The sequence below is a fragment of the Mesorhizobium sp. 43Arga genome, from assembly GCF_053714255.1.
Genome location: NZ_JBSKBO010000001.1, coordinates 1,163,663 through 1,273,932 on the forward strand (window position 1 = coordinate 1,163,663; position 110,270 = coordinate 1,273,932).

The 110,270-nt window shown below is 63.5% G+C and carries 115 protein-coding genes (2 of these 115 running past the window's edge); 53 read left to right on the forward strand and 62 right to left on the reverse strand.

The features are described from left to right. A protein-coding gene (locus tag ACWGS8_RS05755) for a tRNA (cytidine(34)-2'-O)-methyltransferase (protein ID WP_454579995.1) crosses the window boundary here: on the reverse strand, positions 1-366 show its 5' portion. Its footprint begins 93 nt before the window's first position; only the first 366 of its 459 coding nucleotides appear in the window; its start codon is at positions 364-366; the stop codon falls past the left edge of the window. Positions 367-650: 284 nt separating this feature from the next. On the opposite strand from ACWGS8_RS05755, the gene ACWGS8_RS05760 reads away from it, so the two are divergent. The 5 genes from ACWGS8_RS05760 to ACWGS8_RS05780 are packed head-to-tail and all read left to right on the forward strand — an operon-like array spanning position 651 to position 5,828. After that, a complete protein-coding gene (locus ACWGS8_RS05760; protein ID WP_454579996.1) occupies positions 651-1,232 on the forward strand; it encodes a hypothetical protein in 582 nt (193 codons plus the stop codon). A gap of 30 nt (positions 1,233-1,262) precedes the next feature. Continuing rightward, entirely contained in the window at positions 1,263-3,149 is a 1,887-nt protein-coding gene (locus ACWGS8_RS05765; protein WP_454579997.1) for an ABC transporter ATP-binding protein, read from the forward strand. A 10-nt stretch (positions 3,150-3,159) separates the two neighbouring features. Continuing rightward, positions 3,160-5,043, forward strand: coding sequence for an ABC transporter ATP-binding protein (locus ACWGS8_RS05770; protein WP_454579998.1), 1,884 nt, complete (start codon positions 3,160-3,162; stop codon positions 5,041-5,043). Between the two features lie 4 nt (positions 5,044-5,047). Further along, on the forward strand, positions 5,048-5,515 hold the full coding sequence (locus ACWGS8_RS05775; RefSeq protein ID WP_454579999.1) for a GNAT family N-acetyltransferase: 468 nt from the start codon (positions 5,048-5,050) through the stop codon (positions 5,513-5,515). Between the two features lies 1 nt (position 5,516). Continuing rightward, positions 5,517-5,828 (forward strand): DUF6665 family protein, encoded by a 312-nt coding sequence (locus ACWGS8_RS05780; RefSeq protein ID WP_454580000.1) that lies wholly within the window; start codon positions 5,517-5,519, stop codon positions 5,826-5,828. Here the strand turns inward: ACWGS8_RS05780 and ACWGS8_RS05785 are convergent. Both ACWGS8_RS05785 and ACWGS8_RS05790 read right to left on the reverse strand, forming a co-directional pair. After that, the gene (locus ACWGS8_RS05785) at positions 5,809-6,693 is read right to left on the reverse strand and encodes an alpha/beta fold hydrolase (RefSeq protein WP_454580001.1); all 885 of its coding nucleotides are present in this window, start codon (positions 6,691-6,693) and stop codon (positions 5,809-5,811) included. The genes ACWGS8_RS05780 and ACWGS8_RS05785 overlap by 20 nt on opposite strands. Positions 6,694-6,764: 71 nt before the next feature. Then, entirely contained in the window at positions 6,765-7,109 is a 345-nt protein-coding gene (locus ACWGS8_RS05790) for a cupin domain-containing protein (protein WP_454580002.1), read from the reverse strand. Between the two features lie 314 nt (positions 7,110-7,423). Between ACWGS8_RS05790 and petA the strand changes: the two genes are divergently transcribed. From petA to ACWGS8_RS05810, 4 genes are all read left to right on the forward strand, one after another. Further along, entirely contained in the window at positions 7,424-7,984 is a 561-nt protein-coding gene (gene petA, locus ACWGS8_RS05795) for a ubiquinol-cytochrome c reductase iron-sulfur subunit (RefSeq protein ID WP_010911121.1), read from the forward strand. A gap of 16 nt (positions 7,985-8,000) precedes the next feature. Beyond that, on the forward strand, positions 8,001-9,302 hold the full coding sequence (locus ACWGS8_RS05800; protein WP_454580003.1) for a cytochrome b: 1,302 nt from the start codon (positions 8,001-8,003) through the stop codon (positions 9,300-9,302). Between the two features lie 27 nt (positions 9,303-9,329). After that, positions 9,330-10,187: a cytochrome c1 gene (locus ACWGS8_RS05805; RefSeq protein ID WP_454580004.1), complete on the forward strand. Its 858-nt coding sequence runs from the start codon at positions 9,330-9,332 to the stop codon at positions 10,185-10,187. Between the two features lie 297 nt (positions 10,188-10,484). After that, on the forward strand, positions 10,485-11,180 hold the full coding sequence (locus ACWGS8_RS05810) for an acid phosphatase (RefSeq protein ID WP_454580005.1): 696 nt from the start codon (positions 10,485-10,487) through the stop codon (positions 11,178-11,180). A 343-nt stretch (positions 11,181-11,523) separates the two neighbouring features. On the opposite strand, the gene ACWGS8_RS05815 is transcribed toward ACWGS8_RS05810, so the two are convergent. After that, positions 11,524-11,997 carry a hypothetical protein gene (locus tag ACWGS8_RS05815; protein WP_454580006.1) on the reverse strand — a complete coding sequence of 158 codons (474 nt, stop codon included), beginning with the start codon at positions 11,995-11,997 and terminating at the stop codon, positions 11,524-11,526. Between the two features lie 234 nt (positions 11,998-12,231). On the opposite strand from ACWGS8_RS05815, the gene ACWGS8_RS05820 reads away from it, so the two are divergent. Next, entirely contained in the window at positions 12,232-12,684 is a 453-nt protein-coding gene (locus ACWGS8_RS05820; protein WP_454580007.1) for a nuclear transport factor 2 family protein, read from the forward strand. A gap of 85 nt (positions 12,685-12,769) precedes the next feature. Continuing rightward, positions 12,770-13,315: an adenine phosphoribosyltransferase gene (locus ACWGS8_RS05825; protein WP_258581899.1), complete on the forward strand. Its 546-nt coding sequence runs from the start codon at positions 12,770-12,772 to the stop codon at positions 13,313-13,315. A gap of 168 nt (positions 13,316-13,483) precedes the next feature. On the opposite strand, the gene ACWGS8_RS05830 is transcribed toward ACWGS8_RS05825, so the two are convergent. From ACWGS8_RS05830 to ACWGS8_RS05865, 8 genes are all read right to left on the reverse strand, one after another. Beyond that, complete coding sequence (locus ACWGS8_RS05830) at positions 13,484-13,954, reverse strand: MaoC family dehydratase (RefSeq protein ID WP_454580008.1); 471 nt, start codon at positions 13,952-13,954, stop codon at positions 13,484-13,486. Continuing rightward, complete coding sequence (locus ACWGS8_RS05835) at positions 13,951-14,421, reverse strand: MaoC family dehydratase (protein ID WP_454580009.1); 471 nt, start codon at positions 14,419-14,421, stop codon at positions 13,951-13,953. Before ACWGS8_RS05835 ends, ACWGS8_RS05830 begins: the two co-directional genes overlap by 4 nt. A 114-nt stretch (positions 14,422-14,535) precedes the next feature. Then, positions 14,536-15,510 carry a magnesium/cobalt transporter CorA gene (gene corA, locus ACWGS8_RS05840; protein WP_454580010.1) on the reverse strand — a complete coding sequence of 325 codons (975 nt, stop codon included), beginning with the start codon at positions 15,508-15,510 and terminating at the stop codon, positions 14,536-14,538. Positions 15,511-15,656: 146 nt separating this feature from the next. Next, positions 15,657-16,760, reverse strand: coding sequence for a redox-regulated ATPase YchF (gene ychF, locus ACWGS8_RS05845; protein WP_096449332.1), 1,104 nt, complete (start codon positions 16,758-16,760; stop codon positions 15,657-15,659). 96 nt (positions 16,761-16,856) lie between these two features. After that, a complete protein-coding gene (gene pth, locus ACWGS8_RS05850) occupies positions 16,857-17,579 on the reverse strand; it encodes an aminoacyl-tRNA hydrolase (RefSeq protein WP_454580011.1) in 723 nt (240 codons plus the stop codon). Positions 17,580-17,601: 22 nt separating this feature from the next. After that, positions 17,602-18,243: a 50S ribosomal protein L25/general stress protein Ctc gene (locus ACWGS8_RS05855; RefSeq protein WP_095201895.1), complete on the reverse strand. Its 642-nt coding sequence runs from the start codon at positions 18,241-18,243 to the stop codon at positions 17,602-17,604. Positions 18,244-18,606: 363 nt separating this feature from the next. Then, positions 18,607-19,518 (reverse strand): hypothetical protein, encoded by a 912-nt coding sequence (locus ACWGS8_RS05860; protein WP_454580012.1) that lies wholly within the window; start codon positions 19,516-19,518, stop codon positions 18,607-18,609. Between the two features lie 470 nt (positions 19,519-19,988). Continuing rightward, the gene (locus ACWGS8_RS05865) at positions 19,989-20,417 is read right to left on the reverse strand and encodes a MarR family winged helix-turn-helix transcriptional regulator (protein ID WP_454580013.1); all 429 of its coding nucleotides are present in this window, start codon (positions 20,415-20,417) and stop codon (positions 19,989-19,991) included. A gap of 150 nt (positions 20,418-20,567) precedes the next feature. Between ACWGS8_RS05865 and ACWGS8_RS05870 the strand changes: the two genes are divergently transcribed. Further along, a complete protein-coding gene (locus tag ACWGS8_RS05870; protein WP_454580014.1) occupies positions 20,568-21,425 on the forward strand; it encodes an alpha/beta fold hydrolase in 858 nt (285 codons plus the stop codon). 71 nt (positions 21,426-21,496) lie between these two features. Here the strand turns inward: ACWGS8_RS05870 and ACWGS8_RS05875 are convergent, their stop codons facing one another. Next, a complete protein-coding gene (locus tag ACWGS8_RS05875) occupies positions 21,497-22,738 on the reverse strand; it encodes an MFS transporter (protein ID WP_454580015.1) in 1,242 nt (413 codons plus the stop codon). 150 nt (positions 22,739-22,888) lie between these two features. Between ACWGS8_RS05875 and ACWGS8_RS05880 the strand changes: the two genes are divergently transcribed. After that, positions 22,889-23,770 (forward strand): AraC family transcriptional regulator, encoded by an 882-nt coding sequence (locus tag ACWGS8_RS05880; protein ID WP_454580016.1) that lies wholly within the window; start codon positions 22,889-22,891, stop codon positions 23,768-23,770. A 138-nt stretch (positions 23,771-23,908) separates the two neighbouring features. On the opposite strand, the gene ACWGS8_RS05885 is transcribed toward ACWGS8_RS05880, so the two are convergent. From ACWGS8_RS05885 to ACWGS8_RS05915, 7 genes are all read right to left on the reverse strand, one after another. Further along, positions 23,909-24,844, reverse strand: a complete 936-nt coding sequence (locus ACWGS8_RS05885; RefSeq protein ID WP_019860650.1) for a ribose-phosphate pyrophosphokinase — start codon at positions 24,842-24,844, stop codon at positions 23,909-23,911. Between the two features lie 167 nt (positions 24,845-25,011). Next, complete coding sequence (locus ACWGS8_RS05890; protein ID WP_454580017.1) at positions 25,012-25,644, reverse strand: hypothetical protein; 633 nt, start codon at positions 25,642-25,644, stop codon at positions 25,012-25,014. Positions 25,645-25,687: 43 nt separating this feature from the next. After that, the gene (locus tag ACWGS8_RS05895) at positions 25,688-26,839 is read right to left on the reverse strand and encodes a M24 family metallopeptidase (RefSeq protein ID WP_454580018.1); all 1,152 of its coding nucleotides are present in this window, start codon (positions 26,837-26,839) and stop codon (positions 25,688-25,690) included. Next, complete coding sequence (gene pgeF / locus ACWGS8_RS05900; protein ID WP_454580019.1) at positions 26,839-27,633, reverse strand: peptidoglycan editing factor PgeF; 795 nt, start codon at positions 27,631-27,633, stop codon at positions 26,839-26,841. The genes ACWGS8_RS05895 and pgeF overlap by 1 nt, the downstream gene beginning before the upstream one ends. A 116-nt stretch (positions 27,634-27,749) precedes the next feature. Further along, on the reverse strand, positions 27,750-28,838 hold the full coding sequence (locus ACWGS8_RS05905) for a class I SAM-dependent methyltransferase (RefSeq protein ID WP_454580020.1): 1,089 nt from the start codon (positions 28,836-28,838) through the stop codon (positions 27,750-27,752). Next, positions 28,835-29,695, reverse strand: a complete 861-nt coding sequence (lgt, locus tag ACWGS8_RS05910) for a prolipoprotein diacylglyceryl transferase (RefSeq protein ID WP_454580021.1) — start codon at positions 29,693-29,695, stop codon at positions 28,835-28,837. The genes ACWGS8_RS05905 and lgt overlap by 4 nt, the downstream gene beginning before the upstream one ends. A gap of 133 nt (positions 29,696-29,828) precedes the next feature. Then, positions 29,829-30,062, reverse strand: a complete 234-nt coding sequence (locus ACWGS8_RS05915) for a BrnA antitoxin family protein (RefSeq protein WP_454580022.1) — start codon at positions 30,060-30,062, stop codon at positions 29,829-29,831. Between the two features lie 214 nt (positions 30,063-30,276). Between ACWGS8_RS05915 and ACWGS8_RS05920 the strand changes: the two genes are divergently transcribed. From ACWGS8_RS05920 to ACWGS8_RS05930, 3 genes are all read left to right on the forward strand, one after another. Beyond that, a complete protein-coding gene (locus ACWGS8_RS05920) occupies positions 30,277-30,579 on the forward strand; it encodes an accessory factor UbiK family protein (RefSeq protein ID WP_454580023.1) in 303 nt (100 codons plus the stop codon). A 344-nt stretch (positions 30,580-30,923) separates the two neighbouring features. Continuing rightward, on the forward strand, positions 30,924-31,424 hold the full coding sequence (locus ACWGS8_RS05925; protein WP_013893499.1) for a type III secretion system chaperone family protein: 501 nt from the start codon (positions 30,924-30,926) through the stop codon (positions 31,422-31,424). Positions 31,425-31,441: 17 nt separating this feature from the next. Further along, a complete protein-coding gene (locus tag ACWGS8_RS05930) occupies positions 31,442-31,801 on the forward strand; it encodes a tRNA-binding protein (protein WP_454580024.1) in 360 nt (119 codons plus the stop codon). Positions 31,802-31,893: 92 nt separating this feature from the next. On the opposite strand, the gene ACWGS8_RS05935 is transcribed toward ACWGS8_RS05930, so the two are convergent. The 5 genes from ACWGS8_RS05935 to ACWGS8_RS05955 form a co-directional block, all read right to left on the reverse strand. After that, a complete protein-coding gene (locus ACWGS8_RS05935; RefSeq protein WP_454580025.1) occupies positions 31,894-32,787 on the reverse strand; it encodes a hypothetical protein in 894 nt (297 codons plus the stop codon). Between the two features lie 285 nt (positions 32,788-33,072). After that, positions 33,073-34,095: a glycosyltransferase family 4 protein gene (locus ACWGS8_RS05940; RefSeq protein WP_454580026.1), complete on the reverse strand. Its 1,023-nt coding sequence runs from the start codon at positions 34,093-34,095 to the stop codon at positions 33,073-33,075. 221 nt (positions 34,096-34,316) lie between these two features. Next, positions 34,317-35,732: an ATP-binding protein gene (locus tag ACWGS8_RS05945; RefSeq protein WP_454580027.1), complete on the reverse strand. Its 1,416-nt coding sequence runs from the start codon at positions 35,730-35,732 to the stop codon at positions 34,317-34,319. Positions 35,733-35,880: 148 nt separating this feature from the next. Beyond that, positions 35,881-36,600, reverse strand: coding sequence for a response regulator (locus ACWGS8_RS05950; protein WP_019860633.1), 720 nt, complete (start codon positions 36,598-36,600; stop codon positions 35,881-35,883). Beyond that, a complete protein-coding gene (locus ACWGS8_RS05955) occupies positions 36,587-37,120 on the reverse strand; it encodes a MarR family winged helix-turn-helix transcriptional regulator (protein ID WP_454580028.1) in 534 nt (177 codons plus the stop codon). The genes ACWGS8_RS05950 and ACWGS8_RS05955 overlap by 14 nt, the downstream gene beginning before the upstream one ends. 261 nt (positions 37,121-37,381) lie before the next feature. Here ACWGS8_RS05955 and ACWGS8_RS05960 point away from each other — a divergent pair, with 261 nt between their 5' ends. The 3 genes from ACWGS8_RS05960 to ACWGS8_RS05970 all read left to right on the forward strand — a co-directional run bounded on the left by ACWGS8_RS05960 (position 37,382) and on the right by ACWGS8_RS05970 (position 39,519). Further along, the gene (locus tag ACWGS8_RS05960; protein WP_010911087.1) at positions 37,382-38,275 is read left to right on the forward strand and encodes a branched-chain amino acid aminotransferase; all 894 of its coding nucleotides are present in this window, start codon (positions 37,382-37,384) and stop codon (positions 38,273-38,275) included. A gap of 145 nt (positions 38,276-38,420) precedes the next feature. Continuing rightward, the gene (locus tag ACWGS8_RS05965) at positions 38,421-38,738 is read left to right on the forward strand and encodes a hypothetical protein (protein ID WP_143973360.1); all 318 of its coding nucleotides are present in this window, start codon (positions 38,421-38,423) and stop codon (positions 38,736-38,738) included. A 142-nt stretch (positions 38,739-38,880) separates the two neighbouring features. Then, on the forward strand, positions 38,881-39,519 hold the full coding sequence (locus ACWGS8_RS05970; protein ID WP_454580029.1) for an MBL fold metallo-hydrolase: 639 nt from the start codon (positions 38,881-38,883) through the stop codon (positions 39,517-39,519). A gap of 194 nt (positions 39,520-39,713) precedes the next feature. On the opposite strand, the gene ACWGS8_RS05975 is transcribed toward ACWGS8_RS05970, so the two are convergent. The 3 genes from ACWGS8_RS05975 to ACWGS8_RS05985 all read right to left on the reverse strand — a co-directional run bounded on the left by ACWGS8_RS05975 (position 39,714) and on the right by ACWGS8_RS05985 (position 41,071). Further along, complete coding sequence (locus tag ACWGS8_RS05975) at positions 39,714-40,142, reverse strand: BA14K family protein (RefSeq protein ID WP_454580030.1); 429 nt, start codon at positions 40,140-40,142, stop codon at positions 39,714-39,716. Between the two features lie 188 nt (positions 40,143-40,330). Continuing rightward, positions 40,331-40,543, reverse strand: coding sequence for a cold-shock protein (locus ACWGS8_RS05980; RefSeq protein WP_008877668.1), 213 nt, complete (start codon positions 40,541-40,543; stop codon positions 40,331-40,333). A 315-nt stretch (positions 40,544-40,858) separates the two neighbouring features. Further along, positions 40,859-41,071, reverse strand: a complete 213-nt coding sequence (locus ACWGS8_RS05985; protein WP_006202520.1) for a cold-shock protein — start codon at positions 41,069-41,071, stop codon at positions 40,859-40,861. Between the two features lie 506 nt (positions 41,072-41,577). Here ACWGS8_RS05985 and ACWGS8_RS05990 point away from each other — a divergent pair. The 3 genes from ACWGS8_RS05990 to ACWGS8_RS06000 all read left to right on the forward strand — a co-directional run bounded on the left by ACWGS8_RS05990 (position 41,578) and on the right by ACWGS8_RS06000 (position 44,128). Beyond that, positions 41,578-41,988: a Kazal-type serine protease inhibitor family protein gene (locus tag ACWGS8_RS05990; RefSeq protein WP_454580031.1), complete on the forward strand. Its 411-nt coding sequence runs from the start codon at positions 41,578-41,580 to the stop codon at positions 41,986-41,988. A gap of 201 nt (positions 41,989-42,189) precedes the next feature. Beyond that, positions 42,190-42,312 (forward strand): hypothetical protein, encoded by a 123-nt coding sequence (locus tag ACWGS8_RS05995; protein ID WP_454580032.1) that lies wholly within the window; start codon positions 42,190-42,192, stop codon positions 42,310-42,312. Positions 42,313-42,493: 181 nt separating this feature from the next. Continuing rightward, positions 42,494-44,128 (forward strand): tetratricopeptide repeat-containing sulfotransferase family protein, encoded by a 1,635-nt coding sequence (locus tag ACWGS8_RS06000; protein WP_454580033.1) that lies wholly within the window; start codon positions 42,494-42,496, stop codon positions 44,126-44,128. A gap of 54 nt (positions 44,129-44,182) precedes the next feature. On the opposite strand, the gene ACWGS8_RS06005 is transcribed toward ACWGS8_RS06000, so the two are convergent. The 10 genes from ACWGS8_RS06005 to ACWGS8_RS06050 form a co-directional block, all read right to left on the reverse strand. Further along, a complete protein-coding gene (locus tag ACWGS8_RS06005) occupies positions 44,183-44,536 on the reverse strand; it encodes a DUF1428 domain-containing protein (protein ID WP_454580034.1) in 354 nt (117 codons plus the stop codon). A 93-nt stretch (positions 44,537-44,629) separates the two neighbouring features. Further along, the gene (locus tag ACWGS8_RS06010; protein WP_454580035.1) at positions 44,630-45,061 is read right to left on the reverse strand and encodes a VOC family protein; all 432 of its coding nucleotides are present in this window, start codon (positions 45,059-45,061) and stop codon (positions 44,630-44,632) included. 160 nt (positions 45,062-45,221) lie between these two features. Then, positions 45,222-45,404 (reverse strand): hypothetical protein, encoded by a 183-nt coding sequence (locus ACWGS8_RS06015; RefSeq protein WP_454580036.1) that lies wholly within the window; start codon positions 45,402-45,404, stop codon positions 45,222-45,224. A 124-nt stretch (positions 45,405-45,528) separates the two neighbouring features. Next, on the reverse strand, positions 45,529-45,837 hold the full coding sequence (locus tag ACWGS8_RS06020; protein WP_199644020.1) for a HigA family addiction module antitoxin: 309 nt from the start codon (positions 45,835-45,837) through the stop codon (positions 45,529-45,531). 27 nt (positions 45,838-45,864) lie between these two features. Next, entirely contained in the window at positions 45,865-46,143 is a 279-nt protein-coding gene (locus tag ACWGS8_RS06025) for a type II toxin-antitoxin system RelE/ParE family toxin (RefSeq protein ID WP_454580037.1), read from the reverse strand. 81 nt (positions 46,144-46,224) lie between these two features. Further along, positions 46,225-47,751, reverse strand: a complete 1,527-nt coding sequence (locus ACWGS8_RS06030; RefSeq protein ID WP_454580038.1) for an ABC-F family ATP-binding cassette domain-containing protein — start codon at positions 47,749-47,751, stop codon at positions 46,225-46,227. Positions 47,752-48,000: 249 nt separating this feature from the next. Continuing rightward, entirely contained in the window at positions 48,001-48,906 is a 906-nt protein-coding gene (locus ACWGS8_RS06035) for a DMT family transporter (protein ID WP_454580039.1), read from the reverse strand. Between the two features lie 169 nt (positions 48,907-49,075). Then, the gene (gene uvrB / locus ACWGS8_RS06040) at positions 49,076-52,246 is read right to left on the reverse strand and encodes an excinuclease ABC subunit UvrB (RefSeq protein WP_454580040.1); all 3,171 of its coding nucleotides are present in this window, start codon (positions 52,244-52,246) and stop codon (positions 49,076-49,078) included. A 125-nt stretch (positions 52,247-52,371) separates the two neighbouring features. Further along, complete coding sequence (locus ACWGS8_RS06045; protein WP_454580041.1) at positions 52,372-54,003, reverse strand: tlde1 domain-containing protein; 1,632 nt, start codon at positions 54,001-54,003, stop codon at positions 52,372-52,374. A gap of 213 nt (positions 54,004-54,216) precedes the next feature. Then, entirely contained in the window at positions 54,217-54,420 is a 204-nt protein-coding gene (locus ACWGS8_RS06050) for a hypothetical protein (RefSeq protein ID WP_454580042.1), read from the reverse strand. Between the two features lie 100 nt (positions 54,421-54,520). On the opposite strand from ACWGS8_RS06050, the gene ACWGS8_RS06055 reads away from it, so the two are divergent. Genes ACWGS8_RS06055 through ACWGS8_RS06070 form a run of 4 tightly spaced genes read left to right on the forward strand, consistent with a single transcriptional unit; the run spans position 54,521 to position 59,400 of the window. Then, positions 54,521-55,390 carry a protein-L-isoaspartate O-methyltransferase family protein gene (locus ACWGS8_RS06055; protein ID WP_454580043.1) on the forward strand — a complete coding sequence of 290 codons (870 nt, stop codon included), beginning with the start codon at positions 54,521-54,523 and terminating at the stop codon, positions 55,388-55,390. Between the two features lie 54 nt (positions 55,391-55,444). Further along, entirely contained in the window at positions 55,445-58,147 is a 2,703-nt protein-coding gene (locus tag ACWGS8_RS06060) for a hypothetical protein (protein ID WP_454580044.1), read from the forward strand. Beyond that, positions 58,147-59,082 carry a hypothetical protein gene (locus ACWGS8_RS06065; protein WP_454580045.1) on the forward strand — a complete coding sequence of 312 codons (936 nt, stop codon included), beginning with the start codon at positions 58,147-58,149 and terminating at the stop codon, positions 59,080-59,082. The genes ACWGS8_RS06060 and ACWGS8_RS06065 overlap by 1 nt, the downstream gene beginning before the upstream one ends. A 27-nt stretch (positions 59,083-59,109) precedes the next feature. After that, positions 59,110-59,400, forward strand: a complete 291-nt coding sequence (locus ACWGS8_RS06070; protein WP_454580046.1) for a hypothetical protein — start codon at positions 59,110-59,112, stop codon at positions 59,398-59,400. A gap of 114 nt (positions 59,401-59,514) precedes the next feature. Here ACWGS8_RS06070 and ACWGS8_RS06075 read toward each other — a convergent pair whose 3' ends face one another. Next, positions 59,515-60,771 (reverse strand): hypothetical protein, encoded by a 1,257-nt coding sequence (locus tag ACWGS8_RS06075; protein ID WP_454580047.1) that lies wholly within the window; start codon positions 60,769-60,771, stop codon positions 59,515-59,517. Between the two features lie 169 nt (positions 60,772-60,940). On the opposite strand from ACWGS8_RS06075, the gene ACWGS8_RS06080 reads away from it, so the two are divergent. Beyond that, complete coding sequence (locus tag ACWGS8_RS06080; RefSeq protein WP_454580048.1) at positions 60,941-61,966, forward strand: CapA family protein; 1,026 nt, start codon at positions 60,941-60,943, stop codon at positions 61,964-61,966. Positions 61,967-62,290: 324 nt separating this feature from the next. Then, the gene (locus ACWGS8_RS06085) at positions 62,291-63,241 is read left to right on the forward strand and encodes a hypothetical protein (protein WP_454580049.1); all 951 of its coding nucleotides are present in this window, start codon (positions 62,291-62,293) and stop codon (positions 63,239-63,241) included. Between the two features lie 13 nt (positions 63,242-63,254). Here the strand turns inward: ACWGS8_RS06085 and ACWGS8_RS06090 are convergent, their stop codons facing one another. Beyond that, a complete protein-coding gene (locus ACWGS8_RS06090) occupies positions 63,255-63,749 on the reverse strand; it encodes a YegJ family protein (protein WP_454580050.1) in 495 nt (164 codons plus the stop codon). A 439-nt stretch (positions 63,750-64,188) separates the two neighbouring features. On the opposite strand from ACWGS8_RS06090, the gene ACWGS8_RS06095 reads away from it, so the two are divergent. The 3 genes from ACWGS8_RS06095 to ACWGS8_RS06105 all read left to right on the forward strand — a co-directional run bounded on the left by ACWGS8_RS06095 (position 64,189) and on the right by ACWGS8_RS06105 (position 66,953). After that, the gene (locus tag ACWGS8_RS06095) at positions 64,189-64,431 is read left to right on the forward strand and encodes a DUF1344 domain-containing protein (protein WP_454580051.1); all 243 of its coding nucleotides are present in this window, start codon (positions 64,189-64,191) and stop codon (positions 64,429-64,431) included. Positions 64,432-64,633: 202 nt separating this feature from the next. Further along, positions 64,634-66,256, forward strand: a complete 1,623-nt coding sequence (locus ACWGS8_RS06100; protein ID WP_454580052.1) for an FAD-binding protein — start codon at positions 64,634-64,636, stop codon at positions 66,254-66,256. A gap of 73 nt (positions 66,257-66,329) precedes the next feature. After that, complete coding sequence (locus ACWGS8_RS06105) at positions 66,330-66,953, forward strand: hypothetical protein (protein WP_454580053.1); 624 nt, start codon at positions 66,330-66,332, stop codon at positions 66,951-66,953. A gap of 62 nt (positions 66,954-67,015) precedes the next feature. Here ACWGS8_RS06105 and ACWGS8_RS06110 read toward each other — a convergent pair whose 3' ends face one another. The 3 genes from ACWGS8_RS06110 to ACWGS8_RS06120 all read right to left on the reverse strand — a co-directional run bounded on the left by ACWGS8_RS06110 (position 67,016) and on the right by ACWGS8_RS06120 (position 69,271). Then, entirely contained in the window at positions 67,016-67,537 is a 522-nt protein-coding gene (locus ACWGS8_RS06110) for a hypothetical protein (RefSeq protein WP_454580054.1), read from the reverse strand. Between the two features lie 162 nt (positions 67,538-67,699). Then, entirely contained in the window at positions 67,700-68,830 is a 1,131-nt protein-coding gene (locus tag ACWGS8_RS06115) for a hypothetical protein (RefSeq protein ID WP_454580055.1), read from the reverse strand. A gap of 6 nt (positions 68,831-68,836) precedes the next feature. Beyond that, the gene (locus ACWGS8_RS06120; protein WP_095792823.1) at positions 68,837-69,271 is read right to left on the reverse strand and encodes a DUF4383 domain-containing protein; all 435 of its coding nucleotides are present in this window, start codon (positions 69,269-69,271) and stop codon (positions 68,837-68,839) included. Positions 69,272-69,984: 713 nt separating this feature from the next. Here ACWGS8_RS06120 and ACWGS8_RS06125 point away from each other — a divergent pair. Next, entirely contained in the window at positions 69,985-70,923 is a 939-nt protein-coding gene (locus tag ACWGS8_RS06125) for a diacylglycerol/lipid kinase family protein (RefSeq protein ID WP_454580056.1), read from the forward strand. 93 nt (positions 70,924-71,016) lie between these two features. Here ACWGS8_RS06125 and ACWGS8_RS06130 read toward each other — a convergent pair whose 3' ends face one another. From ACWGS8_RS06130 to ACWGS8_RS06140, 3 genes are read right to left on the reverse strand one after another with little or no spacing between them, the layout of a single operon-like run. Continuing rightward, on the reverse strand, positions 71,017-71,934 hold the full coding sequence (locus tag ACWGS8_RS06130) for an NAD(P)-dependent oxidoreductase (RefSeq protein WP_454580057.1): 918 nt from the start codon (positions 71,932-71,934) through the stop codon (positions 71,017-71,019). Further along, positions 71,931-73,145, reverse strand: coding sequence for a mandelate racemase/muconate lactonizing enzyme family protein (locus ACWGS8_RS06135; protein ID WP_454580058.1), 1,215 nt, complete (start codon positions 73,143-73,145; stop codon positions 71,931-71,933). Before ACWGS8_RS06135 ends, ACWGS8_RS06130 begins: the two co-directional genes overlap by 4 nt. Then, the gene (locus ACWGS8_RS06140; RefSeq protein WP_454580059.1) at positions 73,142-74,758 is read right to left on the reverse strand and encodes a GMC family oxidoreductase; all 1,617 of its coding nucleotides are present in this window, start codon (positions 74,756-74,758) and stop codon (positions 73,142-73,144) included. Before ACWGS8_RS06140 ends, ACWGS8_RS06135 begins: the two co-directional genes overlap by 4 nt. A gap of 206 nt (positions 74,759-74,964) precedes the next feature. On the opposite strand from ACWGS8_RS06140, the gene ACWGS8_RS06145 reads away from it, so the two are divergent. The 3 genes from ACWGS8_RS06145 (at position 74,965) to ACWGS8_RS06155 (ending at position 76,691) form a co-directional block, all read left to right on the forward strand. Continuing rightward, positions 74,965-75,906 carry a phosphoribosylaminoimidazolesuccinocarboxamide synthase gene (locus tag ACWGS8_RS06145; RefSeq protein WP_454580060.1) on the forward strand — a complete coding sequence of 314 codons (942 nt, stop codon included), beginning with the start codon at positions 74,965-74,967 and terminating at the stop codon, positions 75,904-75,906. Positions 75,907-75,997: 91 nt separating this feature from the next. Continuing rightward, positions 75,998-76,393: an acyl-CoA thioesterase gene (locus tag ACWGS8_RS06150; RefSeq protein ID WP_454580061.1), complete on the forward strand. Its 396-nt coding sequence runs from the start codon at positions 75,998-76,000 to the stop codon at positions 76,391-76,393. A 133-nt stretch (positions 76,394-76,526) separates the two neighbouring features. Continuing rightward, complete coding sequence (locus tag ACWGS8_RS06155) at positions 76,527-76,691, forward strand: hypothetical protein (protein ID WP_454580062.1); 165 nt, start codon at positions 76,527-76,529, stop codon at positions 76,689-76,691. A 208-nt stretch (positions 76,692-76,899) separates the two neighbouring features. Here the strand turns inward: ACWGS8_RS06155 and ACWGS8_RS06160 are convergent, their stop codons facing one another. Then, entirely contained in the window at positions 76,900-77,268 is a 369-nt protein-coding gene (locus ACWGS8_RS06160; protein ID WP_027047286.1) for a winged helix-turn-helix transcriptional regulator, read from the reverse strand. Positions 77,269-77,359: 91 nt separating this feature from the next. Here ACWGS8_RS06160 and ACWGS8_RS06165 point away from each other — a divergent pair, with 91 nt between their 5' ends. After that, the gene (locus ACWGS8_RS06165) at positions 77,360-77,965 is read left to right on the forward strand and encodes an NADPH-dependent FMN reductase (RefSeq protein WP_454580063.1); all 606 of its coding nucleotides are present in this window, start codon (positions 77,360-77,362) and stop codon (positions 77,963-77,965) included. Positions 77,966-78,033: 68 nt separating this feature from the next. On the opposite strand, the gene ACWGS8_RS06170 is transcribed toward ACWGS8_RS06165, so the two are convergent. After that, on the reverse strand, positions 78,034-78,843 hold the full coding sequence (locus tag ACWGS8_RS06170) for an MBL fold metallo-hydrolase (protein WP_454580064.1): 810 nt from the start codon (positions 78,841-78,843) through the stop codon (positions 78,034-78,036). 69 nt (positions 78,844-78,912) lie between these two features. Next, a complete protein-coding gene (locus tag ACWGS8_RS06175) occupies positions 78,913-79,320 on the reverse strand; it encodes a winged helix-turn-helix transcriptional regulator (protein ID WP_454580065.1) in 408 nt (135 codons plus the stop codon). Positions 79,321-79,417: 97 nt separating this feature from the next. On the opposite strand from ACWGS8_RS06175, the gene ACWGS8_RS06180 reads away from it, so the two are divergent. The 4 genes from ACWGS8_RS06180 to ACWGS8_RS06195 all read left to right on the forward strand — a co-directional run bounded on the left by ACWGS8_RS06180 (position 79,418) and on the right by ACWGS8_RS06195 (position 83,831). Beyond that, the gene (locus ACWGS8_RS06180; RefSeq protein WP_454580066.1) at positions 79,418-80,398 is read left to right on the forward strand and encodes a quinone oxidoreductase family protein; all 981 of its coding nucleotides are present in this window, start codon (positions 79,418-79,420) and stop codon (positions 80,396-80,398) included. A 220-nt stretch (positions 80,399-80,618) separates the two neighbouring features. Continuing rightward, on the forward strand, positions 80,619-81,167 hold the full coding sequence (locus tag ACWGS8_RS06185) for a winged helix-turn-helix transcriptional regulator (protein WP_454580067.1): 549 nt from the start codon (positions 80,619-80,621) through the stop codon (positions 81,165-81,167). Then, on the forward strand, positions 81,164-82,267 hold the full coding sequence (locus ACWGS8_RS06190; RefSeq protein WP_454580068.1) for an HlyD family secretion protein: 1,104 nt from the start codon (positions 81,164-81,166) through the stop codon (positions 82,265-82,267). The genes ACWGS8_RS06185 and ACWGS8_RS06190 overlap by 4 nt, the downstream gene beginning before the upstream one ends. A gap of 7 nt (positions 82,268-82,274) precedes the next feature. After that, positions 82,275-83,831: a DHA2 family efflux MFS transporter permease subunit gene (locus ACWGS8_RS06195; RefSeq protein WP_454580069.1), complete on the forward strand. Its 1,557-nt coding sequence runs from the start codon at positions 82,275-82,277 to the stop codon at positions 83,829-83,831. Positions 83,832-83,875: 44 nt separating this feature from the next. Here the strand turns inward: ACWGS8_RS06195 and ACWGS8_RS06200 are convergent, their stop codons facing one another. Both ACWGS8_RS06200 and ACWGS8_RS06205 read right to left on the reverse strand, forming a co-directional pair. Then, positions 83,876-85,117, reverse strand: a complete 1,242-nt coding sequence (locus ACWGS8_RS06200; RefSeq protein ID WP_454580070.1) for an RNA polymerase sigma factor — start codon at positions 85,115-85,117, stop codon at positions 83,876-83,878. Beyond that, positions 85,114-85,518, reverse strand: coding sequence for a YciI family protein (locus ACWGS8_RS06205; RefSeq protein ID WP_454580071.1), 405 nt, complete (start codon positions 85,516-85,518; stop codon positions 85,114-85,116). The genes ACWGS8_RS06200 and ACWGS8_RS06205 overlap by 4 nt, the downstream gene beginning before the upstream one ends. A 233-nt stretch (positions 85,519-85,751) precedes the next feature. Between ACWGS8_RS06205 and ACWGS8_RS06210 the strand changes: the two genes are divergently transcribed. From ACWGS8_RS06210 to ACWGS8_RS06225, 4 genes are all read left to right on the forward strand, one after another. Further along, complete coding sequence (locus ACWGS8_RS06210) at positions 85,752-86,630, forward strand: DMT family transporter (protein ID WP_454580126.1); 879 nt, start codon at positions 85,752-85,754, stop codon at positions 86,628-86,630. A gap of 242 nt (positions 86,631-86,872) precedes the next feature. Next, on the forward strand, positions 86,873-88,363 hold the full coding sequence (gene eglC, locus ACWGS8_RS06215; RefSeq protein ID WP_454580072.1) for an endo-1,3-1,4-beta-glycanase EglC: 1,491 nt from the start codon (positions 86,873-86,875) through the stop codon (positions 88,361-88,363). Between the two features lie 35 nt (positions 88,364-88,398). Beyond that, positions 88,399-90,144 carry a type I secretion system permease/ATPase gene (locus tag ACWGS8_RS06220; RefSeq protein ID WP_454580073.1) on the forward strand — a complete coding sequence of 582 codons (1,746 nt, stop codon included), beginning with the start codon at positions 88,399-88,401 and terminating at the stop codon, positions 90,142-90,144. 3 nt (positions 90,145-90,147) lie between these two features. Beyond that, positions 90,148-91,470: an HlyD family type I secretion periplasmic adaptor subunit gene (locus ACWGS8_RS06225; RefSeq protein ID WP_454580074.1), complete on the forward strand. Its 1,323-nt coding sequence runs from the start codon at positions 90,148-90,150 to the stop codon at positions 91,468-91,470. A gap of 71 nt (positions 91,471-91,541) precedes the next feature. Here ACWGS8_RS06225 and ACWGS8_RS06230 read toward each other — a convergent pair whose 3' ends face one another. Together ACWGS8_RS06230 and ACWGS8_RS06235 are read right to left on the reverse strand one after the other, a co-directional pair. Next, positions 91,542-92,852 (reverse strand): hemolysin family protein, encoded by a 1,311-nt coding sequence (locus ACWGS8_RS06230; protein ID WP_454580075.1) that lies wholly within the window; start codon positions 92,850-92,852, stop codon positions 91,542-91,544. 174 nt (positions 92,853-93,026) lie between these two features. Continuing rightward, the gene (locus ACWGS8_RS06235) at positions 93,027-93,941 is read right to left on the reverse strand and encodes a LysR family transcriptional regulator (RefSeq protein ID WP_454580076.1); all 915 of its coding nucleotides are present in this window, start codon (positions 93,939-93,941) and stop codon (positions 93,027-93,029) included. A 124-nt stretch (positions 93,942-94,065) separates the two neighbouring features. Between ACWGS8_RS06235 and ACWGS8_RS06240 the strand changes: the two genes are divergently transcribed. Next, positions 94,066-95,088 (forward strand): zinc-dependent alcohol dehydrogenase family protein, encoded by a 1,023-nt coding sequence (locus ACWGS8_RS06240; RefSeq protein WP_454580077.1) that lies wholly within the window; start codon positions 94,066-94,068, stop codon positions 95,086-95,088. 13 nt (positions 95,089-95,101) lie between these two features. On the opposite strand, the gene ACWGS8_RS06245 is transcribed toward ACWGS8_RS06240, so the two are convergent. From ACWGS8_RS06245 to ACWGS8_RS06260, 4 genes are all read right to left on the reverse strand, one after another. Further along, the gene (locus tag ACWGS8_RS06245; RefSeq protein ID WP_454580078.1) at positions 95,102-95,809 is read right to left on the reverse strand and encodes an LssY C-terminal domain-containing protein; all 708 of its coding nucleotides are present in this window, start codon (positions 95,807-95,809) and stop codon (positions 95,102-95,104) included. A gap of 76 nt (positions 95,810-95,885) precedes the next feature. Beyond that, positions 95,886-96,692: an extensin-like domain-containing protein gene (locus tag ACWGS8_RS06250; RefSeq protein WP_454580079.1), complete on the reverse strand. Its 807-nt coding sequence runs from the start codon at positions 96,690-96,692 to the stop codon at positions 95,886-95,888. Between the two features lie 197 nt (positions 96,693-96,889). Beyond that, a complete protein-coding gene (locus ACWGS8_RS06255; protein WP_454580127.1) occupies positions 96,890-97,939 on the reverse strand; it encodes an extensin family protein in 1,050 nt (349 codons plus the stop codon). A 199-nt stretch (positions 97,940-98,138) separates the two neighbouring features. Further along, positions 98,139-98,564, reverse strand: a complete 426-nt coding sequence (locus ACWGS8_RS06260) for a DUF3775 domain-containing protein (RefSeq protein ID WP_454580080.1) — start codon at positions 98,562-98,564, stop codon at positions 98,139-98,141. A 142-nt stretch (positions 98,565-98,706) separates the two neighbouring features. Here ACWGS8_RS06260 and ACWGS8_RS06265 point away from each other — a divergent pair, with 142 nt between their 5' ends. Both ACWGS8_RS06265 and greA read left to right on the forward strand, forming a co-directional pair. Beyond that, positions 98,707-99,246: a tetratricopeptide repeat protein gene (locus tag ACWGS8_RS06265; RefSeq protein WP_454580081.1), complete on the forward strand. Its 540-nt coding sequence runs from the start codon at positions 98,707-98,709 to the stop codon at positions 99,244-99,246. 274 nt (positions 99,247-99,520) lie between these two features. Then, positions 99,521-99,994, forward strand: coding sequence for a transcription elongation factor GreA (gene greA, locus ACWGS8_RS06270; protein ID WP_008877613.1), 474 nt, complete (start codon positions 99,521-99,523; stop codon positions 99,992-99,994). A 139-nt stretch (positions 99,995-100,133) separates the two neighbouring features. Here the strand turns inward: greA and waaC are convergent, their stop codons facing one another. The 3 genes from waaC to rfaD are packed head-to-tail and all read right to left on the reverse strand — an operon-like array spanning position 100,134 to position 103,035. After that, the gene (gene waaC, locus ACWGS8_RS06275) at positions 100,134-101,108 is read right to left on the reverse strand and encodes a lipopolysaccharide heptosyltransferase I (protein ID WP_454580082.1); all 975 of its coding nucleotides are present in this window, start codon (positions 101,106-101,108) and stop codon (positions 100,134-100,136) included. After that, the gene (waaF, locus tag ACWGS8_RS06280; RefSeq protein WP_454580083.1) at positions 101,105-102,112 is read right to left on the reverse strand and encodes a lipopolysaccharide heptosyltransferase II; all 1,008 of its coding nucleotides are present in this window, start codon (positions 102,110-102,112) and stop codon (positions 101,105-101,107) included. Before waaF ends, waaC begins: the two co-directional genes overlap by 4 nt. Further along, positions 102,085-103,035 carry an ADP-glyceromanno-heptose 6-epimerase gene (gene rfaD / locus ACWGS8_RS06285; protein WP_454580084.1) on the reverse strand — a complete coding sequence of 317 codons (951 nt, stop codon included), beginning with the start codon at positions 103,033-103,035 and terminating at the stop codon, positions 102,085-102,087. The genes waaF and rfaD overlap by 28 nt, the downstream gene beginning before the upstream one ends. A gap of 132 nt (positions 103,036-103,167) precedes the next feature. Here rfaD and ACWGS8_RS06290 point away from each other — a divergent pair, with 132 nt between their 5' ends. From ACWGS8_RS06290 to gmhB, 4 genes are all read left to right on the forward strand, one after another. After that, entirely contained in the window at positions 103,168-103,800 is a 633-nt protein-coding gene (locus tag ACWGS8_RS06290; protein WP_454580085.1) for a LysE family translocator, read from the forward strand. A 114-nt stretch (positions 103,801-103,914) separates the two neighbouring features. After that, on the forward strand, positions 103,915-105,405 hold the full coding sequence (rfaE1, locus tag ACWGS8_RS06295) for a D-glycero-beta-D-manno-heptose-7-phosphate kinase (protein WP_454580086.1): 1,491 nt from the start codon (positions 103,915-103,917) through the stop codon (positions 105,403-105,405). Between the two features lie 7 nt (positions 105,406-105,412). Further along, a complete protein-coding gene (locus tag ACWGS8_RS06300) occupies positions 105,413-105,985 on the forward strand; it encodes a D-sedoheptulose-7-phosphate isomerase (protein WP_454580087.1) in 573 nt (190 codons plus the stop codon). Continuing rightward, positions 105,978-106,631, forward strand: a complete 654-nt coding sequence (gmhB, locus tag ACWGS8_RS06305) for a D-glycero-beta-D-manno-heptose 1,7-bisphosphate 7-phosphatase (protein WP_454580088.1) — start codon at positions 105,978-105,980, stop codon at positions 106,629-106,631. The genes ACWGS8_RS06300 and gmhB overlap by 8 nt, the downstream gene beginning before the upstream one ends. A gap of 16 nt (positions 106,632-106,647) precedes the next feature. Here the strand turns inward: gmhB and ACWGS8_RS06310 are convergent, their stop codons facing one another. Both ACWGS8_RS06310 and ACWGS8_RS06315 read right to left on the reverse strand, forming a co-directional pair. Continuing rightward, the gene (locus ACWGS8_RS06310; RefSeq protein ID WP_454580089.1) at positions 106,648-107,442 is read right to left on the reverse strand and encodes a glycosyltransferase family 2 protein; all 795 of its coding nucleotides are present in this window, start codon (positions 107,440-107,442) and stop codon (positions 106,648-106,650) included. 235 nt (positions 107,443-107,677) lie between these two features. Next, a complete protein-coding gene (locus tag ACWGS8_RS06315; protein WP_454580090.1) occupies positions 107,678-108,157 on the reverse strand; it encodes an Lrp/AsnC family transcriptional regulator in 480 nt (159 codons plus the stop codon). 246 nt (positions 108,158-108,403) lie between these two features. Between ACWGS8_RS06315 and trxB the strand changes: the two genes are divergently transcribed. Beyond that, positions 108,404-109,378: a thioredoxin-disulfide reductase gene (trxB, locus tag ACWGS8_RS06320; RefSeq protein ID WP_454580091.1), complete on the forward strand. Its 975-nt coding sequence runs from the start codon at positions 108,404-108,406 to the stop codon at positions 109,376-109,378. An 89-nt stretch (positions 109,379-109,467) separates the two neighbouring features. Then, positions 109,468-110,270 carry the 5' portion of a LysR family transcriptional regulator gene (locus tag ACWGS8_RS06325; RefSeq protein WP_454580092.1) on the forward strand. 94 nt of this gene lie beyond the right edge of the window, so 803 of the gene's 897 nt are visible here — the first part of the coding sequence; its start codon is at positions 109,468-109,470; its stop codon lies off the right edge, out of view.

Consider the following 110,270-nt stretch of genomic DNA (forward strand, 5'->3'; position numbering starts at 1 on the left):
CCGCGCATCCGCCGCCTGATGGACAGGATCCGGCACGCCCGCGGATTCGCGGCCGAACAGGAGGACGTCGCCGTCCGCAAAGCTGAAGTTGGTGTAGCGGGTCGCGGCTTTGGTCGACAGAAGCACCAGCCGGCGCCCGTCCTTCTTGCGCCAGTCCTCGAAGGCCTTCCAATCGATGTGCCGGGTCAGGGCAGCCATTTCCAGGTAGTCCATGCCGGCGCGCTTGAGCGCCTTGTCGGAAAGCGGAAAGCCGGCCGGCTCGATGATGTCGACGCCAAGGCCGAGACAAGCGGCGAAGCGCAGGATTGTCCCGGTATTGCCGGCAATGTCCGGCTGGTAGAGCGCGATGCGGAGACGACGGTTCATTTCCGCGTCCTTCTAATAAGTGGCAGATCGGCCACAGCAACCCGGCGGTTTTGGAAATTCCTGGACCTGCGGGTGGCCATTTTCTGCGAAGTCGGGTATGTCAGTCGCATTGTCAACCCGAACCGATGGAGGGGACACTCATGATGACCATGCACATCCAGCGCCCCTCTCGTGGGCTTACCTGCCCGCTGGCGGTTTCGGTACGACGATTCTCCTGACTCTCTAAGACTTGATCGCACCGATTCCCGCCGAAACGATTTTTCGGCTCTCGAAGGAATCCTGCGATGTTTTTCAAAAAGTCAAAAGGGCTGAACGCCCAACCTGAACATGTCAGGACCGACTCCTTCGGTCGTGTCCAGACCGATGCCGAGCGTCGGTTGCGGACCGAGGCAATCCGCGCCTCCGGCCGAATGCCGGCGGACAATGTTGCCTGGCCTTTTCATCTCTATTTTCACACGGAGGACGGACCGATGTTCGATCCCTACAGAATACCGGGCTCGAGGAGCCTGCATATCCACCGACTGCCGACCTGGGCGCTGCTGATCGGCGAGACCTATTCGTCGGCGGTCCATGCCGAAGTCCGGCGCCGGCCGCATCGCGGCATGCTGCCGGACGTCGATTTCTCGCACGCTGTTCCGGACCCCAGCCGGCCTTCGCTGGTGCGCCGGATCATCCGGCTGATCCGGCCGGTTGCGAAAATCAGGCTTGTCGACACCGCGCCGTCAGGATCGGCAAACGAGCCTGTCGGCGAAAAGCCCGCGAACCCCTATATAGCGCGAAGCAGGGCCGATGGTCCGGATGATTCCGGACCGTCGGCCCTCGGCGCCACACGGTCCGAGGACTTCGTACGTTCACGTGCCGCGTAAGCGGAAAACAGATTTTCACAGGCATGACCTATGTTGTTGTTTAGCTGGTTTGAAAGAAGGCTCGATCCGTTCCCCGCGGCGGAACCGGTCGAGCCGCCCAAGACGCTGGTAGCCTTCTGCCTGCATTATACGCGCGGCGCCTGGCCCTATATCCTTGTCGACGCGGTGCTGGTGGCGGCCATCGCCATCGCGGAAGTGTGGATGTTCGGCTTCCTTGGCCGCATCGTCGACTGGCTGTCAGGGCAGAACCGCGAAACCTTCCTGCAGACGGAAGGCTGGAAGCTCGCCGGAATGGCCTTCATCGTGCTGTTCGCACTGCCGGGCACGGTATGGGTGCATTCGCTTCTCAACCAGCAGACGCTGATGGGCAACTATCCGATGCGCATCCGTTGGCAGGTGCATCGGTACCTGCTCAACCAGTCGATGAGCTTCTACCAGGACGAGTTCGCCGGCCGCATCGCCACCAAGCTGATGCAGACCGCGCTCGCCGTGCGCGAATGCGTCATCAAGGTGATCGACGTGCTCAACTACGTCATCGTCTATTTCCTGGGCATGCTGTTGATCGTCGGCTCCGCCGATTGGCGGCTGGCCGCGCCTCTGGGCGTCTGGCTCGTCGGCTACATCCTGTTGCTGCGCTTTTTCATTCCCCGGCTGGGCAGGGTCGGCGAGGAGCAGGCCAATGCGCGCTCGATCATGACCGGTCGCGTCGTCGACAGCTACTCCAACATCCAGACGGTCAAGCTGTTCAGTCATGCCAGGCGCGAGGCGACTTTCGCCAGGGAAGGCATGATGGGCTTCCTCGACACGGTCTACCGCTCGATGCGGCTGGTGACGGTGCTTTTCGGCACGCTCTACATACTGAACGCCCTGCTGCTGTTCTCCGTCACCGCCATTTCGCTGTGGCTGTGGATGGGACAAGTGGTGACGATCGGCGCGGTCGCCGTGGTCATCGGCCTGGTGCTCCGGATGTGGGGCATGTCGCAGTGGATCATGTGGGAAATGTCGGGCCTGTTCGAGAATATCGGCACGGTGCAGGACGGCATCGCCTCGATCTCGCTGCCGCGCCTTGTCGAGGACAGGCCGGACGCGAAGGAGATCGCCGTTTCCAGGGGCGAGATCCGCTTCGAGGATATCCGCTTCCACTATGGCAAGCGGAAAGGCGTGATCGAAAACCTGTCGCTGGCGGTGAAGCCGGGCGAGAAGGTCGGCATTGTCGGCCGCTCGGGCGCCGGCAAGTCGACACTGGTCAATCTGCTGTTGCGCTTCTACGATTTGGAAGCTGGCCGGATCCTGATCGACGGCCAGGAGATCGCCGGCGTGAAGCAGGATTCGCTGCGGGCCCAGATCGGCATGGTCACGCAGGACACCTCGCTGCTGCATCGCTCGGTGCGCGAGAACATCCTCTACGGCCGCCCCGACGCATCGGATGAGATGCTTGTCGAGGCGGCTCGTCGGGCCGAGGCGCTGGACTTCATTGGCGGGCTGTCGGATCACAATGGCCGCAAGGGGTTCGACGCCTATGTCGGCGACCGTGGCGTCAAATTGTCCGGCGGCCAGCGGCAGCGCATCGCCATTGCTCGCGTTATGTTGAAGGACGCACCGATACTTATCCTTGACGAGGCGACGTCGGCGCTGGATTCCGAGGCGGAAGCGGCCATCCAGGAGAACCTCTACAAGCTTATGCAGGGCAAGACCGTCATCGCCATCGCCCACCGGCTGTCGACAATCGCGGCGATGGACAGGCTCGTGGTGATGGATCAGGGCCGTGTCATCGAGGAAGGTTCGCATGACGAACTGGTCGCCAAGGGCGGGCTCTACGCGCAGCTCTGGCAGCGCCAGTCGGGCGGGTTCCTGCTCGAGGACATCCCGGCCGATGTCGCCAATGACGTGATCGCGAAGGGGCAAGCCGCAGAATGATGGCCGCCGCATGATGACAGCCATCTATCGCTGGTTCGAGAACTGGGTCTATCCGTTCAGGGAGCCGGCGAGTCTTCGGCCGCCATCGAGCGTCGGCGGTTTCCTCTGGCACTATGTCGGCCAGGCGAAGTTCGCCTTCTTCGCCATGCTGGTCATCGGCGGCATCGCGCCGCTGGTCGAGGCCGGGCTGTTCTACTTCGTCGGGCGGCTGGTCGACATCCTCGACCAGCTTCCCGGCGAGCGCAGCTGGCACGCGCTGTGGGCCGCCGCCGGCCCAGAACTGGTGTTCATGATCGCCGTCGTGCTGGTCATCCGCACCATCGTCGTCGGCCTGTCGGCGCTGGTCGACGAGCAGACGATAACGCCCGGCTTCTACAATCTGGTGCGCTGGCAGGCGCACCGGCATGTCTCGCGCCAGTCCTATGCCTTCTTCCAGAATGATTTCGCCGGCCGCATCGCGACGAAAGTCTGGCAGGCGGGGCAAGCCACCGGCGACCTGATGGAGAGCTTCATCGAGGTCATCTGGTTCATGGCCGTCTACACGGTGACGACGCTGGCGCTGGTCGCCGGACTGGATCTGCGGCTGGCGGTGCTGGTGGTGATCTGGATTTCCGCCTTCGGCTGGCTGGCAAAGCTCTATCTACCGGCGATCCGCAAGCATGCCGAGGCGACCGCCGAGGCCGGCTCGATGATCAATGGCCGCATCGTCGATTCCTATTCCAACGTGCAGACGCTGAAGCTGTTTGCAGCCGACGGCGACGACCGCTACATCAGAAACGGCTTCGACATCTATCTCGACGCGCTGCGCCCCTTCACCCGCCGGCTGACCGGCGTGCGCATGGCGCTGACGACACTGTCGGGCATCATGATCACGACGATCGGTTGCTTTGCCGTCTATCTCTGGGTCGAAGGCTCGATCACCGTCGGCGCGGTTGCCTTTACGCTGTCGCTGGTGCTGCGGCTCAACATGCTGCTCGGCCGCGTGATGATGCAGCTCAACGGCATATTGCGGAATCTCGGTGTGCTGGAGAATTCCAAGGCGCTGATCTCGCAGTCGCTCGGGCTTGTCGATGCGCCCGACGCCAGGGAGCTTGTCGTGGCCGGCGGTCGCATCGACGTGAAGGGGGTCGAGTTCCACTACGGCAAGGGGTTCGGCGTGCTGAACGGCATCGACCTTGTCGTCAAGCCCGGCGAAAAGGTCGGGCTGGTCGGGCCATCGGGTGCCGGCAAGACCACGCTCGCCAATCTGATCCTGCGGCTCTACGACCTGGAAGGCGGCTCCATCACCATCGATGGCCAGAACGTTGCCAAGGTCACGCAGAATTCGCTGCGCGCCAATATCGGCGTCGTCAGCCAGGATACGGCATTGTTCCACCGTTCGCTGCGCGACAACATCAAGCTCGGCATGCCCGCCGCGACCGACGCCGAGGTGATCGCCGCGGCGAAGAAGGCAGAGGCGCATGACTTCATCCTCGGCCTGCGCGACAATCGGGACCGGGCCGGCTACGAAGCCTTCGTCGGCGAGCGCGGCGTGAAACTGTCAGGCGGCCAGCGCCAGCGCGTGGCGATCGCCCGTGTCTTCCTCAAGGACGCGCCGATCCTGATCCTCGACGAGGCGACGTCGGCGCTCGATTCCGACATCGAGGCGGCGATCCAGGAGAATCTAGCCCGGCTGATGGAGAACAAGACGGTCATCGCCATCGCCCACCGGCTGTCGACGATCGCCGCGCTCGACCGCCTGGTGGTGCTGGACGGCGGGCGCATCGTAGAGCAAGGCACGCATGACGAGCTGGTGGCGCTCGACGGGCTTTATGCGCGGCTGTGGAAGCGACAGTCCGGCGGCTTCCTCTATCACGAGGACAGCGTGCTCGAAGAGACGCGGCCGGCGGAGTAGGCGCATGGGTGGGACACCAGAGGTTGGTTACGTGCTCAAGCGGCTCCGGCCGACCACGCCGGCCTTCGACAGGCTGAAGGATGAGAGCCGGCTCGAAGGCTACTGGATGCTGGTGCGCCTGGCGGATGGCTGGGCAAGCGGCCGCAACAAGTTCCTGAAACGGGGCGAGGCGTTGTTCGGGGCATGGCATGGCGCCGAACTCGCCGGCGTGTGCGGGCTGAACATCGATCCTTATGCCGGGGGCAGGGACCAGGGCCGGGTCCGGCACCTGTTCGTCAGCGCGCCTCACCGCCGCGCCGGCCTCGGCCGCATGCTGGTCGAGACCGTCATCGATCGGGCACGCCGCTATTTCACCGTGTTGAACACCCGCGCGCCGCAGGACGCCTTCGGCTTTTACGAACGGCTTGGCTTTCAGCGCGTGGAAGGCGAAGAATTCGTCACCCACCGCATGCTGTTCGGGAAGGGGAGCTGAAATGTCCTTGCGTCCGCCAACTCATCTTGCCGGTTCTTCGGCTGCTGAAGCGGCCTTCGACGCGCTTAGCCACGAGATCCTGGCCGAGAAGGCGGCGGCACTCGGCCGTGCCGGCCAAAAGGTCGAGGAAACGCTGGCCAGGTTGCGCGACAATGCCGATGAGGAGTTGCGTCCCAAGCTTCTCAAGGAGGCCGCCGAGGCGGTGCACGGCTATTTCATCCAGCGCGAGCTGTGCGGTCTGCGCAAGCATGATGGCGTCATCCGCGAATACGACATCCCCAGGGCTGTGCTGGTCAGGCTCGGCGCCCGGTAGGCTCGGCGCTTGCGGCACTGATTTCCCTATGGAATCGCGCCAGGCGGTTGGCGAGCGCTTCGGGATTCTCGTCGGCGATGAAGTGCCCGCTGTCCGCGATGATGTCGCCCACGACATTTGAAAGCCCGGCCGCCCGCAGGCCATCGACATAGTCGCCGATCTCGCCGGGCTCGGCCGCGCCCCTCAGATACAGCACCGGAACCGCGATCGGCTTCGCGGGCCGCGCGGTATTGGCCTTGGCATCCTCGGGGAAGGCGCGATACCAGCCGAAACCGGCCTGGAGGCTTTCGGGCCGGGAATAGGCCCTTGCGTAGATTTCCCTGGCATCGTCAGGGATCGAGCCTCCGTCCTTCGAAAGCACATTGAAGAAGAAGTCGAAATAGGCGCTCTGATGGCCGCTCACCAGCGTTTCCGGCAAGGCCGGAACGGCATGGAATGCAAAGTGCCAGATCCGCGGATTGCGAATGACCTTCTCCCACGGCGCTACGCCTGGAATGACGACATCCATGATCACCGCGCCGGCGAGAATGTCCGGATGGTCGCGCAACAGGGCAAATACGATCTGGCCGCCGACATCATGGCCGGCGACCACGAGGTGGCGCAGTCCGCAAGCCTCGGCGACGCCTCTCATCAGCCTTGCCAGGGTCCGCTTGTCGCCGGCCCGGGGCATGCCTTGCGAGCCGCCGATGCAGGGCAGGTCGGGGGCGACGACCCGGTAGTCGGCTGCCAGCCGGCCGATCACCCTTTCGAACGCGTAGGAGCTTTGCGGCCATCCATGCAACAGGAGGAATGCCGGCGCTTCGGCCGGACCCGCCTCGCGGATGGCAATGCTCAGCCCTTCGATTTTGATGGTCGAGACTTGCATGTCCTGATCCTGCCGACAGCCTATGCCATAGATCTAGGCGGCAATCGGCAAATCGACAGGGCCTTGAACCATCACTCGAGCCACTTTGTGATGAACGTGCCGTTCTCGTGGATGTCGGTCGTTTCCAGCGGGCCGGGACCGAGATTGGTGAATTTGTGCGGCGTATGCGGTGGCACGATGACAATCTGGCCGGCGGAAGCCTCGATTTCCTTGTCGCCCAAGGTAAACAGGCCGGTGCCCTGGCGGATGATGAAGATCTCCGCATAGGGGTGGGAGTGCAGCCGCGGGCCGCCGCCGACATCGGGCAGGTAGTTGAAGATCAGGCAGGAGTTGGAGCCGTAGGCGCCGCCTTGCAGCTCGCCCTTCCAGTGGTCGGAGCGAACCGCCCATTCCTCGCGGTCTATGATGTGTGCCATGCGAAGGAGGATAGATCACACCGGCGCCCTGTGTCGAGGCAAGCTGGAGCCTTGGATTTACAGTTGTTTCCCGGTTGTTTAGCTGCCTTTTTCGGCCATTCGCCGTCCCGCCGGGCAATAGGGGATTTTGTCCCCGCGACAATCTGCCCTTGTGCCTTGACCCGTCTGGACAAAAACGGGCTTCACGCATAAACCGAAGTCCAAATGCCGGAGGAATTCGCTAGCCTGTTCGCCATGCGCTGTCGGGTTGGCGTGATTGAGCGGGGAACAAGGCTCGGCCACCGGCGCGGAAGAGGCGAAAGGATCAGGCACCCGTGAGCGCAACCGACATCCACGATCCCAATCGTCGAGATTTTCTTTATGTCGCCACTGGCATGGCCGCCGTGGTCGGGGCTGGCGCCGTCGCCTGGCCGTTCATCGACCAGATGCGCCCCGATGCCTCGACGCTGGCGCTCGCCTCGGTGGAAGTCGATGTCGCCTCGCTGACGCCTGGCATGTCGCTGATCGTCAAGTGGCGCGGCAAGCCGGTCGTGGTGCGCAACCGCACCGAAAAGGAAATGAAGGACGGCGAGGCCGTCAACCTCTCCGATCTCAAGGATCCGATTGCCCGCAACGCCAATCTGCCGGCCGATGCGCCGGCGACCGACGCCAACCGCACCACGCCCGGCAAGGAAGCCTGGATGGTGATGGTTCAGGTCTGCACGCATCTGGGCTGCATCCCGCTCGGCCAGGAAGGCGATTTCGGCGGCTGGTTTTGCCCGTGCCATGGTTCGCAGTACGACACCGCCGGCCGCATCCGCAAAGGCCCGGCGCCCGAGAACATGGCTGTGCCGGTATTCAAATTCATTTCCGATACCAAGATCCTTATCGGTTGAGGCAGGGGATATTTCGATGAGCGAGGGACACTCGACCTATACGCCCAAGACCGGTATCGAACGCTGGTTCGACGCCCGCATGCCGCTGCCGCGGATGGTCTACGACAGCTTCATCGCCTATCCGGTGCCGCGCAACCTCAACTATGCGTGGACCTTCGGCGGCATCCTGGCGATCATGCTGGTGGCGCAGATCCTGACCGGCATCGTGCTCGCCATGCACTACACGGCTGACACCAATCTCGCCTTCGGCTCTGTCGAAAAGATCATGCGTGACGTCAATTCCGGCTGGCTGTTGCGCTACATGCATGCCAACGGCGCCTCGTTCTTCTTCATCGCTGTCTACATCCACATCTTCCGTGGCCTCTATTACGGCTCTTACAAGGCGCCTCGTGAGTTGCTGTGGATCCTGGGCTGCATCATCTATCTGCTGATGATGGCCACCGGCTTCATGGGCTATGTGCTGCCATGGGGGCAGATGAGCTTCTGGGGCGCCACCGTCATCACCGGCTTCTTCAGCGCCATTCCGCTGGTCGGCGACTGGATCCAGCAGCTGCTGCTCGGCGGCTTTGCCGTCGACAATCCGACGCTGAACCGCTTCTTCGCGCTGCACTACCTCTTGCCGTTCATGATTGCCGGCGTCGTCGTGCTGCACGTCTGGGCGCTGCATGTGGTGGGCCAGTCGAATCCGACCGGCATCGAGGTCAAGTCGAAGACCGACACCGTCGCCTTCACCCCCTACGCGACCATCAAGGACGCGTTCGGCATGATCGTGTTCCTGTTCTTCTTCGCCTATTTCGTCTTCTACCTGCCGAACTATCTCGGCCATCCGGACAACTACACGGTCGCCAACCCGCTGAAGACTCCGGCCCATATCGTTCCGGAATGGTACTTCCTGCCGTTCTACGCGATCCTGCGCGCCATCACTTTCAACATCGGGCCGATCAATTCCAAGCTCGGCGGCGTGCTGTGCATGTTCGGCGCCATCGTCATGCTGTTCCTGGTGCCGTGGCTCGACACCTCCAAGGTGCGCTCGGCGGTCTACCGGCCCTGGTACAAGCTGTTCTTCTGGCTGTTCGTGGCCAATGCCATCCTGCTGGGCTGGCTGGGCTCGCAGCCGGCGGAAGGCAGCTATGTGTTCATGGCGCAGATGGCGACGCTGTTCTACTTCGCCTTCTTCCTGGTCGCGTTGCCGGTGCTCGGCCTGATCGAGACGCCGCGCAGGCTGCCGAACTCGATCACCGAGGCGGTGCTCGAAAAGAACAAGGGCGGCAGCGGGCATCCGGCGGGCGCCACGGCCGCGCCAGAGACCAAGGGCTGAGCGGTAGAGAATCTGAGGGGATTTGGCATGAAAAAGATTCTCACCTCGCTGGCGCTGGTCGGCCTTGTCGCGGCCGGCACCGCAGCGTTCGCGGCCGAAGAGGCGCACAACGCGGCGGCACCCACGCATTTCCCGATCAACGAGCCGAAGGAAATGGACTGGAGCTTCACCGGCCCGTTCGGCACCTATGACAAGGCGCAGCTGCAGCGCGGCCTGAAGGTCTACAAGGAAGTCTGCTCGGCGTGCCATTCGATGAACCTGGTGGCGTTCCGCACGCTGTCGGACCTCGGCTACAACGATGCCCAGATCAAGACGCTTGCCGCCGAATACACCGTCCATGACGGCCCCAACGACGCCGGCGATATGTTCGACCGTCCCGGCAAACCGTCCGACCATTTCCCGGCGCCGTTCGCCAATGAGCAAGCCGCCGCTGCCTCGAACGGTGGCGCGGCCCCCCCGGACATGTCGCTGCTGGCCAAGGCGCGCGGCGTCGAGCGCGGCTTTCCGCAGTTCGTCTTCGATATCTTCACCCAGTATGACGCGGGCGGCCCCGACTACATCCATTCGCTGCTGACCGGCTACGACCAGACGCCGCCGGCCGGAATGGTCATCCCGGAAGGCACGCACTACAATCCGTACTTCATGTCCGGCGTGTCGCTGAAGATGCCCAAGCCGCTCTCCGACGGCCAGGTGGCCTATGATGACGGCTCGCCGCAGACTGTCGACCAGTATGCCCGCGACGTGGCTGCCTTCCTGACCTGGGCGGCCGAGCCGCACATGGAAGCCCGCAAGAAGATGGGCTTCCGCGTGCTGGTGTTCCTGCTGCTCTTCGGTGCGCTGGTCTACCTGACCAAGCGCAAGGTGTGGGAAGGCGTGGCCCACTAAAGCATGCCGATATTCAGGTGATGCCGGCCTGCAAATGCCGGCATCCTGCGCTTCCCCGTTCTACTGCGTCGCAGTAGAACTGAGCTCACGTACTTCAAGTACGCTCCGCTCCGGTTCTCGGAAGCCACCATTTTCGGCTCGGCCTGACCTGAATCTCGACATACCTAGGCTGCCAAGTTAATACAGTCACGAAAGGGCGCCGAAAGGCGCCTTTTTGCATTTCGGGCGACAGGCTGTGTCACATGGCCGTCACCACCAACAGCGATCCTGCGTCATTGCCACCAAAGGATCGCACCCATGAAGAAATATGCCTCGCTGACTGCCGGTCTGCTGTTGCTGGTCATCGGCTCGGCCGCCCAGGCCGAAGACGCAAAACCCTTCGTCACAAACAAAGATATCGACCTGACGATGATCCTGCCGCCGCCGCCGGCAAACGATTCGGCGCAGACCAAGGCCGAACTCGGCGAAGTGCTGACGCTGCAGGTGACGCGCACGCCCGAGATGGTGGCCAGTGCCGTTGCCGACGCCGAGGAGAATGTCTGGCGCTTCGCCAATGTGATGGGGCCGAATTTCAACAAGGAGAAGCTGCCGAAGTTCAGCGCCTTCTTCGATCGCGTGGTCGAGACCGAAGGCGCCGTCGTCGATCCGGCCAAGGATGTCTGGAAGCGCCCGCGTCCGCATCAGCTCAGCGATCTCGTCAAGCCGGTGGTCAAGCTGTCGAGCTCCGGCTCCTGGCCGTCCGGCCATGCCACGGTCGGCACCATGATGGGCATCATCCTGGCCGACATGGTTCCGGAGAAGCGCGCCGAGATCATGGCGCGCGCGGCCGAATACGCCCACAACCGTGAGGTTGGCGGCATCCACTATGCGTCTGATGTCGAGATGGGCAAGATTTCCGGCAGCGTCATCGCCGCGGTCCTGCTCAACCGGGACGACTTCAAGGCCGAATATGAAGTGGCCAGGGCCGAGCTTCGTTCCGGTCTCGGCATGTAAGTCCTAGAGCGTTTCTCCGTTTCATGGAAACGGCGAGCCGCTCTAGCTCCTTGTTTTGAGGCAATTCCCAAGGGAAAGCGCTGCGCGCTTTTCCCGGGAAACCGCTCACACCTTTCCTGGAATTGCTCTAAGCGACGTCGCGTCGAAGCGGATTCATGCGACGCGCCTTGAGTGCTTCCCTGTGTGCGTCAGATGTCAGTTTGTCTTCGTTCTCGCGCAGAGGGATCACCTATCCTCCTTGCCTTCTCGCGCCGATCCGAACAGCGCTACCACACGACATGCAGCTGTCAGGCGACCGATCAGATGCGGGCCGCCGAAAGCTGCGGCCGAAGCCGGTAACAGCTCATTGCGCCGACACTTGCACCGATATTGGAAAGGCAAAGTACAGATTGCAGGTAAGAAGCTCGATACCTTGTTTTCCTTCGCGAGCGAGAGGTTCGGGCGCTTCAACGGCAACAGTTGCGCTGCCTTTGCCCTTCGTCTGCAGTGCGACGAGAGCATCATAGACTACACGACGCTCGCGGATGGATGCCCGCTTCGGATTTTCAGGGTAATAAACGGGGATCGTCAAAATCAGATAGTCCATCCGACAGCGCGGCGCCGAAATCGCGATTGCCTTCCTGCGCAGAGCGATCTCGAACACGCCGGACCGTTCGTCGAATCCAGTGATCCATTGTCGACGCGTATGTAATTGTCCAAGCGCGTCGCCGACCACGAAATCTGCCGGGCGCAGCACGACCGTCCAACTGGCCCGCTCGGCAGCGGAGACGGCTGTCGGCGCCCAGCTCATGGGCGAGGTTGCCATGATGACGGACATTATTTTTCGCAGAAGATGGGTCATGTAGCGACCATGGTTCGACCGGAAGCGGCGCTTCAGGCGCCCCTTTTTACCCCTATGTGAGAGTTCGACAACTAGTCCTTGGCATGGCGCGGCGCTCAAACAGATGCGGATCGAGATCGGAGGGGTTATGAAGCTGATGGGCTGCGATTCGATCGGACAAGTGCCGCGTGCCAATCTCCGGTGCTGGCAGACGAACGGAAGGAGCGGATCATGGCGAACGGAATGGGTACGGACGAGGGCGTGATACGGGCCCTCATCGACCGGCAGTTTGCCAGCCTTAGCTGGGACGAGGGTATCACCCCAGGGTGGGATGGGTTCGCCGGCGATTTCCTCGATGGTGCCGGCTTGTATCCGGCGGCCCGCCCGGCAAGACGCATCGGTGTTGTGGACTTCGTCGAGCGGATGCGCGGCCTGTCACGCACGTCGCTGCGATCGCTCCAGGAGACCGTGCTCGGCACCGATATCCGCGTCTTCGGCAATATCGCGATCGCGGCGGTCGCGGCGGAGATGATCGAGAACGGTGACGAGACCAGCCGGTCCATGGAAATGCTGTTGCTGGTGAAGAGCGAAGGGCAGTGGAAGATTGTTGCGCAGGCATGGGACAGGGCGGACGAGGCCAATCCCCTGCCGGATGCGCTTGTCTCGGGCGCCGCATCGCGCTAGCCGTTGCAGGTCGCGTCGGATCATGGTTGGCCCGCCGCCGTTTCACATCCTGTCAGCCGAAGCTGGATCGCCGGAGAGCCGCCTCATGAAACCTTCGCTCGAAGACACGCTGTTGGCCTCGATCCGCACCATTCCGGATTATCCGAAGCCCGGCATCCTGTTTCGCGACATCACCACGCTGCTCGGCAATGCGCGCGCTTTTCGCCGCGCCATCGACGAACTGGTGCATCCCTATGCCGGCCAGAAGGTCGACAAGATCGCAGGCATCGAGGCGCGCGGCTTTATCCTGGGCGGCGCCGTCGCCCACCAGCTTTCGGCCGGTTTCGTGCCGATCCGCAAGAAGGGCAAGCTGCCCTATGAGACGGTGCGAGTCGCCTACAGCCTGGAATACGGGCTGGACGAGATGGAGATGCACAAGGACGGCGTTGCCCCGGGCGAAAAGGTGATCCTGGTCGACGACCTGATCGCCACCGGCGGCACCGCGGAAGCGGCGGTCAAGCTGCTGCGCCAGATCGGCGCCGATATTCTTGCCGCCTGCTTCGTCATCGACCTGCCGGATCTCGGCGGCCGCGCCAAGCTCGAGGCGCTTGGCGTGCCGGTGAGGACACTGATCGGGTTCGAGGGACACTAGGTTTCCCTTGCCCCGTTTACGGGGAGACGGACAGCGGAGCGAGCAACGCGAGCGCAGCAGGGTGAGGGTAAGCACGACCGTCGAGTTTAAGGCATCACCGCTGGCGGCGCCCCTCATCCGCCCTTCGGGCACCTTCTCCCCGTGGAACGGGGAGAAGGAAGAGCCGCGCTACTCCACCTTCACCAGCACCGCGCTTTCAAACTCCAGCACCTTGTCGCCGGTCGAATCGAACGCTTCCGCGCGCAGCGACAGCATTCGCCAGCCGGGGCGCGAGGCGATGGCGCGATGGGATAGCGCGGTGCGGCTGAAGGTGACGGTCTCGCCGGCATGGACCGGCTTCAGCCACTTCAGGTTCTTGAATCCGGGCGATGGGCCGAATTCAGGGACCGGGCCGGGGCCGTTCCAGCTGGCGCCCTCGGCATCCATGCTCGCTTCGAGGTTGAGCTTCATCCAGGTGGCGGCGGTGTGCCAGCCGGAGGCGCAGAGCCCGCCGAGCACGCTCTTCCTGGCGGCCTGTTCGTCGATATGGAAGATCTGCGGGTCGTATTTGCGGGCGAACGCCTTGATCGCCTCGGGCTCGAATGTGTGCGAGCCCAGCGTCACCGTGGTGCCGATGCGGAAGAATTCATCCAGGGTCATGCCTGATACCCCGCGGCATCACGCGTCAGGAACATGACGGAATTCTCAAGCTCGAAGACGCTTTCGCCGCGCTGGTTGACCAGCTCGCTGCGCATGGTGATGAAGCCCAGTTGCGGCTTCGATCGCGACAGGCGCTTGGCCAGGACAACCAAATTGCCTCTGAGCGTATCGCCGGCCAGGACCGGTTTCTTCCACTTGACATGATCGACGCCAGGCGCCCCCTGGCAGGTGGAGTCCAAGAGGAAGGCATCGCACAGCATGCGCATGAACATGGCGCAGGTGTGCCAGCCCGAGGCCGAGAGGCCGCCGAGGATGCTGGCCTTGCCGGCCTCCTCGTCGAGATGCATCGGCTGGGCATCGAATTCGCTGGCGAACTCGATGATCTCGGCCGCGCTTACCTGTTTCGTGCCGATGTCGAACGAGGCGCCCTCGACGAAATCCTCATAGGCCCATGTTTTTCCGGTCATGTCGGCAATCCGGTTAAATCCCAAGGATCGGGCAACCCGGATGCAGGCCGGCAGCGATTTGGTCAAGTCCTTTCTGGTGAGCCAGCCTGAGTGCGCGGTTGCCGGGGGCAGCGGTCAGAGCCAGCCGCGGCGGCGGAAATACCAGAAGGGCAGGATCGCCGACAGGATCATCAGGCCGATGGCGAAGGGATAGCCGAGCTGCCATTTCAGCTCGGGAATGACGGTGAAATTCATGCCGTAGATCGAGGCGACCAGCGTCGGCGGCAGGAAGATGACGGCGGCGACCGAGAAGATCTTGATGATGGCGTTTTGCTCGATCGAGATCATGCCGAGCGTGGCGTCGAGCAGGAAGGAGATCTTCTGCGACAGGAAGGTGGCGTGGTCGGCGAGCGACAGCACGTCGCGCGACAAGGTCTTGATGCGGGCGCGGACATCCTTGCTCATCTTGGTCTGGGTCGCGACATGGGCAAGGAAGCCGGCAAGGCGCTGCAGCGAGATCAGGCTGTCGCGGATCGAGGAGGCGATGTCTTCCTTGCGGCCGATGGCTTTCAGCAGTTCCTGGAAGTCGCGGTTGCGCTTCGACACCTTGGTGGAGCGCGCCTCGAAAATGTCGTGCGAAATCGCCTCGATGTCGCGGCCGGCGCGCTCGAGGATATCGGCGAGACGGTCGACGATCGCTTCCAGGAGGCCGATCAGGATGGTGTCGCCACTGGTGCAGCCGGTCGCCACCTTCTCGGCGCGCAGCGGGAAGGTCTTGAAGGCCTTCGGTTCATGATAGCGAATGGTGATCAGCCTGTTGCCGGCGAGCGCGAAGGTGACCGGCGACATCAGCGGATCGTCGACTTCGGTCTGGGCGGGCAAAGTGGCGGTCATGAAATAGGCGCCGTCCTCGATGTAGAGACGGCTGGAAATCTCGATCTCCTCCATCTCCTCGCGGGTCGGGATGGCGACGCCAAGCCAGCTTTCGATGGTAGCTTCTTCTTCCTTGGACGGACTGATCAGGTCGGCCCAGACGACCCGATCGCCATCCGCCAGCAGGTCGTCGACGACGCGCAGGCGATCATTGTCCACGACAAATGCCTTGATCATCGCCAGATCTCCCCTGCTGGAAAGGGTTTCGTTCGATTGCTCCGGCATTGCCGGCGAAACATCGCCTGCAATAGCCGACTAGCCCGCGATATCACAAGGTCAAGACAGCGGGCGGTAGTGGTGACGCGGGAAAAGGCAGATGGGAATCACGTGTTGAACTTGAACAGCATGATGTCGCCGTCCTGGACGACATATTCCTTGCCTTCGTCGCGCGCCTTGCCGGCTTCCTTGGCCGCCACTTCGCCGCCCAGCGTGACGAAGTCGTTATAGGCGATGGTCTGGGCGCGGATGAAGCCGCGTTCGAAGTCGGTGTGGATGACGCCGGCCGCCTGCGGGGCCTTGTCGCCCTTGTGGATGGTCCAGGCGCGCGTCTCCTTCGGCCCGACGGTGAAATAGGTGATGAGATGCAAAAGCTCATAACCGGCGCGGATGACCTTGTTGAGGCCCGGCTCGTCGAGGCCGAGCGAGGACAGGAATTCCATCTCTTCCTCGTCGGAGAGCTGCGCGACTTCGGCCTCGATCGCGGCCGAGATCACCACCGTGCCAGCGCCTTGCGCGGCGGCCATCTTTTCAACGGCCCTGGTGTGCTCGTTGCCTGTGGCGGCATCGGCCTCGGCGACATTGCAGACATAGAGCACGGGGTGCGAGGTCAGAAGGTTCAGGCCCTGCAGGATGCGCAAATCTTCCGCCGAAATACCCTTGAGCAATACACGGGTCGGCTTGCCGGCTTGCAGCAGCTCGAGCGCTGCCTCCATCATCGGCAGCACGGTCGTTGCTTCCTTGTCCTTGCTGCCGGCGCGCTTGCGGATCTGGACGATGCGGCGCTCCAGGCTGTCGAGGTCGGCGAGCATCAACTCGGTCTCGACCGTCTCGGCGTCGGCGACGGGGTCGATGCGGCCCTCGACATGGGTGATGTCGTCATCCTCGAAGCAGCGCAGCACATGCACGATGGCGTCGACCTCGCGGATGTTGGCGAGGAACTGGTTGCCCAGCCCTTCGCCCTTCGAGGCGCCGCGCACCAGGCCGGCAATGTCGACGAAGGAGATGCGGGTCGGGATGATCTCCTTGGACTTGCCGATGGCCGCGATCTTCTGCAGGCGCGGGTCGGGCACCGCCACCTCGCCGGTGTTCGGTTCGATGGTGCAGAACGGATAGTTGGCGGCCTGCGCCGCGGCCGTCCTGGTCAGCGCGTTGAAGAGCGTCGACTTGCCGACGTTGGGCAAGCCAACGATGCCGCATTTGAAACCCATTTTGTCCGGTCCTATCGGGAAAAGCGAAATTTGATGAGGGCTATGGGCGATAGGGGTGATCAACGTCAAGCCCTGTAAGGCCGCATGCGTGCCCGCTCAGTCCTTGTTGCCGAAGAGTTTCTTCAGCATGGCGGCCATCGGGCCGGATTCCGGCAATTTGGCGGGCGCCTGCTGCGGGCGTGCCTGGCGGATGTGGCTCTGTTGCTTGGGGGCTTGCTTCGACGCAGGCTTTTCCGACTCGGGCGCGGCCTTGCCCTGGACGGCGAGGGCGGCCTTGTTCATGAAGCCGGATTCGTCGCCCTTGACGATCATGGCGGCATTGTCGGCGATCGCATCGAGCAAGGGATCGAGCCATTCGCGATCGGCCTTGGCGAAGTCGCCGAGCACATGATGCTGGACCATTTCCTTGACGCCGGGATGGCCGACGCCGATGCGCACCCGGCGATAGGCGTTGCCGAGATGGCCGTCGATCGAGCGGATGCCGTTGTGGCCGCCGGCGCCGCCGCCGGTCTTGATGCGCAGCTTGCCTTCGGCGAGGTCGATCTCGTCATAGAAGACGGTGAGCGCGGAAAGCTCGAGCTTGTAAAAGCGCAGCGCTTCGCCGACCGACTGGCCGGACAGGTTCATGAAGGTCTGCGGCTTGATCAGGATGATCTTTTCGCCGGCAATCGTACCCTCGGCGATCAGGCCTTGGAATTTCTTCGACCAGGGCGAAAAGGAATGGCGGCGGGCGATAGCGTCCGCCGCCATGAACCCGACATTGTGCCGGTTGTTGGCGTATTTCGCGCCCGGATTGCCGAGGCCTGCAAAAACAAGCATCGTCTGCTCCGGGCGGAAAGAGTTACTTCTCTTCGGCGGCAGGAGCCGCTTCAGGTGCAGCCACTTCGACCGTCTCTTCCGCCTCCGGCTTCATCGCCGACGAACCGGCAATGGTCGCGATGGTGAAGTCGCGGTCGGAGATGACCGGCTTGACGCCGGCCGGCAGCTTGACCGCCGAGATGTGGATCGAGTCGCCGATGTTGGTACCGGTGAGATCGATGGTGATGAATTCCGGGATCGCATTGGCCGGGCAGTGGAACTCGACTTCGTGACGCACAATGTTGAGCACGCCGCCGCGCTTGATGCCGGGCGACTTGTCCTCATTGATGAAGTGGACAGGCACGTCGACATTGACTTCGGTGTCCTTGCCGATGCGCAGGAAGTCGACATGGACAGGGAAATCCTTGACCGGGTCGAGCTGAAAATCCTTCGGCAGGACCTGGATCTTCTTGCCGTCGACATCGATCGTGGCGATCGTGGTCAGGAACCCACCGCCATGGATCTTGTAGTAGATGTCCTTGTAGGTGAGAGCGATCGCCAGGGGAGGCTGCTTGTCACCATAGATTACTGCAGGCACTTTACCGTTGCGGCGAACTGCACGGGCGGACCCCTTACCGACCTGTTCGCGCGCTTCGGCCTTGAGCTCGTAAGTATCGTGGCTCATGGCTTTTCCTTTCGCGTGTTATGGAGCGTTTGCGGAGGACAAATGCCCAAGCCGTAAACGTCGAAAGCCGCCGGACCTCGATGTCCGAATGAGGGCACCCGCTTTGAGACGGAGCTTTGTTCGGGATCACAAGGGAAGGCAGCCTTCCGCCGCGTTGCCTCCAAGGGTGTCTACGCGGGTGGCGGCTCTATAGCGGAAGGTGGCGAGAGGCGCAAGCGGTTGGGCTGGGAGGCATGAAAGGCAGTTCCAGGGGAGGGCCACTCAACTGCGGCCGGTAGCGAGGATGGTTAAATCAGACGACCTTCGTCTGACGGTCCTCCGGGAATTGCCATGCCTGCGGTCGGCAACCGGCAATGGCAGTCATCATTGCCACGACATATGTTTAGACAACCAGCGGCGGAGCTTTTGGGTCAAGGTGCGCTTGGAACGCGCTCGGGAGCTGATCTGCACGCGCCAGTCCGGAATATCGATCTCGGCCTCCGGGCTCGCTGCCCGAGCCCTCTGCGCCAGCCATGTCACGTCGACAAGTGCGCATCCATTGGCCAGCAACCGGTTGGTGAGCATCCGCTCATTGAGAATAGCCCGGGCCTTGCTTTCGAAAAACGGCAGCGTTTCAGGCGTAAGATCGAACCTTGAATGCCAGACCACCTCCTTGCCGGCTCCGTCGCCGGTGAGCCAACGCAGCAAAAGCTGCTGATATCCTTGCGAGATCGGTGCGTCATCACTGAAGGGCTGTCGAGGGTTGCCGCTGAAAATGGGCGCATCCCTGCCGACGCTTACCAGGGATCCCAGGCTGCTGAGTTGCCGCGGGTTCATCAGGATGAACGAGCTGCGGAGCCAGGCCTGCGAATGGATTCCGAAAATCGAGAAGGCCTCGCGGTGAGAATCAATGCACCCCAGCGCGCCCTGCAAGCCAAGCAAGGACCGCAACGAGCCACTATCAATCAATTTGAGATAGTCAGATCCGGTTGCCGCGAAAGCCGAAGTGGCCAAGTTGATCAGATCATAGTGATGCAGTTTGGCGCCGGTATGCTTGATGCCGCAGTCCCACGCGGAGAACTCCCAATCTTCGTTCGACGCGCCGATCAGTTCGACCTCGCGGTCCAAATCGGGGCCATGACCGACTGGCAGCGAATTGTCGATCACGAGCATGCGATGCGCAACGTCCGGCATCTGGCGGGCGAACATAGCTCGCAAGTCCTGCCATGCGGTCGGATACTTCTCGGTCCCGTGACGCGCCAGAAGGGTCAAAACACGAAGCGGCTGGGTGTGCATGGCGAATCCAGACAAAGCGCAGAGAACGCAAGCAAGTCTTGAGGATTTCTCCCCTGCTGCAGGTCATGACGAAGTCATTTATCCGGGGGCTGCTGACACCCATTCATCTCATCTTCGCCGCAGCATTGCTCGCGCTATAGCCTATAGCAGGACCGAGAGCCTGTAGGTCAACTCCTCGCGACACCTCATGCTTGATTGCAGGTCCGTGCAACGAGCGCTGCAATCGGCTGGCCCGCTCCCGGTAAGCCAATCAACGTTGCCATGGAGTAAACTCAATTCGCTTTAGCGCTGCCCGCGAAAAGGCGGCGCGATTGATCGATGTTGACCTTAGAGCAATTCCAGGAAAAGTGTGAAACGGTTTTCCGTCCGGAATTGCGTTAAAACAAAGAGTTAGAGCGGTTTGCCGTTTCCGTGAAACGGTGAACTGCTCTAGCGCCGCGTCAGCGCAGTTCAAGCCGCGCCGGAGGTGGCTACCGATGGCCGTTCAACGCATCGCGCAGCGCCTGGACTTGCCGGTTCAGCGCATCGAGCTCAGCCAGCGTCATGCCCGAGCGCTCGATCAAGGTGTCGTTGAGGCAGTTGCACTGGACGAGCAGTGCACGCCCGGCCGATGTCAGGTCGACCTGGACCTGGCGCTCGTCGGCCTGGCTGCGCTGGCGGGTGACCAACCCAGCCTGTTCCATGCGCTTCACCAGCGGAGTGACGGTGCTCGATTCCAACGCGAGCCGATGGGCGATCCCACCGACCGACAGGCCGTCGGCCTCGCCCAGCGCGTTGAGCACGAGATATTGCGGATAGGTGATTCCCATCTCGTCCAGCATGGGCTTGTAAGTGCGGTTGATCGCCATGCTAGTGGCGTAGAGCGTGAAGCAGAGCTGATTGTCCAACGGGAGAGGCACGACGCGTTCCTTTGCCGATTAATCATGAAATATGTACCACGAAATATGATATCGCGATACATATTTTTTGTGGACAAGGCTTCCGCGCTGCGCTAGCGATATAGATATCGCGACATTGTTTATCGCGAAAAGCAATCAAAGGAGATTGAGATGGCTTCGCAGACAAAATCCGGTTCCGGCAGCGGCACGATCACCACCAAGGACGGCACGCAGATTTTCTACAAGGACTGGGGAACCGGTCAGCCCATCGTCTTCCATCATGGCTGGCCGTTGAGCAGCGACGACTGGGACGCGCAGATGCTGTTCTTCCTGGCACAAGGCTACCGCGTGATCGCCCATGATCGGCGCGGCCATGGCCGCTCGACGCAGACGGATATCGGCAACGAGATGGACACCTACGCCGCCGATGTCGCTGAACTCGCCGCGCATCTCGACCTCAAGAACGCTATCCATGTCGGTCATTCGACCGGCGGCGGCGAGGTGGCGCGCTATGTCGCGAAGTACGGCTCGGGCGGCCGCGTCGCCAAGGCGGTGCTGATCGGCGCGGTACCCCCAATCATGCTCAAGACGGCTGCCAATCCCGGCGGCCTGCCGATCGAGGTCTTCGATGGTTTCCGCGCTGCCCAGGCAGCCAACCGCGCCCAGTTCTTCCGCGACGTTCCTGCCGGTCCGTTCTATGGCTTCAACCGTCCGGGCGCCCAGGTTTCGCAGGGCGTGGTCGACAATTGGTGGCGCCAGGGCATGATGGGCGGCACCAAGGCGCATTACGATTGCATCAAGGCCTTCTCGGAAACCGACTTCACCGAGGATCTGAAGGCGATCGACGTGCCGGTGCTGGTCATGCATGGCGACGACGACCAGATCGTTCCCATCGCCGACTCGGCGCTGCTGACGATCAAGCTGCTCAAGAAGGGCGAGCTCAAGATCTACAAGGGTTTCCCGCACGGCATGGCGACAACCCACGCCGATGTCATCAACGCCGACCTGCTGGCGTTCTTCAAGGCTTGAGTTCTCTAGGAACAAAGAGGCACCCGCCAAATGGCGGGTGCCTCTGCGTATCCATTCAGGGTCAGCCGAAGCTAGGCTGTTGCCTGCGCCTTCCTGGCTTCCCTCATGTTGGGCAGAAACACCGTCAGCAGGCCCAGGAACGGCAGATACGAGCAGATCTGGAAGACGAAATCGATGCCCTTCATGTCGGCGACGACGCCGAGCACGGCTGCCGCGATGCCGCCCATGCCGAAGGCGAAGCCGAAGAAGATGCCGGCGATCATCCCGACGCGGCCCGGTACCAGTTCCTGCGCGAAGACGACGATGTTGGAGAAGGCCGACGACAGGATGAGGCCGATCAGGACGGTCAGCACCATCGTCCATTCCAGATTGGCGTAGGGCAGCGCCAGCGTGAAGGGCAGCACGCCGACAATCGAGAACCAGATCATCGCCTTCTGTCCGTAGCGGTCGCCGAACGGGCCGCCGAGCAGGATGCCCAGCGCTGAGGCGCCGAGGAACAGGAACAGCATCACCTGGCTCATCTGCACCGACACCCCGAACTTGTGGATGGAGTAGAAGGTGTAGTAGCTGGCGAGGCTGGCGATATAGGCGTTCTTGCTCAGCACCAGCAGCGTCAGCACGATCAATGCCCACATCACCTTGCGGCGCGGGAAGGGCGAGACGACGCTTGCCGCCTTGCGGGTGCCCTGCGCAGCGCGCAGGCGGCTGTACCAGCCGCCGACCTGCCACAAAACGACAATGCCGATCAGCGAGCCGACGGCGAACCAGGCGATGCTGGTCTGGCCGAACGGCACGACGATGAAGGCGGCCAGCAGCGGCCCCATTGACTGGCCGAAATTGCCGCCGACCTGGAACAGCGACTGCGCCAGGCCAAACCGCCCGCCGGAAGCAAAGCGCGCGATGCGCGAGGATTCGGGATGGAAGATCGCCGAGCCGATGCCGATCAGCGAGGCGCCGATCAGCAGCAGATAGTAGTGCCCGGCATAGGCCAGCACGACCAGGCCGATCAGCGACGAGGCCATGCCGTAGGGCAGGGAATAGGGCATAGGCCGCTTGTCGGTGATCATGCCGATCACCGGCTGCAGCAAGGACGCCGTCACCTGGAAGGTGAAGGTCAAAAGGCCGATCTGCCAGAAATCGAGGCCGTAATTCTGTTTCAGAAGCGGATAAATGGCCGATAGCAGCGACTGCATGATGTCGTTGATGCAATGGCAGAAGCTCACCGCCAGGATGACGGTGAAGGCCGTCGCCTGGGCTGAGGCGTGACTGGCGGTCGCTGGTGACGCGACGCTGGCGGCTGTCGTATCGGTCAAGGCAGGCTCCGTGGTCTTTTTGGCGGGCACGCCCGCAGGGAATCTGGCGGACGCTCCTGCGGCCGCCTTAGGGACGTTGCCTTATAAGCCGCTTGCCGCGCGACTTCTTTCGTGGTTTGGTCCAATAGTTTCGCAAGTGGGCCATACAAGATGCCGCATGGCAGGGAAATCTTCCGCCCCGGCAATGCCGATCTCGGCCAGTTGCACAGGAGCCGCTGGCAATGGCTGGAGGAGGTCGCCGGGCCGGCGGTGGCGTTGCCGACCGAATATCCCGACGGCTACCACGTGCCGCAACACCGCCACAGGCGCAGCCAGTTGCTACACGCGCTGGTCGGCGTCGTGCTGGTGACGACGCGGCATGGGCGCTGGATGGTGCCGCCAGATCATGCGATGTGGATTCCGGCCGGCATCGAGCATTCCGTCGAGATGCTGGGCGATGTCTCGATGCGCTCGGTCTATGTCATGCCGGGTGCGATCCCGGGGCTGCCGGAAGGCTTGCGCGTCGTCGGCGTCACCGACCTGATGCACAGCCTGATCGTGGAATCGGAGAAACTGCCGCAAGGCGGCGAGCTGGAGGGGCGCGGCGGGTTGATCATGAAGCTGCTGCTGCATGAGATCCCGACCTTGCCTGAACGGCCGCTCGGCCTGCCATTCCCGTCGGATCCCAGGCTGGCGGCGCTGTGCCGCCGCTTTGTTGCGGCACCTTCGCCGCATGCGACGATCGATGAATGGGCCGACGCCGCCGGCATGAGCCGGCGCTCCTTCACGCGCGCCTTCCAGCGCCAGACCGGCCTGTCGCTGTCGACATGGCGCCAGCAGGCCTGCCTGTTCGCGGCACTGCCGCGGCTCGCCGATGGCGAGCCGATCACCAGGGTGGCGCTTGATCTGGGCTATGACAGCGTGCCGGCCTTCATCACCATGTTCAAGCGCATGCTGGGCTCGTCGCCGCGCGGCTATATGCGCGGCGCGCGAGACAATGGCGAAGGCATAAGGCGAGCCCCGCCACGCCTCGAGGCCCCGGCGCCACAGTAAGCAGCGCCAGAGTGCGTTGATGCCTAGTCCATCTGAACGCCGCTCGCCTTGACAATAGGCTCCCATTTGGCGAGTTCAGCCTTCACATGCGTTGCCAGCTGGGGCTCCACCGGCCGACGTTTCGTCGATCGGGTTGGGTTAGTCGAACAGGCTCGACACCGATTCCTCGGTTGCCGTGCGCGAGATCGCTTCGCCCATCAGGTCGGCGATCGAGATGACGCGAATGTTGGGGGCGTCGAGCACGCCTTGCGTCGGCTGGATGGAATCGGTGATCACCAGTTCCTGCAGCTTCGAGCCGCTGATGCGCGCGACTGCGCCGCCTGAGAGCACGCCATGGGTGATATAGGCGGTAACGCTGGTGGCGCCATTGGCCAAGAGCGCATCGGCGGCATTGCACAGCGTACCGCCGGAATCGACGATGTCGTCGATCAGCAGGCAATCCTTGCCGGCGACCGCGCCGATGATGTTCATGACTTCCGATTCGCCCGGGCGCTCACGGCGCTTGTCGACGATGGCGAGCTGCGCATCGAAGCGCTTGGCCAGCGCACGCGCCCGCACCACGCCGCCAATGTCGGGCGACACCACCACGACATTGCCGAGCTGCTTGTATTTAGCCTTCACGTCGCGGGCCATCACGGGCACCGAGAACAGATTGTCGGTCGGGATGTCGAAGAAGCCCTGGATCTGGCCGGCATGCAGGTCCAGCGTCAGAACGCGGTCGACGCCGGCGCGAGTGATCATGTTTGCGACCAGCTTGGCCGAGATCGGCGTGCGGCCCGACGCCCGGCGGTCCTGCCTGGCATAGCCGAAATAGGGAATCACCGCCGTGATGCGCTTGGCCGAGGAGCGCATGAAGGCGTCGATCATGATGAGCAGTTCCATCAAATGATCGTTGGTCGGGAACGAGGTCGACTGCAGGATGAAGACATCCTCGCCGCGCACGTTTTCCTGGATTTCGACGAAGATTTCCTGGTCGGCGAAGCGCCTGACACTGGCCTTGCCCAGCGGGATGTTGAGATAGCGGGCGACCGCCTCGGCCAGCACCCTGTTGGAATTGCCCGCGAAGAGTTTCATGCACCGTTCCTGGTGGGGGATGGGAAGGCCTGACAGACTCTCCCGTACCTTTTAATCGGGCTTTTAGCGGCCCGCGCTGGTATTGCAAGCGCCGAGATCGGGAATCCGCCGGCTAAGCTGAAGAAAGGTTGGTGCCATCGCCGAGAGGCAACACTCATGCTCGTCTGCTAGCCGGCCTTGCCGCCCAGGAATGCCGCGAACTGGTCGATGGTCTGGTCGGCGATCGACTGCATGGTGGCCGGCGAGACCCCCTTCCAGCTGTCGGCGCCCGTGCCGGCGCCGGAATTGACCGAAGGCGCCTTCATCTGGCCGTTGATGCGGTGCAGGCGGTTGCCTGAGGGGTCGTAGACGTCCCAGACATAGATGACGGTGGTGTCCTTGCCCTCCGAAATCGCCGAGAAATAACCCTTCAGCACATGGGTCGCGGTCTGGTCGGCGCTGCCGGCAAGCGTAATGCCACGCTGCCTGGCGCGCGTCTGCAGTTCCGCCGTCAGCGGGGTCGCGGCATCGACCGAAGCGCCGACGATCGGCGCGATCTGCAGCCGGGTCTTCGACAGGACGGCAGCACTTTGGGCTGAGGTGAGCGGCGTGGCGGTGGTTGCGGGCGCTCCCGCCGTGGTGGTCGCGGGCGCAGCTGTTGACGGGGCGGGAACCGTGGCCGCCGTGCTGCCCGGCGCTACCGGCCCCGAAGTCGCCGGCGGGGTGATGGCGGAAGGTTCGAGAACGTCCTTTGCGTTGGTGCAGGCAGCCAGAGCCAATGCCACAAGCAATGACACGGTCGTCACATGCGATCGTCTCATTTGCCTTCTAACTCCTTGGCGAAGAACGCCTCCCATTATGGATTCACTGTACGATCAAGTCGAGATCATGGCGGGAAAGCGGCTTCGGCTGGGATTCGGTGGTCAGGTAGGTGCGGCCAAGCGTCATTGCCGTCTCGGTCTCGGAATCCATGATGATCATGTGGGCGAACAGCGTCATATGCGGCGCGATCGGCTCGGGATTGCCCTGGTAGAACATCGGCATGTCCATCCAGGACGGCGTGAAGCGGGCGCCGACGGAATAGCCGCAGGCGTTCAGCCGGTGCTTGGTCAGGCCGTGCGCCTCCATGGTGCGGGCGTGGGCGTCGAAGACGTCGCCGAACGTATTGCCCGGCGTCATCGCCTTTTCCACCGCAAGAAGGGCCGCACGCGCGGCGTCGAACAGCTCCTGATGGCGCTTCGACACCTTGCCAGTCAGCACGGTGCGCATCATCGGCGCATGGTAGTGATGGAAGACACCGGCCCATTCGAGCGTCAGCTGGTCGTTCTTGGTGAGCTTGCGGCGGCCGGCCTTGTAGCGGCACAGCAGCGCATCGACACCCGAACCGATGATGAACTCGTTGGCCGGATAGTCGCCGCCGCCGGCGAAGATCGCGCCCTGCATGGCGGCCAGGATCAGCGCCTCGTCGCCGCCCTGCTTGATCAGCGGCAGCGCCGCGTCCAGCGCGTCGTCGGAGAGATTGGCTGCCTTCTCGGCCTTGGCGATCTCGGCCGGGCTCTTGAATAGGCGCAGCCGGCCGACAATGCCGGACGCATCGGCGATCTGGCCGAAGGTCTGCAACTGCTCGTCCAGCCGGCGGCCATTGTAGGCGGTCAGGCCATGGGTGTCGTATTCGACGCCGATGCGGGCGCCGAGCAGGTCGAGGTCGTTGAGCAGATTGCGCAGGTCGACCGCCGGGTTGGCGCCGTTGCGGTCGGTCCACTGCACGATGTTGTCGATGATCGAGGTCTGGCGCGCCTGGCGCAGGTCGGCTGAGCGGGTCAGAAGCACCATCGAGCCGTCGGCCTTCACCACCAGGCATTGGAAGAAGCAGAAGCCGAACGTATCGTAGCCGGTCAGCCAGTACATGCTTTCCTGTGCGAACAGCAGGATGGCGTCGAGCTTCTTCTCGGCCATCTCGATCATCAGCCGGTCGCGCCGCGCGTCAAATTCCGATCGTTCAAAATGCAGCGCCATTATTCACTCTCCAAAACGATGGCCGAAACCTGGCGGCCGTAATCGGGTTCCTTGCGGTGCGTGGTGCGCCGGTAGGAGTAAAACAGATCTTCCTCGGCATAGGTGCAGCGGCCGAGGCCCTCGGCGGTCACGCCGGCCCTGATGAGCCGGTCGACCGTGTAGCGGTTGAGGTCGAACATGGCATGGCCTGATGTGGCGGAGGGCGCGAAATAGCCGATGTTCTCCGCGTCGGCCTCGACGAAGCGGGCAACGAATTCCGGCCCGACTTCATAATTGGCAGGCCCGATCGAGGGGCCGAGCACGGCGACGATGTTTTCGCGCCGGGCGCCCAGGCTTTCCATGGCGGCAACGGTGTTTTCCAGCACGCCCGTGAAGGCGCCTTTCCAGCCGGCATGCGCCGCACCGATGATGCGCGCGCCGGAATCGGCAAATAGCACCGGGCCACAATCGGCGGTCGAGGCGCCGATGGCGATGCCCGGACGGTCGGTGACGATGGCATCGGCCTTGGGCCGTTCGCCGGCAAAGGGTTCCCTCACGACGATGACGTCGGGGGAATGGACCTGCCAGGCGGTCAGCAAATGGGTCGCCGGCACGCCCATCCAGGCGGCGACGCGGGCCCGGTTCTCGGCCACCAGCGCCTTGTCGTCATCCGACCCGGTGCCGATGTTGAGGCCCTGGTAGATGCCCGTCGAGACGCCGCCCGTGCGGGTGAAATAGCCATGGCGGATGCCTTGTGCCTGTGCCTTGTCCAGCAGCGGCGACCGAACGGGATCCGGTTTGGTCTGATTCAGCATGCGGGCGTTGTTGTCCGTGTGGGCGGTTTCGTCAAGAAAAAGTCCGGAAGCGAGGCGGCCGGCGGTTCGCCCGCTCTTTTACCGGACGGGAGATTGGGAGGGGCTGCGGTGAAAAGTCAATCCGCCGTCGCAAAGGGCCGGATCGGCACGCCGCGCGGCAGGACGGCAAGCACCTTGAACAGTTCGCCCATGGCCTGCGGGCCAGCGAGACGCTCGACGTCTTCGGTGATCTTGTCGCGGGCCGCCTGGTCGCCATCGGCACCAAGCCGGCCGGCGCGCTCGAGAATCCCCATGCCGAGCAGGAAATTGCCTTGCGTCGACAGATGCGCGTCGAGGCCATGCGCGCGCACGGTGGCGGCAAGGGCGGCGAAATCGACATGCGAGGTGAGATCTGCCTCACCGGGATTGGCCAGCACATCTTCGTGATTGTGCCGACGCAAGGCCTGCAGCGTGTCGCCGACACCTGGCCGCAGATGGCCGTAGTCGAGAAACAGCCCGGCGCCGCCGCTTCGGGCAATACGCTGGGCAATGGCGGCCATCAGGGCGGCGCGGGTGGGCGCGACCTCGACGATCGCGCCCTGCGGCGCTTCAGCCGCATCCACGGGCAGCAGGGTCGAGTCGATCGAGCCGGCGCCGGCGAAGAAACAAAGGGCGTCCCCGTCGTCGAGGCCGACCATGCGCTCGCGCCACCCGGTGCCGGCACGGACGAACTGGCGAATCGGCACGGCGTCGAACAATTCATTGCCGACGATGAGCAGCGGCTGATCGGGCAGGGTCTCGATGGTCGAGTGCCAGCCGATCGCGAAAGGTGTCGCGCCCAGCGCCTGCTTCTGGATTTCAGCCAGGCGCGGACTGGTCTCGATCATGGCGAAGGCGGCGCCATTGGCCAGGGCCGGGTCGAGCCGCGACAGGGTGCGCAGCATGTCCTTCATCAGCGTGCCGCGGCCCGGGCCGATCTCGGCGATGGTGACCGGCATCGGCCGGCCAATCGCTGCCCAGGCCTGGTAGAGCCAGACGGCGACGAGTTCGCCGAACATCTGGCTGATCTCCGGCGCGGTGACGAAGTCGCCGGCGGCGCCGAAGGGCTCGCGTGTCGTGTAGTAGCCGTCCGCGGGGTCGAACAGGCACATCGCCATGTATTCGTTGACGGGAAGGGGGCCGAGTGCCTCGATCAGGTCGACTATGCGGGTCTTCAGCCGCGTCATGTCGCCTGCGGCTGCGCTTGCTTCACCGGCTTGGCCGTCGCCATCGCCCAGATGCCGGCCAGCACCATCGGCGTCGACAGGATCATGCCCATGGTCAGCCAGTTGGTGCCGAGGAGGTAGCCGAGCTGCTGGTCGGGCTCACGGAAGAACTCGACGAAGATGCGCGACAGGCCATAGCCGCAGATGAAGGCGCCGCCGACGAAGCGCGGCGTCTTCAGCTTGAGGCGCGAATGGGTGAGGATGCGCAGCACGATAAACAGCACCAGGCCTTCGAGCAGGGCCTCGTAGAGCTGGCTCGGATGGCGGGTGAACGGCCCGCCATTGGGGAATTCTATTGCCCAGGGCACATCCGTCGGCCGGCCCCAGAGCTCGGAATTGATGAAGTTGGCGACGCGCACCAGGCCGAGCCCAACCGGCACGCCGGCGGCCACGACATCGAACAGCGACCAGGTGCGGATGCCGCGCTTGATGGAAAACAGCGTCATGGCGAGGATGACGCCGAGCAGGCCGCCATGGAACGACATGCCGCCTTGCCAGACGGCGAAGATGTCGAGCGGATGCGCGATGTAGCGCGCCAGATCGTAGAAGAGCACGTAGCCGGTGCGCCCGCCGAGCACGACGCCGATGGCCGCCCAGACGATGAAATCGTCGAGGTCCTCCGGCTTCATCGGAAGGATACCGTCGGGCCACAGTTTCGGGTTGGCGGCAAGCCGCTTGGCATACCACCAGGCAAACAGGATCCCGACGATGTAGCCGACGCCGTACCAATGCACCGCCAGCGGCCCGATCTGGATGAGGATCGGGTTGATGTTGGGGAAGGGCAACGAGGCCAGCGGCAGCAGGAAATATTCGTTCAACGGGGAGCTCTCGGTTGCGGTCGCATTCGGGCGCGGACCATGCGGCAGGGTTTTGGCAGGGTCAAGGCAAGCCGGTCGCCGTCAAGTGCCGCGACGGATCATCCTTGCGAGCCATCGCACCGTGGGTGGTGGTTCAACCCTTGGCGGCCAGCCACTGCCGCAATGCGTCGTTGATCCTGTCCTGCCAGCCGGGACCGTCTTCCTGGAAATGATCGAGCACGGCCCGGTCGATCCGGATCGAGACAAGCTCACGCACATTCGGCGCGGTCGAGGGTTCGCGAATGGGTGCTGCCGGCTTCTTGGCCGGCTTGAAGGCCGCTTCGGCGGCTGCCATCGGATTTGTCGGTCGGCGCGGGGGCGTTGCCATTGGGTGACCTTGACTGGAGCGTGCTGCAGCACTGCGTGATGACTACACAGTAGGCGATTTGGCGCCCTCAAGTACAGCTTGCGGCCATTTGAAAACTTGGCGCAGACATGGCATCGCCATGCGCTATAGCAACGCAGAGGGCGTACCAGCCCTCAACGTTCTTGCATTCGGCGCTCCGCGCCACTACGTCATTTCGAGCAAGCGAGGATTTGCCATGTCGACCGGACCGAACCGCATTCTCGATGAATTCGCCAAGCTGATGACCGATGCCGCGGGTGCCGCGCAAGGCGTTCGCCGCGAGGTGGAGACCGCCTTCAAGGGCCAGGCGGAGCGCATCCTCAATTCGATGGACGTGGTGCAGCGCGAGGAATTCGAGGCCGCGCGCGAGATGGCCGCCAAGGCCCGGGACGAGAATACCAGGCTTGCCGCCCGCATCGAAGCGCTCGAGGCGAAGCTCGCCGAACTCGCCGGTGATGCCGCACCAGCGGCGGCGGCGAAGCCCCGCGCAAAAAAATAATCGTTAAACTTTTCCACATAGTCCGATCCTGAAAATCGCTTTGCCGTGAATCGCTTAACGGCATTGCATGAATCTTTGTGACAGCGCCTTTCCACATGCGAATGACGCAGTGCGAAAAATTGGGCTGTTCACGCGACTCCCGATCAATAGACTGAATTTGTTGCATGATTCGGAGCAGGGTCATGCGGCCGGGCGGTGGGGTCCGGTCTGGGGTCTTTGCGTCGAGAAGTAGTCTTTAGCGCGAAGAAAGTCCTGGCCGTCCGAGTTCTAGATCAGATTGTTCGTTGTGTGTGCCCTCCCGCGGAGCGTGTGGCGGCGCTCCTCAGAACGACAGGAAGCATTCCATGGAACTTCTCGAACTCGAATTCTCCCGCGAAATCCATCCGGTGGATGTTATCGAGCAGGTGGCCCACAACAATGACTGGTCCTTCGAACGGGCCGGCGACGATGAAATTTCGATCTCGGTCGCAGGCAGCTGGACCGACTATCACGTCTCCTTCTCCTGGATGGAGGATTTCGAGGCGCTGCATCTGGCCTGCGCCTTCGACATCAAGGTGCCGGAGACCCGGGCGCTGGAAGTGATGCGGCTGTTGTCGCTGATCAACGAGCAGATGCTGTTCGGCCATTTCGACCTCTGGGAGCAGGAGGGCGCGATCATGTTCCGCCAGTCGCTGCTTTTGGCCGGCGGCGTCGAGCCGTCGAGCCAGCAGGTCGAGGTGCTTCTGTCCTCGGCGCTTGAGGCCTGCGAATGCTATTTCCAGGCCTTCCAGTTCGTCGTCTGGTCGGGAACGTCGGCCAAGGATGCACTGGCCGGCGTGCTGTTCGAGACCTACGGCAACGCCTAGAGCCGGCAGGCAGAGACATGGGTTCGAGCAGCGAGCGTAAACCTGAGATCAGTTTTGCCGATTTCGATCGTGTCGACATTCGTGCCGGCACAATCGTCGAAGCCGAACCGTTTCCGGAAGCGCGCAAGCCTGCCTTCAAGCTGAAGATCGATTTCGGACCTGACATCGGCATCAAGAAGTCGTCGGCGCAGATCACCAAATATTATACGCCGCAAACGCTGGTCGGCCGGCAGGTCTTCGCCGTGGTGAATTTCCCGCCGCGCCAGATCGGCCCGTTCATGTCGGAAGTGCTGACGCTTGGTTTTCCCGACGAGGAGGGCGCCGTCGTGCTGGGCGCCATCGAGCGCAAGGTGCCGGACGGCGGGCGGCTGTTTTAAGATTTTCGAGCAAACCCGGACGCAACTTCGCCAGGCGTGCTTAAAGGAACCTCGCTGCGCGCAGCGCCGCCAGCAAGCCGCGGCAGGCGCCATCACGGCGCCGCGGCCGGCCGGGTCGACGCGATAGCTGGAGGCCGAAACGCGCCGAGAATGGTTCCGACCGCTGCCGCCGAGAGCACGAGGTGCAGAACGTCGAACGGCCAGGCGAGTCCGAAATGCATCAGCATAAGGGTTAAGAAGGAGGGCGACGCGGCATTCGCGGGGATGAGGATCAAGCCCACAGCCAGGATCAGCCCATATTTGAGTATGGCAACGATTCCGAGAATGATGAACATTATGGCGACGAAACGCAGATGATTGCCGTTGAGCGCACGCCAGCATCCGATCGGATCAAATGATCCCGTCCAGAAAAAATCGCCGACAAAGACATATGTCCAGGCAAGGACGAAACCACCCGCGAACACGTTGAAGGCTCCCATCGCCGACGTCCAAGGCGCGACGTCTTCGGGGCTGAGCGGCAGGTCATGTGTGGCGAGCAGGCCGGCAACAAGCAGTCTGTGTTCGCCGGCGACCGCAAAGCCGCAGAGAAGCTGGATGGCCGCGAGAAGCAACGCAGCCAGAAGAATCCGCCGGCCGAGTTCAAAGCGCATGCCCGGGATGGCGAAGTGTTTGGCGCTTTCAATGCCGCGACGAATAACGACACGGCCAGGCTCGGGCGCGTTCGCCATGCGGTCCAGAACGAACGCAAGGACCATCGCCGAGAACGGCGCGGGAACAATCAGAGAAAGCCACGGCCTGGGGTCAACGCCTCGCGATAGAAGCCAGAGAAGCCAGGCGGGGGCCCGCCCCTCGGCAAAAAGAACAAGAGCAAGCACCGTCAGACAGAGCGTCGTCAGAAAGCAGGGAAACCAGGCGGCCACGAAGAGCGGCCAGGCATTCGCGCGACAATAACCCAGCACCCTCGCAACGGTCTTGCTTATGCGCAAGACACGTCGCTTCGGCGATACGGCAGGCGCTTGGTCCAGCGTTGAAATCGGCGTCAATCCCGCAGGAACTACGCTAGGAATAATGCACCGCAAGGGACTGTCGCACAAGCTCTCGCAAGGAGTGCGCTCGCGGGTCAAAGCCCGCCGGCGCAAGATCTTCCGGTGCATCTCAACAACTTCATGCGGAAGACTTGCCCAAAGGCATTGGCAAGTTGTCGAAGCTTCGGCTTTCCTGAGGAAAGCGCAGGTGTGGCCGCATTGAGAAGGCCAACGTAACTGTCAACGTCAGGCCGCCAGCTTGCGCGTCCTGCCGAGCGCTTCCTCGACCGTGTCGAGAAACATTTCCGCACAGGCTTTCCAGCTGTAGCGCATGGCGCGTTCTCGCGCCTGGGCGCGGTCGACCTTAAGCGCGGCGAGCGCGGCTTCGCGCAAGTCGTTGGAGACCGCGCCGCCAAAGCCGTCGCCGACGATGTCGATCGGCCCGGTCACCGGATAGGCGGCGACCGGCGTGCCGCTGGCCAGCGCCTCGATGATGACATTGCCGAAGGTGTCGGTGCGGCTGGGGAAGACGAAGACATCGGCCGAGGCATAGATCTCGGCCAGTTCGTCATTGGGACGATGGCCGAGGAAATGCGCGTTGGGGTAGCGGGACTTGAGCTTGGCAAGCTCCGGTCCCTCACCGACGATCACCTTGCTGCCGGGCAAGTCGAGGTCGAGGAAGGCGGAGAGGTTCTTCTCGATGGCGACGCGGCCGACGCAGAGGAAAACCGGGCCGGGGAAGCCGAGGTCCTTACGCTTGTCCGGGCGGAAATGATCGGTGTCGACGCCGCGCGTCCATGGTCTCAGCTTGTTGAAGCCACGCGCTGAAAGGTCATCGGCGAGCGACTGGGTGGCCACCAGCGTGCCCTGACCGGAATTGTGGAAATCGCGCAGCCAGCGATAGGCCCAGCTCTCCGGCACCGGCAGGCGGGCGCTGAGATATTCGGGAAAGCGCGTGTGATAGCTGGTGGTGAACGGCCGGCCGGCATTGCGGCAATAGCGCCGCGCCATGATGCCCAGCGGTCCTTCGGTGACGATGTGGATGTGGTCGGCCTTGTAGGTGTCGATCAGGCGCGCGACATGGCCTGGCGTGGTCAGCGCCAGCCTGATGTCGGGGTAGGTCGGCAGGGGCAGCGTGCGAAAGATGTTGGGTGTCAGGAAATCCACCGCGACGTCGAAGGATTTTAGCGTTTCGGTGAGCCGCTCAAGCGTGTGGACGACGCCGTTGACTTGCGGGCGCCAGGCGTCGGTGACCATCAATATGCGCATGGCGGCCCTTTGCTGGAAAGGTCGACGGTTGCCTTGAGACGATGCCTGAACGGCGACCAGCCGGCGGCCCTCGCTTCGCTCCAGCGCACCCGGATGGGCACGGAATCGAAGTGAGGCGGCAAGGCCGAATCAAGTGATGTCGCGCGTTTCATGCGCGCTCTTCACCATGATTTCATGACGAGCGGATGAAGCCTGATGCTTTGCTTGCCACCTGGACCAGCCTAGGCCGGAACCTTGATCACCGCGCGCAGGCCGCCGAGCGGGCTGTCGCCGAGGGTGATGTCGCCGCCATGGCTGCGGGCGATGTCGCGGGCGATCGACAGGCCGAGGCCGGTGCCGCTGGCATCGAGGTTGCGGGCTTCGTCGAGCCGCACGAAGGGCTTGAACACGTCCTCGCGCCTGTCGGCTGGAATGCCGGGGCCATTGTCGTCGACTGTGACCACGAGCGAGCCACGGCCGTGATCGGCGCTGACCTCCACTGTCTTGGCATAGCGGAAGGCGTTGCCGATGACGTTGGACAACAGCCGCGCAAAGGCGTTCGGCCGCACATGTACGGTCGGATCACCGGAAAGCGTCGTCGACAGCTTGCATTTGCGCAAGGCGGCTTCGTCGCTGAGCTTCTGGAAATAGGCTTCGAGATCGAAACGTCCAGGGTCCTCCGAGGCTTCGCCGCGGGCAAAGGCCAGATAGCCTTCCAGCATCGACTGCATGTCATCGATATCCTGGTTGAGCGCCGCCTTGGTCTCGGTCTTGCCGCCGGCCAGCGCCAGTTGCAGCTTGAAGCGGGTGAGGATGGTCCTGAGATCGTGGCTGACACCCGTCAGCATGGCGGTGCGCTGGTCTATCTGGCGCTCGATACGTTCGCGCATCTGGATGAAGGCAAAGCCGGCGCGGCGAACCTCCTCGGCGCCGCGCGGGCGAAAATCGCGCGGCATCGGCCGGCCCTTGCCGAAGCTTTCGGCGGCCTCGGCAAGCGTCAGGATCGGCCGGATCTGGTTGCGCAGGAACGGGATGGCGATCATCAGCAGCACCAGCGAGGTGCCGACCATCCAGATCAGGAAGATGTGGGTGTTGGAGGCGTAGGCCTGGCTGCGGCGCACGAAGACGCGCAGCACCTTGTTCTCAAGCTGGACGCGCACCTCGACGATGTTGGAATTGCCGACCGTGTCGATCCAGAACGGCCGGTTGATCTGGCGGGTGATCTCGGCCGAGAGAACGTCGTCGAGGATCGAGAAGAACGGTTTGGGGCCGGGCGGTGGCAAAGGATCCGGCGGCAGCAGGTCGACCTTCAGCTGCATGCGGTCCTGGGCGATGCGGATGACGTTGGCGTAGTCAGCGTCGTGCGGGTAGGTCTCGATCAGGTCGATGATGGCGGCGATGTCGCGCACGGTGGCCTGCGACAGGCGCTGCGTCACCGTTGCCCAATGGCGCTCCATGAAGACGAAGGCGACTACCGATTGCAAAAGGATCATCGGCGCAATGACGATGATCAGCGAGCGCGCATAAAGGCGCTTGGGCATGTAAAGCGAAACGAGGCGCCAGAACCGGTTCCAGATGCGCGGCACCGCCTTGAGCGTTCGCTTGGCGCGTGCGCTCAAGCCGTCAGGTCCCGGCCCTTCCAGTTCCGTCGTTGCCATTGGCTCTTTTCATTTCGCCCGCGGCCCTCGATCAGGATGACGCTTCCGTTGAATCGTCTTCCTGATCTAACTCTTTGTTGGAGCATGATCTTTTCCGAAAAACGGTTCCCACTTTTCGGAATCATGCTCTAGAGCCGCGGCCGGTATTCTATTCCACGCTGAGCCGATACCCAATACCGCGCACGGTCTGCAGCCAGACAGGATTGGACGGATCGCGCTCGATCTTGCGGCGCAGCCGGTTGATCTGCACGTCGATGGTGCGCTCGCCGACTTCTGAATCGTCACCGACCAGTTCGTGGCGCGGGATGGTCTCGCCGGCCCGCGCGGCAAAGATCGCCAGGATCTCCTGCTCGCGATCGGTCAGTTTCAGCGCCTCGCCGCCGCGCTTCAGTTCACGCCTGGCGATCTGGAACGTGTAGGGGCCGAAGACCAGCTGTTCGACCTTGGGCGTCGTCGCCGGGCCGCCGCGGCGCAGGATGTTGTTGATGCGCAGGATCAGCTCGCGCGGGTCGAAGGGTTTTGGCAGATAGTCGTCGGCGCCGGCCTCGAGCCCCAGGATGCGGCTGTCGGTTTCCGAAAGCGCGGTCAGCATCAGGATCGGCACGTTCTTTTCGGCGCGCAGCGATTTGGTGAGATCGACGCCGCTTTCGCCGGGCATCATGACGTCGAGCACAAGCAGGTCGAAGTCGAGGCCGGCGAGCTTGCGCCTGGCCTCGCCGGCATTGCCGGCGACGGTTACGCGAAAGCCGTTTTCGGTCAGATACTGTTTGAGAAGATTGCGGATGCGGGTGTCGTCGTCGACCACGAGCAGATGCGGCGCGTCGTCGTCCGGTGCGGCCGCCTGATCGACCCTCTCAGTGCTCTCCATGGCTTTTTCCTGACATTTTTGCGGACCCAACGTCGATCTGAGCTCTCAGTTCCGGATTGACCATCGCTTCGAGGAAGCGTTCCACCAAGGCCCGTTCGGTGGCGCCTGAATCTTCCAATGCAGCACGGATGCGGCGTGACTGTGGCCGCGCCAGGGCCAGCGCCAGCGCGCGGCCCTTGGCGGTGGGATAAAGTTCGCGCTGGCGGCGGTCGCGCGGACCTTGCAATTGCACGACATGGTCGGTGTCGATCAGCTGCTTCAGCACGCGCGCCAGGCTCTGCTTGGTGATTTTCAGCACGTCGAGCAGTTCGGCGACCGTCAGACCCGGCCGGCGGTTGACGAAATGCAGCACCCTATGGTGGGCACGGCCGAAGCCATAGTCGGCCAGGATCTGATCGGGATCGGAGGTGAAGTCGCGATAGGCAAAGAAGAACAGTTCGATGATGGCGAAGTCTATGCCGTCCTCGACTGACATCGCGGTCCTGATCGGCTTTCCGGCGGCTGGGCTTCGATCCGGCATCATTTCTCCATGGGAACGGGAGATTATGTCAGTACTATTGACGTAATTTCCCTGCAATGGTAATTTTTGACAAGCTTTTGGGCGGATTGCGAACGAAAAGGCAAGGCAGGCCGGTTTTTCCGGAACTTCCTGAGTTTGCCAGAGCGCGATTATCCGCCTACGCTTCGCAACACCGGCCGGCGTCTTCAATCACACGGCACGGCCAAAAAGAACACGCTACGACACTAAGGATATGCGGGCCGCGACCCGCGGGAGGTTACCATGGCATCCGTTCCCTTCGATCAACTGGACGGCTTCATCTGGATGAATGGCGAATTCGTTGCGTGGGGCGACGCCAAGATCCATGTTCTGACGCACGGTCTGCATTACGCCAGCGCGGTCTTCGAGGGCGAGCGCGCTTATGGCGGGGAGATCTTCAAGCTCAACGAGCACACCGAACGCCTGCATGAATCGGCGCGCCTGCTTGGCTTCAAGATTCCCTATTCGGTCGCCGAGCTCAACGACGCCTCGACCACGCTGCTGAAGAAGCAAGGATTCCAGGACGCCTATGTCAGGCCGATCGCCTGGCGCGGCAGCGAGCAGATGGGCGTTTCGGCGCAGAACAACCGCATCAACGTCGCCATCGCCATCTGGCAGTGGCCGAGCTATTTCGATCCGGCGCAGAAGCTGAAAGGCATCCGCCTCGATGTCGCGGAATGGCGCCGGCCCGACCCGCGCACGGCGCCGTCGAAGTCGAAGGCCGCCGGCCTCTACATGATCTGCACCATGTCCAAGCACGCCGCCGAAGCAAAAGGCTATGCCGACGCCATGATGCTCGACTGGCGCGGCCAGGTCGCCGAGGCAACTGGCGCCAACATATTCTTCGTCAAGGACGGCAAGATCCATACGCCCAAGCCCGATTGCTTCCTCGACGGCATCACCCGCCGCACGGTCATTGGGCTCGCCAGGGACCGTGGGCTGGAAGTGATCGAACGCGCCATCCTTCCGGAAGAACTCGAAGGCTTCGAACAATGCTTCCTGACTGGAACGGCGGCGGAAGTAACGCCGGTTTCTGAGATCGGCCCTTACCGATTCGAGGTTGGCGAAATCGCCAAGAACCTCATGAATGACTATTCTGCCGCCGTTCAGCCGAAGCACGCGATCGCCGCAGAATAACGATAGTCACAGCTTTTCGCGCAAGCAGGGGCGGTTTTCGGGCCGCCCTTTTTATTTCAGCGTTTCTGCATTTGACTTTCAGTCAATTCGGCGTCTCATGATGGTGTCGGCCCGGGAGGCTGGCAGCTATGGAGGGACTAATCATATGGACATGAACACGCTTCTTCCGATCATTGTGCAGGTGATTACGGGTATCATCGGTGGTCAGGCGGTCGGTGTTGCGCTCAAGAACGCGGCGATGGGCCAGCTTCCCAAAATCCTGGGTGGCGCCATTGGCGGTGTTGGCGGCGCGGCGATCCTCGGCAGCCTGCTTGGCCACGGCGCGGTCGATCCGGCGGCGGCGGCCGCAGCGACGAGCGGTCTCGGCAGTGCACTCAACCTCGACAACATCGTCGGCGGCGCCGGCGGCGGCGCGATCCTGACCGGCATCATCGGCGCGGTCATGGGCGCCATGAAGAAGTAAGTCTGACGGTCTCAGGTTTGTTCAAATGGGCGGCTTCGGCCGCCCATTTCTGTTTCTGCAATGACTGACTGTTCGTCTTTCGAAGGGTGGACGCCCTTCATTCTCGCCTCTACATCACCGCGTGAACATCGAAAGGACGAACATGGGTCAGCTCAATGCCGGCATCGTGCCGGTCACACCGTTTCAGCAGAACTGCACCATCCTGTTCGACATGGACGACAAGCACGGCGTCGTCGTCGATCCGGGCGGCGACATCGACAAGGTGCTGGCGGTGCTGAAGGACAATGCTATCACGGCCGAGGCGATCTGGATCACGCACGGCCATATCGACCATGCCGGCGGCGCCATGGAGCTGAAGGAAGCGCTCGGCCTCGAAATCATCGGCCCACATGCAGCCGACAGGCCCTTGCTCGACAATCTGGAGAAACAGGGCAGGCTCTACGGCATTGCCGGCGCGCGCAACTGCGTGCCCGACCGGTTCCTCACCGAAGGCGAGACGGTGTCGTTCGGCGGCCATTTGTTCGAGGTGCTGCATTGTCCTGGCCACGCGCCCGGCCATGTCGTCTACTACAACCGCGCGTCCAAGTTCGCCCATGTCGGCGACGTGCTGTTCCGCGGCTCGGTCGGCCGCACCGACCTGCCGGGCGGCGACCATGCAACGCTGATCGCCTCGATCAAGGAGAAGCTCTTGCCGCTTGGCGACGACATCGGCTTCATCTGCGGCCACGGCCCTGGCGGCCGTTTCGGCGAGGAGCGCAGGACCAATCCGTTTCTTGTCTAGGGATCAGCACCCTCGACACGAAGTGGTAGGGTCAAACAAAAAAGCGCTGGCCTTGCGGTCAGCGCTTTTTGTTTGGGGCAGGGAAGCCCTAGGCGCTTTCGCGCTTCGGGATTTCGTTTGGTGCAAGTCGTTATCCCAAAACCGCTGCGCACCCTCGGGTCAGGCCCGAGGGCATGCTTTTGGGCGACATGCACTCAGTTGGCAGTGCAGAAATGCTGCTCGCCATCATTGCCGGTGAAGGTGCCGGTGCGGGAGTTGAAGCTGCGGTAGCGGTCCGAGCAGTACTCGTACCAGTCACGCGTCCACGGCTCGGCATAGCGATCGGCATAAACCACCCGAGGCTCCACATAATAGCGGCGGACCGGTGCCGGGCGGATCCGGACGTCACGGTCGTAGTAACCGTCATCGTAGTAGCGGTCAGCGTCAGGCGGGGGCTGGTCATTGGCCAGGGCGCCACCGATCAGGGCACCGGCGGCAAGGCCGAGCACACCGGCGGCAATGGCGTCGCCATTGCCGTGGTGGCGGTGATGGCGCCATTCATCGGCATTGGCTGCGGGCAAGGCCACCAGCATGGTGGCCGCCACGGCGGCGGACAGCACGGCAGTCTTGAAAATTCTGTTCATCTTGGTCTCCTTCGTACCGGACCGTGCAGTTTTGCAGTGGATGCGGTCCGGCTTTACCCAAGACTAATATGCGACCGTGGCTGAACGGAGGCTGAACGGATTTCGACCTGCCGGCTAAGAGGGGGCGCCAAAAACCGGGCTCTGATCGAGCTGGGCTGCCCCGCTGGGGCCGACAATCTGAAGCCGGCTCAGCCGACCGACAGGTTGACGGCCTTGGGTCCCTTGCCGCGCTTGTCCGGCTCGGTGTCGAACGTTACTTTCTGCCCATCTTCGAGACCGGGAAGACCCGACGCCTGCACGGCCGAAATATGGACGAAGACATCCTTCGCGCCATCGTCCGGCGTGATGAAGCCGAAGCCTTTGGCATGGTTGAAGAATTTGACGGTGCCGGTCTGCGGCATGGGAAGCTCCTTTGATCCCATAAAGTCCAGTCTCGGGCCGGCAAATGCCCGAGAGGAAATTTGTCCTTTATTTTAGCGTCATCGGCAAGAGAAAGTTTTGCGGGCACTTAAAGCGCCTTAAGCCCTTGTTGTGATGCATGTCGTTGACCCGGAGCCGGATCCACTTCCGGGCGACATGAACTTATGCTGTGCCGCGGACATGAAAAAGGCGCGACGAAAATCGCCGCGCCTTTTAAAATCTGTCTGCGTGCCCACAGGCTGGGCAAGCTCGAAACCCTCGTTCGCCCGCCGTCAGGGACGCACGGCGCCGATGGTTCAGGCAGCGCGGAGATTGACCGCCTTCGGGCCTTTGCCCATGCGGTCCGGCTCGACGTCGAAGGTGACCTTCTGGCCGTCGACGAGCGTGCGCAGGCCCGATGCCTCGATCGCGGAAATATGGACGAACACGTCCTTGGCGCCGCCGTCGGGCGTGATGAAACCGAAGCCTTTGGTCGCGTTGAAGAATTTAACGGTGCCGGTCTGGGCCATTGGGGAAACTCCTTCACCCGTTCAGTCTTTGGTGGTCCTGCCCGCCACCTGGCGTCGAGGGCAGTTCCCGGTGGTTGCTTTCGGCAGTCATGCATTGGCGCATGGTCAAACCCCCCGCCGAAAAACGGGGCCGTCAGAGATTCACAGTATCGGGGAAAGGTCGTCCAAAACGTTCCGCTCTCCGGGTCGCAAATGCCCGAACACGGAATTTATCGCACGGAAACGTGAAGGTTGCAAGATAGCGCCGCGGGCCGCCACACTGAGCGCAGCCCGACGCAAGAATCGACCGATCTGAGCGTCGACGGGCCGCAAATAGGCCTCGTTGCCGGGCCGGTCATTGACCCACAGATAGGGTCGCGCATGGGCCAGTATGCCGGCGACCGCCGGCCAAGGCTGCAACCGCCGTTTCTTCCCCGGCGAACGCGGTTGCATCCGCCAGCGGGGTTGCATTCGACAGGGGAATGGCGAGGATCGCGATCGGGGATGGGATCGAGGGAGAAATCACCATGAAATTCCTGACGTCGGTCTTTTCGCGGCAAGGGTTCGCCGTCCTGTTCCTGTCGGCGCTTCTGGCCGCCTGCACCGTCGTCGTCGATGACGGGCCGGGACCACGCCCGCATCCGCCGCGTCCCGGACCGGAATTCTGCACCAGGCAATACGAGCCCGTCTGCGCCCGGCGCGGCGGCGACCGCCAGACCTTCGCCAATGCCTGCCTTGCCGACCGCGCCGGCTACCGCATCGTGCGCGACGGCCCCTGCCGCGGCGACGATGGCGGTGGCGGCGGTGAAGAGCGGACGTTCTGCACCCGCGAATACGCGCCCGTCTGCGCCCGCCGCCATGGCGAGATGCGCAGCTTCCCGAATGCCTGCGAAGCCCGCGCGGCGGACTACCGCATCGTCGGTGACGGGCCGTGCTGAGAGGGCAGTGCCTGCCTTCTCCCGTATGTCGGCAGAAGGCGGGTCCTGCCCAAAGCAATTCCAGAAAAAACGGGTTTCCTCCCGGAGCTGCGTCAAAACAAGAGTCAGGCCCTGCCGGGCGGCACTTTCGTCCACCGGCAATGGGCAATCATCAAGCCAATCGCGATCCACGCCATTGCCGTTGGCCCGACCGGCCAGCCGATGATCGTCAAGTCGGCACCGCTGACGATCAGAAGCGATGAGGCGGCAAGGCGAACGATCCCCGACACCGATGGCACGGTGAGGCGGGCGAGGCAGGTTGGCGAGACCAACCGCCTGATCTGATCGCTCATCCCGAAAGGGCCCGGAACCCCGCGGAGACTTGAACCTGCCGTGCCAATGGCCTAGATCGCAGCAGGCGGACAAACACGGCAGGTTTCCCATCAACAGAGATCAAAGACGAGCGGCGGGTGCGGGAACCAGGTCTGGCGCGGGCGGACAGCCGCCGCTGGGTCTCGACCAGTATGTGCAGCAGGCCCTGCAGCTGCACCAGGCCGGGCGCCGGCAAGAAGCAGAATCGATCTACCGGCAGGTGTTGGCGCGCCAGCCCAAACACGCGGCGGCTGCGCATTTCCTGGGATTGCTTCTGCACCAGAGCGGGCGCAGCGAAGAAGGCCTGGATCTCATCGAACGGTCGGTGAGCCTGCAGCCGACGAATGCCGATTTCCTCAACAATTTCGGCACGGTGATGCGCGACCTCGGCCGCGTCGCCGCGGCAATCGACTTCTTCCGCGGCGCGGTGGATCTGCGGCCGGAGCAGCTCGCCGCGCGCGACAATCTCGGCTCGTCGCTGAAGCAGCTCGGCCGGTTCGAGGAGGCCGAAGAGATCTATCGCGGCACGGTCACGCGCAACCCCTTCCATGTGCGTGCCCGCATCGGGCTTGCCGAAACCCTGCAGGAAGCTGGACGGCTGGACGAGGCTCTGGCGGTTTTTCGCGAGTCGCTGACCATCCGCCCCAGGGATGCCGACCTGCTGCACGGGCTTGGCGTCGGAATGATGGAAAAAGGCAAGCTCGACGAGGCGGCAGACTTGTTCCGGCAGGCGCTGGCGGTCAACCCGGGCATGGCCACCGCCTGGCTGATGCTGACGCAGGTCAAGCGCCAGAAGGAGCGCGACGCCGAATTGGCCGGCATGGAAGCCCAGCACGCCAAGGCGCCGCAGGACAGCCTGGCGCGCATGCAATTGTCCTTCGGTCTGGGGAAGGCCAATGACGATTTGAAGGATTACAACAGGGCCTTCGACTATTTCGCCGAGGGCAATGCCATTCGCCGCAAGGGGATCGACTACGACCCCGTCAGGACGCGCGAGGAATTCGCGGCGATGAAGACGGTGTTCGATGCCGGCTTCTTCGAAAGGCATAGGCCGAGTTCGATCACCGATGACGCGCCGATCTTCGTCGTCGGCATGCCGCGTTCAGGCACGACGCTGGTCGAGCAGATCATCGCCAGCCATCCGCAGGTCTATGGCGCGGGCGAGCTCAGCATCCTGAAGAAGGCGGTCGGCAAGCAGTTCCCGGCGACCATGCCGGGCGGCTTTCCGTGGGGCGTATCGGATACGGACGATGCGGATTTCGCCGAGGCGGGCCAGGCCTATCTCGACATGCTGCATGCCCGCTATCCCAATATCAGCCACGTGACCGACAAGATGCCTGGCAATTTCCTGCTTATAGGCTTCATCCACATGATGATGCCGAAGGCCAGGATCGTCCACTGCACCCGCGATGCGGCGGCAACCTGCCTGTCGATCTACAAGGTGCATTTCCGCGGCGACAGCCACCGCTATGGCTATGACCTCGGCGAACTCGCCGACTTCCACAATCTCTACACCGACATCATGGCGCATTGGCACAAGGTGCTGCCCGGCGTCGTGCACGATGTGCGCTACGAGGATTTCGTCGCCGACCAGGAAGGCCAGAGCCGGGCGCTCATCGACTATCTCGGCCTGCCATGGGACGATGCCGTGCTGTCGTTTCACGCGACCGACCGGCCGGTGCGCACGGCTTCCGCCGCGCAGGTGCGCCAGCCGATGTATCAAGGCTCGGTCGACCTGTGGAAGCGCTATGGGGACCGGCTGAAGCCGCTGCTGGACAAGCTGGACTAGCGAATAGGCCCCTTTGCTGCGCCATAGGACGACCAAGCGGTTGGGCTCAGCTGCTCAAAGCTCGATGAAGGGCTGGAAGCCGCCGAAGATCATGCGCTTCATATCGAAGGGCATAGGCCCCAAATCGGGTGTCAAACGCGGGTCGGCCATCACCTTGGCCATCACCGTGTCGCGGCTTTGCCTGGAGTCATAGACCGCCCAGGCGAAGACGACGATCTCGTCGTCCTTTGCCTGAACGGCACGCGGAAATGAGGTCAGTTCGCCATAGGGTACGTCGTCGCCGATGCATTCGACATAGGCCAGCGCGCCGTGTTCCATCCATATGGGGCCCGCGAGGTTGGCCAGCTTCTTGTAGTCGTCGAGTTTGGCCTTGGGCACGGCAAGCACGAAACCATCGACATAGGACATGGTGAACTCCTTTGCTGAAAAACGAGCGCCGGGTCGGCGGGGATACGACCCGGCGCGGTGAGCACGTCAGCCCTGGCGGGCGACGCCTGCTCGCTAGGAAATCTGCTTCACCGGCGCGTTCATTGCCCAGGCGACGCCGAACGGATCGTTCAGCTGTCCCCAGCGGTCGCCCCAGAACATCACCTGCAGCGGCGTGACCACTTCGCAGCCGGCATCGACGGCGCGCTGCCACCAAGAGTCGATGTCGCCATCGTCGAGATGGAGCTGCAGCGTGTAGCCTTGCGCGGCCTTGTGTGGATGGCCATGCTCCGGATAGGCGTCGCCCAGCATGAGCGTCGAGCCGTTGATGTGGAGATGGATATGCATGGTGCGGCCTTTTTCATCCGCCGGATAGGCAAACACCTGCTCGGCGCCAAAGGCCTTCTTGTAGAAATCAGCGGCCTTGAAGGCGCCGTCCACCTGCAGATAAGGGGTCAATCCGCCGAGCACTTCTGCCCTGGGCTGAATGGGGGTCTGGTCAGTCATGTCTTGCTCCTCTTTGCGTTCGGCTTGGCCTTGCGAACCACAGGACGCACGAGCGGACGGCAATCCTACATGGCGGCGCGAATTTTTTTGCGAGCCGGGCCCGGACAGGCCGGGCAACCGGCGGATTTAAGCGGCAATCGCATGAACAGGCTGGTCGCGGTCATATGACCTTGGCCGAGAAGGTCGTTGCACGACGGCTGTTCTGCGCGTCGAAGAGGTCCGGAAAGCCGATATCCTTGCGCAATTCGGCTGGCAGCGAGAGCAGGATGCGTTCGCTGCGATGACGGGCACGTGCCGCCGCATATTGGGTTGCGATGCGACCGATGGATGAAAAGACCGACATGATGTTCTCTCCCTGGGTTGATGCCGGCATCATCGTGTCGGCATCCCAAGGACGCAGCAGGTTCAGGCGATCCGACAGAGCGCCGAATTTTTTGTTACGACTCCGGATTCAATCCAGAATGGGCCTAGGCGACCTTAAGCGTTGGGATCGCTGAAACATCAACCTCGCGCTCGGCGTGCCAGGCATCGAAAGCCGCCTGCATCCGAAGCCAGATCGCAGCACCGTCGCCAAACATCTTCCCGAGGCGAGCGGCCACAGCCGGGGAAACCGGCTTCTTTTCGCGGATGATGTCATAAAGCTGTTGCCGGGAGATCCCGAGCAGATTTGCAATTTCCACCTTGGTCTTTCCGGTTGCCGGGATAATGTCCTCAAGTAGCGCCCCCGGGTGGGAGGGACAACGCTCGATCGGACGCGTCGGCTCGTGCACGGTCATAAGTCGAACTTCTCCAATCTGGCCACCTCAGTGGTATTGCTCGAAATCGACGCGGGCGGCATCATTACCGTCGAATTCAAATGTGATGCACCACGGGCCGTTGACATGGACCGTGTAGCGGATCGGATCGAAGCCTTTCGGCGGGTGGAAGTCGAGGCCGGGGAGGTTCATCTCCTCCGGCTTCTCCGAGGCTTCCAGGCGGTCAAACCGGACAAGAATGCGCTGGTGCATTTTGGCGTCGATCTTCCCGGTTTTTCCGGTTTGAAAGAGGTCCGACAGCGCCTTGTTCTTGTAGGACTTGATCATCGATCTACGTAAACAGGTTGCTTACACAGATCAAGATGTGTAAGCAAATAATTTACAGGCGAAACGAACCTGGCTCGCCGCTCAGCCGCCGTCTTCGGCCACCTCGCGGAAAAAGTCCTCCGGATCCTCGACCTCCGTCAGCTTCCGCTTCTCGATCAGCCAGTAGCGGTTGCCTATGGCGCGGATGAAGGAGCGGTCGTGCGAGGCGAGCACGCAGCTTGCCTGGTGCTTGAGCAATTCCTCCTCCAGCGCTTCCTGGCCATCGATGTCGAGATGGTTGGTCGGCTCGTCGAGCAGGTAGAAGTTGGGATTGGCGAGCCTCAGCGCCAGCATCATCAGCCGCGCCTTCTGGCCGCCGGACAGCACGCCGATCCTTTTCTCCTGCATCTCGATGACCACGCCGGCCCCGGCAAGCAGCGAGCGGGCGCGCTGCTCGCCGACATCGTAGCGGCGCGAGACCATCGCCAGCGGCGTGTCGTCGCCGCTGATGCCGGACAGGGCCTGGTCGCTGTAGCCGAGCACCGTCGACGGCGTCACCTTCACGTTTCCGACCGTGTCGGGCTCGACGATGGCGTTGCGGATCAGGCTGACGAAGCGCGATTTGCCGACACCATTTCGGCCGAGCAGCACGATGCGGTCGCCCTGGCAGATGTGGCGCTTGCCGGTCCTGAACAGCAATGCGCCGTCCGGCGTTTCCACGGCCGCATCGTCGAGCGTGATCAGCACCTTGGCGTGGGTGCCGCGATTGGCAAGCCGGATCGCGCCGGCCGACTTCTCACGATGTGCAGATACCGCCGCCTCTTCGAGTTTCTCGGCCCGTTCCCTGAGCTGCTTGGTCTTCACCGTCAAAAGGTCGCTACCGGAGTTGATGCCGATGTTGTTGAGCTTGGCGGCCTGCTTTCGCAATTGCTGAGCGACCTTCATGTCGCGCTCGAATTTTCGCGCTGTCGAGGCGTCGACCTCGTCGAGCGCCTGCCTGGCGCGGGAGTAGGGCAGCGCAAACACCGGCGATTGTTCCGGGCGCAGGAACAGCGTGCGGTTGGTGGTGGCGTCGAGGAAGGCGCGGTCGTGGCTGGCGATGACGACGGGCACCTCGCGCGGCAGCGCGTTCAGCCAGCTTTCCAGCTGGCTGATGCGGGCAAGGTCGAGATGGTTGGTCGGTTCGTCGAGCAGCAGCACATCGGGATCGTTGACCCAGACGCGGGCGATAAGAGCCAGCCTTTGCCAGCCGCCGCTCAGCGCCTGCATTTCCCGCTCGCGCATCGTCTCGGGCACGTCGAGCGAATCCAGCACTACGTCGACGCGCCACATCTCGCTCTCGGCCTGCTCGGGCGGCAAGGCATCGGCCACCACTTGATGGAAGCTGCGGCCGAGAAGGGCAGGGGGAGCGGATTGCTCGACATGGCCGACGCGCAGGCCGCGCGTGCGGGTGATATCGCCTGATGTCGGCTCCATCTCGCCGGTCAGGCATTTGAGCAGGGTCGACTTGCCGCGGCCGTTGGCGGCAACGATGCCAAGCCGGTCGCCGGTGCCGATGGTGAGGTCGAGGTTTGCGAAAAGCGGCGCACCCATGGTGACGCCGAGGGATTTGAGGCTGATCAGGGCCATTTGGATTTCTCTGGTCTTGGCCGATATACGGCTCAATGCACTTAGACGGTGCGCTTGCCGGCCATCAGAACAGCCGTTGCGGCACCACGAAGGGCAGACCAAAAAATCGAGGCGGGAAAAACCCGGACCGTCCCTGGTCAGCCCTGCAAGCTGGCTTGCAGGGCAGAGATCGGGCCACGCTGACGATGGTGACGATGAAACGTGAACACGTGAGCCCTCCTTTCAAGACGTTCGAGTGTTGCGAAGCGATTACACCAAGGGCGGGGCGGATGGCAAGGCCGCTGCTTTCGCCCGGCGCGGGAACGGATCCAGCACCAATATGCAGCCGCCGATGATCGCCACCGCGCCGAAACCCTGGATGGTGGTCAGCGACTCGCCAAGCATGACAGTGCCAACCATTACGGCGATCGTGGTCACCGCGAATTCAACGCTGATCGCCCTGGTCGCGCCGATGCTGGCGACCAGCCGGAAATAGACGACATAGGTCAGCGCGCTCATCACGCAGGCGAGAAGGACGAGATAGAGGAAATCGACAGGACGCGGCATGGCCGGCACCGGCACGGCCATCAGCAACGGCAGCGTCATCAGGCCGCCGAACAGGAAGGCGGCGCCGGTGAGTTCGAACGAGCCGACCGAGCGCAGATGGCGATTGGCGTAGTTGCTGCCGAAGGCTGCAGAGAAGGAACTGAACAGCGAGGCTGCGCAGCCGAAGGCGAAGGACGGGGTGATCGGCACCGAAGGGAAGCCGACCAGGACGACGATCCCTGCGGCGCCGAGCAGCAGGCCGGCGAGCCCGCGAACGGTGATGCGCTCGAGCCCCCATAGCTGGCCAAGGATCATCGAGAACAGCGGGATCGCGGCGACGAGGATGGCTGCCATCGCCGTGCCGACGCGCGGCGTGGCGTAGGACAAGCCGATCAGCTGTGCCGCGACGGTCGTCGCGCCGACCACGGTGAAATGCCGCCAGCCGGCGCTGAAATCGAGCCGACGCCGTGTCGCCGCTGCCAGCACGAAGAGCGTGATGCTGGCGATCAGCGAGCGCAAGGTGACCGCGCCGACCCAACCGAAGGCGTGCACCACCTTGAGCAGCACCAGGAACGACAGGCCCCAGGTGACGGCCAGGAAGGCGTAGGCGGCAATGTCCCTGGGTTTCATGAGGTGAGGTGGGTGGGAGCTTGGCTGGCAGGATTGCAGCCGTGCGTATCGCTTCCGCCGTCCCGCGGCAAGCGCATAGTCGAGAGGCTGTTCCGGCTTTGACGAGCAGGATGTTAAGGCGCGACGATGGGCTCTTTCCCTTCTCCCCCTTGCGGGCGAAGGAAGAGCGCTACTTCCCCGGCCTGCCCGTTTTCCCCGGCCGGCGCTTCTCCCGACGTGCGTCGCCCGGATCCTCGTAGGAGCCGATGCCGGCGCGCTGGCGGATGATTGGCTTGACGGACTCGTCGCGATCCTTCGCGCCCCCCTCTGTCCTGCCGGCGCCCACCGCAGGGGAGATCGACTGGGGCTTCGCCGGGACTTTTCCCTCGACCGGTTTTTCCGTGCGGCGCACCGTCATCTCGTCGAGCGAATTCTTCTTGAACAGCGGCTTGACCGGCTCGCCGGGAATACCAAAATCGGAGCCGTGCGCTTCGGACGCCGACTGCTTCTTGAACAGCGAGCGCGACACCGCCCCCGCAGGCGTCGGCATGTCGGTGCCAGGCCCCATGTCGTCGATCGAGGGTTTGGAGAACAGCGGCTTCTTCACCGGCACGGCGCCGTCGGCACCCATCTCGTCGAGATCAGGCTTGCGGAACAGGTTGGGCCGGGCGGCCCTGGCAGCCTCTTCGGCGGCACGTGCTTCGTCGAGCTTGCGGAAACGCTCCTGTTCCTCCGCCGTGCGATGCTTGGCTACGCCCTTGTTGTGCTTGCCCTTTTCGCGGCCCGAGACCGGGCTTTCCATGTCGGCGTATTTGGCCAGCGGGTCTTCGGAGATCGACAGTTCCATCTCGCGCAGCCGCTTGATCTCGTCGCGGATGCGGGCGGCCTTCTCGAAGTCGAGATTGGCGGCGGCGTCGCGCATCTGCTTCTCCATCGCGTCGAGATGGGCCTTGAGGTTGTTGCCCATCATGGCGCCGGCGCCGTCGGTGAACTGCGAGATATCGGCGCGGACATGGTCCTTCTCGTAGACCGAGTCCAGAATGTCGGAGATGCGCGACTTCACCGATTCCGGCGTGATGCCGTTGGCGGCGTTCCATTCCATCTGCTTTTCGCGGCGGCGGTTGGTCTCGGCCATCGCCCGCTCCATCGAGCCGGTGACCTGGTCGGCATAGAGGATAACCTTGCCGTCGACGTTGCGGGCGGCGCGGCCGATGGTCTGGATCAGCGACGTCTCCGAGCGCAAGAACCCTTCCTTGTCGGCATCGAGAATGGCGACGAAGCCGCATTCGGGGATGTCGAGGCCTTCGCGCAAAAGGTTGATGCCGACCAGCACGTCGAAGGCGCCGAGGCGCAAATCGCGCAGGATCTCGATGCGCTCCAGCGTGTCGATGTCGGAGTGCATGTAGCGCACGCGGACACCTTGTTCGTGCAGATATTCGGTCAAATCCTCGGCCATGCGCTTGGTCAGCACGGTGACCAGCGTGCGGTAGCCGGCGGCCGTGGTCTCGCGGATCTCGCCGACGACATCGTCGACCTGGCTTTTGGCCGGGCGCACCTCGACCGGTGGGTCGATCAGGCCGGTCGGGCGGATCACCTGTTCGGCGAAGACGCCGCCGGACTGTTCCATCTCCCAGCCACCCGGCGTCGCCGAAACGGCGACGGAGAGCGGACGCATGGCGTCCCATTCCTCGAAGCGCAGCGGGCGGTTGTCCATGCAGGAGGGCAGGCGGAAGCCATACTCCGCCAGCGTCGCCTTGCGCCGGAAGTCGCCGCGATACATGCCGCCGATCTGCGGCACGGTGACGTGGCTCTCGTCGATGAACACCAGCGCATTGTCGGGAATGTATTCGAACAGCGTCGGCGGCGGATCGCCCGGCTGGCGGCCGGTGAGATAGCGCGAATAGTTCTCGATGCCGGCGCAGGAGCCGGTGGCCTCCAGCATTTCGAGGTCGAAGCGCGTGCGTTGTTCCAGCCGCTGCGCTTCCAGCAAACGCCCGGCACGCTCCAGCTCCACCAGCCGGTTCTTGAGCTCTTCCTTGATCGACTTGATCGCCTGGTTCAGCGTCGGGCGCGGCGTCACATAGTGCGAGTTGGCGTAGATCTTGACGCTTTTCAATTCGCCGGTCTTCTGGCCGGTCAGTGGATCGAATTCGGTGATCTGCTCGATCTCGTCGCCGAACATCGAGATGCGCCAGGCGCGGTCTTCAAGGTGGGCCGGGAATATCTCGATCGTGTCGCCGCGCACGCGAAACGAGCCGCGCACGAAATTGATGTCCTGGCGCTTGTATTGCTGGGCGACGAGGTCGGCGAGCAGAGCGCGCTGGTCGAGCCGGTCGCCGATCTGCATCTGGAAGGTCATCGCCGTATAGGTCTCGACCGAACCAATACCGTAGATGCAGGACACCGAAGCGACGATGATGACGTCGTCGCGCTCGAGCAGCGAGCGCGTCGCCGAGTGGCGCATGCGGTCGATCTGTTCGTTGATCGAGGATTCCTTCTCGATGAAGGTGTCGGTGCGCGGGACGTAGGCTTCCGGCTGGTAGTAGTCGTAATAGGAGACGAAATACTCCACCGCATTGTCGGGGAAGAATTTCTTGAACTCGGAATAGAGCTGCGCGGCCAGCGTCTTGTTGGGCGCCAGGATCAGGGCTGGGCGCTGCGTTTCCTCGATCACCTTGGCCATGGTGAAGGTTTTGCCGGAGCCGGTGACGCCGAGCAGCACCTGGGTGCGGTCATTGTTGTCGACGCCTTCGACAAGGTCCTTGATGGCGGTCGGCTGGTCGCCAGCCGGCTCGAAGTCCGACACCATCTTGATGGCGATGCCGCCTTCCGACTTTTCCGGCCGGGCCGGGCGGTGCGGCGTCCACAACACGCCATCCTTGTGCAGCGGATTGCCGGATTCGATCAGCGCCGAGAGCGCGGCGACCGTCGCGGTAACGCCGCTCGACGTCATCGTCTCGGCCTCTTCCAGCGAAATGTCCAGGCCGGCGATCGGATTGAGGCCGGCTGCCGTGCGTTCGCGGGCGGTGGCCGCGCCGCCCATCGAGGTGCCACGCGCGGTACGACCGGGCGCGGTCGAACGCTCGGGGATCTTCTTGGACGGTTTTGGCGCTTTGCCGCCGTCGCCCTTGCCGGTTTGGTGCCCTTCGCGTTCGGCCTCCTGCTCGATCTGTTCGGCCCAATCAGCAATCGAACCGGTCAGCGGCGTGCCCGACAGTTCGGGCTGCGGCATCTCGGCGAAGCCGCCTTTGTGCAGCGGCTCGGAGGCGTCGAGGAAATCGGTCAGCGGGCTGCGTCGCTTCGGCGCGGCGCGGTCGTCATTCGCCGTCGGCGGCGTTCTTTTGTCGGGGGATTTGGCCATGTCCCGAATATGGGAGGTCTTGGCGAAAATGGAAAGAGCGCGATGCGGCGAGGCGCATGCTCGGGTGCGGCTCCTGACAGAAGGCTGTCAGGAGAAGGCAGTTGCGAGGGGCCACCTGCCCGCGGTCAGGCGCCGCGGGCGTTGTCCGTCGCCACCTGGGTTGGCGATCCGTTGAGGCGCGGCACCACGACGAGACGTGTGATCTTGCCCTTTTTGAAGGCGGCGAGGAAGCGGGAATAGTCCCTGAAGACGACGCAGCCATTGGACTCGGCGCGGCCGCCGCGCAGCATGTAGGTATGGGCAAGCAGGCCGTTGCGGTTGTATTTGTTGCCACCGCCGACCGGAGTCAGGCGCAATGCCTCGACGCCATGGAAGCGCGATTCGCGCAGCGACAGGTTGTAGGTGTTAGGCGGCGTCGGGCCACGATCCTTGACGTGGACATAGCGCGGCTGATCGACCATGGCGCCGAGGCCGGAATGCGCCTCGAGCCGCTGGCCATCCGGCATATAGACGGTCTTGGCGCTGATGTCATAGACGGCGACGCCGTGGCCGGCTCCGCTTCCGCCGCCCGGTCCATTGAAGAGGTTCCTGAACGCCTGGCCAAGGCCGCCCGAAGGTGTGTCCGGCCTGGCATAGGCCAGCACGTCACCGCTCTCGCCAGACCGACCGGCCCGGGCCGGCCTTGCCGGCTGGGCTTGCTGGACCGGCTTTGCCTGCGGCGCCGGCTTCTGCTCCGCGAGCTTGGGCTGACCAATCTTGGGCTGCGGTGCCGGTTCATCCTGTTCCACCACGGCCTTTGGCTGCCGCGGCGCGTCATATTGCGGGCGGAGGGTCGGCAGCGGCACGTCGTCGGTCAGCGCATCCGGTAGCGAGGCGGCGTCGCCGGGCTGTTGCGGCTGGGCCTCGGCAGGTGCAACCGCGACATCGGCGGAGGATTCGGTCATCGGCAGCGGCGAGGAAAATGCTTCGTCCTCGACCGGCAGCGACTGGACGAGGGCCAGCGCCAGCTGCGTGTTGTCAGGCGTCTGCGACTGGGCGAGGCCCGCCGGCGCCGGCGCTGTCTGGACGACGGCGCCGGTATCGGCACGGGCGAAGCGTTCCGCCACGGGAGCGGGCATGTCGTTCGACAGGCTGGCCATCACTTGGACTGACGGAACCAGCGACGCCTCGGTAATCTGCGGCGCGGCCTTGGAAATCACCGGGCGGGCGTCGGCCATGGCGACGGGCTTGCCGGCGCCGGCAAAGGCGGCGGTGAGCTTGGTCGGCGACAGCGACGCTTCCATGCGTTCGAAACGCTCCTGCGCCTTCGACTTCAAGATTGGCTGTTCCGGCTTTGCATGGGCCGCGAGGCGCGCGGATTTCTCGCCCAGCGGGCTCACACGGGCCAGCTTGAAGCAAGTGGCGCCGCATTGCACGGCATGATCGTGCAAGGCCTGCGCGCCGCCATGGGCATTGGCCAGCACGAACGGCGCCGAAGATCTGAGGAAATGCTGTTTCACCGGATCGGCCATCGCCAGGGAGCCCGGCATGGCCAGCGTCTGCGGCAGGCCGCTCGATGTCGCCGACAGCGAGGCGCCGACGGAGCTGAGACCGGCCATGGTGCCGATCAGCCAGAGGCCGACAGCGGCGCTGGCACCAGGCACCGAGACCCAGCGGACGATCCGTTTCGAATTGAAGGAAGGGGTGCGCTGCGCATCGACGAACTCGCCGCCCTCGCGCTGGTCCCGGATTATTTTGTGTTTACTCGACAACGCCATGCAACCAATCTCGCTCCAATCGGTTTTCCCCGTACGTGGCCTTGTCAGCCGCGACGACCATTCTGCGAGTGATCCCAGGGTGGTCCCCGACGCGTTTGCCGCGCCTGTCGTTGATTGCCGATTGCTTCAAAATATGGACAAAGTTGGTTAACCAATCCCTCTCAAAACCAACCGAGAGACGTGGACTTTGTGCCAAAAAAGGCTCGTCCACGATCATGCACGCGGTATTTCAGCCCTTCCGATGCAGGTTTGCTGCATGTTTTTGCGGGCCGAGTCAAGCAAAACAGCTGTTGCTAATATAAGGCAACGGCACTCCAGCAGGCCCTGCGGCAATGCGGCGCGCCATTGCGCGGGGCTGCAAAAGCCGATGGCATCGGCAAAACTGTTGCCCGCCTGCCACATTTTTTCGGCCCGCACGGTCGCCCCTCGACGCCCATTGACTCGTTTTGGGAGGCAGTGCAATCGGGTTGAAGTGCTGGTTTTGGGGTGGCAAAGGCCACTTTTGGAGGCTTTTTCCATGAAGCGTCGAGATTTCTTGACGCTGTCGGCGGGTGCGGCGGCGTTCTCCATTCTTCCGGCCACGGTCAGGGCCAACGTGCCTGTGCCTTACGACCGCAACTCAGAAGTGCCGTTGACCGACAAAAAGTCGTTCATCGACTGGATGGTGGCCAATCGCGGCGAAGATCCAAAGTTTTTGGCGCAGCGCTTCGATCGCTTCCAGATCATGGTCTACAACAAGGACGTGCTGGACGACCGCAACAAGCGCGCCTTCCTTTTGACACCGCGTGAGGAATTCGTGCTGCCGCAGAATCAGGGGCGCGCCTATGACCATGCCTTCCTCGACATCGGCTATGGCGTGACGATTTCGGGTCCGCACCTCGTCGGGCGGATGACGACGTCGATCGACGTGCAGTTCGGCGAGGCCGTGCTCGAGATCGGCACCGGCTCGGGCTACCAGTCGGCCTATCTCGCCAACCTCACCGACAAGGTGCACACGATCGAGATCATCAATCCGCTGGCGCAGCGCACGCGGCGCACCTATGACGGGCTGGTCGAGCGCGGCTACAGCGAATTCGGTTCGGTCAGCAGCCGCAATGCCGACGGCTATTATGGTTGGGAAAGCGTCGGCCCGTTCGACAAGATCATCGTCACCTGTGGCATCGACCACATTCCGCCGTCGCTGCTGCAGCAGCTGAAGCCTAACGGTGTGATGGTCATTCCGGTCGGCCCGCCGGGCGCGCAGCACGTGCTCAAGGTGACCAAGCAGCAGCTCGCCGACGGCACGTTCAACATCGTCCGCTCGGACATCTACAATGGCAAGGTGGTGCCGTTCGTGCCGTTCACCAAGCTGGAAGGCGACCAGATCGTCGGCACGCACAACGGCTGAGTTGCCGTGCCGGTCCAAGCCTGTCGGGCTAAACCGCCGCATCAAGGGGCCTGAATGACGGCTGTTGTATCGACCTCTCGACCAAGTATCACCTCGCTGGAGGCGCCTCGTCTCGCGCATTACCTCGCGGTCGGTCTGATCGCCGGCGCCATCATCGCGCTGCAGATCGCAGTGATGCGGGTGTTCGCCGTCGGCAGCTGGTCGCATTTCGGTTCGCTGGTGGTCAGCCTCGCCATGCTCGGCTTTTCGCTGTCCAGCGTCGTCATCTTCGCCGGCAAGGGCTGGTTTGACCGCCGCTGGCAAGGGGCGGCCACCGCGGCTCTGCTGCTGATCGGCCCGCTTGCCGTCGGCTCGAACCTGGTCGCCCAGACGGTGCCGTTCAACGCCATCTTCCTGGTGTCCGACCCGGCGCAGAAATGGCGGCTGCTCGCCAATTTCCTGCTCTATCTCCTGCCGTTCGTGGCTGGCGCGTTCTTTCTCGGCATCGTCTTCCTGAAGAGCCGCACCGCTTTCGGCCGTATCTATTTCGCCGACCTCACCGGTTCGGGGCTCGCCGGCCTCGTCGTGCTGGTGTCGCTCTATCTGTTCGCGCCGGAAACCATCATTGTCGTGCCGCTCCTGCTTTGGGCCGCAGGTTCGATCCTGTGGTTCCTGGCTTTCGGCGCCTGGAAGAGCGTCGTCGCCGGCGTCGTGGTCGCGGCGCTGTCGATATCAGCCTATCTCATGCTGCCAGGCCTGCTCGGCATCCCCGACATTGCCGTGTCGCAGTACAAGGGCGTCGCCTATGCCCGCAACTTTCCGGACGGCAAGCGCATCTACCGCAGCGTCTCGCCCTTCGGCGATCTGCAGGTCTATGCCAGCTCCTATATGCATTTCGCGCCCGGCCTGAGCGACAATGCCGCCTTCGGTATGCCCGAAGTGCCGGCCAACACCTATGTCGGCATGTATCGCGACGGCGACGGCCCGGAAGGCATCATGCGCAATCTGGCGCCGGCCGAGCAGGTCTATTTCCGCTATCTGCCGATGCACTATCCCTATGTCGTCAAGGACAAGCCCAAGACATTCGTCGTGCAATTCGGCGGCGGCATCTCCACGCAGGCCGCGCTCAATGCCGGCTCGACCTCGGTGACCGTCGCCGAGAGCAATCCGATGACATTGCGGGCGTTCCGCGACCCGGTGTTGAAAGACGTCACCGGCGATATCCTGGCCGAGCCGCGGCTCAAGGTCATCGACTATGACGGGCGGCTGTTCCTCGCCAACACGAGCGCGCGCTACGACGTCATCGACCTCAGCCTCGCCGACAGCGTCGGCCTGTCCAATCCCGGCGGCTTCGCCATCTCGGAAAAATACGCCTACACGCGCGAAGCGATGCTGAGCTACATGCATGCGCTGGCCGATGGCGGCGTGTTGTCGATCACCTTGTGGAACAAGGAAGAGCCGCCGAAATCGGTGCTGAAGCTCTATGCGACCGTCGCCGAGGCAGCGAAGACCTTCGATCCGCAAGGTGCGGCCAACGATATCTTCGCGGTCTCGAGTTACCTCTCGACCACGACCGTGCTGTTCAAGCGCGGCGGCTTCACCGAGGCCGAAATCAAGACGCTACGCGACTACACCAAGTCGATGTCGTGGGAGGAGGTCTATTATCCGGGAATGGTTTACGACGGTTCGGGCGCGCAAAAGGTGCTCGATGATTACCGCGCCTCGATCTTCGGCAGCGGGCAGGACGCGACACTGACGCAGCAGCCGGCCGCTGGCACGACCGCACCTGCCGACCCGACCGCCCCGGCCGATTGCGATCCGACGGCGCCGGCCGATCCGACACTCGATGCCTGTGCGGGGGCCGGCGGCGATACCGGCCCGCAAGTGCTGCCGGCGACGGAACTGCAGCGCATGACCTGGCACGCGCTTTTGACCGGCGGCTGGGAAAAACTTGCCGGCGACTACGTCTTCGACGCCCGGGCGCTGAGCAACGACCAGCCCTATTTAGCCGCCTATGTGAAGGTCGCCGACTTGCCGCGCACGCTCGACCGGCTCGACCTGTTCCAGGACGATTGGGGCTATCTCTTGATCTGGGCGACGCTCGGCATCGCCTGCATCACGGCGGCGTCGCTGGTGCTGCTGCCGGTCATCTTCGGCTGGCGCATCGTGTTCTCGCGCTCGCGCGGCAAGCTCGGCACCATTCTCTATTTCGCCTGTCTCGGCCTCGGCTACATCATGGTCGAGGTCGGGCTGATCAGCCGCTTCACCGTGGCGCTGGCCAACCCGACGGTGTCGGCCTCGGTGCTGATCTCCTCGATGCTGGTGTTTTCCGGCCTCGGTAGCCTGTTTGCAGAGCGCATCTTCGAGCACGCCAGGACAATGCTGCCGGTCGTCCTGCTGGCGGTCTGCGGGCTGCTGCTCGCCGATGGCTTCTATCTGTCGCCGGTGCTCGACTGGATCGGCGCCTATCCCTATCCGGTGCGGCTGCTGCTCTGCTTCCTCCTGGTGTCGCCGCCGGCCTTCCTGATGGGCATGCCGATGGCCACCGCCATGACCTGGCTGGCGCGGCTTGGCAAGGAGCATCTGTTCGTCTGGGCCTGGGGCATCAATGGCTGTTTCTCGGTGATCGGCTCGGCCGCCGTGCCGATCGTCGCCACCAGCTTCGGCTTAAGCGCCGTGTTGCAATGGGCGGCGATTGCCTATCTGATCGCCATTCCGGCCTTCTTCGCCGTGCTGCTGCCGTCGAAGGCGCCGTCCATCCGGCTGGTGGCGGCCTGATGCCGGACCGGCGCGCCATCGTTGCCGGATTGCTGGCCACGGCGGTGTTTCCGGTGGCAAGCCAGGGGGCGCGCTTGCGCAAGGCCATCTCCACCATCGTGCCGTTCAAGGCGTCACCCTTTCCCTACCGTGGCAAGCTGCCCGACGGCTCGGCGCCGTTTCTCGACGTCACGGCGGCGGATGGAAGGCGCGGCCACACCTCGCCGCGCGGCGGCATTTACTGGGAAGACGAGACCTATTCCGACCGCTCGACACTGCTGGCGGTGCCGAAAGGGTTCGATCCGGCCAAGCCGGCGGTTATCGTGGTGTTCTTCCACGGCAATGGCGCCACCTTGCAGCGCGACGTGGTCGGCCGCCAGCGTGTCGTCGCGCAGGTCGAGGCGTCAGGCCTCAACGCCGTGCTGGTAGCGCCGCAATTCGCCAGCAATGCGCAGGATTCCAGCGCCGGCAATTTCTGGACGCCGGGCTATTTTGCCTTGTTCACAGCCGAGGCTGCGCAAGGACTGGCCAGGCTGACCGGCGCCAAGGCGGCAAAGTTCGACGCCATGCCGGTGGTGCTGGTGGCCTATAGCGGCGGCTACAATCCGGCCGCTTCCATTCTCAGGAACGGTGACGTCGGTGGACGCCTGCTCGGTGTCATCCTGCTCGACGCGGTGTTCGACGAGGCCGACATTTTCGCCAGCTGGGTCGCGCATCATCGGAAAAGTTTCTTCGTCAGCGTCTATGGCAAATCCTCTGCCTCCGGCAATGCCGAGATCAGGCAGTTGCTGGCGGGCCAGGGTATCAACGCCAGTTCCGATGCGCCCCGCCGCCTCGAAGACGGCACCATCGCCTTGCTTGCCTCCGATGCCGCCCATGACACGTTCGTCACCCGCGCCTTCGTCGGCAATCCGCTACAGTGGCTGCTTGGCCGACTGCACGGGTTCCAGCGCTAGGACTTTTTGCAACTCCAGTTCTTGCACATGCTTCTGACCGCCATTGTCATCACCCAGATATTGGACCCGCTGCGGATCTTGCTGGTCGGGATCGCCTATTTCCTCAGCCGGCTGATCAAGCGGCAGGGCATGGGCTGGCTTGGATTGCTCGCGGCGATTGTCGTTATCGCCGCCGCATTTCCGTTCGTTGTCCTTGGCCAATCCGGCGACATCGCCTGGACGACCACGGCGATCGGCGTGATAGCGAATGCGCTGATAGTGGCCGCCCTGGCCGGACTGCTGCGGCTCCAGCGATGGCTTTTCAAGCTCTTTGTTTGACGTAATCTCTGCGGGAAAACCGTTTCACGATTTTCCCGCAATTGCTGGCGGACCCGGCGAATACTGGGTTCTTCTCGGCCTGGCGAGGGCAGGGACCAGGTTCTGACAGGCCGCTCAGTTAAACCACAGCGCGAACGTCAAAAACCCGCCGCCGCCGAATTCGCGCTGGATCTGGTCGAAATCCTCGCTGGTCAGGATCCTGCCGCGTTCGAGATAGGGCGCGATGCCAGGGCCGGTGATCGACAGCACCAGGTCGAAAGGCTTCGGCTCGTCGAAGAAGCGCTTCATGTTGATGCCCTTGCCGGTGATGCGGAAATGCGGCAGCAGCGCGCGGCCTTCGAGCAGGTCCTCGGCCATGCTCAAGGTGGCGAGCCAGGCCTGCACCTGCTCCTCGCCGACTTCGAGGCCGGTCAGCGGGTTCTCGCCCTTCTGCTGCGGCCCGGGCAGCCATTCGCGGTCATTGTCGGTCTCGGCGCGGATCGCCTTCCAGTCTTCGCGCGACAGCCGGATCATTTCGAGCAATTCCTGGCGTGCCGCCTTGCGGCGCTCCGGCTCGACCACCGGCCAGTTGATCATGTGCACCATCGAGATGAAGTCGGCGATGCGCCATTCCGACGAGAACATGTTGCTGCCCATCTCGGTCGGCGGCGGCACGAGAATATCCTGCAATGGCAGCTTGGCGCGCGGGAACAGCATGTGGAAGGAGCCGTCGAAAGTACCTCTGAAATCATGCGCCAGCCAGAAATCGGCCTGCGCCATCAGGAACTCGGCATAGCCCTGCAGCCAATAGCCGTCGGCGCGGTCGAAACGGAAGGTCAGCACCGGTGGGCTGTCGCCCTGCGAAATGCTGCCGTGGGACAGCGCGGCCATGATGGCCGCCATGCTTTCGTCCGGCGCGATCGTGCCGTCCTCATTGAGGTCGATGCCGACATGGGTGAGGTCGATGACCATGCCGATATCGGCATCGGCCGGCACCGAACCCAGCGTCGCGGCGGATTTTGCCAGCCTGTCGCGGAAGGCGACCAATATGTCGCGGAACTCTTCGTAGGTCAGCGGCTCGGGATTGGGATTGGACGGCACCGGCAGCTGCATCAGCGGCAGCATGAAGGATTGCGGGCTTTCGAAACCGTGGCGGTGCAGGCCGCTGGCGAGGAGTTCAAGTGCGGTGAAGAACTCACCGGCGCCGGCGGCATAGGCCGATGCCGGATCTTTCGGTGCGGCCGCCTCCAGCGTCGAGAGGGCGCTGTCGCGCGCGGCCACGGTCTTCGCCTCGAACAGCGCGGTTGCCGCTTCGGGCATGGCGGCGTGCGCTGAAGACAGCGGCACGAGCAGAATGAATGCGGATGCCAGCAGGCTTGAAAATCGGTTCATCGTCTCCCCCAATCTGTGTCGCGCGGAGCAAATATACACGTTTTGCGGCGTCGCGCCTGTCGGCATCGATGTGGCCGGGCGGGCCATGATCCAAGATGTGCGATTGTAGAAGGATACGCTTCAACCTGCTCGCCGGACCGTCTACACAAGGCAAACGATTGGGCGTCGCGTGTCGAACTATCCGCTTTCCTACAAACTGTCCTGGCTACCGCGTTTCCTGAAGCCGTCGCTCGGCGGTGATGCCGCAGGGTTTGCGCCGATGGCGGAGAGGTTGGTGGAGCCGCCGCCAAAGCGGACGGTGCGGCTGGCCTTCATCGGCGACATCTCGGCGGTGGCCAACCGCCGGGCGCCGCATTGCGATCCGGTGATCAAGGCAGTGCTCGACGCTGCCGATGTGGTGATCGGCAATTGCGAAAGCCCCGTCGTGGACAGGCCGAGTGCGGTGCTCGGCACGAAGCTCGGAACGCATCATGCGATGAGCGAGCGGTTTCTGGTCGAGGCACTGGCGGCGGTAGGTATCGCTCACGAAAAACTCGTACTGTCGCTGGCCAACAATCACGTGCTCGACCAGGGCGTCGCCGGTTTCGACGAGACGGTGGCAGCGCTGAAGCGGCTCGGCATCCGCAGCATAGGCCTTGCCGCCGATGGCCCGGTGCAGCCGGTCAAGGTCGGGCTGTTGAATGTCGGCTTCGCGGCTTTCACGCTATGGCGCAACGCAGATGAGAGCCTGTTTGCCGGGCGCGTGTCGATGGACAGCGATGCAGAGCGCTGGCCGCGCGGGTTCGACCTTCTTTGCGCCGTGCCGCATTGGGACTGGGAGTTCCGGCATTTTCCGCGTGCCGGGACGCGGGCATTGGCCAGGCGCCTTGCCGGACAAGGCGTCGGGCTGATCGCCGGCCATCACGCGCATGTGGTGCAGCCGGTGGAACGGATCGGCGAGGCTGTCGTCGCCTATGGGCTAGGCGATTTCCTCGGCACCGCCTTGGCCCGCCAGCCATGGCCGGGGCGCATTGGCGGGGTTTTTGTCGCGGATGTCAGTGCGGATGAGGGGTCGCGGGGCGCGATTGCATCTTACCGGATGTATCCGTTTGTGCGGCTGCGGGACGGGGACCACGAACGGCTGGTGCCGGTGGAAGCGTTGGAGGGGCGAACGCGCGAGAAGGTCGAGAGGCGGCTGAGCGCGGTTTTTCCTTAGAGCTGCAAGCGACGAGACTATTCTACAAGCGTCGCGCTGCCCCTCATCCGCCTGTCGGCACCTTCTCCCCGTAGAGTGACGGGTAGAAGGGAGTTGGCCGTGCCGGCGGCGGTCCACTTGCAACGCCGGCAATTGGCGAAACCATCGATGAGGCGTCCTTCTCCCCGTCACCATACGGGGAGAAGTGCCCGGCAGGGCGATGAGGGGCGGCGCAGACGTTTTCGGGTAGGCACCGTCTCGCGGCACTGCAGTCGATACGTCGCACAAAACCAGTTATCATGAACTTGTCGAGGCGAGGGGGTGGCGGTGGAAGCAGCGGATTTCATGCCAGATGAGGCCGTCATCGCCGGCATCCGGAAGAACATCGAGGCCTATGAGGCGGCGCGGGCCTCGGCGGTGCGGCCGGTCCGCTTGCGGGTGCCGCTGTTCGTCGGGCTGGTGCTGGCGGCCGTGGTGGTGATCGCCTGGTTGTTCAACAAGGTCGCCGATCCCCACGAGCAATGGTTCTCGACGCCGCATGTGTTCCTCTATGTGATCGGCTTCGCGGCATCGATCCTGCTCTATTTCCAGGCCATGAAGCCGGCGACGCGACTGCAGCAATCGTTCCGCGACACGCTGCTGCCGATCATCTTCGGCTTCATCAGGGATGTGCGCTACCAGCACGGCGGTCGGCCGAACTCGTTCGACCGGCTGCCGCGTGAGGCGGTCGGGCCCTTCAATCGACAAACGTTCGACGATGTCGTTTCCGGCGGCTACGAAGGGTTTCCGTTCGAGCTCTACGAGGCGGAACTGCGGGAAGGCACCGGCAAGGGCTCGTCGACGGCCTTTAAGGGCGTCATCGTCGCCTTCGAAGCCGTCGAGCCGTTCCCGGGGATCCTGGTGGCGACGCGGCGGACCAATGCGGTCGTCGGCTTCTTCCGCGGCCTGTTCGGGTCCAAGTTGCAGGAGCTGTCGTCGGGCGAGCCATTCCTCGACGCGGCCTACGAATTCCGCACCGACAATGTCGAGGCGGCGCGGCCGCTGGTGACCGGCCGGCTGGCGCAGGCCTTGAAATGGCTCGGCGAAACCTGGCCGGACGATCCTGCCCGCGTCGCGCTCAATGGCGGCGACGGTTTCCTGCTGTTGCCGCAGGCGAAGAACTTCTTCGAACTGCCCGACATTTCGGTGCCGCTCGACTACACCAGGCATGTCGCGCCGATGATCTCCGACATGGGCGCCATTCTGGCGACGGCGGCATTGGTGCGCAAGATCGGTGCGAAGGACGAGATGGGTTGACCGGACCCCGCCGTCAGCAGTCGAAACCATATTGTTCGCGCGTGGTGTCCGCTTCTTCTTTGGACATTTTCTTGAACATCACGCAGACGGTGAAGCTGCCAACTTGACGCCCACCGCTTCTATATCCCCAGTCGGAAATGTCGTCCCTGGTGAATTCTATGGTCTGGCCGAGGACGACATTGTGCACCCCCTCCGGCTGGTTTGCCAGGATGCCGACAAATCCGGCCTCGGTGCGGCTGAACGGTGTGACCCAAAAATGTTCGGTGACGTTTCCATCCCGCACCTTAACCTTCAGTTTGAACCTGTCTGTCCCAGGGGGAGGAGCCTCGGACAAGGCGAGGAATTCATCCAGTCTGGCGAGCGCCTTCGCAGTAGCCAGAGCCATATCGGGATCGTCGGGAGTAAAGATGACCGTTTTGTCGTCGCCTGGATCCACGCCTTGTGCGCCGGCCAATCCCGGAGCAAACGCTAGCATCAGGGATATCATGGTCCGGACTGCAAGTTTCATCGTGGCTCCCCCGTCGCGACGGTTGAAATCATCGCACATCTATTTCGGGTCTGCAACCAGAGCGCGAGTTTTGTCCACCTTTTGAGATGGCGGTTGAGCTGATCCATGAAACAAAATTTGTAGCAATCGAAGATCAGCAGGTTGTTTCGTGATGCAATCCAGGGCGGATTATGGCGGCTGCGTGATGGCCGCGAGGCGCCCGCCGCAATCGCCTAAACGATTCTTTTCATGGACGAACAGCGCGCGCCGAGGCAAACGATACGGCTGAATATCGCGCCGGCCACATGCAATGTGTCAGAATTAAGCCTATGATTTCCTTTGCGAAAAGTCACTCAATGTGATTTGCGGCCAGCAGGCTTCAGGCCCAGTGTCGGCTCGTTCGGTGCTGCCGTTGCCCAGCGCGGCGGTCCGGAAAGTGAAACAGCACGGAGTGCTATCGATGAAGAAGACCCTCGCAACCACCGCCGCCCTGCTCGCCTTCCTCGGTACGGCCTATGCCGCGTCCGTTCAGGGCACCATCCAGGCGGTCGATCCGACGACCAAGTCGATCACGCTTGACGACGGCAAGATCTACCAGCTGTCGCCGGAAGCGAAGATCGGCAAACTGAAGGTCGGCGCCAAGGTCGCGGTGACCGTCGATGACAAGACCGGCATGGTGACGTCGATCAAGAAGGTTTCGTAGACACGAGCGCCACGCGTCGGCAGACCTGCTGACCGAATTTTTAAGACCCTGCTCCAATCCTGGCCGGTTCCCTCGGGGATCGGCCATTTTCATGCTCCTGTTCACCGATCGCCGGACCACCGAGGTGGCTGAACGCCGCCCCGGCAGCCCCTATGGTTTTTGCCGAAGAGCCGCGCTATCCCTTGACCAATGGGGGATTTGCATGGCTGACGAACAGAAGGGGTTTCGCCTGTCGCGCCGGCTGGTGCTCGGCGCGGCTGTCGTCGGCGGCGCGGTGCTGTGGGGCGGAGCCACAATGGCCCGGCTGGCGCGCGGGCCTTCAGGGCCGAAGAATGCCGGACGCATCGCCGACATCGATGGCATTGCCCTGCCGCTGAAACCGATTGTCAGTCCGCCGCCCTTTGATCCTTCGCTGCCCTGGTCGGCCAAGGGCGGCGACATCAACGACGCCAGCGGCCTATCGCGGACGCCGGTCTATGGCGTGGTCGAGGTCAGCGAGGAGGACCATATCGCCAAGGCGTTGGCCTTTGCCCGTGCCAACGGGTTGAAGGTGTCGCTGGCGGCCATTCGCCATTCGATGGGCGGCCATGCCTTCGATGACAATGCGCTGGTGCTCGACCTCAAGAAATTCAACAAGGTCACCGTGGATGCCGCGGCCAGGACCATGACGCTGCAGCCCGGCGCGCGCTGGCACGACATCCAGAACCTGCTGCATCCGCGCTTCGCGGTGAAGGCGATGCAGTCGACCGACATTTTTTCGGTCGGCGGCTCGCTGTCGGTCAACGCGCATGGCATGGACCATCAGGCGGGTTCGGTGGCCGGCTCGATCCGCTCGATGCGGGTGATGCTGGCCGACGGGTCGGTGACGACCTGCTCGGCCACGCAGAACAGCGAGCTGTTTCGCCATGTCGTCGGCGGCTACGGCCTGTTCGGCGTGGTGGTGGAGGCGACGCTCGATATCGTCGACAACGCCGTCTACCGCACTTCGCGTGAAATCATCAAATCGCACGATTTCCCAAAATTCTTCGCCGAGGTGCTGGAGCCGAACAAGGGTATCGGCCTGTTCTACGGCCATCTGTCGACGGCACCGGGCAATTTCCTCGAGGACATGATCGTCTATCGCTACGACAAGGTGGCCGAAGAGCCGCCGGCCGACCAGCCTGATATCGGCGAACCGGGCTCGGTCGGGCTGAAGCGGGTGATCATCAATCTGGCGAAATGGGGCAGCGTGTTCCAGGAGCTGAAGTGGTTCACCGAAAAGACGCTGGAACCGAAATTCGAGAACTGCACGGTGGCGCGCACCGCAGCGATGGCGCAAGGCGAGGCGTGCCTCGTCACCCGCAACAACCCGATGCACGATTCGGTGCCGTATCTGTTCAACGATCTGGCTGACGAGACCGATATCCTGCACGAATATTTCATTCCACGTGCGGCCTACAATCCGTTCATCACCGAAGCGCGCGAGATCCTGCGCAACCAGACGCTGCCGGTGCTGAACGCCTCGGTGCGCATCGTCCACAAGGAGGATGTGGCGCTGACCTATGCGCCGGAGCCGGCCTACTCGCTGGTGCTCTACATCAACCAGCCGACCGATGCCGACGGCAATGCGAAGATGCGGGCCCTGACGCGGGCGCTGATCGAGGTGACGATCAAGCATGGCGGGCGCTTCTTCCTGCCCTATCAGCTGCACTACACGGCCAAGGAGTTGCAGGCCTCCTATCCCGAACTGCCGGCCTTTCTGGCGGCGAAACGGCACTATGACCCGACGGAACTGTTTTCCTCGACCTTCTACCGTGGCATCAAGGCACTGAGCGGGGTTGCGTAGGAAGCAGTTCCAGGAAAAGTGTGAAGCGGTTTTCCGTCCGGAACTGCTCAGGAATGAAGCAGGAGAACAATCGATGTGGATGGTATCGGCGGCAGCCCTCACTCTCATCGCGCTGTGCGCTGGACCGGCCGGGGCCGAGGACCTCAAGGCCTTCAAGCTGACCATCGACGGCGTGGCGGTCGATATCGATCCCGGCGAGAGCACGACCATTACGCTGCCCGGCGGCAAGCAGAGCAAGGTGACGCTCGAGCGCAACGACTTCGCCACCTTTTCCGGCGGTAGCTTCTCCTTTGTCCATCCGAGCGGCATTTCGGTCACCAAGACCGATCTCGGCGAGAACATCGCGCAATATCTGATGGCTTCGGCGCTTGGCACGATAGTCGTCGTGCAGGAATACGGCAAGATGAACCCGGTGTCGCTCAACCAGCTGATGCTGCAGGAAATGACCAGGGAATCGGTGCAGGCCGGTGCGGCGCTGACGCAGCAGCCGACGACGCGCAAGCTCGCCGACGGCAAGGAACTGACCGGCATCCGCGCCGAGGTGAAGACGCGCACCGACACCGCGTATTTCGAGATCGTCGGCTACGGCCTCGCCGATCAGGGGCTGTTGTTCGTCACGCGCGTCGGCAGCGAGGACCTGGCCGCCGAACAGCCGCTGATCGACAAGTTCTGGGAGAGCCTGAAGGTCAAGATGTAGGTGTTAAAGCGCGTCGGCTGAACCCGTTTCGGCGCTGCGTACTTTTGGGCGACATGCATTGACTACAGCCCCGTCGGCATCAGACCGGCCAGCCAGTTCACCGAGCGTTTTGCCGCGTCGGCGGTGGCGGAAGCCGCGCGGCCAAGATCGGTCTTGACCACGGCATAGCCGTTCTTGGTGCGGTAGAGCACCCCGGTTCCGCCATCGACCACCTGTTCGTAGGCGACGGGCCGGGCGGCGTCCGCGTCGACGGTCGTCGTCGGCGAGCCGACTGGCGCGCTCGGCCGATGGCTCAGTTCCGGCGGCAACGGGCTTTCCGTTCGCACGACCCTGCCGGCGGGCTTGAGTTCGGGGCGGGATGCGGTGGCGGCCAGTTGCGACGAGGATGACGAACCCTTGGCGCGGCAGATGCCGGACACCAGCGGATAGTCGAAATTGCGCTGGTGCAGGATCTGGCTCTTCATCGCGGCTTCGCATTCGGCGATGGTCGACCACTTGGCCGGCGTCTCGCCGATATATTCGCACAGCTTTGCGTCGCAGTCGCAGCCGACGATGGTCATGGCGACAAGGGCGGTCTTGATCACGGTCTTGTCCCTTCGAGATGCCCCCCGGCAGCCCATTCAGGTGCATATCACCCTTAGGCAGCATGCATCATTCCATCGCGCGCGAACAAGGCGGGATTTGGCCGCGATTGTGGAATGAGCATGGCGGTGCGTCTGATCTTGGCCCGGCGTGGCCGAAAGGCCTCAATAGTCGTAGACGTGTTCGAGCTTGGCGCCGGCCTTCATCAGCGACGGCAGCACCAGATGCAGCTTGCGCACGGCCACGACCATGCCGGTGCGGCGCGTCGAGGGATCGGCCGGCAGCGGATAGCTGAACAGGATGCGCATGCCTTCGGGGACGGCGATCGAGTCGGTCGACAGCATGGTGACCATGATCTCGTCATTGCCGCCGATCTCGACGAAGGAGACGCCCTTGTCGATCAGCCGCGGGATCATGTCGGTGAAGACCTGATAGCGCTTGGTCACGAAGATGGTGCCGTCAGGACCCAGGTCGCGCTCCAGCAAGGTGTCGGGCTCATTGCGGGTGGCTTCGCCGACCGGGCCTCTGGCCCAGACATGGATGTCGAGGAAGGCCGGGTCGGAAGTCGCGGCGAGCGCCTGTTTGATCAGGTCGGCATAGCCCTGCTTGATGGTGTCGGCGAGGCCGAACGCGAGCTTGCGTTCGCTGGTGCGGACGGAGCTGTCGCCCGGCGCCGGTTGCACGGCAAACAGGCCGGCGCGTTTCTCGGCATAGGCGAACTGGTACCACGGCACCTGGTCGAGAAAGCCTGCGTAGTCCGCCGCCACCTTGGCCTGGTAGATGTCGGCGGCGGTGCGCTTGGCCGATGTCGCCTCGGTGACACGGCCGACCGTGTTCTCGTAGGCCCATTGCAATATGTGCTCGATTGAGTGGCTGGTGCCGATGATGACCAGCATCTGGTGGTTGGCATAGTTGAACTTGTAGGGGGAACTGGCACGGATCACGGTGGCGTAGTCCTGCCAGAAGCGGCCGACATAGGACCAGTAGGGAAAGCCGCTCGGCTGGTCCTTGGCGACGAAGCCGGCATATTCGCGCGCGGCGTAGACGATCGCCCATTCGGGGTAGGTGAGGAAGGTCGATTCCTCCGGCCTTTGGTAGCCGGGGATTTCGGCGCGGACCTTGTCGGCCAGTGCCTTGGGTGGTGCACCATCGGCAATGCCGGGCAGCGGCGTCTTGTCGAGCGACGGCGTTGTCAGGAAACCGTAGCTCAGCCCGACGACCGGGATGAGGATGATGATGACGATCAGCCAGACGATCGTCTTGATGATGCGCTTCAGCCAGCGGAACAGCAACATGGCCGGTCAGGCCGTGGCGAAGTGGTCGTGTATGCGCTTCGACAGCCAGAAGCCGACATAGACGGCGAAGCCGCCAATGACGATGTGCGGCAAATTGGCGAAGAAGCGGGCGGGGAACTCGATATCGTTGAGGGAGCGGAAACCGTTGATGAAGATGCCGGCATCGAGGCAGCCGGAGCCGGTGATCAGCCCGAGCACGCCATCGAATAGATAGACCGAGCCGAACAGCTTGAAATAGAACACGGCCTGGCGGTGCGAGATGAAGGCGGCGGCCAGCGCCCAGACACCGGAGAAGGCGTGCAGCAGGTCGTCGTACCATTGCAATGAGAACAGGCCGAACAGATTGCCATTGGCATCGTTGAACGCCGGTATGTAGCCGATGGCGACGACGGCGAAGAACAGGAAAGCATAGGCAACGGCCAGCTTCTGGATGAGCGTCATGAAGTATCCCCCTTCAATTGACGTCGAACGTTAGCTGATTTTGCCGCCGGTTGCAGCCCCAACCGGAAACACCGGAAAAATTGTGCGGAATATGAAACGACAGTCGGCGCCGGGATTTCTCCCAGCGCCTCCCTGTCAGATCAGGACACGGTCGCGGCAGCAACTTCCGTAAAGTCGTCGCGCCATGCCGGCCTTGATTTTGACGGTCCTGCCAGCCACCACCCCAAAGGCAGTGTCCGTTCCAGACCACGCTGGTCTTGGCCCTTGCGGGCTTTGCCCTGCGTGCCATCGAAGGTTTTTGCCGTCCTTCATGGCAGCATCGGTCCGCCGTCGGCGTTGGCACGCTTTCCGCGGCCCCGTAGGTCTCGGCTACCGTCCCTCGAAACAGGCAAGCCTGCTCTCGCTGCGGGCCGTACGGGCCTCAGGAAATCCGCCTTTCACTTTCGCCTTTCGGCTGGGCGATCAGTGGCCGCCTGAGATGGGTTTAACGTACGCCGGGTAAGGGTCCCGAGGAATGGCCCTGGGCCTGTGGATAGCGGGATTATCGGGGACCGTTTGGCGAGAGCCCAAGAACTTCGGTGCCCGCTGCCTTAGACAGCCTGCCCCTCTTTTCGATGCTGCAATCCACAGCGCCCCTTGCTCCGCCGACGGGCGCGGGCTTCAATGCCGGCAAACGATCGAGCGTTCATGCTCGGCGCCGGGGAGGGTGCGTATTGAAAGTCGGGGTGGTTCTCAATCCGATAGCCGGTGGCGGCCGGCTGAAGCGGCATTGGCCTGAGGTTGCCGCTTCGCTGAAAAGACACTTCGGCGATTTCGAGCTGCGCGAGACGCAGGCCGAGGGCGATGCCGAACGGCTGGCCATCGACCTCGCCGCCACCGGCTTCGATCTGGTGATCGCCGCCGGCGGCGACGGGACCGCCAGCGAAGTGGCCGACGGGCTGCTGCAAGCATTCGAGGAGAGCGGCAAGACGACCGAGCTTGGCCTGCTGCCATGCGGCACGGGCATCGATTTCGCGCGCGGTCTTGGCCTGCCGAAAGCCGTGGATGCGACCTTGAAGCGGATCGCCGGTGCAGAGGGCCGCAAGGTCGATGCCGGGCGCATCTGCTACATCGACGACCATGGCGCACTGGCCAGCCGCCACTTCATCAACATAGCCAGCCTTGGCCTATCGGGCGCCACCGACCGCGCCGTCAATGCCGACAAGAGCAAGGGCAAGATGTCGGCCAAGGCGCTATTCCTGTGGCGCACGGTGGTCGAGTTCATCCGTTACCGCTTCCAGCATGTGCGGATCACCGTCGACGACGGTGCGCCAGTCGAGGCGCGTATGGCACTGGTGGCGGTGGCCAACGGCAAATTCTTCGGCGGCGGCATGATGATCGCGCCCGACGCCGAACTGACCGACGGGCAATTCGATATCGTCATCCTGCGCGCGGCTGGCAAGCTGAAGCTGATCTGGGACATCCGCCTGCTCTATGGCGGGCGGCACCGCAACCATCCGGCGATCACGATCCTGCGCGGCAAGAAAGTGGTTGTCGAACCGCTCGACGATGGGGCAGGGAACGACGCACTGGTGGACATAGACGGTGAGTCGCCCGGACGCATACCGGCGACCTTCGAGATCCTGCCCGGCGCGCTGACGCTCAGATATTGAATCAAGGCGTTGCCAGATTGATTCAAGTCTTTTCGAAACTGAATCCGGCTATCGATTCAAGCAGATGAAATTGCTTGGCTTTCCGCTCTCCAGTCAGATTTCCAATCTGGCTGGAAAACCAGGCGCGCGCAGGTCGGTGCCGACGGCATCCTCGAGCAATTTGACGATCTGGGTCGACCAGGCGCTGCCGCCATAGGCCGCCTTGCCTTGCTCGAAAATCGCGTTGACGCGGGATGCCAGCTCCAGCGGCACGCCGAAATCCTTGCCCATGCCCAACGCAAAACCAAGATCCTTCAGCGCCAGGTCCATGGTGAAGCCGATGTCATAGGAGCCATTGAGGACGAGCTGGCTTTCGGTCTCGTGGACGAAGCTGTTGCCGGAGGAGGCAACGATGGCGTGGTAGGATTGGGCGAGGTCGAGCCCGCCCTGCTTGGCCAGCATCAGTGCTTCGCCGGCGGCGACGAGATGGATGAAGGCCAGCATGTTGGTGATCACCTTGATCACCGCAGCCGAACCGATCGGCCCCATCAGGAAGGAGCGCGCGCACATTGCTTCGATGGCCGCGCGGTGGCGTTCGTAAAGCGCGGCATCGCCGCCGACCAGCGCGGTGATTTTTCCGACCGCCGCCAGATGCACGCCGCCGGTGACCGGGCATTCCAGCGTCTCGACGCCTTTGGCCGAAGCGAGGCCCGCGAGACGCACGATCTCGTCGCGGCCATTGGTCGACATCTCGATCCAGGTGCCGCCCTTGGGCAAGCCTTCGAGCAACCCGCCAGGCCCGGCAAGCACTGCCTCGCTGACCTTCGGCGAGGGCAGGCAGGTTACAGCGTTGCCCGCGCGGGTGGCGGCCTCGGCTGGGCTGTCGGCAGCGGTGGCGCCGAGCGCCACGAGGCGCTCGACCGCAGCCGGGTCGCGGTCGAAGACGGTGACGGCAAAGCCGTTGCGGATCAGGCTGGCGGCAAGGTTGCCGCCGAGATGGCCGAGGCCGATGAAGGCGTAGCTCTCGCTCACGGCATCAACGGCGTCTGCATCATCTGCAGATGCAGATCCTTGCCGGTGTAGGGATGCGCATCGCAGACCGCTTCGTTCAGTTCGACGCCCAGCCCCGGCTCCTTCGACGGGATGACATTGCCGTCATGCCACTCGATCTTCTTCTTCAAGAGCGTGGCGTGGAAACCGTCCCACTGCTTCAGCGATTCCAGGATGAGGAAGTTGGGCAGCGTCACCGCCAGCTGGATGTTGGCGGCGCCGACGATTGGTCCGCAATAGCAATGCGGCGCGATCTGGATGTGATAGGCCTCGGCCATCGCCGCGATCTTCTTGGTTTCGAGAATGCCGCCGGAGCGGCCGAGATCCGGCTGCAGTATGGTCGCCGCACGGTTCTCGATGACGCGGGCGAATTCGAACTTGGTCGTCAGCCGCTCGCCGGTGGCGATCGGGATCGACGTGCCTCGCGCCACCTGCGCCATCACTTCTGGCATGTCGGGCGGCACCGGCTCCTCGAACCACAAGGGATCGTAGGGTTCGATGGCGCGGGCCATGCGCAGCGCGCCCGACGCGGTGAACTGGCCGTGCGTGCCGAACAGGATGTCGGCGCGGGTGCCGACCGCCTCGCGGATCGCCTTGATCATGCGGGTGGAGACATCGATGTCGAGCAGGCGCGGCTGATGGCCGTCGAAGGCGGTGTAGGGGCCGGCCGGGTCGAGCTTGACGGCATTGAAACCCTGCTCGACATATTCGAGCGCGCAGGCCGCCGCCATTTCGGGGTCGTTGTAGACATTCCTGCCGTCTGGCGCGTCCTCGGAATGGACGCTGCCGGTGTGCGGATAGAGGTAGGTGTAGGAGCGCAGCGTCTCGTGCACCTGGCCGCCGAGCAGCTTGTAGACCGGCTTGTTGGCCTCCTTGCCGATGATGTCCCAGCAGGCCATTTCGAGCGCCGAGAAGCAGCCCATGCCGGAAACATCGGGGCGCTGCGTGAAGCCGGAGGAATAGGCGCGGCGGAAGAAGTTCTCGATGTCGTGCGGATCGCGGCCGACGAGATAGCGCTCGGCCATGTCCTCGACCATTTTCGCCGTGACATGGGCGGAGAAGGTGGCGTTGTAGGCTTCGCCATAACCGACCACGCCGCCATCGGTGGTCAGCTTGACGAAGATGAAATACTTGCCGCCGATGCCGGGCGGCGGGTTGCCGACAACCCAGGTCTTGACGTCGGTGATCTTCATTTTTGGTCCTCCAGAACCAGTTCGGCACCCTTCCACCCGGTCATGACCGAGGCGGCGTTGGTGTTGCCGGTGATGTTGTCGGGAAAGATCGAGGCGTCGATGACGCGCAAACCCTCGAGGCCATGCACTTTCAAGCGCGGATCGACGACGGCGCGCTGCGGATCAGGCCCCATGCGGCAGGTCGAGACCGGGTGATAGACGGTACCGGAGCGTTTCCTGAAATCGGTGATCAGGTCGGCGTCGGACTGGATCGACGGGCCGGGCAGGACCTCTTCCCGGATGATTTCCGCCATTGCCGGCATCGAGGCGATCTTGCGCACGAACTTCACCGCCGCCAGCATCTCCTCGACGTCGGCGTTGGTGGAATAGGCATTGGCGGTGATCTTTGGATAGTCCAGCGGATTGCCGGAGCGGATCATGATCTCGCCCCGGCTCGACGGGCGGCAATTGGACAAGCCGATGGAGAAGCCGGGCCATGGGTCGGGTGTCAGGATCGGCCGCTCGCCGCTCTTCGGGATGACAGTCGAGAAGGCCTGGAAATAGAGCTGCATGTTGGGACGCGAGAACGCCGGGTCGGTGCGGAAGAAACCGCCGCCATGGTTCATCGACAGCGACAGCGGGCCCGAACGGGTGAGGATGTACTGCATGCCGACCAGCAGCTTGCCCCACCAGGGGCGCAGGATCTGGTTGAGCGTCGGCACCTTGCCCTTGAAGGTGTAGTTGATGCCGACATGGTCCTGCAGATTGGCGCCGACATTCTCGTTGGCGTGGACGAGCGGGATGCCCAGACCTTTGAGCAAAGCCGCAGGGCCAACGCCGGAGAGCTGCATGAGTTGCGGCGAGTTGATCGAGCCGGCGGAGAGGATCACCTCGCGGCCGGCACGCGCCGTCTTCGTCTGGCCGTTCTGCAGATATTCGACACCGACGGCGCGTTTGCCTTCGAACAGGATGCGGCTGGCCAGCGCGTTGGTCTCGACGCGGACGTTGCCGCGCTTCATCGCCGGCCGCAGGAAGGCACGCGCGGCGGACATGCGGCGGCCGTTCCTGGTCGAGATCTGGTAGGTGCCGACGCCCTCCTGGGCAGCGCCGTTGAAATCGGGATTGAGCGGCAGGCCGGCCTGCTGGCCGGCGGCGAGATAGCGCTTGGTCAGCGGATGGACGGCGTTCGCCGTCTCGCTGATGTGCAGGGGACCGCCGGTGCCACGCCATCTGTCGGCGCCGGCCTCATTGTCCTCGAGCGCCTTGAAGATCGGCAGCAGTTCGTCATAGCCCCAGCCGGGATTGCCGGCGGCGCGCCAGTCGTCGAAATCCTCGCGTGCACCCCGGATCCACACCATGGCGTTGATCGAGCTCGAGCCGCCGAGCAGCTTGCCGCGCGGCCAGTGGTCGACATTGCCGCCGAGACCGGGATCGGCTTCCGTCTTGTAGTTCCAGTTGACCGCGGGATCGAAGAAGGTCTTGCCGTAGCCGAGCGGCATCTGCACGTAGAAGCGCCGATCCGTGCCGCCGGCCTCCAGCACCAGCACCGAGAAGCGGCCGGAGGCCGACAGTTTGTCGGCGAGCACCGAGCCGGCCGAACCGGAGCCGACGATAATGAAGTCAAAGGTCTGCATGATTGAAACGGGCGGCTCCGGAAATCTGGCCGCAGCCTAGACGCGACGGGTTCGCCGCGTCGCCGGGCCTTCCGGCATGCGTTGTGAAAAATGCGACTGGAATGCGAGGTCGAGTTGCGGGGAATACCGACAATCGCGCTTGATATGCATGGGGCCGACAGCTTATGCGAGGGCATCGGCCAAATCTGCGGAAGGCAGGAAATCATATGCGGACCCTGTCGGATGCGTTCATTCCCGAGCTGCCGGGCCACTACAAGGGCAAGGTGCGTGAAAATTACGATTTGGCGGACGGGCGGCGCATCATCATCGCCACCGACCGTCTCAGCGCCTTCGACATCATCCTGACCTCGATCCCGTTCAAGGGCGAGATTCTCACCCAGACGGCGCGCTACTGGTTCGAGGAAACCGCCGATATCTGCCCGAACCATGTGCTCGAATATCCCGACCCGAATGTTGTCGTCGGCACGAGGCTCGATATCCTGCCGGTCGAAATCGTCGTGCGCGGCTATCTCGCCGGCACCACCAGCACCTCGATCCTGACGCGCTACAAGCGCGGTGAGCGCAACATGTATGGCATGCGCCTGCCTGACAGCCTGCGCGACAATGAGAAGCTGGCCGAGCCGGTAATCACCCCGACAAGCAAGGCGGCGGATGGCGGCCATGACGAGCCGCTGTCCAAGGCAGAGATACTCGAACAGGGACTGCTCACGTCGGCACAATGGGATATCGTCTCGGATTACGCCTTGAGGCTGTTCGCCCGCGGCCAGGCGCGCGCCGCCGAGCGCGGCCTGATCCTCGCCGACACGAAATACGAATTCGGCACCGACAAGAACGGCACGATCATCCTGGCCGACGAAATCCATACGCCCGACAGCAGCCGGTACTGGATCGCGGCAAGCTACGAACAGGCTCTCGCAAGCGGCACGCGGCCGGAGAGCTTCGACAAGGATTTCATCCGCTCCTGGGTGGCGGCGCGCTGCGATCCCTACAAGGATCCGATCCCCAGGATTCCCGACGAAATCATCGAACAGGCCTCGCGCATCTATGCCCAGGCCTACGAGGCGATCACGGGCAAGCAGTTCGTCCCTGACATTTCCGGAAAGACCGTTCTCGATCGCATCCGCTCGAACCTGGCGCGCTACTTCTAGCGGCCAGGCGAAGCTTTGCCCGGAGCGCGTTGACGCGTCCGCGCCATGACGCTACGGGATCGAGGGCAGTCGATCTCAAGGGATTTCTCGCATGGTGCACTACGCGGACGGACGGCCGATCGGAGACCTAACGCTGCGCACGCTGGCCATGCCTTCGGACGCCAACGCCGCCGGCGACATCTTCGGCGGCTGGGTGATGGCGCAGATGGACCTTGCCTGCGGCATCCGCGCCGCCGAGCGCGCCCGGGGCCGCGTGGTGACGGCGGCGGTCAAGGAGATGTCCTTCGCCAAGCCGATGAAGATCGGCGACACGCTGTGCATCTACACCCATGTCGAACGCGTCGGCCGCACCTCGATGACGCTCAAGGTCGAGGCCTGGGCGCAGCGCTATCTCTCCGACCTGATGGAAAAGGTCACCCACGCCGATTTCGTCATGGTGGCGCTGGACGGCGACGGCAAGCCGAAGGCCGTTCCGGCCGAGGGTTGACGAAAGCCCGCTTCCCGCGATCCTCCGTTCTCGCAGTCCAAGGCAATTGTAACATCGCCCGTGCAGGCAATGCGTTTGCCGACATCCAATGGTTGCCTTGACGCCCGATTGTGCCGGCGTTGGGGGAAAGACAATGCGTCAACACATACTGAACAGCTGGCTCGTGGCAGCCCTTGTCGCTTTGGTCTGCCTGCTCGGCGTAACCGCTTATGCCGAAGTCAAAAACGACCTTCGGCCCATCGCCTGTACGCAAGGCGACAAGGGTGACCGCAAGCCGGCCGCGATATGCGCGCCCTGAGCACGGCGCCCTGCGATGGCCTGGCGCCGAGAAGCTGAATGGTTGCCTTTGGTCCGCGATTGCCGTTGCCCAGGTAGCGCCTGGATGGTCGTGCTCAAGCGCCGTAAGGCTATATTGCCGGATCGCGTTTAGAGAACCACGGCTCTAATTGCCGTCCTAGGCAATTGCGCTCAACGCAAAACTTCGGATCCCTTGCAGCGCAAGGGTTTCAGCCGTGCATGACGTCGAATTTTTCGCGTGCCTCCCGCACACGCTGGGTGTTCCTGCGTGCCCATTCGCCAAGCGCGCTGACCGGGATCAACAGTTCGTGACCGAGTTCGGTCAGTTCGTAATCGACGCGCGGCGGAATGGTCGGAAACACGGTGCGGGTTACGAAGCCGTCGCGTTCCAGCCCGCGCAAGGTGGTGGTCAGCATCTTCTGCGAGATGCCGCCGACAGCCGCGCGCAACTCGTTGAAACGCAGCGGTCCGTGGCCAAGCTTGCCGACCACGAGCACGGTCCATTTGTCGCCGACGCGCTGCAGGATTTCCGAAATCGCGCGGCAGTCTTCGGTGTTGTGCGGGTGCCTCAGTAACAAAACGGTGCCTCCTTGCGTCGGCAGTTGACAGTATCTCATATAGCGCCGGTATCTAAACGATACCAGCTTTTTACTGGAATGGAGAGCCCCCATGTCAAAGCCGAAAATCGCCATCATCGTCGGTTCGACGCGCGCCGCGCGCTTCGCCGATATACCGACCCAATGGATCGCCAAGATCGCCAAGTCGCATGCCGATATCGATGTCGAAGTCGTTGACCTCAGAGATTTCCCGCTGCCCTTCTTCGACGAAGTCGCCTCCTCCGCCTGGGTGCCGTCGACCAACGAAGTGGCGCAGCGCTGGCAGAAGAAAGTCGCCGAATTTGACGGCTTCATCTTCACCGCCGCCGAATACAATCACGGCCCGACGGCCGTGCTGAAGAACGCCATCGACTACGCCGCCAATGAATGGAACAAGAAGCCGGCCGGCTTCGTCGGCTATGGCAGCGTCGGTGGCGCCCGCGCCGTCGAGCAGCTCCGCCTCCATGCCGTCGAGCTGCAGATGGCGCCGGTCAAGTCGGCTGTCCACATCGCCTGGGGCGACTACCTCGCCGTGCGCCAGGGCGAGAAGAAGCTCGAAGACCTCGAGCATCTGAACCAGGCCGCCACCGCGCTGGTCAACGACGTCGCCTGGTGGGCCAAGGCGCTGAAGAAGGCCCGCGATGCCGACGTGGTCAACGAGGAAATCAAGGCGGCCTGATCGCCGGTCGGATTATCCTCGCAAGGGATATGGGGCGGCGCTTGCGCCGCCCTTTTCGATTATAGGGGCTATAGCGGCTCAAATCGAAAGGTGCCGCCAGAACGGACGACACGGCCAATGCCGGGCGAATCCAGATGCGCGCCGGCAACGAAACAATGATCATCCGCCGCAAGCGCCAGCAGCCGCAACCGGCTCTGATGCGCCTGGTCCTGATCCGTATCGAATTCCCACGTCACCTCGGGCCGATCGAACTGCAGCGATGGGACGTGAACGGTGTCACCCCAGATCAAAATGCTCTCGCCGCCGCTCGAAGCGCGAAAGCAGCTGTGACCCACTTCATGGCCGTGAGCGCCGATAATGTCGACATAGGTCCCGAGACGGTCTCCGGCTTCGAATGGTTCCGCCATGTCGTGAAATCGCTCGAGCCGCGCTTCGGCGCGGAACAGGTCGAGTTCCTGCCTCGGAACGAGCAAGCGCGCCAGGCGCGGGAAAGCATCCCGGCCGTCGGCAAGCACAAGACCCTGGATATGGTCGAGATGCGTATGGGTGAAGCAGACGGTGCGGACTTTTTCGACATCGATGCCGGCTTCGTCCAGCGCCTGGGGAAGCCGGCCCATGGTCGGGTGCCAGGCATTCGCGGCGCCAGTATCGATCAAGATGATCTCATTCCCATCGTCAATCGCGAAGGCGTTGACGGAGAGCCTGAGTTGACCGCCAATCAACGCGACCTGCACCGGCAAGTCATCGCCAAATGGCTTGTCGCCGTTTTGCCGGAGCCGTCTGACCGGCATGTCGACATAACCATCGCGCAAAGCGGTGATGCGCAGGTCACCAAGAGCGTAGGTGGAATGAAGTTCGCTCGAAGCTGTGCGGTGCATTCGCCGATCCGTTCTGCAGACAGTCTGCGATGGGCAGCCGGCGTCGGCAACCCGTCCCGTCAATGAGATCTATGCCAGGTGCGCGTGCCGTGCCTGCCTTGGCCGGATGATGCAGTCGGCGAGCCGGTGCTTCTCGTCCAGCTCGTCCGCGTGATGCTGGCCCCACTGGCAGAGCGCCAGCAGAATCGGCTCGAGGCTGAGGCCCAGGCTGGTCGCCGAATATTCGACGCGGGCGGGCACTTCGGCGAAGATCTCGCGGCTGACGAGGCCATGCTCCTCCATCTCGCGCAGTTGCTGGATCAGCACCTTCTGGGTGATGCCAGGCATCATCGCCTTCAGCGCCGACAGCCGCCGTGGACCATCGAAGAGATGGTAGAGGATGACCGCCTTCCAACGCCCGCCGATCACTTTCAGTGCGCGCTCCGCCGGCAGCATCGGCAGTCGCTTGATTGGCATCTTGCTGGCTGGACCGGCCATGGTCACCTCCTGGTCAGCAGGGGACAAATGAGTGTGTAGTCGCGGCCTCGCAGATAGTGGCAAACCAAGGCCGATGCCAGTGCGATCGGAGTTTGCCATGAAAGCCGTTCAATTCAGCCGTTTCGGCGGTCCCGAGGTGCTGGAGGTCGTCGACCTGCCGGCGCCGCTGCCGCAGCCCGGCGAGGTGCTGATCCGGGTGCGGGCCGCCGGCATCAACTTCTTCGAGGCGCTGATGCGCGCGGACCGCTACACGGTAACCCCGCAGTTGCCGATGTTTCCCGGCGTGGAAGTGGCTGGCGTCGTCGAAGCCGTCGGGCAAGGGGTGGATGGGGCGCTGCTGGGAAGACGTGTCGCGGCGCCGCTGTTTGCCTCGCAGCGTCCCTATGGCGGCTATGCGGAGCAGGTGACCATGCCGGCCGATCTCGCCGTGCCGCTGCCGGACGACGTCTCGTTCGAAGAAGCGACGGCGCTGATGGTGCAGGGGCTGACGGCGCTGCATCTGCTGCGCCAGAGCCCGCCAGAGGGCAAGTCGGTGCTGGTGCTGGCCGCCGCCGGTGGCGTTGGATCGCTGCTTGTCCAGCTAGCCAAGACAAAGGGCGCGGCCAAGGTGATCGCGGCCGCCGGCGGCGCGGGCAAGATCGACCTTGCCTTGTCGCTCGGCGCCGATGCCGGCGTCGATTACATCAGGCCTGACTGGCCCGCGCGCGTTAGCGAGCTGACAGGCGGGGAGGGGGCCGACGTCATCTACGACACGGTTGGCGGCGCGCTGACGGCTCTGTCGCTGCAGGCGCTGGAGTCCGGCGGCGAACTGGTGTTCGCGGCGCTCGGCCGCTATGGGCTCGAACCTTCCGATCTGGAAGCCATGATCGGCCGCAACCAGTCGCTGAGGGGGTTTGCGCTGCTGCCGCTTCTGTCGCCACAGGTGTTGCGGGCGACCCTGTCGGAACTGTTCCAGCTGTCCGCGAGCGGTCGGCTGCGGGTCGCGATCGGCGGCCGCTTCCCGCTCGGCCAGGCCGGCGAGGCGCACCGACTGCTGGACGAGCGGCGCTCGACCGGCAAGGTCGTGCTGGTGCCCTGACGGAACTATTTTCTGGGGAGGCCATCAAGCAGCCCTGACGGCACGTCGCGCGACGTTTTCCAGCGCCGCAGCCATGCCTTGGCGGCGGCGCGACTGCTGTTTGGGGGCCCATCTCATTTCCCAGAATCGGCGGTCGCCTCCAGCGATCACATTCGAGTGACTTGCATAATGCAATTAACATGGCTATAGGTGACTTTCATTTTGAAAGAGACCTCCGGCCATGGTTGCAAAAACAAGCTTCGAGACCCGCCCGTGCCCAATCGCGCGCAGCCTCGACGATGTCGGCGAGTGGTGGAGCATCCTGTTGCTCAGGGACGCGTTCCAAGGGCTGACGCGCTTCGACCAGTTTCAGAAGAGCCTGGAGATCGCGCCGAACATCCTCACGCGCCGGCTGAACAGCCTGGTCGAGCGTGGCCTGTTCGAAAAGCGCGCCTACTGCGAGCGGCCGCTGCGCCATGAATATGTGCTGACCGCCAAGGCGCGCGATTTCCGCCCGGTGCTGCTTTCGCTGCTCGCCTGGGGCAACAAGCATCTGGCCCCTGAAGGCCCGAGCCTTGTGGTGGTGGACAAAGCGGACGGGCGCTGGGCCGAGCCTGTGCTGGTCGACCGCCAGACCGGTCGGGAACTCGACGGCGGGGGCTTTACCATGGCGACGGCGCCCCGGGCCACCGACCGCATGCGGCAGCGCTATCGCTTCAGCACGGAGGGTTCCGGCCTGCCGCTCATCGACAACGTTGAGCAAAGCCGTGAAGAGGCGCGAGGCAAATGAACAAGGTTCTCTCCGCCGCCGAGTTGCAGCCGGCGCAGCCATCCGCCGTCCAGATCCCCGCGCCCGCCAAAAGCCGCCGCAAGCCCTTCGTCATGCTGGGTGCCGCGATCGCCATCGGCGTCGCCGGCTGGTATGGCTTTCAGTGGTGGCAGGCCGGCCGCTACCTGATGTCGACCGACGATGCCTATGTCGGCGGCAATGTCACGCCGCTGGCGCCACGCGTCGCCGGGCATATCGATCAGATCCTCGTCGAGGACAATCAGCATGTCGACGCCGGACAGCTCATCATCCGCATCGACGACCGGCCTTTCAAGGCGGCAGTGGAGCGTGGGCGGGCTTCCGTCCAGCAGCAGCAATCGGCCCTCGACAATCTTCGCGCCCAGGTTTCGCTGCAGAATTCGCTGATCGAACAGGCGCAGGCCGATCTCGAGGCGAAGAGTGCGGCCGCGACGTTCACTACACAGGACGCCAAGCGCTACGAGGTGCTGGCCAGCACCAAGACCGGCTCGCAGCAGGACGCGCAGAGAAGCCTTGCCGCCGACGGGCAGGCCAAGGCCTCCGTCGCTGCCTCGCGTGCTGGGCTTGCCGCCGCCAGGCAGCAGCTCGACGTGTTGACCACGCAGATCTCGGAAGCCACCGCCGCGGTTTTGGCCGCCAAGGCCGATCTCGACACGGCTGAACTCGATCTCGGCTTCACGCAGATCCGTGCTCCGATCGACGGCCTCGTCGGCAACCGGCTGGCGCAGGTCGGCACCTATGTCTCGCCGGGCAGCTATCTGCTGACGATCGTTCCGGAGAGCGGGCTGTGGGTCGACGCCAATTTCAAGGAAGACCAGTTGCGGCGCATGGCCGACGGACAGGCGGCGACGGTCTATACCGACATCGCGCCGGACCAGCCGCTCAAGGGCCATGTCAGCAGCCTGGGGCCGGCGACGGGGGCGATCTTCAGCGTCATCCCGGCGCAGAACGCGACCGGTAATTTCACCAAGATCGTCCAGCGCGTTCCAGTCCGCATCACCATCGACCCGGACCAGGCGCGGAAGGTCGCACTGCGGCCAGGCCTCTCCACCGTCGTGACGGTCGATACCGGCGCACACTGAGGGCATCATGTCGGAGCGCCCGCAATCCTTCCTCGCCAGCATCCTGCCGTTCATGGTGATGTGCGTGGGGATGTTCATCGCGCTGCTCGACATCCAGATCGTCGCGTCGTCCCTGCAGGACATTGGCGGCGGCCTGTCGGCGGCGCAGGACCAGATCGGTTGGGTGCAGACGTCCTATCTGGTGGCGGAAATCATCGTCATTCCGCTGTCGGGCTGGCTGACCCGGGTGTTTTCGACACGCTGGCTGTTCACCATTTCGGCTGCCGGTTTCACGCTGGCCAGCATGCTGTGCGGCTTCGCCTGGAGCATCGAAAGCATGATCGTGTTCCGGGCGCTGCAAGGGCTGCTCGGCGCGTCAATGATCCCGACAGTCTTCACCTCGTCGTTCCACTATTTCCAGGGGCCGAGGCGGGTCTATGCGGCCGCGGTGGTCGGCAGCATCGCCTCGATCGCGCCGACGCTCGGGCCTGTCATCGGCGGCTGGATCACCGATACGCTGAACTGGCACTGGCTGTTCTATGTCAACGTCATTCCGGGCACCATCATCACCATCCTCGTCGCATTGCTGGTCAAGATCGACAAGGCCGATCCGTCGCTGCTGAAGGGCGCCGACTATACCGGCATCGTGCTGATGGCGGTCAGCCTGGGCACGGCGGAATATGTCCTGGAGGAAGGTTCGCGCTGGAACTGGTTCGACGACGCGACAATCCGCAATGGCGCCATCGTCGCCGGCATCACCATGGTTCTGTTCGTCATCCGCAGCCTGACCTATTCGCAGCCGGTGGTCGATTTCCGCGCCTTCGGCAACCGCAATTTCGCCATTGGCTGCTTCCTGTCCTTCGTCACCGGCATTGGCATCTTCGCCACGATCTATCTGACGCCGCTGTTCCTCGGCTATGTCCGGGGTTACGACGCCTTGCAGACCGGGCTCGCAGTGTTCTCCACCGGCGTCGCCTCGATGGTCGGCGTGCCCGTCTACATCTTTCTCGCCAAGCGCTTCGACACGCGCTGGCTGATGATGTTCGGGCTGGCCTCCTTCGGCGCCTCGATGTGGAGTTTCAGCGCCATCACCAGCCAGTGGGGTGCGGCCGAGCTCCTGATCCCGCAGCTGTTCCGTGGTTTCCCGCAGGTCTTCGCCGTGGCGCCGAGTGTCAATCTCGGCCTCGGCAGCCTGCCGCCGGAGCGGCTGAAATATGCCAGCGGCCTGTTCAACACGATGCGCAATCTCGGCGGCGCGGTCGGCATCGCCATTTGCGGCGCGATCCTGAACGACCGCACCAACTTCCATTTCCTGACGATCGCCTCGCACCTGACGCCGCAGAACGAGGCGGCGATGCGGGTCGTCGACACTATCGCGTTGCGCTACGGCCAACTGCCCGGCGCCGTCGCCGACGGCCATACCGCCTCGCTGAAGCAGCTGTGGGCGCTCGCCTATCGCGAGGCGTCAACCATGGCCTATGCCGATGCGTTCCTGGTCATCATGGCCGCCTTCGTCATCGCGACGGCACTGGTTCCGTTCCTGCGCAACGTCACGCCGAAGGCGCCGCCACCGGAAGCCCACTGAGGGTGGACCACCGCACCGGCTTGCGGTGGATGCAGGCCAATGAGCTAGTCACCCGCGCGCGCGAGCAGCAGGGCGCGCTCCCTGCCATTGCCGGTCAATTGCGCGGCCTGGCGGAACGCGGCGCGGGCTTCCGCCTGATGTCCCAGTTTTTCCAGAAGATCGCCGCGCACCGTGGGCAGGAGATGCGAGTCCTTCAGGCGCGGCTCGTCCTTCAGCGCCTCGACGATGGCGAGGCCCTGCGCCGGGCCGAACGCCATGCCGACGGCCACCGCCCGGTTGATTTCGACAATGGGTGAGGGGGCCGCCAGGGCAAGGGCCTGATAATAGGCGGCGATTGCAATCCAGTCGGTGTCGGCTGCCGTCACGGCGCGGGCATGGCAGGCGGCGATCATCGCCTGCAAGAGATAGGAGCCGGGTGTCGATGTCAGGATCATCGCCCGGTTCAGGCCGTCGAGGCCGCGCCGGATGAGCGACCAGTTCCATCGGGCGCGGTCCTGGTCAAGCAGCAGGATCGGCTCACCCGCCCGGCCGGTGCGGGCAGGGAAGCGCGAGGCGTTGAGTTCCATCAGCGACATCAGCCCCTGCACCTCCGGCTCGTCGGGCATCAGCGCCGCCAGGGAACGGCCAAGGCGCAGCGCCTCGCCGCAGAGATCGGCGCGCAGCCAGTCCGGTCCATCGGTCGCCACATAGCCTTCGTTGAAGATGAGATAGACCACCTCCAGCACGGCGGCGAGGCGTTCGCGCCGCTCCTCGCCGCGCGGTGTTTCGAACGGGATGGCGGCATCGCGAAGCGCCCGCTTGGCGCGCACGATGCGCTGGGCGGCGGTGGCCTCGGGCACGAGGAAGGCGCGGGCGATCTCAAGCGTCGACAGCCCGCCCAACAACCGCAGGGCGAGGGCCGCGCGCTGTTCGGCAGGCAGGACGGGATGGCAAGCGGTGAAGATCAGCCGCAAAAGGTCATCGTCGATGTCCTCGTCGAGCGCTGCCTCGATGTCGGGCATCTCGCGCTCCAGCTCGGCGAGGTCGATGGCAAGTTCGCGGTGCTTGCCGTCGATCATGGTGGTGCGGCGCAGCCGGTCGAGCGCCCGGTTCCTGGCGACCTCCGTCAGCCAGGCGGCCGGGTTGCGCGGGATGCCGTCCCGGGGCCAGCGCTCCAGCGCCAGCAGGAAGGCATCGCCGGCGATCTCCTCGGCCAGCCCGATATCCCTGAGATAGCGGGCGAGCCTGGCGGTGAGCTTCGGCTGCTCGATCCGCCAGACCGCTTCGATGGTGGCTGTGGCCGTCAATCCTTCAACTCGCTGAAGCCTTCCACCACCTTCTGGACGTCCTCGGGGAAATCGCTCATCTCAAAGACGCGGCGAACCTCGATCACCTCATTCTCTCCAGCGGGGCAGCGGCGGGCCCATTCGATGGCTTCTTCACGCGAGCGCACGTCGATCACCCAATAGCCGCCCAGCACTTCCTTGACCTCCGCGAACGGCCCGTCGGTGACGACGGGCTTGCCGCCCTTGAAGCTGACCCGCGCGCCCGAGGACGGCGGATGCAGCCCATCGAGCGCCAGCAACACGCCGGCCTTCTTGAGCTCCTCATTGTATTTCATCATTGCCTCTACCCCCTTGGCGTCGGGCCTGACGTCGGGCGCCGCCTCCGCGTAGCCGCCGGGGATCATCAGCATCATGAACCGCATGGTCTTCTCCTTGTTCGGGTTGGTTCGATCATACGACGAACGGGGGATGGCGAAATCGACATGAGCGGCAAAAAAGTTCGAATCGCGATTACGCCAAGACCGAAAGCGTTGGACCGCCACATGGGCGAGGCTGCCATCTGGCCCTGTGCTTTTGCGCTGATATGTCAGCTTGCATTCGCCACCTCGAGTAAACCCGCGTGAAATCATCCAGCCTGGCCGGCGCCGTTTCCCCCATGATCCCGGTGCTCATCTGCGCGCTGGCCATCTTCCTCTTGTCCGGCATGGACGCGGCGATGAAGGTGCTGGTCATCGCTGTCGGTGTCTACAACACGGTGCTGTGGCGCAGCATGCTGGCGACACTGGTCGCGGGCGCGGGCTGGCTGGCGGGGCCGCGCTCGCTTCCCGCCGCCTCGGTGCTGCGGCTGCATGCCCTGCGCGCGGTGGTTGTCGGCACTGTCCTGCTGTCATTCTTCTGGGGGCTTGCGAGGCTGCCGCTGGCGGAGGCGGTCGGGCTAAGTTTCGTGGCGCCGCTGTTCGCGCTCCTGCTGGCCGCGCTGCTTCGGGGCGAAAGGATACAGCGCAAGGCGATCTGGGCCTCGCTCGCCGGCATTGCGGGCGTCGCAATCATCGTGGCCGGCCAGTTCGGGCAGAAGACCTATGCCGGCGATGCCTTGCTCGGCACGGCGGCGGTGCTGGTCTCGACGGTGTTCTATGCCTACAATCTGATCCTCGCGCGGCGACAGGCGATGCTGGCCAAGCCAATCGAGATCATGCTGTTCCAGAACCTTTGTGTTGGGGTCATGCTTGGTCTTGCCGCACCCTGGCTCGCCATTGCACTGCCCGGCAATCTCTGGCTTCCGCTCGCGGGGGTGACGGCCCTGTCGCTCGCCGGCCAGTTCCTGATGAGCTGGGCCTATGCGCGGGCCGAAGCGCAATATCTGATCCCGACCGAATATTCGGCCTTCATCTGGGCGATCGCGCTCGGGTGGTTCTTCTTCGACGAGGCGGTGACCTGGACGACGCTGGCGGGAGCCGGCCTCATCGTGACCAGCTGCCTGATCGCCGCGCGCTCCAACCCCAGACTTGCCGAGCCGATCGAAGTCGCGGTTTGAGGGGAAGCGCGCAAGTTGATCCGCGCCTAACGTAAAATTTTATTAAATAGATCGTTGGCCGAATTACGACCTGTAGACCATTCGTCGGGTTGTTGTGCTCTCAGACCGGAAAACGTCGATGTAATGTTGAACTATGTGGCAAGTTCCTGGAACGGTGTCGTGCATGGCAACGTTGGTCCGGATGCGCCCGCCTGGAATCGAACGATCCGAGCAGGCCAGGCATCACGAGGAGGATTTGTCCGATGAGCTTCTTCGTCAACGCCTTAGGTGTTCCTCTCCCCTACAGCGGCGCCTCCAACCATTGGTACTCGGCGGCAGGGTCCGGGCCGGACTTGTATGGCAGCTCCGGGAACGACTCATTCTACGGAGCATCCGGTGTCAACGTCACCATGCACGGAGGCACGGGCGATGACATCTATTACCTCTATGCGGCGGGCAACAAGGTGGCGGAGGCCGCTGGGGCAGGCATCGACACGGTCAGCACATGGATGAGCTACAAGCTCCCCGACAATGTCGAGAACCTCGTCGTCACGAACGCCAACAACTATGCCTTCGGCAATGGGCTGGACAACATCATCACCGCCAAGGCCGGACACCAGACTCTGGACGGCGGCGCCGGAAACGATGTGCTGATCGACGGCGGCGGCGGTTACGATACTTTCGTCGTCTCGAAAGGCAACGGAAGCGACCTGATAGCGAATTTTGCCGCCACCGACACGGTCCGCCTTGATGGCTATGGGTTCACTTCGTTCGACGCCATCCACTCCAGCATGATCCAGGCCGGATCGAACGTGCTGCTGAACCTCGGGTCCGGCGAGATCCTCGAGTTCAAGGACACGACCATCGACAAGCTGCAGCCCAGCCAGTTCGAATTGCCGATCGACAAATCCGGAATGCAGCTCTCCTTCAGCGACGATTTCAACGCGCTGAACCTTCACAACAGCCAGGGCGGCACGTGGGATACCAACTTCTGGTGGGGAGCGCCGAACGGCAGTACTTTGACCAGCAACAACGAGCTGCAATGGTACATCGACGCCAACTACGCACCGACGAGCTCCGTCCATCCGTTCAGCGTGAATAACGGCGTGCTCACCATCACCGCGGCGCAGGCGCCGGCGGACATCAAGCCGCTGATCAACAATTACGAATACACCTCCGGCATTCTGACGACCCACGATTCCTTCTCGCAGACCTATGGCTATTTCGAAATACGGGCCGACCTGCCCGAGAATGCCGGCGCCTGGCCGGCCTTCTGGCTGCTTCCGGAAGACGGTTCGTGGCCGCCGGAACTCGATGTCGTGGAAACGGCCGGCCAAGCCGCGAATTCATTGATCATGACGGCGCACAGCAATGAGACGGGAACGCACACCAAGGTCACGTCGACGGTGAGTGTCTCGAACCCCGCCGGCTTCCACACCTATGGTGTGCTCTGGACCCCGGACAAGCTCGTCTGGACCTATGACGGTGTGCAGGTCGCGGAAGCGGCGACGCCGTCCGACATGAACAAGCCCATGTACATGCTGGTCGATCTCGCGGTCGGCGGCTTTGCCGGCGCCCCTCCGGATCATCTGGCCACGCCGGCAGAGATGAAGATCGACTATATCCGCGCCTATACGCTGGACAATGCGCCGGCAAACGCCCTGAACATCGCCAGTAGCATCGACACGCACAGTGCCGCAACGCATAGCAACAGCATGTCGCACGGCGGTTCCGAGTTCGGGGGGCACGCGTAGGGTCTCGGGAACATGCGCCGTCGGGGAATGTGGAAATGACTGGACCGTCTGGCCTACGTCCGGTCTTCACGCGCGCCATCGCCGATGTCGGCGTCTTCTCGCTGTTGATCAACATCCTGCTATTGGTGATTCCGCTCTACCTGCTGCAGGTCTATGACCGCGTGCTGCCATCCTCCAGTGTCGAGACGCTTGTCTATCTTTCTGTTATCGCGGTTCTCGCGCTCGTTTTCCTTGGGCTTTTGGACGCGATCCGCGCCGTTTACACGCAGCGCGTTGCGGCGACCCTCGACCGGAAATTGGGCGCCAGCACATTCGCCGTCTCGCTTGGCGCGAAATATGCTGGCGGCCTGTCGCCGCTGCGCGATCTCGCCTCTGTCTGCGCCTTCATCAGGTCGCGCGGCGTGGCGGTGTTGTTCGACCTGCCTTTCGCCCCTGTCTTCCTGGCTTTGCTCTATCTCATCCATCCGGTGCTGTTCTGGGTGACGGTCGCCGGCGCGGCGCTTCTGCTTTTGCTGGTCGTGGCCAACCAGCTTGCCATCGGCAGGAACGACGCCTTGTCCGCGGAGCGTTCGGCCCTGGCGAGCCAGGCGGAACAGGCGTTTGCCCGCAATGCCGAGACGCTGCGCGCCATGGGCATGGTGGAGAACGCCGCGCGGGTCTGGGGACGGCATGTGGCGGCAGCGCTCACCTTGCATGACCGTTCCTCGAGTGCCAATGCGATCTTCAGCGGTGCCTCGCGGGCGCTGCGCATGATGCTGCAACTGGCGATCCTCGGCGCCGGCGCATGGCTGGTGCTCAAGGGGCAGATGACGGCAGGCATGATCTTCGCCTCCTCGCTGGTGTCGTCGCGCGCGCTGCAGCCGCTTGACCAGTTGATCGGCGCCTGGCGGCAGATCGCCGACGCCCGGCGAGCGTGGAAGCGGCTGGAGACGGCGCTTGCGGCGCGTCCGGCTGAAGCGCGCAAACTGATCCTGCCCGATCCGGCGGGCGCGATTTCCGTGCAGGACGTTTTCTTCATGGCGCCGAATGCGCAGCCCGGCACCGAACCCATCCTCAAGCGGCTGAACTTCCAAATCGGCGCCGGCGAAGCGTTGGCCATCGTCGGCCCGAGCGGCGCCGGCAAATCGACCCTGGCGCGGGTGCTTGTGGGCGCTGCCCGGCCGACCGGCGGCGCGGTCAGGATCGACGGCGCCGACCTCAGGAACTGGGACGAAAACCAGCTCGGAAAGCATGTCGGCTACCTCGCGCAGGAGGTCGAGCTCTTTCCAGGGTCGATCGCGCAAAACGTCGCCCGCTTCGACCCCGACGCAGATGACGCCGCGATCGTCGAGGCAGCTAGGCGGGCTGAGGCGCATGAGCTGATCCTGGCGCAGCGGGACGGCTACCAGACATTGATAGGTCCGTCGGACAGAATGCTGTCGGGCGGCGAACGTCAGAGGATCGGGCTGGCGCGCGCCTTCTACGGCAATCCGAGAATTCTCGTCCTGGACGAGCCCAGCACGCATCTCGACGGCACGGGTGAAGCGGCGCTCGAGGCGGTACTCGCCGCCGCGAAGGCGGCCGGCGTCACGATGGTCGTGATCACGCACCGCCCTTCGATTGCCGCGTCCTGCGACCGCGTGATGCTTCTGCGCGGCGGCGCGATCGAAGCTTTCGGCCCAAGCAGCGAGGTGCTCCGGCATTCGGTCGTTGGCAAGGGGCTTCCCGCGCAGCCGAATACGGTGGTGACAGGGTCGTTCGCCACGACGATCCGCGCCCATAACACCCGTTTTGGATCGTAGATGATGGCGGCGCACAGCCTCGCCTGGGAGGAGGGCAACCCGCGTACCAACATAAGGCGGGTGGCATTCGCCGGATACGCGGCAACGGCGCTGTTGGTGGGTTGCCTTGGCTATTGGGCCGTCAGCGCGCCCTTGTCTGGAGCGGTGATCACGCAAGGGACGATTTCGGCGACCGGCGGAAACATCCTGATCCAGCATCCCGACGGCGGCCTCATCGAGGCGTTGCTGGTCCATGACGGCGATCGCGTCCAACAGGCCCAGGATCTGATCGTGCTGGATCCGACAGCCGCGCAGGCCGAGCTCAACCGGCTGACGAGACAGTCGATCGCGCTCAGGGCGAGTGCGGCGCGGCTGGAGGCGGAACGCGACGGGTTGGACGGGCTCGCGCCAATCACCAAAGCGGCGCCAGCACCGCTCCAGGCCGACTTCGAAGCCCTGATCCGAGAACAGCAAAAGGAATTCGATGCCAGGCTCGCCCGGTTCCGATCGGAACAATCGATCCTCGCCCAGCGCGTGGCCATGCATCGGCAGTCGGTCGTGGGGTTGCAGTCCCAGAAAGAGGCCGTTCAGCAACAGGCCGAAATCGTGAAGAAGGAGCTCGGCATCAAGACCAGCCTGCTGGACAAAGGCCTCACCAATCGCACCGAATACTCGCAGCTTTTGCGCAGCGAGGCCGATCTCGTCGGGCAGGCCGGGGCGCTGGAAGCCAATCTGGCGGCGGCCAACACCCAGATCGTCGAAGCCCAGGAGCAGATCGAGCGGCTGACCACGCAACGCGTGGAAGAGGCGCTGACGAAGCTGGACGAGGTTCGGTCCAACCTGGCCGACATCGAGGAACAGATCAGGGCGGCCGAGGCGGTGCGGCGGCGCACGACGATCAAGGCACCGGCCGCGGGCATTGTGGTGTCTTCGACCTATAATGCCAAGGGCAGCGTGATTGCGCGCGGTGAGAAGATCATGGAGATCCTGCCCACGGCACCCGGTCTGATTGTCGATGCAAGGCTGCGGCCGAAGGACGTCGATCAGGTCCGTGTCGGCCAAGCGGCGAAACTGCGATTGTCCGCCTTGAACATGCGGCTCACCCCCGAGGTTTCAGCCACCGTGGCACAAATTTCCGCGGACAGGCTCATCGACGAGGCCACGCATGAGCCCTATTTCCGCGTCAAACTCAGGATTGCCGCCGACCTACCGCCTGGCGTGAAGCCCGAGCAGCTTTATCCCGGAACGCCGGTCGAGGCGTTCATCAACACTGGCGACCGGACTTTCTTCGAGTATCTGGTACGGCCGATGATCGATTCCTTCGCTCGCGCGTTCACCGAGCGGTAGCTGTCGCTGGCCGCGCAATCCACCGGCCTACCGTCAATGCCCGCCAGGGCGCAAAGCCGACATTCAAACAATCAGCGCACCGCCTCGCGGTGGGTTCCCGGCAGGCGGGTGGCGATCAGCTTGTCGATGCGGCGGCCGTCGAGGTCGACCACTTCGAAGCGCCAGCCTTGCGCGTCGACGCATTCGCCGGTCGCCGGGAGGTGATGCATGTGCGACAGCACGTAGCCGGCGACGGTCTCGTAGTCGCGGTTCTCGGGCAGGTCGAAGCCCAGAATCTCGGCCATCTCGTCGGCCTGCATATAGCCGGCGAGCAGCCACGAGCCGTCCTCGCGCTTGACGGCGTTTTCCTCGTCGCCGGCATCGAGGTCCGCGCGGAACACGCCGGTGATGGCTTCGAGAATATCGGCGGGCGTGACGATGCCTTCGAAATGGCCGTATTCGTCATGCACCAGCGCCATCGGCACGTCGGATTCCTTGAGTTTGTGCAGCACGTCGAGCGCGTCGGCCTGGTCGTAGACGATGGGGGCGGCGCGCACATGCTTGCGCGGGTCGAGCGTGCGGCCGGCAAGGATCGCGGCCAGCACGTCGCGTGTCTGGACGACGCCGACCATGACATCGACGCCGCCGTCGCCCGCCGGCAGGCGCGAATGCTGGGTTTCCATGAGCAGCTTGCGGATCGTCGTGTCGTCGGACTGCAGGTTGATCCAGTCGACCTCGGTGCGCGGCGTCATCACCGCGCGCACGGCGCGGTCGCCAAGCCGCATGACGCCAGCGATCATGCGCCGCTCGTCGGATTCGATGGTGCCGTGATGCTCGGCCTCGGCGACTAGCATCTTGATCTCCTCGTCGGTGACTTTCTCCTCGCTTTCGCCGCGCTGGCCAAGCAGCCACAATATGGCGCGGCCGGAAATGTCGAGCAGGAACACCAGGGGCGCCGAGACGGTGGCGAGGATGGTCATGGCCGGGGCAGCGCGTGCGGCGACGCGCTCGGGGTCGCGCAGCGCGATCTGCTTGGGCACCAGTTCGCCGACGATCAGCGAGAAATAGGTGATGATGGCGACGACAATGCCGACGCCGAGCGGATCGGCCACGCTTTCGCGCATGCCCGTCGAGGCCAGGAATACGGACAGCCGGTCGCCCAGCGTGGCGCCGGAGAAGGCGCCGGAAAGCACGCCGACCAGCGTGATGCCGATCTGCACCGAGGACAGGAACTTGCCGGGATTAGAGCCAAGATCCAGCGCCCGGCCGGCGCCGTTGACGCCACGGTCGATCATCGCCTTCAGCCGTGCCGGGCGTGATGAAACGATGGCGAGTTCGGACATTGCCAGAAGGCCGTTCACACAAATGAGGACGACCACGATAGCGATTTCGACGTATAGCATGAGGGCTCAATAGCATTGCGGCGGGGCGCTCGAAAATAGTGAAAGCGCGTCGAGTGCAAACGGATTACACGCGCCGCGCTTTCAGTCTTTGTGTCGATGCATGTGATTATCCCAAAACCGGGACCAGTTTTGGGTGACATGCACTGGCCATTTCTAGAAGATGGCGCCTGTCTTTCAGGCATTGTCCCAGGCCGGGGCCGAAAAATGTTCGACGAGCGCGTCGATGACAACACGCACTTTTGGCGTGAGCGCGCGCGCGACCGGCCAGACGGCGTGCACGACGATGTTTTCCACCACACAGTCCGACAGGACCATTTCGAGGTCGCCATGCCTGAGGCTGTCGGCTGCCAGCCAGGTCGGCAAGAAGGCAATGCCGCAGCCGGCAAGGGCGGCGTCGAGCATCGGTTCGCCATGGCCGAGGACAAGCCTCGCCTTGGGTGCGAAGGTCGTCTGACGGCCGTCGCTATGTCTGATCACCCGGGGGCGGACGACGCCCTCGCGGCCGTAGCCGATGACGCTGTGATGGGCGAGATCCTCGACCGATAGCGGCCTGCCGTGTTCCTCGAGATAGGCGGGAGCGGCGCAGATGGCCGAGCGCTGGGCATAGATGCGTCTGGCCGCGAGCGACAGGCTGTCGTCCAGTTCTCCCATGCGGATGGCGAGGTCGATGCCTTCCTCGATCAGGTCGACGCGGCGGTCGTTGAAGGAGATTTCGACCGTGAGTTCGGGGAATTTCCTGGAAATCTCGAACAGGACGGGTGCGACGCAGCGTCGGCCAAAGGCGAGCGGAACGTCGACACGCAGCCGGCCGGACGGGACCTGCCGGCGCGCGGCGAGCAGCGACTGCGCCGCCTCGATCTCGGCCAACGCCCTGACGCAGGCCTCATAGTAGCTTGCGCCTTCGCTGGTCGGCCTGAGGCTGCGGGTGGTGCGGTTGAGCAGGCGAACGCCGAGCCGCCGCTCCAACTGGGCGACCGACTTGCCGATCGCCGACTTCGTCACATGCAGCCGCTCGCCGGCGCCGGTGAAGCTGCCGGCCTCCACGGCCTGGACGAATGCGACGATGCCTTGCAGGTCGGACGGTTCCATGACGGTTCCAATTGGCGAATTTTTATCCTCAATCAGTCGTAAGATATGCCGCATGGGAGCTCTATTTTCCATAGTCGAAAAGCATAAATGTCTCGCGGACCACTAATTATGGAGCGCGAGCTAGATGAGCACCCAAATCAACCGATCCTGGCAGATGAGCGGTTTCGGCCTGTCCAGGCTGAGCCAGGTGACGGGCACGATGCCGCAACCCGGGCCGCACGAACTTCTGGTGCGCACGAAAGCCGTGTCGCTGAACTACAAGGACAGACTGATCGTCGAGGGCACGCTGATCCCTGATCTTGCCTTTCCCTTTGTGCCGACATCGGATGCCGTGGGCGAGATCGTGGCTGTCGGCGGCGCGGTCAGCCGCTTCCAGGTTGGGCAGCGTGTGCTCGGCCAGGTCATCGCCGACTGGCCGGATGGCGACGCGCCGCCCGTGCTGCACAAGCATACGCTGGGGTCCTCGCTGCCGGGCATGCTCTCCGATCATGTGGTCTTCGGCGAGGACGCCGCGGTGCTGGCGCCGCCATCGCTCAGCGATATCGAGGCAGCGACGCTGCCGATCGCGGCCTTAACCGCCTGGTTTGCGATGGCCGAGGCGACAAGGCCGGTGGCGGGCCAGACCATCCTCATCCAGGGCACTGGCGGCGTGTCGCTGTTTGCGCTGCAGTTCGCGAGGACGTTCGGCCTGCGCGCCATCGTCACCTCGAGCAGCGACGAGAAACTTGAGCGGGCAAAAAAGCTCGGCGCCTGGCAGATGATCAACTATCGCACCCGGCCCGCATGGGACGAAGCCGCGCGTGAACTGACCGACGGGCTGGGCGTGAACCATATTCTGGAAATGGTCGGCGGCGACAATGCGCGGCGATCGCTGAACGCTCTGGCCGCGGGCGGCCGGCTGTCGGTCATCGGCCTCTTGGGCGCGATGGAGCTCAATTTCCCGATCGTGCCATTCATGCGCAACCGCATTGTCGTGCAGGGCCTGTCAATTGGCCATCGCCGGTCCTTCGAGCGGATGAACCAGGCGATCGAGGCGCTCGGCATCAAGCCGGTCATCGACAAGGTCTTTGGCTTTGACGAGGTGCCGCAGGCCCTTGAGCATCTCGAGAAGGGGCCGTTCGGCAAGATCGTGATCAGCACGACGTGACCTCGCCGTCCGGTCACTGCGGCTGCTTCAGCACGCCGATGATTGCCTTGCCGTCGGTGAAATAGGGATCGCCGCCGCCATTGCGGCCGGTCATGGTGGCGCCGATGCCCGCCATTTCGCTGGTCGATGCCAGCAGACCGGCCGCGTTGAGGTCGCCGATCAGGAAGTCGCGTTCGGCGTCGATGTCGGGACCGATGTGATGGGTGATGGCGCCGGTGTCGTGGCTGAGGCCGACGCCGCGATCAAAGCTTGCGGCCCCCAGCCAGAGCGGGCGGCCGTCGTCGCCGACCGTGTCGGTCCGCCAGAAACGGACGTGATGGCGCCGGTCGGCGCTGTCGCCGACAGGCTTTTCGAAAGCGAGATCCTGGGCGCGGCCCTCGAACAGCAGGCGGCTCATCGGCGCATCGGGATAGGGGCGGGAAAACAACACACTTTCGCCGATGTCGATGGCGGTTCTCAAGGTGACGGCGTCGGCGGTGTCCCAGCCGGCGACGGCGAAGGCATGGACCACCTCTTTCTCTGTGCCGACAAGACCGACATTGATCGGGTCACCCGGAATGCCTTGCGGCGTGTGCGTCACCATTTCGAAGCGCTGGTCGCGAAAGCCGCGCTCGCGGAACGTCCAGAATTCCGGCGCGGCGAGATAGGCAAGCGCCAGCCAGGCGCCCAGCAGGGCCAATACCCAGGTCGCAATGCGTCGCCGAATACTTCGCTGGCTCATATGCCGTCGCCCGCCCGTTCCGGCGTCACTTTATGCGCAGTCGCGTGCCGCTGGCAGAGGGGCCGGTGCGCCGATGCTAGCGACAGGCGCGGTAACCGTTCCTGCGATTCTTGATGTCGAAATGGAAATGGTTGCGGTGGTCGTAATTGTAGCCGGGGCCGAGCACGGTGGTGAAATACTGGCAGCCATCGGCGCGCACATTGTTGAGGAAGCCGCGCGTGCGGAAGGCGAAGAGGCCGGGCTTGCGCACGTCGATGTCGTCGCCATTGTTGAGTTCGATGCTCATGACGTCGAGCGCATTGCCCTTGCCGTGCTCGGACAAAACACCTTCGCCGGCGATGTTGCGGCAGGAATAGCTCGAGCCCTGGTGGATGGTCCTGACACCGGAGAAGTAGCGCCAGCGGGCGGAGGGAACGAGTTCGTTCTTCGTCCAGGCGGCGAAGGTGGCGGCCATGTCGCAGGTCAGCGTCGCGGCAGGTTTCATCTCGACACTGCCGATGGCCGTGACCTTGACGGGATAGTCGATGCCGCACTGGCCTTCATGGATCGGCGCCAGGTCGGTATAGGCGACATCGAGGCGCTTCAGCTGCTGGCGGCAATCGATTTCGCTGGCCGGTATCTGCTCGACCGGCGACATCGGCTCATCCATGCGCGGATAGGCGGCCTGCGTCATGTAGGGATTGGACGGGACAAGCCGCTGCATGCCCGTATATTGCGGCACGGCCGAGGTTTGCGCGCCGACATCGACCGCCGGCTGCAACGACAGCACGCTGCCGGTGTTGCAGGCCGAAACCGCCGCAAGGGTGAGGCCGGCGGCCAGCATCATCACGGGTTTCGATCGGCGCGCGGTGGCGGAAAACACGGCGCGAAATTTGCCGGCCATTGGCGGAATCCTGTCCCCGAACCTGATCCCGATCAGGTTCTACCTTTTGCCTGGCCATGATCTTTTCCGAAAACCGGGTTCCAATTTTCGGGATCATGGCCGGATATCCGGCATTTTAACGATCAAGGGTAAAGGAAAACTCAGCGCCCGCATTCACGCCTGCGGCGGAAATGCGGCGATCCTCGAGGGGATAATAGCTACTGGCAGAACGTGCCGCCGTGCCGGCGTGGCTCGAGATCGAGGTGGAAGTGCAAGGCGTGGTCGGCGTCGGCGCCCGGCCCGAGCACGGTCTTGAACGGTCCGCAGGCGGCCTTGCGCACCGCGTTGAGGAATTTGGCGTCCTGCTCCGGTGGCGTCGGACCGACCTCGATCGTCCTGCCGTCGGACAAGGTGAAGCTGGCGATGTCGAGCGCGTTGCCGAAGGCGTGCTCCGAGAGTTTCCTGGTGCCGTGGCGCGGGCGGCAGACGAAGGCCGATGCCTGGCCGATCGATTTGAGGTCGGCGCCGAATTCGGCCTTCGCCGCCGGTTGGATGACATCGGCGGCAAACCGCGCCGCCGCTTCGGCCATCGGGCAGTTGAGCTCGGTGTCGGGGGCGATGGCGATCGACTTGCCAAGGCTCTTCAGCACCAGGGGGTAGGGGATGGAGCAGCCGATTTCGGGATTGCTTTCCGCACTGTGCTCCTCGAATTCGACGCCGAGCGCCTTCAGCCGGTCGCGGCAGGCGACTTCCCCGGCGGGCATTTTTTCGCCTGGCCGGTCGGCCGAGCGCGGATCGGGAAGCATTTTCTCATTGCCGGCATCCGCCGGTTTTTCAGGAGGCTGTGGCGCAACAGTCGGTGGCTGAGCCTCTGGTTCCGCGGTGTCGGGTCTTTGTGTCGGGATCGGCACCTCGGCTGGCGGCTCCGGCTCGCTTTCGGTCTCGGTTGACGACTCACGGGCTGAAGGTTCGCGGGCCGATGGCCCGGGATGGGCCTGCTTTGCCTGACGGGACTTTTCCTCATTGAGCTGGTTGGAGGCGTCCGGCGCCTTTGTTTCGACGCTCTTTTGCTCCTCCGCCGGTGCGGCGTCGGCCTTTGGCGCGTCCGTGGGACGAGGCTCAGGCAAGGGAATATCGGCTGGTGAAGTCTGCTGCGCCGGCGTTTCCTGTGGCGTCTGCTTTGGCGGCTGCTTGCCCCGCGCTCTCACGCGCTGTTTGACCCTCGGCCTCGGCGGCTGGTCCAGACGCTGCGTCAACGGCTGATCCATCCGAGGGGACAGCGGCTGGTGATGCCTGTGACGATGTCTGGCGTCGGCCGGCGCTGCCAGCAGGACCGCGGCCGCCAGAGGCAGCGCCAAGGTGCAAAGTCGGGAAAAGCTCAGCGTTGCCATCGCTCCGAAACGGCGCCGGCATGCCGAAGTTGCCTGGACGGACGCTTTCCCCCGATCACAATCGGTTACCGCGGCGTTACGCGCCGATGGCTTCGAGGCCTTCCTCCAGCCAGTCGGCGAGCAGCGGCATGCCAAGCAGGTACTTGGCCGTGCGCTTGTTGGCGCGTTCGCGCGCCGCCGTCACCGCATCCACCCATTCCGCGGCGTCGTAGTCGCCGCGGCCCACCCAGGCGAGCGCGACCAGTTCGGCGGCTTCATCGACATTGAGGTCGTTGATCAGCTCGCGCAGTTCCTCTTCGGTCAGGTTTTCCGAACTCTCCTCGGCAAGGCCGTCATGATGGTGATTGTCGTGCGTGTCGCCGTCGAATTCGATCTCGTGCTCGGCGCCGTCGGCATAGTCCTCGTTGACGGCCGCACTCAGCGCCTTGGCTTTAAGGATGAACAGGCGCACGGTGTCGGGGCCGATCGAGAGGTCCCAGTCCTTTTCAAGCCGCCGCTGCACGGGCCGTCTCCGTCAGTCGTTTGCCGGATGATAGCGGATTTCGGGCATCCGTCACCTGATGTTCTTCCAGACTACTTTTTTCGGGATGAAACAGTCGGCAGGCGGCGTTAGTGTTGCATTCTCAACCCTCCAGGAGGCTTCAATGCATAAAAGAGTGCTGATCCAGGCGGCGAGCGCGCTTCTCGCTCTGCAGTTCATGGCTGTTCCGGTATTCGCCGCCGGCAGTAGCAGTGGTGGCAGCGACCAGACTGTCACCCAGTGCAAGAAGGGAGAGGTCTGGGACAAGAAGAAGAAAAAGTGCGTCGCACCCCAGGAAGGCATGCTGGACGACGACAGCATCTATGATGCCGGCCATGCGCTGGCGATGGCAGGGCGCTATGACGAGGCGATCTCGGTGCTCACCCTTGCCGCCAACAAGCAGGATCCGCGCATTCTCAACTATCTCGGCTACTCGCACCGCCATTCCGGACGTGTCACCGTCGGCCTCGGCTATTACGAGGAAGCGTTGCGCATCGACCCGAATTACACGCTGGTGCGCGAATATCTCGGCGAGGCGCATCTGCAGATCGGCGACCTGGCCGGCGCCCAGCAGCAGCTGATGGAAATCGAGAAGCGCACGGGCAAGGGCTCGCGCGAATACGGCATGCTGTCCGAGCAGATCGACCATTTCATGCGGAGCTGATCAGGCTCCCAGGGCTTAGCGAAGCGGCCGCGAGCGATCGCGGCCGCTTTTTGTTGCCTCCCGCCTCATTAGCCGCCTCCTCATCTGGTGAAAGCGGGGATGATTTTTGCAAAACCGATTTTTGGGCGTGAAAAACCCGCGAAGATTGCTATATTGAGCCAAATTGCGGTGAAACGGTTCCGTTAGCCCGAGGCTGCCGGACCGTTTTCTTTTTGTACCCAACGACAAGGCTTTCCCCGAAACGCGGGGGTGGCGGCAGGAAAGGTCAGGCATCATGAACAAGGTCCCGATGACAGGCGAGGGGTTCGCGTCATTGAAGGAAGAACTGCGTTGGCGCCAGCAGGAAGAGCGGCCGCGCATCATCGAAGCGATCTCCGAGGCGCGCTCGCATGGCGACCTGTCCGAAAATGCCGAATACCACGCTGCCAAGGAGGCGCAGAGCCTCAATGAGGGCCGTGTCAACGAGCTCGAGGACCTGATCGCGCGCGCCGAGGTGATCGACGTCACCAAGCTCAGCGGCGACAAGGTCAAGTTCGGCGCCACCGTCGTGCTGGTCGACGAGGATACCGAGGAAAAGAAGACCTACCAGATCGTCGGCGACCAGGAAGCCGACGTGAAATCCGGCCGCATCTCGATCTCCTCGCCGATCGCGCGCGCGCTGATCGGCAAGGAAGTCGGCGACGCCATCGAGGTCAATGCGCCCGGCGGAGCCAGGGGTTACGAGATCGTCCAGGTGCAGTTCATCTAGGACCTTTCGATAATTCTACTCTGGCGGCCGACTAGCGCGGTTTTCTGCGCTTCCTTTGCTCATGTACTTTAAAGTACGCTCCGCTCCGGTTCTCGAAAACCACGCTATTCGACTCGCCAGAACGAATTCTGAAAAGGTCCTAAGCCGGCCCTTGTAATTTAAGATTAAGCAACCTCTCCACTTCCGCCACCACCTCAGCCGGCGTCACACGCCCACCGGGCGCGGCCAGCAGTGTCGATGCAAATTGCCCGCGCGGGCCTGTCAAACCCGGCTCCGTCGCCAAAAATACCGCAACCGTGGGCAGGCCGAAGGCGCTGGCGAGGTGGGTCAGGCCGGTGTCGGCGCCGATGACCAGCGTCGAGCGGCCGAGGATGGCGGCGATGTCGGCCAGCGGCGATTTTGGCACCACGACCGTGGACGGCACGGCCCTGGCGATGGCTTCGGCAACGGACTTCTCACGTTCGTTCGACCAGGTGGTGACCGGAATCATGCCGCGCTCGACCAGCAGACAGGCGGTTCCGATCCAGTCCTCAACAGGCCATTTCTTGTCCTCGCGGCTGGTGCCGTGCAACAGGAAGGCGGTTTTTCCGGTGATGCCGGCGAGAGCACCGGGTGGTGGCACGATGCCTGATGCGAGCGTCGAGAGATCGGGCTGGTAGCCAAGCGCCAGCCCGAACAGCCGCCGCGTCCGCTCGATGGCGTGCAGGCCGCGCGGCACGCCGTAGGTGACGTCATAGAACAGGGTTGCCGAAGGTTCGCGTGCGCTCGACCGGTCGAAGCCGGCGATCGGCGCGCGCGCCTGCCGCGCCACCAAGGCTGATTTCAGCAGACCCTGTGCGTCGATGACAAGGTCGTAGCGGCATTCGCGCAAGGTACGGCGCAGCACGGCAGCCTCGCGCAAGGTGCTGTCCTTGAACAGAGCCTTGCGCCAGCGCCGGATCGCCACCGTATGGATCCTGCCGATAGCCGGGTGCAAGGCGACAATGCCGGCAAACGCCTCCTCGACGCACCAGTCGAAGGAAACGTCCGGCCGGTGCAGGCTGGCATCCTCGACGGCCGGAAAGGTGTGGATGACGTCGCCCATGGACGATGTCTTGACGATCAGGACCTTCATGCCGCGGCTGGGATTTTCAGCAGCCGTTCCGCCGCTGCCACGACTTGGCCGACTTCCAGCGTCTTCAGGCAGTTGAGATGGCCGAGCGGGCAGACCTTCTGATGGCAGGGCGAGCAGGAGAGGTGCAGCCAGACCAATTCACGCCGCTCCGCCAGCGGCGGCGTGTTTTCGGGCGAGGTCGAGCCGTAGACGGCAACGATCGGCGTCCCGACGCCTGCCGCGACATGCATCAGCCCGCTGTCGTTGGAGACCGCCAGCCTTGCCGCGGCGATCAGGTCGATGGCGTCCTCCAGCCGCGTCTGGCCGGCGAGGTCGACGACGCCGGGGGCAAGGGCGGCGATCTCAGCGGTGACGTCGCGGTCGTTCTTCGAACCGAACAGGGCGACCTTCAATCCCTTGTCCATGAACTCGCGGGCAAGGCCGGCATAGCTTTCGCTCGGCCAGCGCTTGGCCGGGCCGAATTCGGCGCCAGGCATAAGGGCCACGAATTTTCGCGGCGCCAGCCCGAAACGGTCGAGCAGGGCGGCCTGATTGCCGGCATCCACGGTCAGATGGGGCGCGCGAAAACTGCCGCCCCTGGCGAGACTGAAATAGGCCTGCGCTGTGCGCCGTTTCACGGCGTCCGGCAGCGGCACGATGTCGGTCAAAAGGCCATAGCGCATCTCGCGCAGATGTCCGACACGGCGCGGAATGCGGGCAAAGAAAGGGATCAGCGCCGATTTCCAGCTGCCCGGCAGGACATAGGCCATGTCGTAGCGGCCGCGCAGCAGGCGGCCGAAGCGGCGGCGAATGGTGAATTCGAGCGCGCCGGGCTTCAGTGGCAAGTCAATCTGCTGGCGGATTTCGGGCATGCGCTTGACCAGCGGCGCGGCCCAGGCCGGCGCCAGCACGTCGATTGCGGCGTTGGGATGGAGTTCCTTCAGCGCCGAAAACAGGCACTGCGCCATCACCATGTCGCCCACCCAGCGTGGGCCGATCACGAGGATCGTTGGGCTTTCAGCCATTCGACATAGTCTCTGACACCGGTTTCCACTGTCCGGAACTGGCCATTATATCCGGCCGCGCGCAAACGGGACATATCAGCTTGCGTGAAGCTCTGGTAGCTGCCCTTGAGGTGGTCGGGGAAGGGGATGAATTCGATCTCGCCCTTGCCCAGCGTGTCGATGACGGTTTCGGCAATGGCACGGAAGGGCTGGGCCCGTCCGGTGCCGCAGTTGAAGATGCCGCTCGAGCCTCGCTTCCACAGCCACAGATTGACGTCGGCGACGTCGCCGACATGGATGAAGTCGCGGCTCTGTTCGCCGGGGCCGAAGCCGTCATAGGCGCCGAAGAGCTTCGGATCCTCGCCGCGCTCCACCTGGTTGAACAGATGGAAGGCGACCGAGGCCATGGCGCCCTTGTGCGCCTCGCGCGGGCCATAGACGTTGAAGTAGCGCAGGCCCGCGACTTGCGAGTGATCGGTGTCGAAGACGGTGCGCCTGACATAGTCGTCGAACAGTTTCTTCGAATAGGCATAGACATTGAGCGGCCGCTCCAGCGCCGGCTCCTCGCGAAACTCCGAACCGCCGCCATAGACGGAAGCCGAGGAGGCGTAGAGGAAAGGCACGCGCAGCGCCTGGCAGGCATGCAGCAGCCGCTTCGAATAGGCAAAATTCACCTCCATCATGAACTTGCCGTTCCACTCGGTGGTGGTCGAGCAGGCCCCCTGGTGGAAGACGGACTCGATGCGGCCGAGCGCCCCGGCCTCGATGCGGGTTAAAAAATCATCCTTGTCGAAATAGTCGGCAATGCTGAGATCGGCGAGATTGGCGATCTTGTGGCCATCGGTGAGATCATCGACGACGAGGATGTCGTCATGGCCCTCGGCATTGAGCGCGGCGACGATGTTTGAGCCGATCATGCCGGCGCCGCCCGTGACGATGATCATGAAGGCCTCTGGTTGCTTGCGATTCCGGTCCTTATAAGGGAGGCTAGCCGGACTGTCGACAAAGCAGGTGCGGACGTCACAGTGGCGCCGCAAAGCTTCCCCTCAGTCAGCACCGATCATAAGGGACAGAAAATGCCGTCGACCGAACTGCTCATTGCGTTTTTCGCCACCACGGCGATCTTCGCCTATATCCCCGGTCCGGCCATGCTCTATGCCGCGGCCCAGACGATGGCGCGTGGGCGGTGGTCGGGACTGACCGCCGCACTTGGCATCCATCTCGGCGGTTATGTGCATGTCTTCGCCGCCGCCGCCGGCCTGTCGGTGCTGTTCCATGCCGTGCCGCCGCTCTACATGGCGGTCAAGCTGGTCGGTGCGCTCTACCTGATCTGGCTCGGCGTCTCGCTGTTTCGCAAGCGTGTGGAAGGCGACGTGGCGCTGCCCGCCATCGAGCGGAAATCCGCCCGCCGTGCCTTTTTCGAGAGCATCACCGTCGAGGTGCTCAATCCCAAGACCGCGATCTTCTTCATGGCGTTCCTGCCGCAGTTCATCGATGCCTCGGCGGCCCTCCCGGTGTGGCTGCAATTCGTGGTGCTGGGCACCATCGTCAATCTGATGTTCTCCTCGGCCGACATTGTCTGCGTGTTCCTGGCCGGCCTTGTGATCGGCCGGCTGCGGCGTTCGAGCCGGGCGCAGCGGCTGGTGCAGCGAGCCGGCGGGGCCGTGCTGGTCGGGCTCGGCGTCCACGTTGCCCTGCAGAAGAGCTGACGCGCCGCCGCCGTTGCGCCGGCTCGAATTGCGGTATATCGGCAGGCATGAACGACCGCCAGCCGACACCCTATATGTTTCAGCGACTGTTTTTCCCCGCGCATTGCCAGTGATATGATCAAGCACAATCCGCCTTCTCCCGAACCCCTGCACCGCGCCATTGCTCGCTTTGGCGGCGTCACCGTGCTGGTGGTCGGCGACCTTATCCTCGACCGCTTCGTCAACGGCGTCATCGAGCGGATTTCGCCGGAGGCGCCGATCCCTGTCCTGCATGGGCGCGGCGAAACCTCAGCCATGGGCGGCGCCGGCAATGTCGTGGCCAACATCGTCTCGCTTGGCGCGCGGGCCATTCCGGTTTCGGTGATCGGCACGGACACTGCCGGCGACAGCCTGGTGCGCATGCTCGGCGAGCTTGGCGCCGAGACAGCGGGGCTTTCGCAGCAGCGTGGCCGCATGACCTCGTCGAAGAGCCGCTTCAGTGCGCTCAACCAGCAGGTGCTGCGCTTCGACGAGGAAGAGATCAAACCGCTGGACAAGACGGAGCGGGCAGGGCTGATCCGGCATTTCCGCACGGCACTGGCGGCGGCCGACATCGTCATCCTGTCCGATTACGGCAAGGGCATCCTGCTGGACGGCGTTGCCGCCGAACTCATCGCCATCTGCCGCGAGACCGGCAAGCCGGTGCTGGTCGATCCCAAGGGCCGCGACTATGCGCGCTATGCCGGCGCGACCGCCATCACCCCCAACCGCAAGGAGCTCGGCGAGGCCGTCGGCCATGCTGTGTTCGCCGATGACGAGATCGTGGCTGCCGCGCGGGAGCTGATATTCGACCATGGTTTCGACTTCGTCGTCGCCACGCGCAGTGAAAAGGGCATGAGCGTCGTCGGCCCGCACGAGGCGCGCCATATCGCCACCCAGGCGCGCGAAGTGTTCGACGTTTCGGGCGCCGGCGACACGGTGATCGCGACGTTCGCGCTGGCGCTCGCATCGGGTGCCGATCCCGTCGCGGCGGCCTCGATCGCCAATGCAGCCGGCGGCGTCGTGGTGGGAAAACGCGGCACCGCGCGACTGACGGTCGAGGAGCTTACCGGCGCGCTGTTTCGCTCGCACGGACCGACCGCCCACAAGGACGCCATCCTCGATGCCGCGTCGGCCGCGCGCATGGTGGCGGCCTGGAAGGAAGAGGGCCTCAGCGTCGGCTTCACCAATGGCTGCTTCGATATCCTGCATGCCGGCCATGTCAGCCTGTTGCATGCGGCGCGCAGCCAGTGCGACCGGCTGGTGCTTGGCCTCAACAGCGATGCCTCGGTGCGGCGGCTGAAAGGGCCGGGCCGTCCGGTCAACGACCAGCATGACCGCGCCTGCGTGCTTGCCGCGCTTGCCTCGGTCGATGCGGTCGTTGTCTTCGAGGAGGATACGCCGCTGGCGCTGATCGAGGCGCTGCTGCCCGATATCCTCGTCAAGGGCGCGGACTATACGATCGACAGCGTGGTCGGCGCCGATGTGGTGCAGAAGGCCGGCGGGCGGGTCGTGCTGGTCGATCTCGTCGCCGGCAAGAGCACCACCGGCACCATCGGCAAATTGCGCGCCGGCTCTACAAGCTGAGGTTTTGATGTCTGAACTGAACAAATATCTGGTCCGGTCGGCGGCCGCGATCACGGCGATGGTCGAGCGTGACCTGACAAGCGAGATGGAGCGCGCGGCGAGCGCCGTGGTGACGGCGCTCTCCTCGGGCAAGGCCTTGCTGATCGCCGGCAATGGCGGTTCGGCGAGCGACGCCATCCACATAGCCGGCGAACTGGTCGGCCGGTTTTTGAAGGAGCGCAAGGCCTACAATGTCATCGCGCTGCCGGCCAATGCAGCGGTGCTGACGGCCTGGGGTAATGATTACGGCTTCGACACGGTGTTCTCGCGCCAGGTCGAGGCGCATGGGTCGGCGGGCAGCGTGCTTCTGGCGATCTCGACCAGCGGCAATTCGCCGAGCATCCTGGCCGCCGCCGAACAGGCGCGGATGATGGACATGACGGTGATCGGCCTGACCGGCGACACCGGCGGCAAACTCAAGCCGCTGTGCGACATTCTGCTCAACGTGCCATCGACCTCGACGCCGATCATCCAGCAGGGGCATCTGTGCCTCTACCATCATCTCTGCGAAGTGGTCGAAGCGCGTCTCAGCAATGGCTGACAAGACAGGGACGCCACACCCGCTGACCGAGCCGGGCGTGTGGATCGAGCGGATCGGAAACCGGCCTTTGCCGCAGCACCTGCCGGCGCTGTTCCTCGACCGCGACGGCACCATCAACGTCGATACCGACTATCCAAGCGATCCGGCCGAGATCAAGCTCTGGCCGCAGATACTGCCGGCGATCGCGGCGGCCAACCGGGCGGGAATCCCGGTTGTCGTGGTCACCAACCAGTCCGGCATTGCACGCGGCTATTTCGACTGGAGCGCCTTTGCCGCGGTGAATGCTCGCGTGCTCGACCTGTTGGGTGCTGAGGGCGTGTTCGTCGACATGGTGCTTGCCTGCGCCTATCACGAGGCCGGTGTCGGGCCCCTCGCCATCCCGGATCATCCGATGCGCAAGCCCAATCCGGGCATGCTGGTCGAGGCGGGCAAACGCCTGGTGCTCGATCTCCAGCGCTCGCTGATCGTCGGCGACAAGCTGGCCGACATGCAGGCGGGAGAGCGCGCCGGTCTGGCACAGGGCTGGCTGGTCGACGGCGAGGCGGCGGTTCAGCCTGGCTTCGCCATCAGGCCCCTACGGAACAGCAGCGACCTCGGTGACCTGCTCGCAGCCATTGAAACGCTCGGCCAGGACAACAGGTCCTGATCCAGGCCCGACCTGCTCACACGGGATCGTTGCGTTCCGAGGCTTCGTAAAGCTTGGCCTCGGTGGCAAAGGAATAGATCATCACCGACATCGAGTATACGAAGCCGTGCCGGCCGCACAGGAAATAGCGCTTGGCCAGGTAGAATTTCAGGAAGTTGCCGAGCGGCGACAGCACCAGCCGCACCAGGCCGGGCTTCTTGCCCTTCTCGACCAGCGTGACGGCTTTGAGGCTGGAATAGGCGTTGGCCCGGGCAAGATCCTCCTCGACCGATATTTCACGGCGATGCAGCAGGACACCCTCTTCGATCGTGCCGGTCTCGCCAGGCACCTGGAAGGCTTCGTGCACCCGCGCGGTGAGATCTATGGTGGCGCCTTCCCGGCGGAAAAGCCGCATCAGCCTGTTGTGCAGCACCCAGCGGTGCGCATAGCCGTAGCCCTTCAGCCAATCGCGGCGGCGGATGTACCAGCCGCCGATCTTGTCGTCGGTCGACTGCGTGATGGCCACGATCGACTGCCCCAACTGGTCGTCGACGCGCTCGTCAGGGTCGATCGAGAGGCACCAGGGCTGGGTCGCGTGGTCGAGCGAGAATTGCCGCTGACGGGGAAAACCAGGCCAGTCATTGTGCAGGAGTGTTATCGGATAGCCCTTGGCGATATAGCTTTTCACGCATTCGATCGTGCCGTCCGTCGAACCGGAATCGACGATGATGATCTCGGCGCAGAAGTCGATGCTTTCCAGGCACGGGCCGATCATGTCGGCCTCGTTCACGCAGATGATAAGCGCCGAGACCGGGCTTGCAAATCGAGTCATGGTCCCCTTCCCATGGCGGGCCGCCCCCAGAGCAACGCTGCTTTCGCCATCTGTACCCAAGCAAATCCGCGCGGAAAACCGTTACACACTTTTCCTGGAATCGCTTGAGAAACCAATCAAGCGACGAAGTCCGGGAGAGCCGTCCAGCCTTGTACATCAGCGTCTGTCGAATACCAACGCGGCGCCGGTGTGGCGAAGGCCAGGAATTCGCCTGCGTACAGGCGCTCGCGCGACCTCAGGGGCGCTCGAAGGAAACCAGGCCTTCATCCTTGACCCTGCGGATTGTGAGCGCGGTGCGCACCGTGTCGACATTCGGCGTCGAGGTCAGTTCCTCGATGACGAAGGTCTGGAAGGCGCCGAGGTCGCTTGCCACGCAGTGCAGCAGGAAATCGGATTCGCCTGAGACCATCCAGGCATCGCGCACGATCGGCCAGCCGCGCGTGCGCTCGGCGAAGGTGCGCAGTTCGGCATCGGCCTGATGATGCAGGCCGATCAGGCAGAAGGCGACGACATCGAGGCCGAGCGCCGGGGCATTGAGCAGCGCGCGGTAGCCGCGGATGATGCCGGCCTCCTCCAGCCGCTTGACCCGGCGCAGGCAGGGCGGGGCCGAAATGCCGACGCGGTTCGACAGCTCGACATTGGTCATGCGCCCATCCGCCTGCAGCTCGCGCAGGATCTTCCAGTCGATGGCGTCGAGGTCGGCTTTCAGCGGCATGGCGGTCTCAGCTCGGCGCAAGAATCTTTCGCGATTTTGTAATTAAACGACTTTTGTGTTGGCGCCAGCCCTCATCAACGCGATTTTTGAATGGTAATGAAAGCGGCGATGACGCGAATAACCGCTTGGGCCGAAGCTTTCCGGGGACGACGGCCCGTTCGTCTTGCTGGCGTGGTTGGCAACCCTTACATTAAGCGCGAATTCCACGTCTTTCCCAAGGCACTGTCTGCCCCGCAGAGGTTTTAGATGACCACCAAGCACGCGCCCGTTCTCATCATCGGTTCCGGTCCGGCCGGCTATACGGCGGCGGTCTATGCCGCGCGCGCCATGCTGAAGCCGATGCTGGTTGCCGGCCTGCAGCAGGGCGGCCAGCTGATGATCACCACCGATGTCGAAAACTATCCCGGCTTCGCCGATCCCATCCAGGGGCCGTGGCTGATGGAACAGATGCTGAAGCAGGCCGAGCATGTCGGCACCGACATCATCAACGACATCATCACCGAGGTAGACCTCAACGTGCGGCCATTCCGCGCCAAGGGCGATTCCGGCACCACCTACACCGCCGACGCGCTGATCATCGCCACCGGCGCTCAGGCCAAGTGGCTGGGCATTCCGACCGAGCAGGATTTCATGGGCTTCGGTGTCTCGGCCTGCGCCACCTGTGACGGCTTCTTCTATCGCGGCAAGGATGTCGCGGTGGTCGGCGGCGGCAATTCGGCGGTGGAGGAGGCGCTCTATCTGTCGAACCTCGCCAAGAGCGTCACGGTCATCCATCGGCGCAGCGACTTCCGCGCCGAGCGCATTCTGCGCGAGCGGCTGCTGCAGAAGGACAATGTCCGCGTCATCTGGGACACTGTGGTCGACGAGATCACCGGCCGCCCCGGCAAGGCGCCGCTGCCGCCGTCGGTCGAAGGGCTGAAGCTCAGGCATGCGGTGACCGGTGCCGAAAGCCACCTCAAGGTCGACGGCGTGTTCGTGGCGATCGGCCATGCGCCGGCGGTCGAGCTGTTCGTCGGCAAGCTGAAGCAGAAGCCGAACGGTTACTTGTGGACGGCGCCGAATTCGACCCGTACCGACGTGCCTGGCGTGTTCGCGGCCGGCGATGTGACCGACGATGTCTACCGCCAGGCGGTGACGGCGGCGGGGCTCGGCTGCATGGCGGCACTCGAAGCGGAAAAGTATCTGGCCGGCATCGAGGTGCATCGCGAAGCAGCCGAATAGCGGCCGCTTCAAACTGTTAAAAAACGGCTTAGAAACGCCGTGTAAAAGCCTGATTTTTCATTCAGACGCCAAACAGAACGAGGGGAATCATGGCGTTGGACTGGGACAAGCTACGCGTGTTTCACGCTGCGGCGGAAGCGGGATCGTTTACGCACGCGGCCGAGACATTGCACCTGTCGCAATCGGCGATCTCGCGGCAGGTCAGTGCGCTCGAGCACGATGTCGGCGTGCCGCTGTTCAACCGCCATGCGCGCGGCCTGGTGCTGACCGAACAGGGCGAGATGCTGTTCCGCACGGCGCATGACGTGCTGATGAAGCTCGAGACCATCAAGTCGCGCCTGACCGAGACCAAGGACCGGCCCTCCGGCGTGCTTCGCGTGACGACGACCGTCGGCCTCGGCGCCGGCTGGCTGACCGAACGGGTGCAGGAGTTCATCGAGCTCTATCCCGAGATCAGCCTGCAGCTGATCCTCGCCAATGAGGAACTCGACCTCACCATGCGCCAGGCCGATTGCGCCATCCGGCTGCGCCAGCCGCAGCAGCCGGACCTGATCCAGCGCCGCCTGTTCACCGTGCATTTCCACCTCTATGCGGCACCCTCCTATGTCGCCAAGCGCGGCAAGCCGGCCTCGGTCTCGGAGCTCAGAAACCATCGCATCGTCACCTTCGGCCTGCCGGTACCGTCGCATCTGTCGGAGTTGAACTGGCTGGAGACGGTCGGCGATTTCGAGGGCGGCCAGCGTGTGCCGTCGCTGCAGATCAACGACATCCTGTCGATCAAGCGTGCCGTGCAGGGCGGCGCAGGCATCGCCATGCTGCCCGACTATGTGATCAACAAGGACTCCGGACTGGTGCAGCTTTTGCCGGAAACCGAGGTGCCGTCCTTCGACAC

Bases quoted from the DNA above. Each gene is read 5' to 3' on its own strand.
- ACWGS8_RS05870 (WP_454580014.1), top strand. From the start codon at position 20,568: ATGGCTTCGCAGACAAAATCCGGTTCCGGCAGCGGCACGATCACCACC.
- ACWGS8_RS05980 (WP_008877668.1), bottom strand. From the start codon at position 40,543: ATGCCGCAGACCGGCACCGTCAAATTCTTCAACCATGCCAAAGGCTTC.
- ACWGS8_RS05880 (WP_454580016.1), top strand. From the start codon at position 22,889: ATGCCGCATGGCAGGGAAATCTTCCGCCCCGGCAATGCCGATCTCGGC.
- ACWGS8_RS06120 (WP_095792823.1), bottom strand. From the start codon at position 69,271: ATGACGCTCATCCAGAAGCTGGCCGTTGCCTATGCTTTCCTGTTCTTC.
- ACWGS8_RS06010 (WP_454580035.1), bottom strand. From the start codon at position 45,061: ATGACTGACCAGACCCCCATTCAGCCCAGGGCAGAAGTGCTCGGCGGA.
- ACWGS8_RS05820 (WP_454580007.1), top strand. From the start codon at position 12,232: ATGGCGAACGGAATGGGTACGGACGAGGGCGTGATACGGGCCCTCATC.
- rfaD (WP_454580084.1), bottom strand. From the start codon at position 103,035: ATGATCATCGTCACGGGCGGCGCCGGCATGATCGGCTCAAACATCGTC.
- ACWGS8_RS06175 (WP_454580065.1), bottom strand. From the start codon at position 79,320: ATGGCCGGTCCAGCCAGCAAGATGCCAATCAAGCGACTGCCGATGCTG.
- ACWGS8_RS06170 (WP_454580064.1), bottom strand. From the start codon at position 78,843: ATGCACCGCACAGCTTCGAGCGAACTTCATTCCACCTACGCTCTTGGT.
- ACWGS8_RS06145 (WP_454580060.1), top strand. From the start codon at position 74,965: ATGCGGACCCTGTCGGATGCGTTCATTCCCGAGCTGCCGGGCCACTAC.
- ACWGS8_RS05815 (WP_454580006.1), bottom strand. From the start codon at position 11,997: ATGTCCGTCATCATGGCAACCTCGCCCATGAGCTGGGCGCCGACAGCC.
- ACWGS8_RS06135 (WP_454580058.1), bottom strand. From the start codon at position 73,145: ATGAAGATCACCGACGTCAAGACCTGGGTTGTCGGCAACCCGCCGCCC.
- eglC (WP_454580072.1), top strand. From the start codon at position 86,873: ATGAGCTTCTTCGTCAACGCCTTAGGTGTTCCTCTCCCCTACAGCGGC.
- ACWGS8_RS05965 (WP_143973360.1), top strand. From the start codon at position 38,421: ATGGACATGAACACGCTTCTTCCGATCATTGTGCAGGTGATTACGGGT.
- ACWGS8_RS06250 (WP_454580079.1), bottom strand. From the start codon at position 96,692: ATGGCCGGCAAATTTCGCGCCGTGTTTTCCGCCACCGCGCGCCGATCG.
- ACWGS8_RS06065 (WP_454580045.1), top strand. From the start codon at position 58,147: ATGCCGGACCGGCGCGCCATCGTTGCCGGATTGCTGGCCACGGCGGTG.
- ACWGS8_RS05940 (WP_454580026.1), bottom strand. From the start codon at position 34,095: ATGCGCATATTGATGGTCACCGACGCCTGGCGCCCGCAAGTCAACGGC.
- ACWGS8_RS05760 (WP_454579996.1), top strand. From the start codon at position 651: ATGTTTTTCAAAAAGTCAAAAGGGCTGAACGCCCAACCTGAACATGTC.
- ACWGS8_RS05895 (WP_454580018.1), bottom strand. From the start codon at position 26,839: ATGGCGCTGCATTTTGAACGATCGGAATTTGACGCGCGGCGCGACCGG.
- ACWGS8_RS06070 (WP_454580046.1), top strand. From the start codon at position 59,110: ATGCTTCTGACCGCCATTGTCATCACCCAGATATTGGACCCGCTGCGG.
- ACWGS8_RS06015 (WP_454580036.1), bottom strand. From the start codon at position 45,404: ATGTCGGTCTTTTCATCCATCGGTCGCATCGCAACCCAATATGCGGCG.
- ACWGS8_RS06235 (WP_454580076.1), bottom strand. From the start codon at position 93,941: ATGGAACCGTCCGACCTGCAAGGCATCGTCGCATTCGTCCAGGCCGTG.
- waaF (WP_454580083.1), bottom strand. From the start codon at position 102,112: ATGGCTGAAAGCCCAACGATCCTCGTGATCGGCCCACGCTGGGTGGGC.
- ACWGS8_RS05830 (WP_454580008.1), bottom strand. From the start codon at position 13,954: ATGACCCTGGATGAATTCTTCCGCATCGGCACCACGGTGACGCTGGGC.
- ACWGS8_RS05765 (WP_454579997.1), top strand. From the start codon at position 1,263: ATGTTGTTGTTTAGCTGGTTTGAAAGAAGGCTCGATCCGTTCCCCGCG.
- ACWGS8_RS05945 (WP_454580027.1), bottom strand. From the start codon at position 35,732: ATGGCAACGACGGAACTGGAAGGGCCGGGACCTGACGGCTTGAGCGCA.
- ACWGS8_RS06005 (WP_454580034.1), bottom strand. From the start codon at position 44,536: ATGTCCTATGTCGATGGTTTCGTGCTTGCCGTGCCCAAGGCCAAACTC.
- greA (WP_008877613.1), top strand. From the start codon at position 99,521: ATGAACAAGGTCCCGATGACAGGCGAGGGGTTCGCGTCATTGAAGGAA.
- ACWGS8_RS06085 (WP_454580049.1), top strand. From the start codon at position 62,291: ATGCCAGATGAGGCCGTCATCGCCGGCATCCGGAAGAACATCGAGGCC.
- ACWGS8_RS05915 (WP_454580022.1), bottom strand. From the start codon at position 30,062: ATGGCAACGCCCCCGCGCCGACCGACAAATCCGATGGCAGCCGCCGAA.
- ACWGS8_RS06165 (WP_454580063.1), top strand. From the start codon at position 77,360: ATGTCAAAGCCGAAAATCGCCATCATCGTCGGTTCGACGCGCGCCGCG.
- ACWGS8_RS06180 (WP_454580066.1), top strand. From the start codon at position 79,418: ATGAAAGCCGTTCAATTCAGCCGTTTCGGCGGTCCCGAGGTGCTGGAG.
- ACWGS8_RS05970 (WP_454580029.1), top strand. From the start codon at position 38,881: ATGGGTCAGCTCAATGCCGGCATCGTGCCGGTCACACCGTTTCAGCAG.
- corA (WP_454580010.1), bottom strand. From the start codon at position 15,510: ATGATCAAGGCATTTGTCGTGGACAATGATCGCCTGCGCGTCGTCGAC.
- ACWGS8_RS05920 (WP_454580023.1), top strand. From the start codon at position 30,277: ATGTCGACCGGACCGAACCGCATTCTCGATGAATTCGCCAAGCTGATG.
- ACWGS8_RS06315 (WP_454580090.1), bottom strand. From the start codon at position 108,157: ATGCCGCTGAAAGCCGACCTCGACGCCATCGACTGGAAGATCCTGCGC.
- ACWGS8_RS06020 (WP_199644020.1), bottom strand. From the start codon at position 45,837: ATGACCGTGCACGAGCCGACGCGTCCGATCGAGCGTTGTCCCTCCCAC.
- ACWGS8_RS05985 (WP_006202520.1), bottom strand. From the start codon at position 41,071: ATGGCCCAGACCGGCACCGTTAAATTCTTCAACGCGACCAAAGGCTTC.
- ACWGS8_RS06205 (WP_454580071.1), bottom strand. From the start codon at position 85,518: ATGCGGTTCATGATGCTGATGATCCCCGGCGGCTACGCGGAGGCGGCG.
- ACWGS8_RS05775 (WP_454579999.1), top strand. From the start codon at position 5,048: ATGGGTGGGACACCAGAGGTTGGTTACGTGCTCAAGCGGCTCCGGCCG.
- ACWGS8_RS06245 (WP_454580078.1), bottom strand. From the start codon at position 95,809: ATGAGCCAGCGAAGTATTCGGCGACGCATTGCGACCTGGGTATTGGCC.
- ACWGS8_RS05785 (WP_454580001.1), bottom strand. From the start codon at position 6,693: ATGCAAGTCTCGACCATCAAAATCGAAGGGCTGAGCATTGCCATCCGC.
- ACWGS8_RS06225 (WP_454580074.1), top strand. From the start codon at position 90,148: ATGGCGGCGCACAGCCTCGCCTGGGAGGAGGGCAACCCGCGTACCAAC.
- ACWGS8_RS06185 (WP_454580067.1), top strand. From the start codon at position 80,619: ATGGTTGCAAAAACAAGCTTCGAGACCCGCCCGTGCCCAATCGCGCGC.
- ACWGS8_RS05950 (WP_019860633.1), bottom strand. From the start codon at position 36,600: ATGGAGAGCACTGAGAGGGTCGATCAGGCGGCCGCACCGGACGACGAC.
- ACWGS8_RS06195 (WP_454580069.1), top strand. From the start codon at position 82,275: ATGTCGGAGCGCCCGCAATCCTTCCTCGCCAGCATCCTGCCGTTCATG.
- ACWGS8_RS06210 (WP_454580126.1), top strand. From the start codon at position 85,752: ATGATCCCGGTGCTCATCTGCGCGCTGGCCATCTTCCTCTTGTCCGGC.
- ACWGS8_RS05890 (WP_454580017.1), bottom strand. From the start codon at position 25,644: ATGAGACGATCGCATGTGACGACCGTGTCATTGCTTGTGGCATTGGCT.
- ACWGS8_RS06035 (WP_454580039.1), bottom strand. From the start codon at position 48,906: ATGAAACCCAGGGACATTGCCGCCTACGCCTTCCTGGCCGTCACCTGG.
- ACWGS8_RS06025 (WP_454580037.1), bottom strand. From the start codon at position 46,143: ATGATCAAGTCCTACAAGAACAAGGCGCTGTCGGACCTCTTTCAAACC.
- ACWGS8_RS06240 (WP_454580077.1), top strand. From the start codon at position 94,066: ATGAGCACCCAAATCAACCGATCCTGGCAGATGAGCGGTTTCGGCCTG.
- ACWGS8_RS05860 (WP_454580012.1), bottom strand. From the start codon at position 19,518: ATGCACACCCAGCCGCTTCGTGTTTTGACCCTTCTGGCGCGTCACGGG.
- ACWGS8_RS06055 (WP_454580043.1), top strand. From the start codon at position 54,521: ATGAAGCGTCGAGATTTCTTGACGCTGTCGGCGGGTGCGGCGGCGTTC.
- ACWGS8_RS05975 (WP_454580030.1), bottom strand. From the start codon at position 40,142: ATGAACAGAATTTTCAAGACTGCCGTGCTGTCCGCCGCCGTGGCGGCC.
- uvrB (WP_454580040.1), bottom strand. From the start codon at position 52,246: ATGGCCAAATCCCCCGACAAAAGAACGCCGCCGACGGCGAATGACGAC.
- ACWGS8_RS06290 (WP_454580085.1), top strand. From the start codon at position 103,168: ATGCCGTCGACCGAACTGCTCATTGCGTTTTTCGCCACCACGGCGATC.
- ACWGS8_RS05925 (WP_013893499.1), top strand. From the start codon at position 30,924: ATGGAACTTCTCGAACTCGAATTCTCCCGCGAAATCCATCCGGTGGAT.
- ACWGS8_RS05995 (WP_454580032.1), top strand. From the start codon at position 42,190: ATGATCGTCAAGTCGGCACCGCTGACGATCAGAAGCGATGAGGCGGCA.
- ACWGS8_RS06140 (WP_454580059.1), bottom strand. From the start codon at position 74,758: ATGCAGACCTTTGACTTCATTATCGTCGGCTCCGGTTCGGCCGGCTCG.
- ACWGS8_RS05825 (WP_258581899.1), top strand. From the start codon at position 12,770: ATGAAACCTTCGCTCGAAGACACGCTGTTGGCCTCGATCCGCACCATT.
- ychF (WP_096449332.1), bottom strand. From the start codon at position 16,760: ATGGGTTTCAAATGCGGCATCGTTGGCTTGCCCAACGTCGGCAAGTCG.
- ACWGS8_RS05885 (WP_019860650.1), bottom strand. From the start codon at position 24,844: ATGAAACTCTTCGCGGGCAATTCCAACAGGGTGCTGGCCGAGGCGGTC.
- trxB (WP_454580091.1), top strand. From the start codon at position 108,404: ATGACCACCAAGCACGCGCCCGTTCTCATCATCGGTTCCGGTCCGGCC.
- ACWGS8_RS06105 (WP_454580053.1), top strand. From the start codon at position 66,330: ATGTGGATGGTATCGGCGGCAGCCCTCACTCTCATCGCGCTGTGCGCT.
- ACWGS8_RS06045 (WP_454580041.1), bottom strand. From the start codon at position 54,003: ATGGCGTTGTCGAGTAAACACAAAATAATCCGGGACCAGCGCGAGGGC.
- ACWGS8_RS05855 (WP_095201895.1), bottom strand. From the start codon at position 18,243: ATGAGCCACGATACTTACGAGCTCAAGGCCGAAGCGCGCGAACAGGTC.
- ACWGS8_RS06090 (WP_454580050.1), bottom strand. From the start codon at position 63,749: ATGAAACTTGCAGTCCGGACCATGATATCCCTGATGCTAGCGTTTGCT.
- ACWGS8_RS06030 (WP_454580038.1), bottom strand. From the start codon at position 47,751: ATGGCCCTGATCAGCCTCAAATCCCTCGGCGTCACCATGGGTGCGCCG.
- ACWGS8_RS06310 (WP_454580089.1), bottom strand. From the start codon at position 107,442: ATGACTCGATTTGCAAGCCCGGTCTCGGCGCTTATCATCTGCGTGAAC.
- pth (WP_454580011.1), bottom strand. From the start codon at position 17,579: ATGCTTGTTTTTGCAGGCCTCGGCAATCCGGGCGCGAAATACGCCAAC.
- ACWGS8_RS05780 (WP_454580000.1), top strand. From the start codon at position 5,517: ATGTCCTTGCGTCCGCCAACTCATCTTGCCGGTTCTTCGGCTGCTGAA.
- ACWGS8_RS06255 (WP_454580127.1), bottom strand. From the start codon at position 97,939: ATGGATCAGCCGTTGACGCAGCGTCTGGACCAGCCGCCGAGGCCGAGG.
- gmhB (WP_454580088.1), top strand. From the start codon at position 105,978: ATGGCTGACAAGACAGGGACGCCACACCCGCTGACCGAGCCGGGCGTG.
- ACWGS8_RS06100 (WP_454580052.1), top strand. From the start codon at position 64,634: ATGGCTGACGAACAGAAGGGGTTTCGCCTGTCGCGCCGGCTGGTGCTC.
- ACWGS8_RS05770 (WP_454579998.1), top strand. From the start codon at position 3,160: ATGATGACAGCCATCTATCGCTGGTTCGAGAACTGGGTCTATCCGTTC.
- rfaE1 (WP_454580086.1), top strand. From the start codon at position 103,915: ATGATCAAGCACAATCCGCCTTCTCCCGAACCCCTGCACCGCGCCATT.
- ACWGS8_RS05805 (WP_454580004.1), top strand. From the start codon at position 9,330: ATGAAAAAGATTCTCACCTCGCTGGCGCTGGTCGGCCTTGTCGCGGCC.
- ACWGS8_RS05790 (WP_454580002.1), bottom strand. From the start codon at position 7,109: ATGGCACACATCATAGACCGCGAGGAATGGGCGGTTCGCTCCGACCAC.
- ACWGS8_RS06095 (WP_454580051.1), top strand. From the start codon at position 64,189: ATGAAGAAGACCCTCGCAACCACCGCCGCCCTGCTCGCCTTCCTCGGT.
- ACWGS8_RS06155 (WP_454580062.1), top strand. From the start codon at position 76,527: ATGCGTCAACACATACTGAACAGCTGGCTCGTGGCAGCCCTTGTCGCT.
- ACWGS8_RS05800 (WP_454580003.1), top strand. From the start codon at position 8,001: ATGAGCGAGGGACACTCGACCTATACGCCCAAGACCGGTATCGAACGC.
- ACWGS8_RS06300 (WP_454580087.1), top strand. From the start codon at position 105,413: ATGTCTGAACTGAACAAATATCTGGTCCGGTCGGCGGCCGCGATCACG.
- ACWGS8_RS05810 (WP_454580005.1), top strand. From the start codon at position 10,485: ATGAAGAAATATGCCTCGCTGACTGCCGGTCTGCTGTTGCTGGTCATC.
- ACWGS8_RS06190 (WP_454580068.1), top strand. From the start codon at position 81,164: ATGAACAAGGTTCTCTCCGCCGCCGAGTTGCAGCCGGCGCAGCCATCC.
- ACWGS8_RS06075 (WP_454580047.1), bottom strand. From the start codon at position 60,771: ATGAACCGATTTTCAAGCCTGCTGGCATCCGCATTCATTCTGCTCGTG.
- ACWGS8_RS06060 (WP_454580044.1), top strand. From the start codon at position 55,445: ATGACGGCTGTTGTATCGACCTCTCGACCAAGTATCACCTCGCTGGAG.
- ACWGS8_RS05960 (WP_010911087.1), top strand. From the start codon at position 37,382: ATGGCATCCGTTCCCTTCGATCAACTGGACGGCTTCATCTGGATGAAT.
- ACWGS8_RS06220 (WP_454580073.1), top strand. From the start codon at position 88,399: ATGACTGGACCGTCTGGCCTACGTCCGGTCTTCACGCGCGCCATCGCC.
- ACWGS8_RS05955 (WP_454580028.1), bottom strand. From the start codon at position 37,120: ATGCCGGATCGAAGCCCAGCCGCCGGAAAGCCGATCAGGACCGCGATG.
- ACWGS8_RS06115 (WP_454580055.1), bottom strand. From the start codon at position 68,830: ATGTTGCTGTTCCGCTGGCTGAAGCGCATCATCAAGACGATCGTCTGG.
- ACWGS8_RS06265 (WP_454580081.1), top strand. From the start codon at position 98,707: ATGCATAAAAGAGTGCTGATCCAGGCGGCGAGCGCGCTTCTCGCTCTG.
- ACWGS8_RS05990 (WP_454580031.1), top strand. From the start codon at position 41,578: ATGAAATTCCTGACGTCGGTCTTTTCGCGGCAAGGGTTCGCCGTCCTG.
- pgeF (WP_454580019.1), bottom strand. From the start codon at position 27,633: ATGCTGAATCAGACCAAACCGGATCCCGTTCGGTCGCCGCTGCTGGAC.
- ACWGS8_RS06150 (WP_454580061.1), top strand. From the start codon at position 75,998: ATGGTGCACTACGCGGACGGACGGCCGATCGGAGACCTAACGCTGCGC.
- ACWGS8_RS05905 (WP_454580020.1), bottom strand. From the start codon at position 28,838: ATGACGCGGCTGAAGACCCGCATAGTCGACCTGATCGAGGCACTCGGC.
- ACWGS8_RS05835 (WP_454580009.1), bottom strand. From the start codon at position 14,421: ATGACCGGAAAAACATGGGCCTATGAGGATTTCGTCGAGGGCGCCTCG.
- waaC (WP_454580082.1), bottom strand. From the start codon at position 101,108: ATGAAGGTCCTGATCGTCAAGACATCGTCCATGGGCGACGTCATCCAC.
- ACWGS8_RS05930 (WP_454580024.1), top strand. From the start codon at position 31,442: ATGGGTTCGAGCAGCGAGCGTAAACCTGAGATCAGTTTTGCCGATTTC.
- ACWGS8_RS06230 (WP_454580075.1), bottom strand. From the start codon at position 92,852: ATGCTATACGTCGAAATCGCTATCGTGGTCGTCCTCATTTGTGTGAAC.